At 47.9% G+C, this 85,847-nt stretch carries 66 protein-coding genes, 1 tRNA gene and 15 pseudogenes (1 of these 82 only partly in view); 56 read left to right on the top strand and 26 right to left on the bottom strand.

The annotated features are described in order from the left end of the window. Positions 1-77 precede the first annotated feature (77 nt). Positions 78-153, top strand: a tRNA-Gly gene (locus CS022_RS10400). 606 nt (positions 154-759) lie between these two features. Here the strand turns inward: CS022_RS10400 and queG are convergent. Next, positions 760-1,913: pseudogene (gene queG / locus CS022_RS10395) on the bottom strand (tRNA epoxyqueuosine(34) reductase QueG). A gap of 19 nt (positions 1,914-1,932) precedes the next feature. Between queG and CS022_RS10390 the strand changes: the two are divergent. The 9 genes and pseudogenes from CS022_RS10390 (at position 1,933) to hflC (ending at position 12,425) form a co-directional block, all read left to right on the top strand. Then, positions 1,933-3,423, top strand: a complete 1,491-nt coding sequence (locus CS022_RS10390) for an NAD(P)H-hydrate dehydratase (RefSeq protein ID WP_235869399.1) — start codon at positions 1,933-1,935, stop codon at positions 3,421-3,423. Between the two features lies 1 nt (position 3,424). Beyond that, positions 3,425-3,897: pseudogene (gene tsaE / locus CS022_RS10385) on the top strand (tRNA (adenosine(37)-N6)-threonylcarbamoyltransferase complex ATPase subunit type 1 TsaE). Then, positions 3,897-5,657, top strand: coding sequence for a LysM peptidoglycan-binding domain-containing protein (locus CS022_RS10380; protein WP_129122218.1), 1,761 nt, complete (start codon positions 3,897-3,899; stop codon positions 5,655-5,657). The pseudogene tsaE and the gene CS022_RS10380 overlap by 1 nt, the downstream one beginning before the upstream one ends. Before the next feature lie 2 nt (positions 5,658-5,659). After that, positions 5,660-7,741 carry a DNA mismatch repair endonuclease MutL gene (mutL, locus tag CS022_RS10375; RefSeq protein ID WP_129122217.1) on the top strand — a complete coding sequence of 694 codons (2,082 nt, stop codon included), beginning with the start codon at positions 5,660-5,662 and terminating at the stop codon, positions 7,739-7,741. Then, positions 7,734-8,659, top strand: a pseudogene (miaA, locus tag CS022_RS10370) (tRNA (adenosine(37)-N6)-dimethylallyltransferase MiaA). Before mutL ends, miaA begins: the two are co-directional and overlap by 8 nt. 85 nt (positions 8,660-8,744) lie before the next feature. Then, positions 8,745-9,017 (top strand): RNA chaperone Hfq, encoded by a 273-nt coding sequence (gene hfq, locus CS022_RS10365; protein WP_129122216.1) that lies wholly within the window; start codon positions 8,745-8,747, stop codon positions 9,015-9,017. Positions 9,018-9,043: 26 nt separating this feature from the next. Further along, positions 9,044-10,333 (top strand): ribosome rescue GTPase HflX, encoded by a 1,290-nt coding sequence (hflX, locus tag CS022_RS10360; RefSeq protein ID WP_129122215.1) that lies wholly within the window; start codon positions 9,044-9,046, stop codon positions 10,331-10,333. Between the two features lie 54 nt (positions 10,334-10,387). Next, a pseudogene (gene hflK / locus CS022_RS10355) lies at positions 10,388-11,538 on the top strand (FtsH protease activity modulator HflK). A 2-nt stretch (positions 11,539-11,540) separates the two neighbouring features. Continuing rightward, positions 11,541-12,425, top strand: a complete 885-nt coding sequence (gene hflC / locus CS022_RS10350; protein WP_129122214.1) for a protease modulator HflC — start codon at positions 11,541-11,543, stop codon at positions 12,423-12,425. 161 nt (positions 12,426-12,586) lie between these two features. On the opposite strand, the gene cspE is transcribed toward hflC, so the two are convergent. After that, a complete protein-coding gene (cspE, locus tag CS022_RS10345; RefSeq protein WP_129122213.1) occupies positions 12,587-12,796 on the bottom strand; it encodes a transcription antiterminator/RNA stability regulator CspE in 210 nt (69 codons plus the stop codon). Between the two features lie 437 nt (positions 12,797-13,233). On the opposite strand from cspE, the gene CS022_RS10340 reads away from it, so the two are divergent. The 3 genes and pseudogenes from CS022_RS10340 to CS022_RS10330 all read left to right on the top strand — a co-directional run bounded on the left by CS022_RS10340 (position 13,234) and on the right by CS022_RS10330 (position 15,651). Further along, a complete protein-coding gene (locus CS022_RS10340; protein WP_129122212.1) occupies positions 13,234-13,428 on the top strand; it encodes a DUF2065 domain-containing protein in 195 nt (64 codons plus the stop codon). A 122-nt stretch (positions 13,429-13,550) separates the two neighbouring features. Further along, positions 13,551-14,866: pseudogene (locus CS022_RS10335) on the top strand (adenylosuccinate synthase). 161 nt (positions 14,867-15,027) lie between these two features. Then, positions 15,028-15,651 carry a tetratricopeptide repeat protein gene (locus CS022_RS10330; RefSeq protein WP_129122211.1) on the top strand — a complete coding sequence of 208 codons (624 nt, stop codon included), beginning with the start codon at positions 15,028-15,030 and terminating at the stop codon, positions 15,649-15,651. Here CS022_RS10330 and hmpA read toward each other — a convergent pair. Beyond that, on the bottom strand, positions 15,648-16,838 hold the full coding sequence (gene hmpA / locus CS022_RS10325) for an NO-inducible flavohemoprotein (RefSeq protein WP_129122210.1): 1,191 nt from the start codon (positions 16,836-16,838) through the stop codon (positions 15,648-15,650). The two genes, CS022_RS10330 and hmpA, sit on opposite strands and share 4 nt — an antisense overlap. 105 nt (positions 16,839-16,943) lie before the next feature. Between hmpA and nsrR the strand changes: the two genes are divergently transcribed. The 9 genes and pseudogenes from nsrR to alr all read left to right on the top strand — a co-directional run bounded on the left by nsrR (position 16,944) and on the right by alr (position 25,319). Next, positions 16,944-17,390, top strand: coding sequence for a nitric oxide-sensing transcriptional repressor NsrR (gene nsrR, locus CS022_RS10320; protein WP_129122209.1), 447 nt, complete (start codon positions 16,944-16,946; stop codon positions 17,388-17,390). Between the two features lie 103 nt (positions 17,391-17,493). After that, positions 17,494-20,085 carry a ribonuclease R gene (rnr, locus tag CS022_RS10315; protein ID WP_129122208.1) on the top strand — a complete coding sequence of 864 codons (2,592 nt, stop codon included), beginning with the start codon at positions 17,494-17,496 and terminating at the stop codon, positions 20,083-20,085. A 3-nt stretch (positions 20,086-20,088) separates the two neighbouring features. Next, positions 20,089-20,829 carry a 23S rRNA (guanosine(2251)-2'-O)-methyltransferase RlmB gene (gene rlmB, locus CS022_RS10310; RefSeq protein ID WP_129122207.1) on the top strand — a complete coding sequence of 247 codons (741 nt, stop codon included), beginning with the start codon at positions 20,089-20,091 and terminating at the stop codon, positions 20,827-20,829. Between the two features lie 293 nt (positions 20,830-21,122). Next, complete coding sequence (gene rpsF, locus CS022_RS10305) at positions 21,123-21,524, top strand: 30S ribosomal protein S6 (RefSeq protein ID WP_129122206.1); 402 nt, start codon at positions 21,123-21,125, stop codon at positions 21,522-21,524. A gap of 21 nt (positions 21,525-21,545) precedes the next feature. Then, a pseudogene (gene priB / locus CS022_RS10300) lies at positions 21,546-21,805 on the top strand (primosomal replication protein N); the annotation flags it as partial. Positions 21,806-21,851: 46 nt separating this feature from the next. Next, positions 21,852-22,078: pseudogene (gene rpsR / locus CS022_RS10295) on the top strand (30S ribosomal protein S18). Between the two features lie 37 nt (positions 22,079-22,115). After that, the gene (gene rplI, locus CS022_RS10290) at positions 22,116-22,565 is read left to right on the top strand and encodes a 50S ribosomal protein L9 (RefSeq protein WP_129122205.1); all 450 of its coding nucleotides are present in this window, start codon (positions 22,116-22,118) and stop codon (positions 22,563-22,565) included. A 250-nt stretch (positions 22,566-22,815) separates the two neighbouring features. Then, positions 22,816-24,231: a replicative DNA helicase gene (locus CS022_RS10285; RefSeq protein WP_129122204.1), complete on the top strand. Its 1,416-nt coding sequence runs from the start codon at positions 22,816-22,818 to the stop codon at positions 24,229-24,231. Positions 24,232-24,245: 14 nt separating this feature from the next. Beyond that, positions 24,246-25,319 (top strand): alanine racemase, encoded by a 1,074-nt coding sequence (gene alr / locus CS022_RS10280; RefSeq protein WP_129122203.1) that lies wholly within the window; start codon positions 24,246-24,248, stop codon positions 25,317-25,319. Positions 25,320-25,401: 82 nt separating this feature from the next. Here alr and CS022_RS10275 read toward each other — a convergent pair whose 3' ends face one another. Then, positions 25,402-25,824, bottom strand: coding sequence for a secondary thiamine-phosphate synthase enzyme YjbQ (locus CS022_RS10275; RefSeq protein WP_129122202.1), 423 nt, complete (start codon positions 25,822-25,824; stop codon positions 25,402-25,404). 251 nt (positions 25,825-26,075) lie between these two features. On the opposite strand from CS022_RS10275, the gene pgi reads away from it, so the two are divergent. Next, complete coding sequence (gene pgi / locus CS022_RS10270; protein WP_129122201.1) at positions 26,076-27,728, top strand: glucose-6-phosphate isomerase; 1,653 nt, start codon at positions 26,076-26,078, stop codon at positions 27,726-27,728. A 104-nt stretch (positions 27,729-27,832) separates the two neighbouring features. Here the strand turns inward: pgi and CS022_RS10265 are convergent, their stop codons facing one another. Both CS022_RS10265 and zur read right to left on the bottom strand, forming a co-directional pair. Next, the gene (locus CS022_RS10265; protein ID WP_129122200.1) at positions 27,833-28,297 is read right to left on the bottom strand and encodes a chemotaxis protein CheX; all 465 of its coding nucleotides are present in this window, start codon (positions 28,295-28,297) and stop codon (positions 27,833-27,835) included. A gap of 17 nt (positions 28,298-28,314) precedes the next feature. Further along, on the bottom strand, positions 28,315-28,773 hold the full coding sequence (zur, locus tag CS022_RS10260) for a zinc uptake transcriptional repressor Zur (RefSeq protein ID WP_129122199.1): 459 nt from the start codon (positions 28,771-28,773) through the stop codon (positions 28,315-28,317). A 236-nt stretch (positions 28,774-29,009) separates the two neighbouring features. Between zur and CS022_RS10255 the strand changes: the two genes are divergently transcribed. After that, positions 29,010-29,396 carry a ribosome recycling factor family protein gene (locus CS022_RS10255; RefSeq protein ID WP_129122198.1) on the top strand — a complete coding sequence of 129 codons (387 nt, stop codon included), beginning with the start codon at positions 29,010-29,012 and terminating at the stop codon, positions 29,394-29,396. A 202-nt stretch (positions 29,397-29,598) separates the two neighbouring features. On the opposite strand, the gene CS022_RS10250 is transcribed toward CS022_RS10255, so the two are convergent. Further along, entirely contained in the window at positions 29,599-29,781 is a 183-nt protein-coding gene (locus CS022_RS10250) for a VOC family protein (protein WP_129122197.1), read from the bottom strand. Between the two features lie 303 nt (positions 29,782-30,084). Between CS022_RS10250 and CS022_RS10245 the strand changes: the two genes are divergently transcribed. Then, a complete protein-coding gene (locus CS022_RS10245) occupies positions 30,085-30,507 on the top strand; it encodes a VOC family protein (protein ID WP_129122196.1) in 423 nt (140 codons plus the stop codon). A 13-nt stretch (positions 30,508-30,520) separates the two neighbouring features. Here CS022_RS10245 and CS022_RS10240 read toward each other — a convergent pair whose 3' ends face one another. Beyond that, complete coding sequence (locus CS022_RS10240; RefSeq protein ID WP_129122195.1) at positions 30,521-30,862, bottom strand: hypothetical protein; 342 nt, start codon at positions 30,860-30,862, stop codon at positions 30,521-30,523. Positions 30,863-31,200: 338 nt separating this feature from the next. Here CS022_RS10240 and CS022_RS10235 point away from each other — a divergent pair, with 338 nt between their 5' ends. Then, on the top strand, positions 31,201-31,419 hold the full coding sequence (locus CS022_RS10235) for a S24/S26 family peptidase (protein WP_328590343.1): 219 nt from the start codon (positions 31,201-31,203) through the stop codon (positions 31,417-31,419). Between the two features lie 60 nt (positions 31,420-31,479). Beyond that, entirely contained in the window at positions 31,480-32,022 is a 543-nt protein-coding gene (locus CS022_RS10230; protein WP_235869396.1) for a phage repressor protein CI, read from the top strand. 144 nt (positions 32,023-32,166) lie between these two features. Here CS022_RS10230 and CS022_RS10220 read toward each other — a convergent pair whose 3' ends face one another. The 3 genes from CS022_RS10220 to CS022_RS10210 form a co-directional block, all read right to left on the bottom strand. Continuing rightward, positions 32,167-32,631 carry a hypothetical protein gene (locus CS022_RS10220; RefSeq protein ID WP_129122192.1) on the bottom strand — a complete coding sequence of 155 codons (465 nt, stop codon included), beginning with the start codon at positions 32,629-32,631 and terminating at the stop codon, positions 32,167-32,169. 65 nt (positions 32,632-32,696) lie between these two features. Next, entirely contained in the window at positions 32,697-34,388 is a 1,692-nt protein-coding gene (locus CS022_RS10215) for an ATP-dependent nuclease (RefSeq protein ID WP_129122191.1), read from the bottom strand. A 408-nt stretch (positions 34,389-34,796) separates the two neighbouring features. After that, complete coding sequence (locus CS022_RS10210) at positions 34,797-34,991, bottom strand: tyrosine-type recombinase/integrase (protein ID WP_456243286.1); 195 nt, start codon at positions 34,989-34,991, stop codon at positions 34,797-34,799. A 256-nt stretch (positions 34,992-35,247) separates the two neighbouring features. Between CS022_RS10210 and CS022_RS10205 the strand changes: the two genes are divergently transcribed. Next, on the top strand, positions 35,248-35,853 hold the full coding sequence (locus CS022_RS10205) for a hypothetical protein (protein WP_129122190.1): 606 nt from the start codon (positions 35,248-35,250) through the stop codon (positions 35,851-35,853). Positions 35,854-35,876: 23 nt separating this feature from the next. Here the strand turns inward: CS022_RS10205 and CS022_RS10200 are convergent. Beyond that, positions 35,877-36,430, bottom strand: a pseudogene (locus CS022_RS10200) (site-specific integrase); the annotation flags it as partial. 192 nt (positions 36,431-36,622) lie between these two features. Between CS022_RS10200 and dusA the strand changes: the two are divergent. The 4 genes from dusA to exaC all read left to right on the top strand — a co-directional run bounded on the left by dusA (position 36,623) and on the right by exaC (position 40,841). Next, a complete protein-coding gene (dusA, locus tag CS022_RS10195) occupies positions 36,623-37,648 on the top strand; it encodes a tRNA dihydrouridine(20/20a) synthase DusA (RefSeq protein WP_129122189.1) in 1,026 nt (341 codons plus the stop codon). Between the two features lie 202 nt (positions 37,649-37,850). Beyond that, on the top strand, positions 37,851-38,114 hold the full coding sequence (gene pspG / locus CS022_RS10190; protein WP_129122188.1) for an envelope stress response protein PspG: 264 nt from the start codon (positions 37,851-37,853) through the stop codon (positions 38,112-38,114). 155 nt (positions 38,115-38,269) lie between these two features. Then, positions 38,270-38,926 (top strand): TIGR04219 family outer membrane beta-barrel protein, encoded by a 657-nt coding sequence (locus CS022_RS10185; RefSeq protein WP_129122187.1) that lies wholly within the window; start codon positions 38,270-38,272, stop codon positions 38,924-38,926. Positions 38,927-39,332: 406 nt separating this feature from the next. Next, positions 39,333-40,841: an acetaldehyde dehydrogenase ExaC gene (gene exaC, locus CS022_RS10180; protein ID WP_129122186.1), complete on the top strand. Its 1,509-nt coding sequence runs from the start codon at positions 39,333-39,335 to the stop codon at positions 40,839-40,841. A 118-nt stretch (positions 40,842-40,959) separates the two neighbouring features. Here exaC and CS022_RS10175 read toward each other — a convergent pair whose 3' ends face one another. Then, complete coding sequence (locus CS022_RS10175) at positions 40,960-41,625, bottom strand: LuxR C-terminal-related transcriptional regulator (protein ID WP_129122185.1); 666 nt, start codon at positions 41,623-41,625, stop codon at positions 40,960-40,962. Positions 41,626-42,047: 422 nt separating this feature from the next. Between CS022_RS10175 and nosP the strand changes: the two genes are divergently transcribed. From nosP to CS022_RS10145, 7 genes and pseudogenes are all read left to right on the top strand, one after another. After that, positions 42,048-43,262 (top strand): nitric oxide-sensing protein NosP, encoded by a 1,215-nt coding sequence (nosP, locus tag CS022_RS10170; RefSeq protein ID WP_129122184.1) that lies wholly within the window; start codon positions 42,048-42,050, stop codon positions 43,260-43,262. A 70-nt stretch (positions 43,263-43,332) separates the two neighbouring features. Next, the gene (locus CS022_RS26225) at positions 43,333-44,943 is read left to right on the top strand and encodes a PAS domain-containing protein (RefSeq protein WP_235869394.1); all 1,611 of its coding nucleotides are present in this window, start codon (positions 43,333-43,335) and stop codon (positions 44,941-44,943) included. Between the two features lie 8 nt (positions 44,944-44,951). Beyond that, entirely contained in the window at positions 44,952-45,947 is a 996-nt protein-coding gene (locus tag CS022_RS26220; RefSeq protein WP_235869388.1) for an ATP-binding response regulator, read from the top strand. Between the two features lie 159 nt (positions 45,948-46,106). After that, positions 46,107-46,343, top strand: a complete 237-nt coding sequence (locus CS022_RS10160) for a thymidylate kinase (RefSeq protein ID WP_129122183.1) — start codon at positions 46,107-46,109, stop codon at positions 46,341-46,343. Positions 46,344-46,533: 190 nt separating this feature from the next. Further along, complete coding sequence (locus CS022_RS10155; protein ID WP_129122182.1) at positions 46,534-48,342, top strand: assimilatory sulfite reductase (NADPH) flavoprotein subunit; 1,809 nt, start codon at positions 46,534-46,536, stop codon at positions 48,340-48,342. Further along, a pseudogene (gene cysI / locus CS022_RS10150) lies at positions 48,342-50,059 on the top strand (assimilatory sulfite reductase (NADPH) hemoprotein subunit). The gene CS022_RS10155 and the pseudogene cysI overlap by 1 nt, the downstream one beginning before the upstream one ends. Then, positions 50,052-50,810, top strand: coding sequence for a phosphoadenylyl-sulfate reductase (locus tag CS022_RS10145; protein ID WP_129122181.1), 759 nt, complete (start codon positions 50,052-50,054; stop codon positions 50,808-50,810). Before cysI ends, CS022_RS10145 begins: the two are co-directional and overlap by 8 nt. 52 nt (positions 50,811-50,862) lie before the next feature. Here CS022_RS10145 and CS022_RS10140 read toward each other — a convergent pair whose 3' ends face one another. The 4 genes from CS022_RS10140 to CS022_RS10125 form a co-directional block, all read right to left on the bottom strand. Then, a complete protein-coding gene (locus CS022_RS10140) occupies positions 50,863-52,911 on the bottom strand; it encodes a hypothetical protein (RefSeq protein WP_129122180.1) in 2,049 nt (682 codons plus the stop codon). Positions 52,912-53,174: 263 nt separating this feature from the next. Beyond that, entirely contained in the window at positions 53,175-53,672 is a 498-nt protein-coding gene (tpx, locus tag CS022_RS10135; protein ID WP_129122179.1) for a thiol peroxidase, read from the bottom strand. A 156-nt stretch (positions 53,673-53,828) separates the two neighbouring features. Next, entirely contained in the window at positions 53,829-54,446 is a 618-nt protein-coding gene (locus CS022_RS10130) for a peroxiredoxin (protein WP_129122178.1), read from the bottom strand. A 422-nt stretch (positions 54,447-54,868) separates the two neighbouring features. Further along, positions 54,869-55,489 (bottom strand): FKBP-type peptidyl-prolyl cis-trans isomerase, encoded by a 621-nt coding sequence (locus tag CS022_RS10125; protein WP_129122177.1) that lies wholly within the window; start codon positions 55,487-55,489, stop codon positions 54,869-54,871. 93 nt (positions 55,490-55,582) lie between these two features. Here CS022_RS10125 and CS022_RS10120 point away from each other — a divergent pair, with 93 nt between their 5' ends. Beyond that, on the top strand, positions 55,583-56,275 hold the full coding sequence (locus CS022_RS10120) for a LysM-like peptidoglycan-binding domain-containing protein (RefSeq protein ID WP_129122176.1): 693 nt from the start codon (positions 55,583-55,585) through the stop codon (positions 56,273-56,275). Between the two features lie 24 nt (positions 56,276-56,299). On the opposite strand, the gene CS022_RS10115 is transcribed toward CS022_RS10120, so the two are convergent. Next, entirely contained in the window at positions 56,300-56,752 is a 453-nt protein-coding gene (locus CS022_RS10115; RefSeq protein WP_129122223.1) for a GNAT family N-acetyltransferase, read from the bottom strand. A 222-nt stretch (positions 56,753-56,974) separates the two neighbouring features. Next, the gene (locus CS022_RS10110) at positions 56,975-58,921 is read right to left on the bottom strand and encodes a bifunctional 2',3'-cyclic-nucleotide 2'-phosphodiesterase/3'-nucleotidase (protein WP_129122175.1); all 1,947 of its coding nucleotides are present in this window, start codon (positions 58,919-58,921) and stop codon (positions 56,975-56,977) included. Positions 58,922-59,239: 318 nt separating this feature from the next. Between CS022_RS10110 and cysG the strand changes: the two are divergent. The 6 genes and pseudogenes from cysG to CS022_RS10080 all read left to right on the top strand — a co-directional run bounded on the left by cysG (position 59,240) and on the right by CS022_RS10080 (position 66,303). Beyond that, positions 59,240-60,660 (top strand): annotated as a pseudogene (gene cysG, locus CS022_RS27680) (siroheme synthase CysG). Between the two features lie 15 nt (positions 60,661-60,675). Continuing rightward, a pseudogene (gene cysD / locus CS022_RS10100) lies at positions 60,676-61,583 on the top strand (sulfate adenylyltransferase subunit CysD). A 10-nt stretch (positions 61,584-61,593) separates the two neighbouring features. Continuing rightward, positions 61,594-63,027 (top strand): sulfate adenylyltransferase subunit CysN, encoded by a 1,434-nt coding sequence (gene cysN / locus CS022_RS10095; protein ID WP_129122174.1) that lies wholly within the window; start codon positions 61,594-61,596, stop codon positions 63,025-63,027. 4 nt (positions 63,028-63,031) lie between these two features. Further along, positions 63,032-64,759, top strand: a complete 1,728-nt coding sequence (locus tag CS022_RS10090) for an SLC13 family permease (RefSeq protein ID WP_129122173.1) — start codon at positions 63,032-63,034, stop codon at positions 64,757-64,759. An 18-nt stretch (positions 64,760-64,777) separates the two neighbouring features. Beyond that, a complete protein-coding gene (gene cysC, locus CS022_RS10085; protein ID WP_129122172.1) occupies positions 64,778-65,398 on the top strand; it encodes an adenylyl-sulfate kinase in 621 nt (206 codons plus the stop codon). A 701-nt stretch (positions 65,399-66,099) separates the two neighbouring features. Then, a complete protein-coding gene (locus tag CS022_RS10080; protein ID WP_129122171.1) occupies positions 66,100-66,303 on the top strand; it encodes a DUF1107 domain-containing protein in 204 nt (67 codons plus the stop codon). A 122-nt stretch (positions 66,304-66,425) separates the two neighbouring features. Here CS022_RS10080 and msrA read toward each other — a convergent pair whose 3' ends face one another. Next, positions 66,426-67,064: a peptide-methionine (S)-S-oxide reductase MsrA gene (gene msrA / locus CS022_RS10075; RefSeq protein WP_129122170.1), complete on the bottom strand. Its 639-nt coding sequence runs from the start codon at positions 67,062-67,064 to the stop codon at positions 66,426-66,428. 154 nt (positions 67,065-67,218) lie between these two features. Between msrA and tamA the strand changes: the two genes are divergently transcribed. From tamA to tamB, 3 genes and pseudogenes are all read left to right on the top strand, one after another. Continuing rightward, positions 67,219-68,949 carry an autotransporter assembly complex protein TamA gene (tamA, locus tag CS022_RS10070; protein ID WP_235869386.1) on the top strand — a complete coding sequence of 577 codons (1,731 nt, stop codon included), beginning with the start codon at positions 67,219-67,221 and terminating at the stop codon, positions 68,947-68,949. Continuing rightward, positions 68,946-69,596 carry a hypothetical protein gene (locus tag CS022_RS10065; protein WP_129122169.1) on the top strand — a complete coding sequence of 217 codons (651 nt, stop codon included), beginning with the start codon at positions 68,946-68,948 and terminating at the stop codon, positions 69,594-69,596. Before tamA ends, CS022_RS10065 begins: the two co-directional genes overlap by 4 nt. Continuing rightward, positions 69,572-72,666, top strand: a pseudogene (gene tamB / locus CS022_RS10060) (autotransporter assembly complex protein TamB). The gene CS022_RS10065 and the pseudogene tamB overlap by 25 nt, the downstream one beginning before the upstream one ends. Before the next feature lie 28 nt (positions 72,667-72,694). On the opposite strand, the gene ppa reads toward tamB, so the two are convergent. Together ppa and fbp are read right to left on the bottom strand one after the other, a co-directional pair. Continuing rightward, a complete protein-coding gene (gene ppa / locus CS022_RS10050) occupies positions 72,695-73,222 on the bottom strand; it encodes an inorganic diphosphatase (RefSeq protein ID WP_129122166.1) in 528 nt (175 codons plus the stop codon). 131 nt (positions 73,223-73,353) lie between these two features. After that, positions 73,354-74,370, bottom strand: coding sequence for a class 1 fructose-bisphosphatase (gene fbp, locus CS022_RS10045; protein ID WP_129122165.1), 1,017 nt, complete (start codon positions 74,368-74,370; stop codon positions 73,354-73,356). A 238-nt stretch (positions 74,371-74,608) separates the two neighbouring features. Between fbp and mpl the strand changes: the two are divergent. Further along, positions 74,609-75,978 (top strand): annotated as a pseudogene (mpl, locus tag CS022_RS10040) (UDP-N-acetylmuramate:L-alanyl-gamma-D-glutamyl-meso-diaminopimelate ligase). Further along, positions 75,975-76,605, top strand: a pseudogene (locus tag CS022_RS10035) (flavin prenyltransferase UbiX). Before mpl ends, CS022_RS10035 begins: the two co-directional pseudogenes overlap by 4 nt. Positions 76,606-76,656: 51 nt before the next feature. On the opposite strand, the gene CS022_RS10030 reads toward CS022_RS10035, so the two are convergent. From CS022_RS10030 to argR, 3 genes are all read right to left on the bottom strand, one after another. Then, on the bottom strand, positions 76,657-77,088 hold the full coding sequence (locus tag CS022_RS10030; RefSeq protein WP_129122221.1) for a universal stress protein: 432 nt from the start codon (positions 77,086-77,088) through the stop codon (positions 76,657-76,659). A gap of 64 nt (positions 77,089-77,152) precedes the next feature. After that, positions 77,153-79,705: a TRAP transporter permease gene (locus CS022_RS10025; protein ID WP_129122164.1), complete on the bottom strand. Its 2,553-nt coding sequence runs from the start codon at positions 79,703-79,705 to the stop codon at positions 77,153-77,155. 440 nt (positions 79,706-80,145) lie between these two features. Beyond that, positions 80,146-80,616 (bottom strand): transcriptional regulator ArgR, encoded by a 471-nt coding sequence (gene argR / locus CS022_RS10020; RefSeq protein WP_129122163.1) that lies wholly within the window; start codon positions 80,614-80,616, stop codon positions 80,146-80,148. Between the two features lie 312 nt (positions 80,617-80,928). On the opposite strand from argR, the pseudogene mdh reads away from it, so the two are divergent. Next, positions 80,929-81,863, top strand: a pseudogene (mdh, locus tag CS022_RS10015) (malate dehydrogenase). A gap of 75 nt (positions 81,864-81,938) precedes the next feature. On the opposite strand, the gene ispB reads toward mdh, so the two are convergent. After that, positions 81,939-82,910 (bottom strand): octaprenyl diphosphate synthase, encoded by a 972-nt coding sequence (gene ispB / locus CS022_RS10010; protein ID WP_129122162.1) that lies wholly within the window; start codon positions 82,908-82,910, stop codon positions 81,939-81,941. Between the two features lie 274 nt (positions 82,911-83,184). On the opposite strand from ispB, the gene rplU reads away from it, so the two are divergent. The 4 genes from rplU to folA form a co-directional block, all read left to right on the top strand. Further along, positions 83,185-83,496 carry a 50S ribosomal protein L21 gene (gene rplU / locus CS022_RS10005; RefSeq protein WP_129122161.1) on the top strand — a complete coding sequence of 104 codons (312 nt, stop codon included), beginning with the start codon at positions 83,185-83,187 and terminating at the stop codon, positions 83,494-83,496. A gap of 17 nt (positions 83,497-83,513) precedes the next feature. Next, complete coding sequence (gene rpmA / locus CS022_RS10000; protein ID WP_005301460.1) at positions 83,514-83,771, top strand: 50S ribosomal protein L27; 258 nt, start codon at positions 83,514-83,516, stop codon at positions 83,769-83,771. Between the two features lie 360 nt (positions 83,772-84,131). Then, on the top strand, positions 84,132-85,304 hold the full coding sequence (gene cgtA, locus CS022_RS09995) for an Obg family GTPase CgtA (protein ID WP_129122160.1): 1,173 nt from the start codon (positions 84,132-84,134) through the stop codon (positions 85,302-85,304). 121 nt (positions 85,305-85,425) lie between these two features. Then, positions 85,426-85,847, top strand: the 5' portion of a protein-coding gene (folA, locus tag CS022_RS09990) for a type 3 dihydrofolate reductase (protein WP_129122159.1). The gene runs 64 nt beyond the window's last position; the window shows 422 of its 486 coding nt (coding positions 1-422); its start codon is at positions 85,426-85,428; its stop codon lies off the right edge, out of view.

Here is an 85,847-nt window from a genome sequence, read left to right as displayed (position 1 = left end):
TCGTCGGGCTCATAACCCGAAGGTCGTCGGTTCAAATCCGGCCCCCGCAACCAATTCTCGATACTATCGGGAACAAAGCGACACTAGCTCAGCTGGTAGAGCGCAACCTTGCCAAGGTTGAGGTCACGAGTTCGAACCTCGTGTGTCGCTCCAATTTTTTCCGGTATTTTGTCAGCCTATCGCTGTGCAGCATACTCTTGCTCTTTTGCAGATTTCTCTGCGTATAAACAATCAAACATCCAAGGCCTAGCTTTTGGCTGTTCAACTTAATGCTGTGAAGCATTATTTGGGAGTTTTTTCACGCTCCGAAAAATCTGACTGAAAAAGTGGTGATGTTTTAGCGTATAACGTATTTAAACACGCCTTTCTTTCTGTTTTCTAACAGAGTTATCCACAGTTTTTTGCTTGTGGGTAAAGTCGTTGATGAATCTCGAAAATTAGTTAGTTATCACGCGAAATTTGATGATGTGTTGATCAATGACTTGTAACGGTAAGAATATAAAATCTATTCTAAGTTACTGTTATTACTGGTAGGTATGAAAGATAAACTCAGCTTTTAAAGGCTTTATCCCCAGTTTATTCAATATCTGTGATTTGTTTCTCCTTTAACTCCCGAAATGTGTTTAACTATTTTGAGAGCCTCTTTAGCATCAAATACTAAAAATGTTTTCCACATCAACATCTCTGACGTGTTTAGTCTGCTGTTGATGTAACAAAAGGTATATTGAGTGTCTGGTAGGTGGCTTCCTGCATGAGTTATCAAGCGTCTCTTGGTAAGCCTTTTTCAACAATCCTTATCAAACGTTTGGTCGATGGGGGTAGCACATTCACCGAGGCTTCCTTCCTCTTTGAGCGCTGTTGCTCAATGGCCCAATCAATGTGTTCATCAAGCATAGCAGAAGTTCCTTTACTGTCTGTCAAAAGATCCAAAATAGTGGGATCGTAGGGGGCATTTCCAAGAGCTACAGCAATGTTTCTGCGCCATTTTTCGTGGCCTATACGGCGGATCGGGGATCCCTCAGTTTTTTTTAAAAACTCATTTTCAGTCCACGAAAATAAATCGATCAACGGTTGATCAACGAGTTGCGGTCGACCGTGAAAATCACTTTCGTCGGTGATATCTGATTCTCTGTTCCATGGGCAAACGAGCTGACAATCATCACAGCCATAAATCCGGTTTCCCATAGGCTGCCTGAACTCCAAGGGAATTGGGCCGTCTAGCTCGATCGTGAGATAAGAGATGCAACGTCTGGCATCAATAATACCATCAGCAATGATGGCGTCTGTTGGGCAGGAAGTGATGCAAGCAACACACTTACCGCATTGATTTTCCTTTGGGGAGTCAATGGGCAGAGGAAGATCGACCAGCAATTCACCGAGAAAGAACCAAGATCCGGCTTGATCGTCCAGAATCAGAGAGTGTTTTCCTGTCCATCCGAGCCTGCTTTTTCGGCCAGCGGTCGTTCAAGTACGGGGGCTGAGTCGACAAAGGGTCTGAAGCCATATTCGCCTACGTCCTGTTCAATGCGTTTACCCAGTTGCTTAAGGCGGTTACGGATCAACTTGTGGTAATCGCGTCCCAGTGCATAGCGGCTGATAAAGCCTTGCTCTGGCGTGCCTAGTGATGTTGCAAATCCCGCTTTGGGAGGGAGGTAGTTCATACGCACACTGATCACTCGGATTGTGCCCGGGACAAGCTCTGCGGGCCGCGCGCGCATCATGCCATGTCTTGCCATCCAGTCCATTTCACCGTGATAGCCGTGATCTAACCACTTTTGCAGTTCTTGTTCGTGCTCTGAGAGATCAACATCGGTGATCCCGACGTGCTGAAATCCCAATTCCTGACCCCATTTACGGATCTTTTCGGCGAGTTGGTTAAAATCGAAAGTTGGTTCGTGTTGCTCTTTAGACATGGCTTTCTGGAGATGATCGTTGATAGATAAAAGTTTACCACACTTGCTATACACGGCGGATCAAGTTCGTCAAGGCGAGAGAATCATTGCTTCTGAACTCGGCGTTGATCTTTACGATCTGATGGAGCGGGCCGGAAAAGCGGCATTCAGTACCCTCATAGAGTATTGGCCCAATGCTTCTAGGATCGCGATCATCTGTGGGTCAGGGAACAATGCCGGTGATGGTTATGTGATTGGCAGGCTGGCTCTTGAAGCGGGCTTATCGGTATCAGTGACCGCTTTAACGTCTCCTCAATCGTTATCCGGTGATGCAAAGCGCGCGTTTGACAACTTTTACCATGCTGGTGGCCGTGTAACGGACTCAATTAGTGTAACTGACGTTGATGTTGCCGTAGATGCAATATTAGGAACCGGAGCCAATAGAGCGCTTCAGGGAGCGTATCTGGATGCTGTTGAATGCCTTAATGCCTCATCGGTGCCCGTGATGTCTGTTGATATTCCGTCAGGGTTACATGCCGATACGGGCGCTGTTTTAGGGAACGCCGTTGAAGCAGCGGTGACAGTCAGTTTTATCGCTCTCAAACAAGGCATGTTTACCGGAAAAGCGCGGCAGCATATTGTAGAAGTGCTTTTTGTTGGGCTCGGTCTGGATGAATCCTTTCAAGCGAGATTTTCTCCATCAGCAAAGAGGTTGGCCATTCTTGGACATGTACCGGCTTATCCAAGACGACGTGCTGCGGCTCATAAAGGCCATTTTCGCCGGGTACTTTGCGTTGGTGGCCATTCTGGTATGGGCGGGGCAATTATTCTGGCAGGGCAGGCTACTTTACGAGCGGGGGCAGCTTTGGTTTCACTTTGTACGCAGGCAGAACATATAACGGCTGCGCTTATTAGACAGCCCGAATTGATGACCATGCCCTACGCAGAGTGTGAGGATGGTTCAAACCTCATAACGTCATTTGAATGGGCTGAGGTGATTGCCATTGGTCCTGGGCTCGGCCAAAGCGATTGGTCGCGAATACTTTTCAAGAATGCGCTTATGAATTCATCTCCGATGGTGGTAGATGCTGATGCACTGAACTTGCTGGCTGAAAAACCAATTAGACGTGAAAATTGGATACTCACACCTCATCCGGGAGAAGCCGCACGTTTATTGAAGAAAAGCAGTGCGGAAATCGAACAGGACCGCTTTTCGGCGGTCAGAGAATTACAAAGTTACTTTGGCGGTGTTGTGGTGCTTAAAGGCGCGGGAACAATCGTTTATGATGGTCAGCAGATGGCGATTATTGATGCCGGTAACCCGGGAATGGCAAGCGCAGGTATGGGAGATGTATTAACGGGTGTGATTGCGGCATGTTTAGCGCAGTCTTTGCCGATGTATCACGCAGCTTGTCTCGGCGCATTTATACACAGCCACGCCGCGGATATGGCAGCAGCGGGCGGTGAGCGAGGGTTATTGGCCAGCGACCTTTTGCCCTATCTTGGGCAAGATTTTTTGAGTAGTGAGTAAGATGACAGAAACTTTTCAGGCGCAACTGGTTGATGAGCAGGCAACGGTTGCTTTTGGCAATGCGGTGTCTAAAGCATGCCGCCAACAGACCACCATATACCTTCATGGCGATTTAGGTGCAGGTAAAACCACGTTCTGCCGCGGATTTATTCAGGCATTGGGGCATGATGCAAAGTAAAAAGCCCAACCTATACTCTGGTAGAACCTTATGAACTTCAGGAATGGCAGGTCTATCATTTTGATTTGTATCGATTAGCTGATCCTGAAGAACTCGAATTTATGGGAATACGTGATTATTTTTCCCCTGATGCATTATGTCTTGTTGAATGGCCTGAGAAAGGACATGGCTTACTTCCAGAGCCAGACATCGATCTGACGCTTGAATATGTTGGTGAACAACGCGTCGTTAACATTAAGCCCAATACATCAGCAGGTCATGCTCTTGTTGACCATTTGGAGTGGAACGAAGAATAATGAAGTGGCGGGGATTAGTCATAGCCTTACTATGCTGGATGGGGGCTGCGTTTCCGGCTTTGGCCAACAAGCTGGAGAATATCCGTGCATGGCCGGCGCCAACAGAAACGCGCGTAGTCATGGATCTGGCTGATGCCCCCCAATACAGTTTCTTTACGCTGACGTCACCCAACAGGCTGGTGGTCGATTTAAAGAAAACGGGTCTTGGGGTTGCACTTCCCATGACAATACAAAACAGCAAAATCCTCAATAAAATTCGTAAGAGTAATCCGCCTGAAGCGGGTACCTACCGTCTGGTTTTTGAGCTTACAGACAAAAGTAAACCTCGCTTATTTACGCTGGCACCCGGTGGTGAATATGGCCATCGATTGGTTATCGACTTGCCGCATTCCGATAAAAAAGAGGATGTGAAACCAGTTAAACGCCCCAGCTCTTCGACAACTAAAGCATTGCCGTTTGGTACTGACGATATTGTTATCGCAGTAGATGCTGGGCACGGTGGTAACGATCCCGGTGCGATTGGTCCGGGTAGAACCTACGAAAAGCACATCACGCTCGCTATTGCTAAACAAGTCGCCGAAAAAATCAATAAAGTACCGGGGATGCGCGCTGTGTTGACGCGAAGTGGCGACTATTATGTCGACCTCAACAAGCGTTCGAAGATCGCCCGTAAAAATAAGGCGCATTTATTAGTCTCCATTCACGCAGATGGTTTCAGTAAACCTGAGCCCAAAGGGGCCTCTGTGTGGCTGTTATCCCAGCGCCGCGCCCGCAGTGAAATTGGTCGTTGGTTGGAGCAGACTGAAGAACAGTCAAACCTCCTTGGTGGCGGTTCTCTGCTTGGTGATGGCAACGAAGATGAATATCTCAGCCGCGCTGTTCTTGACCTCCAATTCGCTAATTCTCAAAAAGAAGGGTACGACGTTGCCATAGGTGTTCTGGAGAGGCTAGGTAAGTTCACATCATTGCATAAGTCTAATCCTGAATATGCCAGCCTTGCTGTCCTGAAATCGCCGGATATTCCGTCTCTATTAGTAGAAGCTGGATTTATTACTAACCCCAAAGAAGAGCGACTTCTCAAAACGTCCAAGCACCAATGGAAGGTGGCCACCGCCGTCGCTGAAGGGATTATTTCTTATTTTGAGCAGTTCCCGCCGGATGGCACCTTGATGGCAGTGAAAAAGAATGGTGTAAAGCACACCGTGAAATCGGGTGAATCATTAAGTGTTATTGCCAAACGTTATGGCAGCACGGTGTCATCTATTCGGGCGGCGAACGGACTGAAATCGAACACATTACGTGTTGGTCAGTTATTGACAGTGCCGAATGTGAATGTAGGTTCAGTTGCCGTCAAGGCGTCCGATAGCAAAAGCTTAACCACAAAAACCACGTCGAAAAAGAGACAAACGTCGTCCAGTGGAGCCCCAACACCTACACGCACGACGACAGTGACACACACCGTACGAAAAGGTGATTTTCTCGGTAAGATTGCGGCTAAATATGGCGTGACGGTGACCAGTATTCGTCAAAATAACCGTTTGAAGCGTGATGTCTTGTATGTGGGCAAGAAACTGAAGATCGTTGGCGCTAAAGTTGCCGTACCTGTTGCCTCCCGTACTCGTCATAAAGTGAAGCGTGGTGAATACCTCGGTAAAATCGCTGCGAATTATGGTGTCAGCATTGAAAGTATTCGTCAGGCAAATAAGCTTCGGTCTGATGAGCTGGCGATTGGCCAGACGCTGATCATCCCCAGAGGTTAATCATGACAATTCAGATTCTGCCTGCGCGACTTGCAAACCAGATTGCCGCAGGCGAAGTGGTGGAACGTCCCGCTTCTGTGGTGAAAGAATTAGTAGAAAACAGCATTGATGCAGGCGCAACTCGTATCGATATAGATATCGAGAAGGGCGGTGCAAAGCTTATTCGGATCCGGGATAACGGCTCCGGTATTTCAAAAGACGAACTCCAACTGGCACTAAGTCGTCACGCTACCTCAAAAATTGCCTGCTTGGACGACCTAGAATCTATCGTGAGCCTTGGCTTTCGTGGTGAAGCACTGGCCAGTATCAGTTCTGTCGCCCGCCTGACTCTGACATCGAGAACCGTTACTCAGTCTGAGGCTTGGTCTGCCTACGCGGAAGGCCGAGAGATGGACGTTAAAATCAAGCCCGCAGCCCATCCTGTTGGTACCACAGTCGAAGTGGTGGATTTATTTTTTAACACACCAGCCAGACGAAAATTTCTTAGAACAGAAAAAACTGAATTCGGGCATATTGACGAACTGATCAAGCGGATTGCATTGAGTCGCTTCGATGTCGCTATTACGTTACGACATAATGGGACCATCGTCCGGCAGTATCGTGCAGCGTCAAATAGAGCGCAGCAGGAGCGGCGCCTCTCGGCGATTTGCGGAGCGGCCTTTGTTCGCCATGCCGCTGAGGTTACCTTGGATCATCACGGGCTGACTTTATCGGGATGGATATGTACCCCGGAAGGCGCTCGAAACCAGAATGATGTTCAGCATTGTTTCGTTAATAAGCGGATGATGAAAGACAAGCTGATCAATCATGCCATCAGGCAGGGCTATGAAACCTCGCTCAAGGCTGATCAGTTTGCCGCCTATGTGCTCTTTATCGAAATCGACCCGAGTCAGGTTGATGTTAATGTGCATCCTGCCAAGCATGAGGTCCGTTTTCAGCAAGCCAGGCTGGTACATGATTTTATTTACCAAGCTGTCTCCGATGCTTTGTCTCAGGTCGCCAGTGATGTGCAGCCTGAACTGCCTGACACGCAGGACAATGCGTCAAGAATAGAAGAAGCCGCGGCGCTTTCTTCATACGATGCTGCTGTAAACAACAGCCCTGAATACCCAAACAAAACAGAACCATCAGATTGGCGACCTGCTAGCAGAGGAGTCGCGTCAGGCCTGAGTGGAGAAAGTGCTGAGACGTCATTTCAGTCGAGCGCTAATTCTGGTGAACCCAGACAAGAATCTTTCGCTAACAACACGTCATCTACTCACTCGGGTGGAGGATATTCTCAGAAGGGTAAATACCACTCTGAACCTGCTCCATCTAAAGCAACACAAAAAGCCTATCAAAAACTCATGACGACGCCATCGTTTGATGACGGGCAAAACGCTGAAGGTTCTTCGGCATTTACCGTGAGTCCTAAAGAATGTCACAGTGAATTGCGCTCTGATATGGCCGTTCAGGCTGACAACAGCGCGTCCGTCGAGGCAATTCAACAGCCTGTTTCGGTTGGTCATGCTCAAGATGGGCTCGGTAAAGCGCTTACAATTGTGAGAGAGCAGTATCTGCTGCTGGAGCAAAAATCAGGTCTCGCACTCATGGACCTCTCCTATGCAACGTTTTTGTCGTCACTTGGTAAACTCAAGCCAGCATGTGATGATGAGGGCTTGGCTGCCCAGCCATTATTAATACCACAGGCTATTCCGGCATCTTCGGAAGAGCAGGCGTTAATCGAAAAACATCAGAATCTGCTGGTGGCGTTTGGGATTGTGCTTCGCTCAAAATCCAAAACTCAGCTGATGGTGATGGCTGTCTGCCAACTGCTTAGAAATCAAAACTTACAGAAGTTTATTCCCGCATTACTGGTATTCCTCCGCGAGTTGCCGCACACTGATCGGTCTCAGCAGATTTCTGTGATGGCTGATTGGCTTGCAACGCAAACGGGCGTGCCGGAGTCGTTCAGTTTGTCACAAGCTGTGACATTGGTCACCGATTTAGAATTATGCTGGCAGGGTTCGCTGGCAGAGTATTATCCTATGCTGCTGCGTTCAGTGGATGTTACAGCAGCGGTAGAAGCGTTCCAGAATGAGTAAAGCGTTACCTAAAGCCATTTTTTTGATGGGCCCTACTGCCTCGGGCAAGACTGCATTGGCAATTGCACTGAGGCAACAGTTTCCGGTAGAGATAATTAGCGTTGACTCCGCACTTATTTATCGGGGAATGGACATTGGTACGGCAAAGCCGGACGAGCAAGAATTATCGTTAGCCCCTCACAGGCTGATCGACATTCGTGACCCGTCTGAGGTTTACTCTGCGGCAGACTTTCGCGCCGATGCGCTGCGTGAAATGGATGAAATTGTCGCAAAAGGAAGAATACCTTTGCTTGTTGGTGGAACCATGCTTTATTTCAAAGCATTATTGGAAGGTTTATCACCTTTACCGCCAGCAGATTCCAGCATTCGTTCTAAAATTGAGCTGGAAGCGACTGAGAGAGGCTGGCATGCATTACATGAAGAGCTTTGCCGCATTGATCCAGTGGCGGGCGCGAGGATCCATCCTAATGATCCTCAGCGACTATCCCGAGCGCTGGAAGTTTACAGAATTTCGGGTAAAACGCTGACTGCGTTGACCCAAGTTAAAGGTGAACCTTTGCCCTACGAGGTTCACCAGTATGCAATAGCCCCCAAGGAAAGGAGGAACTGCATCGCCGGATCGAGCTGCGATTTGAAAATATGGTTCAGGCTGGCTTTGAAGACGAAGTACAACGTCTTTTTGAGCGTGGAGATCTCAATCCTGATATGCCATCAATTCGCTGCGTCGGTTATCGTCAGATGTGGGACTATTTTTCGGGTGTATGTTCTCTCGACGAAGCTGTTTTTCGCGGAGTGTGTGCGACTCGACAGTTAGCCAAGCGTCAGATCACCTGGCTACGTAGCTGGGATAAGCTGACATGGCTTGATAGTGATAACGTACCTGGATCTTTGCAAACGGTCGCTGAGCATCTGACCTAAGCAATGGCGAAGGAGCGCAACCTTGTTGTCGGCGTTATCAATTTATGATGCTTAATACAAATACAAACCAATAAGGAAAAGATAAATGGCTAAGGGGCAATCTCTACAAGACCCATTTTTGAACGCACTGCGTCGTGAACGTGTACCTGTCTCTATTTACTTAGTGAACGGTATTAAACTTCAGGGACAGATTGAATCGTTCGACCAGTTTGTGATTCTGCTGAAAAACACAGTCAACCAAATGGTATACAAGCACGCAATTTCGACGGTTGTTCCAGCGCGTCCTGTTAACCATCACCACAACGGTAATGAGCGTTCGCAGAACGAATCACGTCCCCAAGAAAAAACTGAGGAGTAATAATCCGTTGGTGAGGAGTTGATCGCTTGTTTGACCGTTATGAAGCCGGTGAACAGGCTGTTTTAGTTCATATCAACTTCGCGCAAGAAAGTGATAGGGATGAATTGAGTGAGTTTGAGATGCTGGTGTCATCTGCAGGTGTTGAATGCTTGCAGGTGGTGACGGGCAGTCGACAAGCTCCGCATTCCAAATACTTTGTTGGTGAAGGTAAAGCGCAAGAAATTGCTGATGTCGTCCGAATGACCGGTGCGGAAATCGTCATTTTCAACCATGCGCTCTCGCCAGCTCAGGAACGAAACTTGGAGCACCTGATGAAATGCCGGGTGCTTGATCGAACTGGGCTAATCCTAGATATCTTTGCACAACGCGCCCGAACCCACGAAGGTAAGTTGCAGGTTGAGCTGGCACAGCTTCGCCACCTGTCAACCCGATTGGTTCGAGGCTGGACTCACCTTGAGCGTCAGAAAGGCGGTATTGGTTTAAGAGGGCCGGGTGAAACCCAGCTTGAAACCGATAGGCGTCTATTGCGTGATCGTGTTAAAGCCATTCTTCGTAGACTTGAGAAGGTTGCCAAGCAGCGTGAGCAAGGCCGACGTGCGCGTAACCGTGCAGAAGTCCCCACTTTATCATTGGTAGGCTATACCAATGCGGGTAAATCGACACTGTTTAATCGTTTGACTGCCGCAGGTGTGTATGCGGCTGACCAGTTATTCGCGACATTAGACCCAACTCTTCGGAAGATCGAAGTTGAGGACGTTGGTGATGTTGTGTTAGCTGACACAGTCGGATTTATTCGTCACCTGCCACATGATCTTGTCGCCGCTTTTAAAGCTACGCTGCAAGAAACACAGGAAGCGACTCTTCTTCTTCATGTTATCGATGCTGGAGATGAACGTTTTCGAGAAAACATTGATGCGGTCAATGAAGTGCTGGAAGAAATTGATGCACATGAGGTGCCATCACTCTTAGTGATGAACAAAATTGACAGTCTGGAAGACTCAACGCCACGTATTGAACGTGATGATGAGGGCATACCGCGCGTCGTTTGGGTTTCTGCACTGGCAGATGTCGGCATGGATCTGCTTTTTGAGGCACTGACCGAGAGGTTGTCAGGAACTATGGTAAGCTATCGCTTACGTATACCTCCTGCTGCGATCGGCAGAATACACAGCAAGTTTTACCAGTTGCGTTGTATAACACACGAAGAGTTTGAAGCAGACGGTTACCTATTGATAGACATTCGATTGCCGCAAACTGACTGGTTGAGACTGAAAAAACGAGAGGGCAGTACGTTAGGTGACTTTATCCTTGCCTGACAGACTGTTACAGTATAAAAAACTATCGTCATATCATATTGATGGAGTGCTCTAATGGCGTGGAATGAGCAGGAAATAATGGCGGCCAAGACAAGGATCCCTGGGGGAACCGAGGCGGCCGTGATCAGGGTCCACCGGATCTTGACGAAATATTTGGCAAACTTGGGCGCAAGCTCAATGGATTGTTTGGTGGCGGTGGCCCTTCTTTGGGCGGTGGCAGTGCTGCCGGTTTAGGGGTGATTGCAGTTGTTGGTGCAGTGGTCTGGGGTATTTCAGGTTTCTATACAATTGGGGAAGCGGAGCGTGGTGTTATTTTGCGTTTTGGTGAATTCGAACGTATCGAGCAGCCCGGTCTCAACTGGAAACCAAACTTCATAGATGACGTACAGACGGTTAATGTCGAAGCAATTCGTTCACTCCGTGCATCTGGGTTGATGCTGACCAAAGATGAAAACGTGGTCCGCGTTGAAATGGACGTCCAGTATCGAGTTGCTGATCCAGAAAAATACCTGTATGCAGTGACAAATGCAGATGATAGCCTCCGTCAGGCCACTGACTCAGCGCTACGTGCTGTTATCGGTGATGCAGTGATGGATGAAATCCTGACAACTGGTCGTCAGGTGATCCGTGAGCGCACACAGGTCGAAATCAACCGAATCATTGACCGTTACGGCATGGGTCTGCAGGTGGTTGATGTTAACTTCCAGACTGCACGTCCACCTGAGCAAGTTAAAGATGCATTCGACGACGCGATTGCAGCGCGAGAGGATGAAGAGCGTTTCATCCGAGAAGCCGAAGCGTATCGAAATGACATTTTGCCAAAAGCAACGGGTCGTGCTGAACGTCTGAAGAAAGAAGCATTGGGTTATAAAGAGAAAACAGTTAACGAAGCATTGGGTGAAGTGGCTCAGTTCGAAAAACTATTGCCTGAATATCAAGCTGCACCTGAAGTGACCCGAAGCCGGCTGTACCTAGAAACGATGGAAAGCGTTTTCGAAAATACCAGTAAAGTGCTTATCGATTCGAGTTCAGGTGGCGGTAATTTGCTTTACCTTCCATTGGATAAACTGATGAATCAGCGACCTCAACAATCATCTTCTGCGCCGACGAATCAACAGAACTCATACGGTATTGAGCTTGAGCAAAGCCAGAATGATCCGCAATCTCAATCAGGGCGTTCTAATTCACGTCAGGGGAGGTACTGATAATGCGTAAGTTATTAATTCCTCTCTTAATTGTCGCAATTATTTTGCCTCTGATGTCTGTGTTCGTTATTGACGAAGGCGATCGTGGTATCGTTATTCGATTCGGTCGAGTGCTGAAGGACAATAATGATATGGCGCGTATTTACGAGCCGGGCCTACAGTTCAAGTGGCCACTTGTGGATCGCGTGAGACGTCTTGATGCTCGTATCCAGACAATGGATGACCAGTCGGATCGTTTTGTAACGTCAGAGAAAAAAGACGTTATCATCGACTCCTACGTAAAATGGCGTATCAAAGACTTTGGCCAGTATTACCTGTCGACAGGCGGTGGTAATCGTTTGACCGCTGAAGCGCTGCTTCAACGTAAAGTCGCTGATGGCTTGCGTGCAGAAATCGGTTCGAAGACTATCAAAGAGATTGTTTCTGAGAAGCGTGAAGACGTAATGGATGATGTTCTCAAAGAAGCGCAAACCAGTGCCAAAGATATTGGTATTGAAGTTATCGATTTGCGTATTAAGAAAATCAACCTGCCAGAAGAAATCAGTGAATCAATCTACAAGCGTATGCGTGCAGAGCGTGAGACGGTAGCCCGTCGTCACCGTTCTCAAGGTCGTGAGAAAGCGGAAGTTATTCGAGCGCAAGCTGAGCTTGAAGTGGCAACGGTTCTCGCTGAAGCAGAGAAAACTGCGCGAGTGACGCGCGGTGGAGCAGATGCTGAAGCAGCACAGATTTTTGCTGAGACCTTCTCAAAAGATCCCGACTTCTACAAATTCCTTCGTTCGCTTCAGGCTTACAAGAAAAGTTTGAATAACAAGGGTGATATCTTGGTTGTCGATCCAAACAGTGAGTTCTTCCAATACATGAAAGAGCCTGCTATCAATCGGTAACTGATACTGATTGAGACAAAAAAGACAAGGCATTTCGCCTTGTCTTTTTTTATGGTGAAATGAAAAGGAAAAAGAAAGCCACATTCTCTCATCATTTATAACGGACAAAAAAAATGCTGACCGAAGTCAGCATTTTTAATCATCTATTCGAAAAATTCGAATTAAGCTGGAGTAACGTCTGCAGCTTGTGGGCCTTTTTGGCCTTGTTCAACAGTGAAAGTTACCGCTTGGCCTTCTTTCAGAGTTTTGAAACCGTCAGTTGCGATAGCACGGAAGTGAACGAATACGTCAGCGCCACCGTTGTCCTGAGTAATGAAACCAAAACCTTTCTCTTCGTTGAACCACTTAACGGTACCAGTTGATTTAGACATAATAAATCCTAATTTCTTTAAATTAAATGTTTCGCATGTTGCGAAGTTGTAGCCATAAAGAATTATTTATTTGAGGTAAAACATATGTATAAAAATCTTCATACATCACTGGTAAAGCAGCATAACGAAGGTTTCAAAAGCATAATATTACAGATAAATAGGTCTGTTTACAGGCCGAGTCGAATAATAGCACTTTTTAACCAGTTGTATAGCAATATTTCTAATTTGCGTGAAACCTCTATGAAGTGCCGCCGAGCCGCATTCGGATCGTCACCATTATTCGAGCAATAAGAGGGCGATTGCCTTGCTTACCATTGAATAATCATTTTCGCTATGTATTGAAAACTGACCAAGATAGCTTCTGTCAACTTAACATTAGCGAAAACCTGTTTATAATCCGCGCTGTGGTGACGATAACTAAAGGCGTTGATTTTTTGATGATAGTAGAATTGTGGCTGGCGATTGGAATTGCGCTGATGCTTGAAGGGCTCGGACCTCTGTTATTTCCTGAGAAATGGCGGAAGATGATGTCTGAGCTAAGCAGTCAGCCAAGTAACTTACTACGACGAATTGGTGGATGTCTGGTTGCAGCAGGCTTCGCTATTGCATATATGATGTGGTCGTCTAAGTAAATGGACACGGGATGAAATTGTGACACTACATTTCTTGTATTCTCGACGACGGTCAAAAAATGACTGCATGATTTTATTTATGGTGCTAGAATCCCGTTTTAACTATCAACTGACTGGTAAAGATGGGTAATAACGTAGTTGTTCTCGGCACCCAATGGGGTGACGAAGGTAAGGGGAAGATCGTTGATCTTCTGACCGAAGACGCAAAGTATGTGGTTCGCTACCAGGGCGGTCACAATGCAGGTCATACTCTTGTCATCGACGGTGAAAAACCGTTCTTCACTTGATTCCTTCTGGCATTCTTCGTGACAACGTAAAATGCATCATCGGTAATGGCGTTGTTCTTTCGCCTGACGCTCTGATGAAAGAAATGGGCGAGCTGGAACAACGTGGTATCCCTGTTCGTGAGCGCCTATTCCTGTCAGAGGCTTGTCCGCTAATTCTTCCTTATCACATTGCGCTTGATAATGCGCGCGAAGCCGCTCGTGGCAAGAAAGCAATTGGTACTACTGGTCGTGGTATCGGTCCTGCTTACGAGGACAAAGTTGCTCGTCGTGGCCTACGCGTTGGTGACCTGTTCGATAAAGAAGCCTTCGCAGAGAAGCTTAAAGAGGTCATGGAACTTCACAACTTCCAGCTTGAGCATTATTACAAAGTCGAGCCTGTTAGTTACGAAGACACGTTGGCTACAATCCTTGAGCAAGCTGATATTCTGACTGGTATGGTTGTGGATGTGACGCAAGAGCTTGATGACGCGCGTCAGCGTGGCGACAAGATCATGTTCGAAGGTGCGCAAGGTACACTGCTGGATATCGACCACGGTACCTACCCGTACGTGACGTCTTCAAATACTACAGCTGGTGGAGTTGCTGCTGGTTCTGGTTTTGGTCCACGTCATCTTGGCTATATTCTGGGTATCGCGAAAGCGTACTGTACTCGTGTAGGTGCGGGTCCATTCCCAACTGAGCTTTATGATGGTCAGGACAAACAAGACCCTGTTGGTAAGCATCTTGGCGATGTTGGTCACGAGTTTGGTGCGACGACTGGTCGTCTGCGTCGTACTGGTTGGTTTGATGCCGTTGCTATGCGTCGTGCTATCCAGATCAACTCAATCTCTGGTTTCTGTCTGACAAAACTGGACGTATTGGATGGCCTGAAAGAAATCAAAATCTGTACTGGTTACCAGCTAGAAGACGGTACGGTACTGAATGTTTCTCCAATGGCGGCCGAGGCTTACGAAAGCGTCACGCCAATCTACGAAACCGTTCCAGGTTGGTCAGAGAACACCTTCGGCGCGAAGTCGTTGGACGATCTGCCACAAACGGCATTGGATTATATCGCTCGTATTGAAGAGCTGACTGGCGTGCCTGTTGATATCGTTTCTACTGGCCCAGACCGCAACGAAACTATCATCAAGGTTCATCCTTTTAGCTGTTAATGGTGAATTGATAGTTTAAAAAAACCAGCCAGTAGGCTGGTTTTTTTTCGTCTGTGATCTTGTGTCGGCTAATATAACAAGAACAAGGAAACTATAAAGCTGTCGTTATTTCTGCCGATATACTGTCCAGAATAACGAAAAAGTGTCTTTGGGTATGTCTAATGAAACAACTCGCTAAATCTCTTCTGTTTACTGGTGCAATGGCACTGAGTGGGCAATCTCTGGCCAATGTGGGGCCAGCTTTTCCTGTATATACAGAAACTGACCTGATGGCGATGTTCGAGACCAATACCCACCTGAAGCGAGTTAAGGCCGACGACTGCCAGCTTATCGAAGATATTGTTGCTCGTGCGACTAAGATTGATTTGCCTGCTTACCAGTTCCTTTACGGCGACATGCTGGCATGGGGTGTATGTGTCGATAGACAAGTTGAGGCAGGCGTCGATTTTATGAAAAAGGCGGCAAGGCAGGGTTTACCTGCCGCGCTTGAGCAGCTTGGACGTTATTATGAGAAAGGCACACTTGTTCAGAAAGATGAAGAGCGTGCTGTCCGTTATTTTAAAGAAGCCGCGTCACTTGGCTATATTCAAGCAAAAATTCAACTCGCTGAACTTCTACTAAGGGATTACGGCAGCCCGCTTGATTATGAAGATGCATATCGTTGGTTAAACCAGACGGCGACAGGTGATAAACGCACCCACCGCCGCGTTGCGGCTCTCATGGACGGCCTAGCAGACCGTATGCCACGGAACATTATTGCTCGGGCCAAAGCCGCGAGTTATTAACTCAAGACTTTGTGTGGACCGAAACACTCATAGTGAATGTTTTCAGCTTTCACCCCCACTTTTGTTAATTGTGATGCGATGCTTTGCATGAATCCTACTGGACCACACATATAATAGTGTTGCTCAGGATCTTTGGTGATGTGAGAAACGCGTGATAAGTCCATGAACCCGAGATAGTCGAAATCCTCCCCGGGTAAGTCATCCAACAAAGGCGTGTTGTACCAAATATTGTGCTCGCCCTCTCCATGTTGTTTGGTGAGCTGTTTAGTCTGTTCGGCGAATGCATGCAGGCCACTGTGCTCGGCAGCGTGGAGCCAGTTTATTTCGGCCTTATGGTTACCCGATAACGTTTCGAGCATTGATAGTGTGGGTGTTAACCCAACACCTGCGGAGATCAACGTTACTGGTGTGGTTGCTGGCGAATTGAAGAAGAAGTCACCATGGGGCGGGGTGAGCTCTACCGTGTCTCCGACATTGACGTTATCGTGCAGATAGTTTGAAACTTTCCCGTCATTCTCACGTTTGACAGCAATACGGTAGTGCTCAGGGCTGTGTGCCGCCGCCAAGCTATATTGTCTGATTTCCTGAAACTCCAAGTCCGGAGTCGCGATCGTGATACCGATATACTGCCCAGGCTTAAACGCAGTGACAGGTTTTCCATCGACAGGAGCAAACGTGAAACTGGTGATGAGGTCGCTTTGTTTTTCTTTTTTGATAACGGTAAAGGCCCGTTTACCTCGCCATCCGCCCTCAGCGTTCTCTTTTTCCTGATAAATATCTTCTTCTCGGCTAATGAACACACTGGCAAGAAAACCGTAAGCTTCAGCCCACGCATCCAATACCTCTTGCCCGGGTGATAGCAACTCATCAATGGTTGCCAGCAGGGTCTCACCGACAATGTCATACATCTCAGGTGTAATGTTGAAACTTGCGTGTTTATTGGCAATTTTTTCAACAACCGGGAGAAGCGCTTCGATGTTATCGATATTGGCGGCGTAGCCGTATACCGCATTAAACAAGGCTTCCCGTTGCGCATTGTTGGTTTGATTACTCATATTGAAAATGTTTTGCAGTTCTGGGTAATGCGCAAACAGGCGCTCGTAGAAATACTCGGTCAACGAAGGACCGGTTTGGGCCAGAATAGGTGCCGTAGACTTAACAATTTCAATTGTTTTGGGCGTCAACATAATACTTCCTCTTAAACATGCATCTCAAATGTATGTTATAAGTTGTATCTCAAAGGTATCTTTTAGTCAACGGGGAACTTACAATGGTGTCAAAGGAGACAACACGTGCAATTAACCACCTTCACTGATTTTGCGCTTCGGGCATTAATGTTCCTTGCCAACCTTGAACAGGGAAAACTGACCAGTATTACTGAAGTTACTGAGGAATATGGGGTGTCCAGAAATCATATGGTGAAAATTATCCACCGTTTGAGCCAGTTGGGATATGTGGAGACAGTGCGCGGAAAAAACGGTGGTATCCGATTAGGAAAAAACGCATCAGAGATCAATGTTGGTCAACTGGTGCGCGATATAGAACCCCTGCAGATAGTTAACTGCAGTCCAGATTTTTGTCATATCTCACCCGCTTGCAGACTCAAAGGCATCTTAGGTGATGCGATTTCGCAGTTTTTGCAGGAGTTAGATAAATACACACTTCAGGATCTGACGGTAAATAACCAGCCGCTTATCAACCTATTACATACCACTGACGCAGGTCGGGCCGCCAAATAACGTGACGGCGGAAATAAATTCCCCTAAAAGCCCGACGAATACCCATTTTGAAATAACTTCAGGCGATATACTGAATCTTGTGTGTTGCCGACAGGAACAATGAATGTCGATAGACAAAAACTTGCATTCGAACGATCCGCATTTGGATCGCGAAGCAGAAAAATATGAAAACCCGGTACCGAGCCGCGAGCACCTACTTGAAGTCATTAAAGGTTTCACTGCGCCGGTCAGTCGTGACCAACTGTTCGAAGTACTTGGCCTAAACACGGATGACCAATACGAAGGCCTTCGCCGTCGTCTGCGAGCGATGGAGCGTGATGGTCAGCTGATTTTCACTCGCCGCCAGTGCTATGCCCTGCCGGAAAGGTTGGATTTAGTAAAGGGTACGGTGATTGGACACCGTGACGGTTTTGGTTTCCTTCGTCCAGAAGGGAAGGGAAATCGCGAAGACTGGCTGTTGCCACACCATCAGATGAAAGGTGTGATGCACGGCGATTTTATCCTTGTTCAGCCTGCCGGAACGGACAAACGTGGTCGAAAAGAAGCCCGTGTTGTCAGAGTGCTGGAAGAGCGAAAGGCGCAAATTGTTGGCCGCTATTTCGTCGAGAATGGCATTGGCTTTGTGGTGCCGGACGACTCACGTCTTGGTCAGGATATCGAGATACCGGAAGACTCGCGCAAAGGTGCCCGAATGGGCAACGTGGTGGTGGTGGAAATTTTCCAGCGTCCAACCCGTAAGCACAACCCGGTGGGTCGAATTGTTGAGGTGTTGGGAGAGAACATGGCTCCCGGTATGGAAATCGAAATTGCCATGCGAACCCACAACATTCCTAATGAGTGGCCGAAAGAAGTCAGTCAGCAAATCAAAGGTTTGAATGACGAAGTACCGGAAGAGGCGAAACAAGGCCGTGTCGATTTGCGAGACCTGCCGCTTGTCACCATTGATGGTGAAGATGCTCGTGACTTCGACGATGCCGTTTACTGTGAGAAAAAACGCTCTGGTGGCTGGCGTCTTTGGGTTGCGATTGCCGATGTCAGTTATTACGTCAGACCGGATTCTGCGCTCGATAAAGAAGCGGTGAACCGCGGTAACTCGGTGTACTTCCCGTCACAGGTAATTCCTATGTTGCCTGAAGTGCTGTCAAACGGGCTATGCTCGCTGAACCCACAGGTTGACCGCCTGTGCATGGTGTGTGAGATGACCGTATCGGCATCGGGTAAGCTGTCAGGCTTCAAACACTATGAAGCGGTGATGAATTCGCACGCCCGCCTGACTTACACCAAAGTGTCTCAGATGCTTGATGGCGATGAAGAGCTGCGCGACCGCTACAAAAACTTAGTGCCGCATCTGGAGCAGCTCAATGCTATGTACAAAGTACTGAAAGCTGCCCGTGAGCAACGTGGTGCGATTGAGTTTGAAACCGTGGAAACCAAATTTCTATTCAATGCAATGCGTAAAATCGATCGCATTGTGCCCGTTGAACGCAACGATGCTCACAAGATCATCGAAGAATGTATGATTTTGGCGAATATCGCGTCTGCCCGCTTTGTTGAGAAACACAAAGAAGCAGCCCTTTACCGTGTGCACGAAGCGCCGGGTGAAGAGCGTCTGACAGGATTTAAAGATTTCCTGAAAGAGCTGGGTTTGAGTCTTCAGGGCGGATTGGATCCGTCCCCTGTCGATTACGCTCAGCTGGCTCACACTATTCAAAACCGTCCTGATCAAGAGCTTATTCAGACCATGTTGCTGCGCTCGATGAAGCAGGCCGTATACCAAGCTGATAATTCCGGTCACTTTGGTTTAGCACTCAAGCAATATGCTCACTTCACGTCGCCTATCCGTCGTTATCCGGATTTGCTCCTTCACCGCGCCATCAAATATCTGATTGCCAAGCAGGAAGGTAACAATACCGATAAATGGACACCGACAGGCGGCTATCACTACAGCATGGACGATATGGACGTGTTGGGTGAGCAGTGCTCGATGACAGAGCGCCGTGCTGACGATGCGACCCGTGATGTGTCTGATTGGCTGAAATGTGAATACATGCAAGACCATGTCGGCGATGTAATGGACGGTGTGATTGCTAACGTTACCGGATTTGGCTTCTTCGTCCGCCTTAATGAGTTGCACATCGATGGTTTAGTGCATATCTCTAATCTCGATAACGACTACTACCGCTATGATATGGTCGGACAGAAATTGGTGGGTGAGAGCTCTGGACGTGTCTTCCGTCTTGGTGACGAGGTGCAAGTCAAAGTACTGTCCGTCAACCTTGATGAAAGGATGATCGATTTTGAACTGGCAGGTTCAAAACGCCGCGCGCGCGGTGCGGGGAAAACGGCTCGAGACAAGGCCAAGAAAAAAGGCCGCGCAGAATCTCAGAAAACCCCTGCAGCCAGCCGTGAGAGACTGTCTGTTCGTCAACAACTGAAACGAGGTGCCATTCCAAGCGCTGAGGGCGATAAAGCCCCAGAAGGCGCGGGTGCCCGTAAAGGCGGCGGAAACAAAGGCACTGCAGGAAACAAGAGCGGCGCTGGTAATAAAGGCCGAAGAGGGAAAGGCGGTAATAAGCCAAGCGCTGATAGCGCTCAGTCAGGAAACCCAGCCAGAAATAAAACCAAAGCTGAAAAAACGCGCAAGAAAAAATCGCAGAAGCGAAAGCCTGCTACCACCAGTAACAAAAAGAAGTAAGTCATGAGTAATGAAATGATCTACGGCATCCATGCCGTCAAAGCGGTACTGGCCTCGGATCCGGCCCGATTCATCGAAGTGTTTGTACTGAAAGGACGTCAGGACGACCGTATGCTGCCTGTGCTCAACGAGTTGGCAAGTCTTGGGGTAACCATTCAGGAGTCTGGTCGTAAAGGGCTGGATGACAAAGCTAAGGGCGCGTCTCATCAGGGCATTATTGCCCGCGTGAAGCAAGGCCGTCAGTACAACGAGAATGATCTCGATATTATTCTTGATGGCAAAGAGGCGCCGCTGTTTCTAGTGCTTGATGGGGTAACTGACCCACACAACCTTGGTGCGTGTCTGCGAAATGCTGATGCTGCAGGTGCTTGTGCGGTGATTGTGCCGAAAGATAAATCGGCACAGCTTAATGCCACGGTGCGCAAAGTGGCGGTTGGCGCGGCTGAAGTGATGCCGCTTGTGCGTGTGACCAACCTTGCCCGCACCATGCGTAAATTACAGGAAAAAGGCGTATGGTTTGTCGGCACGGCAGGTGAGGCCACGCACGATATTTACCACAGCAAGCTGACGGGCCCATTGGCGATTGTCATGGGTGCGGAAGGCGATGGTATGCGCCGTCTGACGCGTGAAACCTGCGATGAGCTGATCAGTATTCCGATGTCCGGCAGCGTATCGAGCCTTAACGTTTCTGTTGCCTCAGGGATATGCCTGTTTGAAGCGGTGCGTCAACGTCAGGTCAAATAACCGAAGTTTAGATTTTAACCTAAAAAAGCAGCCTAAAGTGTGGGCTGCTTTTTTGTTTATGGTCTTAGTGTAAACGGTGCAGAAATACAGCGGAGTGGTAAGGTAAAAGCAAAACTCATCCAATAAGTTAGCCATTGTTCGTCAAACCCCCGCCTTTTTGAAATTTCTCTTGCCTGAACTGACGAATCTCTGTACTATTCCGCCTCCAAATTCCTGGTCTTTTACTTTCGTTCCTTGCTTCCGCTGGATGACCGGGCACGCGTGGAAGCTGAATAATCCGTAAGGAGCAACTCATGCGTCATTACGAAATCGTATTCATGGTGCACCCTGATCAAAGCGAGCAAGTTGCTGGCATGATCGAGCGTTACACTGGTTCTATCAAAGAGTCAGGTGGTGAGATCCACCGTCTTGAAGACTGGGGCCGTCGTCAACTGGCTTACCCAATCAACAAGCTGCACAAAGCACACTACGTTCTGATGAACGTTGAAGCTGAGCAGGCTGTTGTTGATGAGCTGGAAACTGCGTTCCGCTTCAACGACGCTGTGATCCGTAACATGATCATGCGTACTAAAGGTGCTGTGACTGAGCCATCTGTGATGATGAAGGCTAAAGAAGAGCGCGCACCACGCCGTGAAGAGCGTTCTGAAGCTCCAGCAGCTCCAGTAGCGCAAGAAGGCGAAGCAGCGGCTGAGTAATTTGCGTTGAAGACCAATCGAATGGCGCTAGCCGGTGTTATTGCCCAAGGCCCGATTCGACGTCAGAGTCCTGCCGGTATCACTCATTGTCACTTTGTGCTTGAGCATAAATCGGAACAACAGGAAGCTGAACTGCCAAGCAGGTGTATTGCCGGATTCCGGTGGTCGTCAGTGGGCAGGGGTCGCAAACCAATACTCAACATTTAGCTTTAGGCAGTAGCATTGAGGTAAGTGGGTTTCTCGCTTATCAAACCGGCCGAAATGGCACAGGTAAATTAGTGTTACATGCTGACCAAATCATAGATATTTAGATCAGGAGATAAGCCCATGGCACGTTTCTTCCGTCGTCGTAAATTCTGCCGTTTCACTGCAGAAGGCGTACAAGAGATCGACTACAAAGATGTAGCGACTCTGAAAAACTACATCACTGAAGCTGGTAAAATCGTACCAACCGCATCACTGGCACCCGTGCTAAGTACCAGCGTCAACTGGCTCGCGCTATCAAGCGTGCTCGTTACCTGGCTCTGCTGCCATACACTGACAAGCATCAGTAATCGGCACTGTCCAACCAAGTTAATAGAGGAATAGATAATGCAAGTTATTCTGCTTGATAAAATCGCCAAACTGGGTGGTCTGGGTGATCAGGTAACTGTTAAGTCAGGTTACGCACGTAACTTCCTTATCCCACAAGGTAAGGCTGTTATGGCAACTAAAGCAAACGTTGAGCACTTTGAAGCTCGTCGTGCTGAACTAGAAGCAAAAGTTGCTGAAGTTCTGGCTGCTGCAGAAGCTCGTGCTGAGAAAGTTAACGCTCTGGAAGCGGTTCAAATCGTTTCTAAAGCGGGTGACGAAGGTAAACTGTTCGGTTCTATCGGTACTCGTGACATCGCTGATGCAATCACTGCAGCTGGCGTTGAAGTAACGAAGAGCGAAGTTCGCCTGCCAGAAGGTGTACTGCGTAACGTTGGCGAATTCGAGATCAGCGTTCAGCTGCACTCTGAAGTATTCGCAACAGTAAACCTGGCAGTTGTTGCTGAGTAATCAGTCGCAATCGTCCAGAAAAAGCCAGCCTTCGGGCTGGCTTTTTTGTATCTGCTTTTTGTCAGTCGTTCAGCGCTTTCATTTCTTTCAGAGAACAGCACGTTTTATTCTTCTGCGTCACGCCTCAAATCCAAAACTAAAGCCTTAAATTAATTGCGATTTACCTGATCGGGAAAAAACTTAACTATGCCAGCGAAACACAGCGTTGTAAGCGCTATAATGTCGGGCGCAGTGACAAGGTAAATACACTATGGCAGAACAACGCAGCAACAAACCGTACAATTCAAATAACCGCACTACCGACAAACAGATGGAAGCGCTGAAAGTGCCTCCGCATTCTCTCGAAGCAGAGCAGTCTGTAATCGGTGGACTGATGCTGGATAACGAACGCTGGGATACCGTCGCTGAGAAAGTGATCCCCGGTGATTTCTACAGCCGTCCGCATCGCCTGATTTTTGAAAGCACGAAGCAAATCCTTGATGGTGGCTCACCGCTGGATTTGATTACCTTGTCTGAAAACCTCGAAAAGCAGGGCATGCTGGAAGAGGTGGGTGGCTTCGCTTATTTGGCTGAGCTGGCCAAAAATACCCCGAGTGCTGCGAACATCGTCGCTTATGCAGACATCGTTCGTGAGCGCGCGATGGTGCGTAACCTGATTGGGGTAGCTAACGAAATTGCTGACGCGGGCTATGAGCCTGAAGGTCGCACCTCAGAAGACTTACTCGATCTTGCCGAGAGCAAGGTCTTTGCCATTGCCGAATCCCGCACCACAGAGAACGAAGGCCCACAGCACATTGATTCTGTGCTGTCTAAAACCCTTGAGCGTATCGAGGTCCTGTTTAAAAGCCCACAAGATGGCGTTACGGGGGTCTCGACCGGGTTTAACGACCTCAACAAAAAAACCGCAGGTCTACAAGGCTCTGATTTGGTGATTGTTGCCGCGCGTCCGTCGATGGGTAAAACCACCTTCGCGATGAACCTTTGTGAAAACGCGGCGATGGATCAGGAAAAACCTGTCCTCATCTTCTCTCTTGAAATGCCCTCAGAACAGCTGATGATGAGAATGCTGGCCTCGCTCTCTCGCGTAGACCAAACCAAAATCCGTACGGGTCAGTTGGACGATGAGGATTGGGCACGGATCTCCTCAACCATGGGGATCCTGATGCAGAAGAAAAACATGTACATCGATGACAGCTCAGGCCTGACGCCAACCGATGTGCGTTCGCGTGCCCGCCGTATTGCCCGCGAGCATGGTGGCCTGTCGATGATCATGGTCGACTACCTGCAATTGATGCGTGTGCCGGCACTGCAAGACAACCGTACCCTTGAGATTGCCGAGATCAGCCGCTCTTTGAAAGCGCTGGCAAAAGAACTCAACGTACCTGTTGTTGCGCTTTCTCAGCTCAACCGCTCGTTGGAGCAACGTGCCGATAAACGCCCGGTTAACTCTGACCTGCGTGAATCCGGTGCGATTGAGCAGGATGCTGACCTCATCATGTTCATCTACCGTGATGAAGTGTATAACCCGGAAAGCCCGCTCAAAGGCATTGCAGAAATCATTATTGGTAAGCAGCGTAACGGCCCAATAGGCTCAGTACGCCTGACCTTTCAGGGACAATACTCCCGTTTCGATAATTACGCCGGCCCGGCGTACGATGAAGAATAACGGGACGACGCTTGATGAAAACCGCTTACGCACAAATTGACCTTGATGCGCTGGTTCACAACCTGCTGGTGGTAAAACGCCACGCACCGCAATCGAAGACGCTGGCCGTGGTCAAAGCCAATGGTTATGGCCACGGATTGTTGTCTGTGGCTAACACGCTGGAATCGACCGCCGACGGCTTTGGCGTCGCGCGAATTGAAGAAGGCCTGACGTTAAGAGCGGGCGGTATTGTCAAACCTATACTGCTGCTTGAGGGCTTTCTCGTTGCCAAAGACTTGCCCAAACTGGTTGCGAACAACTTCGATACTGTTGTTCATTGCCAAGAGCAACTGGAAGCGCTGGAGTCTGCGAAGCTGGAGCGTCCGCTCAAAGTGTGGCTCAAGATCGACACGGGCATGCACCGGCTGGGTGTTCGTCGTGAAGAGGTCTCTGAGTTTGTCGCGCGGTTGAGTGCTTGTAAGAATGTTTCATCGCTTAACTACATGACACACTTTGGCTGTGCTGATGAGTTGAATAACCCAATCACGCCGCTGCAAATTCAATGCTTCAATGGGCTGACTCAAGGGCTTGAAGGAGAGCGCTCGCTTGGCGCATCATCGGCCTGTTTGTCTTGGCCTGAAAGCCACACCGAGTGGGTACGCCCGGGGATATCTTTGTATGGCGTCTCACCATTCTCTGATCAAAAAGGCGAAGACTTCGGCCTCAAGCCCGCGATGACACTGACATCCAGCCTTATCGCGGTGCGCAAAGTCACGCCGGGCGAATCTATTGGCTATGGCGGAACCTGGGTCTCGATGCAAGAAACCCGTGTCGGCGTTATTGCGATAGGCTATGGTGATGGCTATCCACGAACGGCTCCAAACGGCACACCCGTGCTGGTCAATGGCCGTCGTGTACCTGTGGTAGGACGCGTGTCGATGGACATGTTGATGGTTGACCTTGGCCCTGATGCTAAAGATAAGGTTGGCGATAAAGTCGTGCTCTGGGGGCAGGGGTTGCCTGCTGAAGAGGTTGCCGCCCACATTGGCACTATCGCCTATGAGCTACTGGTGAAACTCACTTCCAGAGTTGTACTCAGATACAGCTAAGCAATAAAAACTCTGATGAAGGCACGATGAAGTATCAACCGCTTCATGGTGCCATATCACATTAATAGCTCTACTCCGCGCTTTAGCTCTCACCCTGAATCGTTACAATTACCCGCCGTGGTCCACCGTGATCTCTGTGTTCGCCGAGGTAAATGCCTTGCCATGTGCCAAGCGCCAAATCGCCATTGCTGATCGGCACAGTGACACTGCTGCCGAGTAATGAGGCTTTAATGTGTGCGGGCATATCGTCATCGCCTTCATAGGTATGACGATAAAAGCTGGCTCGCTCAGGGACCGTGTGGTTGAAATGCGACTCCATATCCTGACGAACGGTAGGATCGGCGTTCTCGTTAATGGTCAGGCTAGCGGACGTATGTTGGATAAAGACATGCATGATCCCAAGTTTTAATTGACGAATTTCTTTCAAATGTTGTTTTATTTCATCAGTGATGAGATGGAAGCCTCTTTCTCTGGATCTGAGTTGTATCTCTTTTTGAAACCACATGCATTGCACCGTATTATCTGTAAACCGCTTATCGCGGCGTGTGAAAGACGTAACTCCTTGTCCTTAAGAGACAAAGACTATCGCAGTAATAGATAAAATAACGTTCGCAAGCTCACACAAGCTTTGTAGTCTATGTTGTAAGATAACCAACATTTGAAACTGTTCGCAGCCTGTTGAACTTGATCGAAAAACAGGCTGACAGACTGATTTGCTCTGCTCAGCCGGGCTCTGCCTGATAAGGACTATTTATTATGCTATCCACTATCAATCCGACGCAAACTGCCGCGTGGCAAGCATTGACTGCCCATTATGACGATGCGCAGGATCTGACTCTGACCTCCCTGTTTGAAAGCGACGCAAACCGATTCAATACATTCTCTGCGCACTTTGGTGAAGAAATCCTACTGGATTACTCAAAGAACCTGATCACCGAGCAAACATTGGACAAACTGTTTGCCCTTGCAGATGAGACTGAACTGAAAGCGGCGATCGCTGCTATGTTCAACGGTGACAAAATTAACCAGACCGAAGATCGCGCGGTACTTCACGTTGCGCTGCGTAACCGCAGCAACTCGCCAGTGATGGTGGATGGCGAGGATGTGATGCCAAAGGTCAACGCGGTACTTGAGAAAATGAAAGGTTTCTCAGAACGTGTTATCGGCGGTGAGTGGAAAGGTTATACCGGCAAAGAAATTACTGATGTGGTGAACATAGGTATCGGTGGTTCGGATCTTGGTCCTTATATGGTCAGCGAAGCGCTGGCGGCGTACAAAACACAACTGAACCTTCACTTTGTGTCGAATGTTGATGGCACACATATCGCCGAAACGCTGAAAGGTCTGAACCCAGAAACAACACTGTTTCTGGTTGCCTCAAAGACTTTCACCACACAAGAAACCATGACTAATGCGCACTCTGCCCGTGATTGGTTCCTTGCCTCGGCTGTAGAGCCTCAGCACGTTGCTAAACACTTTGCTGCACTGTCTACCAACAGCGGCGCTGTGGCAGAGTTTGGCATTGATACTGCCAACATGTTTGAGTTCTGGGATTGGGTTGGTGGCCGCTATTCACTGTGGTCTGCGATTGGTCTGTCAATTTGCCTGTCAGTGGGTTACGACAACTTTGTTGAGCTGCTCGCTGGTGCGCATGATATGGATAACCACTTCAAGCAAGCACCGCTGACCGAAAACCTCCCCGTTATTCTGGCGCTTATCGGTATTTGGTATAACAACTTCCATGGTGCAGAGTCAGAAGCCATTTTGCCTTACGATCAGTATATGCACCGCTTCGCCGCTTATTTCCAACAAGGCAATATGGAATCAAACGGTAAGTATGTTGATCGCAGCGGTAACCCAGTTGATTACCAGACAGGCCCAATTATCTGGGGCGAGCCGGGCACCAACGGCCAGCATGCGTTTTATCAGTTGATTCATCAGGGCACGAAACTGATCCCATGTGATTTCATTGCGCCAGCAATCAGTCACAACGCACTGAGCGACCATCACCCGAAACTGATGGCGAACTTCTTTGCCCAGACGGAAGCACTGGCGTTTGGCAAAACCCGTGAGCAGGTGGTGGCTGAGTTTGCAGCTGTAGGTAAAACCGAATCAGATGTTGAGGCATTAGTGCCATTCAAAGTGTTTGAAGGCAACCGTCCGACCAACTCGATTCTGGTTAAACAAATCACGCCGCGCAGCCTGGGTGCGTTAATTGCGATGTATGAGCACAAAATCTTTGCTCAGGGCGTTATCTGGAACATCTTCAGCTTTGATCAGTGGGGCGTAGAGCTGGGCAAACAACTGGCGAGCCAAATTTTGCCTGAGCTGCAAGATGGGAAAAACGTAGAGAGCCACGACAGCTCAACCAACGGCCTCATCAACGCGTTCAAAGCGTGGCGAGCATAAATCGCTGACGCCCAGTCCTCAATGGGACTGAAGAAAAAAGAAAAGCCGCGTTAATACGCGGCTTTTTTATTAGTGCATTACCAAAAAGTCAGTAACAACGTCAGTTATTTGTCGAAGCAAATCTCGATGTGTGCTGAACCAAACTGAGATTTGAATGGCATGATGATAATAGGGCCATCACTCTTATGAGTAATGGTGTGGTCTCTGCCCGACACCACAATCGGCGTTGCCATATCAAAATCAAAGCCTTTTTCAGCCAGCAGACGCTTCGCGCCGCCCGTCACCATATTGGTGATTTCGCCGACCATATCGGTGACTTCTTCGTTGATCGAGCTAGGCTTTTCGCCAAGCATACGATTCATGATTTCCAGAGCAAGATTCTCTTCAAAACTGACAGAGAAAGAGCCTTTGGTTTGCGGGCCGACTAAGCCAATCAAACCAGAAACGTCTCCCTTCGCCACTGTCCCTTTTTTTAAGTGCGGTTTTTCCGGTTCAATTTCGAGCTGAGCCATAGTGGTTAACACGTTGACCAGCGAAGCCAAAAATGGATTTACAAATTCTACGCGCATAATTTCCGTTGACCGTCCTACTGCATTTTTTTCTGAGCCACATTACAAGCGTGGCAAACACCATGAGTTTCAACTACGTGATGGCTGACGCTGAAGCCAAGATTACTGGCCTTCTCCTGCAATGCGGAAGACAGGTCATCAGTATGGCATTCTTCGACCGCACTACAGACATCACAAATCAACAATTGGGAGCAATGTTGCTCATGCCCAGGTAAACAACAGGCGATAAAACTGTTCGCTGATTCCACTTTGTGGACAAATCCCTGCGAGAGTAAAAAATCGAGTGCACGGTAGATAGTGGGCGGTTTGGCCTGCGGCTCAGTTTCCCTGAGCATATCCAGCAACTCGTAAGCGCTGATTGCCCGCTTGCTACTTGCAATGATCTCATACACACGTTCGCGCTGCGAGGTGAGACGAACGCCCCGCTTCTCACAAAGATCATGAGCCCGGCTGATTAGCTGTGTAGGATTAGCCATGAAACCTCGATATTTAGTTTGATGACCACATTCTAACACAGCAAAATGCAGGTGCACCCTAGATCCCCTTGCAAACGCTTGTCATCATTAGTGTAGTCTAGTATCGATCACAGGCAGGCAGAATACAGGCCGGGTATACATGCACTTTTTAATATAATCGATGCCTAATGTATTCATTTTTCGGGTATTTATACCTATGTTATTCAACACAAAGTTTCTGAGAACAAAAATTAGTGATGTCTGATACCACCCTAACTGTTGCCCTTCCATCTTTGATTCATCGTATCGGTAGTGATGCCGTGAAAGATGCGAAAAGTCTTGCGGAAAGTCACCGATGCTCACTCAAGCGAGTCAGGCGCTCACGGAACTGGCAACTACAGGGCGAAGCCAGAGACATCGATAGCGTTTGTCATGCGCTGCAAAATCAAGAAGCAATGAAATACCTGATAGGCAAAATCGAGCAGAAACTGGCATTGCATCCAGAGCTGCTCGAAACCACTGCCGACAAACTGAAGCGGATCATTGTCGCGAACCCCGCCATTACCCTTGCCGAGCTGGTAGACGCCACCCGCTGCACCATGGCAGAAGCAAGGGCCGCGAGGTTAGATACAGAAGAGTTTTAAGTGTCAGCGCAGAATACTCGCAACCTATGACCATCAGGGTCAGTCACCACAAACGTCAGGCCATAAACTTCTGACGTTACAGGCTCAATAAGCGTTGCTCCCGCCTCTTACCAGTCATCAAGCGTAGCCATCAACGCCGCTTTCCTGTCTGCCATAAAAGACAGCTCCATTTTGGTTTTTCCTCACAGATATTACTGTTCAGTCAGGTACTGCATGCCTTCAGCGAAAGGCTGAGTGAAGAGCTTATTGGCAGGGAAGCAAAAGTCGGAGACAGCATTATCGCTTTGCATGTCGCCTCGCTACAACGTGAAAAAAGCCGCTCATAAAAGGCAGTACTGACAGCGAGATCACCCACATACAGCACCAGCGCATCAAGATGTTTCATTATTGTCTTCTTGTGATTTCTTTAACAGGCAAGGAGTCTAAGGCTGACCACTGACAGCGCTTGTCAGCAGAGTTTCTGCCTATCAAGAAAAAACAAAAAAATCAGCAAATAACGCTTTACCTCAATTTAAGTTGAGGTTTTAAAGTCTCTTCATCAACTCGGGCAAGAAAAGAAAACAGCCCAACAACACAACCATCACAGCGTCAGTTGGCATGCCACAGCATTAGCACTAAAAGCAGCGTTCACAGTAAACGTTACAAAAGAAAAAACGTGGCAAAACGGCGTAAAAATATAAGGAATAAGATGATGAGATTAGAGCATATCAATTTAGTGGTAAGAGACATTCCTGAAACCCTGCATTTCTATCAGGCAGCGTTCCCGACATGGAAAGTACGCTCGCATGGCACAGGCGAATGGTCAGGAAAAAAACGTAACTGGTTGCACTTTGGCGATGACTATCACTACCTCGCATTCAGCGATAATGGCGTTGGGGAAAACCGTGATTTAGCTGGGCATCAGACAGGGCTTGCCCATTTCGCCTACACCACCGATGAAATCCAAAGCGTCATCGATAGACTGGAAGCCGCAGGATACCCCGCACTAAAATCGGGCCCCGACAACCCGTTTCGTCGCAATGTGTACTTTATTGACCCCAATGGGTTTGAAGTTGAATTCGTGCAGTATTTCAGTGACAAGCCCGAAGAGAGAAATAACGAGCTAAGTTAAACCGCATTCGCGACTATTTCGATTTAGACTTTTTCTTCTTGTCTTTGTCCTCTACCGGTTTCGGTGGAGGACGCCCATAAACCGTCTTTGAGTATTCATCAGAGGCTTCATAAGGTCTGAGTGTTTTTTTCTCACGCCCCATCAGTTTGAGCTGAGTGTTAAATTCAGACGACTCATCTTTTATTTGATAGGTCACCACATCCGTCATTTTGTCGGTGACTTCACCCTCCCAACCACGCTCACTGAGCTTACCGTCGAATTCTTTCTGTCGGAAACAGATAGCGTCGGTGAGCTTATCAATTTTTTCCTCGTCCCAGCGCGTGAGATCGGAAGCTTTGTTAGGAGTAGATGCCATGCGTGTTTTCGCTTATGTTCAGATATTCAGGTTAATTTCACTATTTTAAATTAACATGACTTATTGAGCGGAAACGTCTCCAAATTGTGACTGATGTTAGTACGCATTTGGGTTTGCATATTGATTTTGTTACTGGAATACATCTTTGGTGAGGGTAAGGCGAGCAATGCAGGTTCTCTGGCCCTACACAGCGGATAAGTGCTCGTCTGGTGGAGTCGGAGTATTTTCGCAAACGGCAGAAGGTAAGACTGTTTCGACGGAAGGTATTGCAGTAAACACATTGAAGAACGGTAATCTCTCGAGGGGATGTATTGTGGTAGGCCGAGAAGCGCTCTGTTATTATGTCCAGAAGTCGATACTCTTTCTTCATTGATAAGTCAGAAACCAAACTCACCATGGGCACATACCTGATCGAAGTTGAGGGCATTTTGTCTATCAATAAGGTGCAGCGTTTACCGGGTAAGCTGGCGATTGATTTCAATGGCTCAACGTTGGAAGTGGCAGAGACCGACATCAAAGTAATGGGTCGCGTTGCCATGACAATGAGTAAAGATTGATTTCTTATGAGTCATTTACAACCTCAGTTAAAGCCGTTTTCCTATAGAGGCGGTAAAGAATTGACCGAAAAATTGAAGTCACTGACAGGTTTAAACACAGACTGGAAGCTGGCTGACTATTTCGGAATCCCGAAATCAACAATTGCGACTTGGAAAGAGAGGGATATGACTCCTTTTGAAGTCGTGGTCAGGCTTCATCTTGCAACCGGGGTCTCAATTAAGTGGTTAACGCTCGACGAGGGGGAGGCGTTTGTCTCTGCAAACTCTCAGGCGGAAGGGTTAAAAATCCACACTTTGAAAAATGGTGACTTATCGGAAGCGGGTCAACTTGCTGTCGATTTGGCGACGCTGGAACACTTCGGGCTTAGGGGTTCTGAAACGTTGGTCGTAGAACAATCTGATAACCGTTATTTTATCGACCAGTCAGAAACTAAACCGACAAGCGGCAAATACCTGATCGACATCGAGGGTAGTTTGTCAGTAAACCAGATTCAGCGTTTACCGGGTAAGCTGGCGATTGATTTCAATGGCTCAACATTGGAAGTGGCAGAGACCGACATCAAAGTAATGGGTCGCGTTGCCATGACAATGAGTAAAGATTGATAGAAGAAAACCCCGTTAAGGGGTTTTTGGATAACGCCTTGTTAAGGGGTGAGCAACGCAATACAGATGCCGCCGCATACCACCTTAAACACTAAGTGCAACGCATAGTGAAAATGCCACGCTTGAACAGTCGTTTGTTAAGCATCAGAAGCTAGCGACTCTGTAACATTGCTTACTTTGAGGATAGCCAGAGTCTTTGCGCATCGCATGCAAGCACGCAGCATACGCATCTCTTTTTTCTTGTTCGGGAACAGAACCTGCCATTGCCGTGTGCGCTTGAATAAGTTCGATAAATTTATCCATATTCTCGATGACTTCTTGAGAAGCCCATATATATGCTTCATCGTAAGCTTCTAAGAATTTTTCTCGACGGTCTGATTTTGTAAGCTCATGACTATTCAAGAATACGCGCATGTTGATCGCTAACTTTGTGTATACGTCCCGCTTTCTAACTAAAGCTTCTTCATAAGATTTTAGTTTAGCTCTCTCTTGTTCGATAAGTCGATCTGCCCAGACTTTTCCAAGCCAATTGGACATACCCAAAATAATAGCTCCCGAGGAGCCAATAGAGCCAATAATAAGTAAGGTAAGTCTAATTACGTCTTCCATTTTTTATCCAATTGATGCTTAGCGCTTGGGGCAGGTGCGCCGTGGGCGTCACCTAGCCCCACTTGTTATACACCTGTTATTTCAAGCACGATTTCTTTAAGAGCCTGTTGCTTTTCTTCCAGAATTTCACCGCCAACATGTTTTTTAATGATATTTATCGGCTTCAAGTCATTTCTAGTTCTATCCGGTTTTTCTATCTCTAAGAAACCTTCTAAATCAGATTGGAACTGATGTATTCCTGTTGTTATAGGGGTTCGAGCATCATGAATCAGTTTATTCCACATCTGATGATCAATTCTCCCCTTGTTATCATTATCACCATCAAACATCACAGAGTGAGGAATGCCAAGCTCTGTAAGTAAGTGTATAAAACGGTGAATGTTGAACTTTCCAACACAGTCTAAAATGTAAACTCTGTGCTCTCTCAAGAATTTCCAATTGCTATCTGCAAGATAATCGAGATAAGTCTTTTCTGATGCTCCTTCACATAAAAGAACATGACGAGCGAAGAATAAGCTTGAGCGCTCTGAATCTAACCATAAGAAATACTTTATGGCTTCATCTGACATTCTTATATCTTCATCAAAGCCTGCATCTTGGTCTTCACCGCTTAGTCTAGCTGCAACCAAGTTATTACTTAATATTTCTTCTAGTTTTTCAGTTGTGACTTGATAAGCTTTAGTCTCTTTTTCTGTTCGATGAAGCTTACAAATAGATGGTAGTGTATCTACAGACTTACTTACGAACTGGGCTGAATGTGTTGAAATAATTACTTGCTGATCTTGGTCTTTGGTAAGTTCAATCAGATTTCTATATAAGACGTCCTGCTGAGAAGGATGTAAGAAAGCTTCAGGCTCTTCAAATAAGATTAATGTGTAATCAGGATTAAAGTCCTTCTTCGCGGATTTATTCGGAGTATGGTATTTAGCAGACATTTTTATAAGTGTAAAAATCAAATGTCTCTGTAATCCTTGACCAAAGGATGCGATATCTACTCTTTTACCATCAAGTTTTTGATCTTCTATGTGAGGTTTAAGGAGGTTTTTAACAATATCATCAGGGTTAATCGGCGACACTTCAATATCAAGAGCAACTCCCCATTGTGACAGTTCTGTATTTATATCCGTTTTTACAGAATCAATAGAAAGACCACTTGATTCCTCAGTTTTGAATGCTCTGTTAAATTTCTCAAACGCACTATTTAGATTTGTAAATGAGTCGCTGGCTGAAACCGATTTTTTCATTACAAGATTTATTAGATCTCTAAATGGAGATGGGCCAGTAGTTTTTAAAGTGTCTTCAACTTTGCTAACTGCCGGAATATATATGACAGAACCTAGTTTCGAAGATGATATGTTGGCAGCGCCATAGAATAGACTTTCTGAAAGTTCACCACCTTCATAAGCATAAATATTTGATTGTCTGGCTTTTACCTTGCCACTCTCTGATGCGAGGTACCTTCTAACTTTTAGGATTTTATCAGATGATTTATATGAGTCTTTTAAGGTTTCTTGTTCTTCATCAGTAGTTAAAAAATGTAATTCAATCCATGACTCATTGTCATCAGTATCAAATTTTGGAAAGTCCCTTTTTGTATCAAACTTTAAGCCGCCATCCTCATAAAATACTCTTAGCACTGATAATAAGTTAGTTTTTCCGGAATTATTTTCCCCAACGACCAATGTATATGGGTTTATTTCAAATTCAGCATCTTTTATTGATCTGAAATTATGAATAATTGATTTTATAAGTTCCATTATTAACTCTTTGAATGATTTTTGAATGTTGGGTGAGCGTATAACAGTGTTATATACCCCAAAGTGTCCAAGATAATTCCTACAATTAGTCCAATATAATTCATGGGCAAAATCTGACATCGTCAGTACGCCCCGAATCCACTCACGTGTGGAGTCTTGTAGCAAACCATGCGCGGAAAAATACACCAAACTGGGGATATAAATTATATTGGAAAGAGCATACCAAACTGGGCATGAGGCGAGAATCCTGCCTAAGAGCTTTTGCTCTAAAAATGTACCAATATTGAGAAATAATTTGCTGAGTACAGCAAAGTGATTTCTATTCGCTTTTATCGGTTGCGAGTATGTGAAAGGTTTGGGTGCAAAAGGCTAAAAGAACGTAGTCCCCGTGGGGTGGGGGGCATTTTGTCATTCTGCGAGTGTTTTATCATGCAGCTTATGCGGGAATAGTTGGGTGTAAACCTGCCAAAGTATGTTTAGGTTTCTATGGCCTGTTACCTGCGCCACTTCTTCTATGCTGTAACCTGCCTCAAACAATCGGCTGGCACCTTCCCGGCGTAAATCGTGATAACGCAAATCTTCAATGCCCAGTGCATTGCGCACCCGCTGAAACCCTGCGCGAATTGTAAGGGAATATGCGGTCACTGGTTTGCGACTGTCGAGATAATCATTTGCTCAAGCTCGTTGAGTGAGAAAAGTATCGCCAAACATTTAAAACTTAAATTCTTATTACATTATAAAATAAATTTATAATTCATATTTAATATTAAAAACTATTTTTTTCTTAAAAAAGACACACTAAATAAAGTAATTATAAATGTAATGTGGGACTGCTTAGTTTTTATTTAGGAGTTAAATCGTGAACGATATTAGAGTTTTAGGTTCAAACAATGGTACTAGCTTTTCTAGGAGAGATGAAAACCCTTCTCAAGGAAATATAAAAAAAAGTAAAAGAACGGTTAAGCCAAGACAAAATAATAGAGCTTTAAGTTTTAATACTCAACATGAAGAAAAGCTCAATAAGGATAGAGTCTATTCTCAGTTAAATCCCAATGCAAATAGTAGGTCTAAGAGGGGTTTAACCACTTTTCATCCTGGCGCACATCAATTACCTCTTCCACCTGGTAGAGCTGATATTTCACCAGAAGGAAGAAATGACCATGAGTCTTCAAATATATTTTCGGAAAAGAATGTTCTAAAATATACAGAGTCTCCTAACGTTATTATTAACCTTCCTGAAGGTTTTAATTCTACAAGCCTCAATCTACCCAATCATTGGACACTTATTGGTAAGTCAGGGTTTGATGGTAAATTAAAGCAGACTAATGATGATAAACTGCATTCTGACCTTTTTAAACCCGTTGATATACCTCTGTCTAGTGATGAAAAGCCCTATTTTCTAGTTGCAAAACCAAATCCGAATAACTTAGATAGAGGTGGCTTTGATATAATTAAATTCACTTGAATTATTCTTAGGTTTCCTATTGATTATTTGACTACTTTCTCGTGAAGTTTATGGGGGAATAGTTGGGTGTAAACTTGCCAAAGTATGTTGAGGTTTCTATGCCCTGTTACCTGCGCCACTTCTTCTATGCTGTAACCTGCCTCAAACAACTGGCTGGCACCTTCACGTCGTAAATCGTGATAACGCAAATATTCTATGCCCAGTGCGTTGCGTACCCGCTGAAACCTGCGGTCACGCTGCGCGAATTGTAGGGGAATATGCGGTCATGGATTTGTGGCTGTCGGCGGGCAATTGCAAATGACTCACCCAACAGGGGCACCAGCATGTGGTTGCCCTCTTTTTTCCGGGGGTCTTTTCTGTCACGCACTACCACGGTTTTATGGTCGGTGTTGAGGTCTTCCCACTTTAGTTCGCACACTTCACCGATTCGCATACAGGTGAGTATAGAAAAATCGAGAATATCGATAAACGGAATTCGCACTGCACCGTTCGCCCGGTAATCTTGGCGGGCTTGCAAACATTCGCGCAGTTTTTCGAGTTCAACCGTTGTCGGCCTGCGGGTGCGCTTCTGGCTTTTTGCTTAAATGTTCTGCCGTCTCGTTGTATAATCTCGCTCCAATTTTTCACACTAATAGCAGTGTCAAAGAGCCTCCATTGAGCGTTGTTAGCCATCTACCAATGGTTGATTGCGTCATTCTCTGGCTAAGCTGATGATATTGTTGTGAACTAGCGTTGTGCGAATTTAAGAATATTTAGGTAGTAAAACGATATGTCGAACCCATTGAACACGCAGGAAAATACCGACACTGCTGCTAATCACCCGATGCAGCGATTCAGCGTTGCGCCGATGCTGGATTGGACAGATCGTCATTGTCGTTATTTCCACCGTATTCTGTCGAAAAATGCCCTGCTGTATACCGAGATGGTGACAACGGGTGCAATTATTCACGGTAAGGGAGACTACCTTCGCTTCAGCGAGCAAGAGCATCCTGTTGCGTTGCAGCTTGGTGGCTCTAACCCGGCTGATTTGGCGCATTGTGCCAAGCTGGCGCAAGAGCGTGGCTATGATGAAATAAACCTTAATGTCGGTTGTCCGTCTGATCGTGTGCAAAATGGCCGTTTCGGTGCCTGTTTGATGGCTGAGCCTTTGCTGGTGGCTGAGTGTGTCGCGGCGATGCGTGAAGTGGCGGATATTCCGGTTACGGTGAAAACCCGTATCGGTATTGATGAGCAAGACAGCTACCAGTTTCTGGTCGACTTTGTTGGCACGGTGAACGAGAAAGGCGGCTGTGAAGATTTCACTATTCATGCCCGTAAGGCGTGGCTCTCTGGCTTGAGCCCGAAAGAAAACCGCGAAATTCCGCCGCTGGATTATCCGCGTGTGTATCAGCTGAAAAAAGACTTCCCTGACCTGACGATGGCGATAAACGGCGGCATTAAGTCGATGGAAGAAGCGGAAGCGCATTTACAGCACCTTGATGGTGTGATGATTGGCCGCGAAGCCTACCAAAGCCCGTATCTGCTGGCGGAAGTTGACCAGCGCCTGTTCGGCTCTGATACGCCGATGCTTAAGCGCCGTGAAGCGGTTCGTGCCATGTTCCCATATATTGAGCAGCAATTAGCTGAAGGCTCTTACCTTGGCCATATTACTCGCCACATGCTTGGGCTGTTTCAGAATATGCCGGGTGCGAGGCTTTGGCGTCGTCATATCAGCGAAAATGCCCACAAACCGGGTGCGGGACTCGAAGTGCTTGAAGAGGCAATGGCGAAGATACCCGCCGAGTTAGATGTCTAACCCCTTGAGTTAAAAGCAATTAGGTAATTTAGACCAATAACAGTGGTAAATTTAACCAACTCTATTCAGTGAAACACAGCCACTTGGCTGTGTTTTTCGTTTAACGTATTGAAAAATAAGATGTTTAAAAAGTTGGCCTGCTTTGTGCAATGTTATGGGCAAATAACAAATGGCAATAGAGATTGCACAAAGGGAGAAAGGTATGACTGAACTGCTATTCTTGGTTGGTTTTGCATTGGCATTGATTGTAACGGGCGTGAGTGCCATCGGTATTTTCGCTGCTGTGGTTGTTGGCTTCGTGATCATGGCGTTAGCTGGCATGCTCGGCCTGCTGTTCAAGATGCTACCTTGGATTATCTTAATTGGAGCCATTATATGGTTGTTCCGAGGAAAAGATAAAAGCGCACGCCGCTGCCGTGATTACTGCTACGACCGCTCGCGTACGTATCGCAGAAAACACAGATAAGTTGTAGAAGATAGAGCTAACGTGTAAACACACAGAAAAGCTGAATGAACTAATGCCGCACCGCTGGAAATATTTATCCGCCGGTGCGGATTCTTTTAAACCCATCTGATATAGTTTGCCGAACTTTATTCAAAGAGATAGGCGGAGCCCTTCCCATGAAAAAAACGACCCTTTCTGTTGCTGCTCTGGCGGTTGCTGGTTTGCTTTCAATGCCTGCGCAAGCAGATATGCTGCTTGGTGGTAAAGTTGGTTACGACGCGTGGTTTGCGAAGTCCGATGTAAACAGCAATAAAGATGAAGATTCTACTCTGCATAATTCCTTTACGGCTTCTCTTGAGCACTTCATCCCTTTGGTACCAAACGTTAAAGTGCGTTACACCGCCGTTGAAGCGGACAAAAAGACTAACAATGAAAAAGTGTCGTTTGATCAAATGGACGCAACGCTTTACTACGAGATCTTAGATAACGATTTGGTCTCTATTGATGCAGGTCTGACTCTGCATAAGTTCGGTGGTGGTGACTTCTTAAACCAGAAGATCGACAACTTCCAGCCGGCGATTTACGGCGATGTGCGTGTCGGTATTCCTGCAACGCCATTCTTTATCTTCGCAACGGGTAACGTGGGTGAATTCAAAGATTCTAAAACCTTTGACGCAGAAGCGGGTGCTATCTACTCTCTGGGTCTGGTTGCTGCAGACATTAACCTGAAAGCAGGTTACCGCACAATCGACCATGACTTGGAAATCGGCGACGTAAGCACATTGAAGTATCAGCAATCTGGTCTGTTTGCTGGTGTTGAAATCGACTTCTAAAAGCGATTTGACTGAAAAGAAGAGGCCGTGCATTGCACGGCTTTTTTTATTCACGAGGTTTGTCATTTTTTCTTTGGTTATGCGTTACTTTCACCCCTTTGTTGTCAAATAGCGCATTCACCGTCGGTATCCTCTTCGTTTCATCTCTCTTTTACACCCCATCTGACTATCCGTTTTACGTCTTCGCCTCCTCCTAAAGTATGAGGTTTTGTCCACCAAGAGTGGATGGAGGGATTTTCCTCCATTGTCATACTGAATCCGAGATCAGTCAGCCTGCGACCCAAAGAAGCCAATAACGCAACGGCTGAGTGTCACAAGGTGTTCTTATGCCAGATGGTGAAAGGGCAAATGGGAGCGAAAGGAAACGTCAGAAGACATTCGCCAATAATACCGATGAGGTGTGAAAATGATTTACGCAAAACCTGGCACGGACGGCGCAGTCGTCAATTTTAAAGCTCGCTACGGCAATTATATTGGTGGTGACTGGGTAGCGCCGGTTAAAGGTCAATACTTCATAGATACGTCACCCTGCACGGGCGACGCCATCGCAGAAATTCCTCGTTCAACGACAGAAGATATCGAACTGGCCTTGGATGCGGCGCACAATGCAAAAGACGCATGGGGTGCAACGTCGGTCACTGAACGCTCGAATCTTTTACTCAAAATCGCTGACAGAATAGAAGCCAATATTGAGTACCTTGCGGTTGCCGAAACATGGGAAAACGGTAAAGCAGTACGTGAAACACTGGCAGCAGATTTGCCTTTGTGTGTCGATCACTTCCGTTACTTCGCAGGTTGTATTCGTGCGCAGGAAGGCAGCATTGGCGAGATTGATGCAAACACAGTGGCGTACCATATTCACGAGCCGCTGGGTGTGGTGGGTCAGATCATTCCCTGGAACTTCCCGTTGTTGATGGCGGCTTGGAAAATCGCGCCAGCCATGGCGGCAGGTAACTGTATTGTCTTGAAACCTGCTGAGCAGACGCCAACCACTATTTTACTCTTGATGGAAATCATTGGTGATCTTATTCCACCGGGTGTGCTCAATGTGGTTAACGGCATGGGCCCGGAAGCGGGTCAGGCGCTTGCAACCTCAGATCGTATTGCCAAACTGGCGTTCACTGGCTCGACGGCTATCGGTAATCATGTGCTCCGTTGTGCTGCGGATAACCTTATCCCTTCTACCGTTGAGCTGGGTGGTAAATCACCGAATATTTATTTCGAAGACGTTATGCAGCAGGAGGAGGCCTTCATCAGTAAAGCGATTGAGGGGACGGTGCTGGCGTTCTTCAATCAGGGTGAGGTGTGTACCTGTCCGTCTCGCGTGTTAGTGCAGGAAAGCATCTATGATGAGTTCATTGCCCGCGTGGTCGAGCGTGCGAAATTGATCAAACACGGTAATCCGCTCGACACCGAAACACAGGTGGGTGCACAGGCGTCGGATGAGCAGTTTGATAAGATCATGGGCTATCTGGATATTGGCCGTGCTGAGGGGGCAGAAGTGCTTACTGGCGGTCAGGCTGCGGACTTCGGTGGTGGTTACTATGTGCAACCAACGATCTTCAAAGGCGAGAACAGCATGCGGGTGTTCCAGGAGGAAATCTTCGGCCCTGTCATCGGTGTCACCACTTTCAAAGATGAAGCGGAAGCCATTGCAATCGCCAACGATACCGAATACGGACTGGGTGCAGGCCTTTGGACTCGCGACAGTAACCGTGCCTATCGTGTTGGCCGTGCTGTACAGGCAGGTCGCGTGTGGACTAACTGCTATCACCTTTATCCGGCACACGCAGCGTTCGGTGGCTACAAGAAATCCGGTATTGGCCGTGAAACCCATAAGATGATGCTCGACCACTATCAGCAGACAAAGAACTTGTTGGTCAGCTACGATATTAATCCGCTAGGCTTCTTCTAATCTCCCAATGCAGGCGGGCGTTGCCCGCCACTTTCGACACTGTCTTCTTCACTATTATTGTGAGTACAGATTGTTGTAAATGCAGATTATTGTAAATACAGAGGGCGTCTGGCTTTTATCAGCGTTTCAGGTAGCGATCGAAGTCAATGTTCGTCACGCCAACCACTGCCTGAATTCGGTTGTGAACCCCTAGTTTTCGTAGAATTGCCGAAACGTGCGATTTCACTGTGGTCTCTGAGATATTCAGGTCATAGGCAATCTTCTTGTTCGCTGCACCTTGCGCCATGGATTTGAGCACCAGTAATTGACGACGGGTCAATGTGTGCAACATTTCCGGTGAAAACCCGGTATCGTTTTGGCTGATTGATGCTGAAGCTTGCTCCGAGGAGCGAATAATATTAGCGGGTAGAAAAACGTGTCCGGCAAGTATCTGCTCGATAGCATCGGCCATTTGTGCTCTGGCAGCACTTTTGGAAATAAAGCCGACCGCCCCGTAGGTGATGGTTTGCAAAATGGTCTGGCGATTCGTTTCTGCTGAGATAATGGCGACGGGATGAAGAGGGAATCGGTTTCTAAGTTCTAGCAATCCTTTTAGACCTGCCATACCTGGCATGTTCAGATCGAGCAGGATCAGGTCAATGTCAGCATGTTGTTCAGCGAGAACCAGTGTTTGATCAATCTCGTCTGATTCAAGAATTTGCGCATCCTGAAAGCGACCTCGGACCACTGATACCAGCGCATCCCTGAACAGGGGATGATCGTCTGCCACAAGAAACTTTTGCATAACTACTCCTTGTTCATCCAGCGATAGATACTCTCTGCCTCTCGAACTTTACCTAATAACTCAGCAAGACATGGAATGTGCTCTCTGGGCTTCTTCACTGTTTCTCTTCAACTCGGTTTTGGTGACTGGTGGGAGAGGAGAAAGCGCTGATGGGTTCGCGAGGTACAACGAAATTGTAGCGTTGACCATGCAAAAAAAAGGGTTTAGCACGTGTCACTAGTGAGAACAGTGAAAAGTTAAGACATAACAACGCGCAATATCCTTCTTTAGTATGAGGTGAGGGTTGTTCACGCTGAGTAGACTGACAGAAATACTGGCACAAAAGACGCAGCGGAAAGGGTGATTGAGGGGATATGTTGCTGAGCAGCAGACGTATTCAAACCTAAAACGAAGGCGGCGATTTGACGGAAGGAGTGTTTACTATGCTCAAGCAGACAGGGGCTTTTCACGCAGAGTGTCCATCCATTCATAGCGCAGAAACTTATCATCTTGACCCGATTAAAGCCTCACGCGAGCTTGCACGTCAGCTTGACCATGACGATATGGGATTTGTGCTGTTCTTCTGTTCGTCAGAATATGATCTTGATGCGCTGGGTGTCGCCATGAAAAAAGCCTTCGGTGATATCCCTGTGATGGGATGCACCACCGCAGGCGAACTGACCAGTCAGGGGTATTCAGAGTGCAGCATTAGTGCTGTCGGTTTCAGCAATCAGCTATTCACTATCAGCGGTATCAGAGTGCCGCTGGAGGGCTTTGAGTTGCATAAAGCTCAACAGTGTGTGAACTCACTGGTTGCGGGGTGCCGTGCAGATCTGAAAGCATCAATCAAAGAGCATTCGTTTGTCGTTACCTTGATTGACGGTCTATCTCCTGATGAGGAACATTTTTTGGTCACGCTGGATACGGCGCTGGGTGGAATTCCCCATTTTGGTGGTTCAGCGGGTGATGATCAAAACCTCGCTACCACACATGTTTATCATCAAGGCCAATTTTACGCTGAATCGGCGATTGTGATGATGGTTAACACTCTGTGTCCCTTTGAGGTTTTCACAACGCATCATATAGAGAGTCTTGATAGCAAGCTTGTGGTGACTCGCGCTGATTGTGAAAAGCGTCGGGTATACGAGTTCAATGCAGAGCCTGCGGCTGTCGTGTATGCCCGCGAGATCGGTGTCGATCTCAATGATCTCAAGCCGCAGGTCTATGCGACTAATCCGTTGGCCGTGATGATCGGCGATCATTACTTCGTTCGATCCATCCAGAAGGTCAATGATGATCTCAGCCTCGATTTCTATTGTGCAATGGATGACGGCATCGTGGTGACCGCCATGCGGCCGGGGAATATCTTTGACAACCTTTCGCAGACACTGGATGCCGCAATAGGACGGCTGGGTTCACTCGAGATGATACTGGGCTGTGACTGCTTTTTACGTCGCCTTGAGATTGAGCACAGTATGGCCCTTTCTAAAGCCAGAAGTGCACTGAAAAAATACCGCATAGTCGGGTTCAATACCTACGGCGAGCAGCTCAATGGCATTCATATGAATCAAACCCTGACAGGTGTTGTTATCGGTAAACCCGAGAGTGGCAAGCTGTCTCTTTCTTCCTTTGTGTTGGACGCGCGCAAAGTGGGATAAGGGAAGGCGGTGATGATCCCTTGAAAAATATCGCCTGAAATACCGTATCTGATAGCAGAGGGGGTGTGATTTGACCGAGCCAAGCCATGATGAATTAAAACAAGAAGTGGCAGCGTTAAAGCTGCAAAACGCACGGCAACAGAAAATTATCGCCTCGCTGATTCATCGAGTGGAGAAAGGGAATCGGCCTCACGGTGATGCCTACAGCGCCTTTGAGCACTCGGTGGTGCTTGCTGATCAGGTACGCGAGAAAACGGAAGCGCTCAACCTTACCCTCAAAGACCTTGCTCTTATTAATCATCAGCTTTCCGCAGCCAAGTCAGATGCTGAGCAGGCCCACCAACGCTTTGTTGATGCTATCGAGTCGATTTCTGACGGCTTTGCGCTCTATGATGCCAATCGAAAACAGGTGTATTGCAACAGCCATTTCCTCAACTTTTGGTCTAAACAATCATTCATCGTTGATCATCATGCCCTGACTCCTGACGAAATGTATCAGCAGGCCGTTGATACCGGGATGATTGAGTTCACCGACGTCAGCTCAAACCCTGAAGAGAAAACGGTCAGGCTCTGGGACCAGCGCTGGTTGCAAATCAATCAGCGAAAAACCAGTGAGGGCGGACTGGTCATGCTTTACACCGATATTACCCAACTCAAGCTAGCTGAGACGGCACGTTTTGAGGCCGCGATGGCGGAGAAAAGCCGGGTACTTCAGGCCATGATCGATAACTTGTCTCAGGGGGTGTTCATGGTGGATGGCGAAGGCAAGGTGCAGGTATTTAATGAAGGGTTTATTGCCATCAGTGGATTGCAGGAGAGCCTTCACCCCGGCGAGCGTGTTGCGCATCTTGCCGGACATTCAATGATCAAACTTAGCCGTATTCATGCCAGCAAGAAACTGAACCATGACGTACAGATTCAGTCTTTGCCTGATGGCCGAGTCATCGAGGTCAAAAGCCACAATATGGGGGGCGAGGCTTATGTGAATACCTACACAGATATCACGCAGGGGTATCAGGATGCCCGAGAACTCAGAGAAAACGCTCAGTGGCTGAGGCTTATCACTGACAATGTACCAGCACTTATCGCCTATGTCGGGGCAGACTTGAGGTTTCAGTTCAGTAACCGGGCTTACGACGAATGGTATGGTTTTAACCGTGGATGCCTGCTGGGTGAACATATTGCCACGCTTGGTGGCCCTTCCCGTTTTCAGGCATTAAAACCCTATATCGACAGGGCGCTTGCGGGGGAAACCGTCATGTTTGAGTTTGAAGAAACCCCTGATCATGCTGATGACACTCGTTATGTGGTGAAAAGCTTGGTTCCCAACAAAGACGCCCAAAAGCGGGTGACGGGTCTGTTTGTCCTCAACTGGGATATCACTGAACGTAAACGCCATGCTGAACAACTCACTCAGTCATATCAGACTTTGGAGTTGCGGGTACAAGAGAGAACCGCGCAGCTTCAGCATCTGAATTCGAAACTTCAGTCGGAAGTCGAAGAGCGCCGTGCAGCGCAGGCCCGTTTGCTTGAAGCCAAGCAAGATGCTGAGCAGGCTAACTTGTCGAAAACCAAGTTTCTTGCTGCGATAAGCCATGACCTATTGCAGCCGCTCAATGCCGCTTTGCTGTATCTCGCTCACTCCAGACCATGCGAATGTCGCCCAATGTTCGGCGGGTAACGGAGTCATTGTCATTTTCACTCAAAGACGTTGAAAGCCTGATCACCACTTTGATTGATATTTCCAAGCTTGATGCCGGAGCAGTGACTGCGGATAAACAATCGCTTCCGGTGAGAGACTTGTTGGATAACCTCGCTGATGAATTCGGTCTGGCTGCCGAAAAGCAGGGCGTAGACTTTCGCTATGTCAGCTCGAGCACCAGTGTTTACACCGACCCACAACTGCTGGGCCGTATTGTCAGGAATCTGGTGACCAATGCACTGCGCTACGCGCCGGAAGGCAAAGTGCTGCTTGGCTGTCGTCGTCAGGAAAACGGTATTTCGCTTGATGTCGTCGATACTGGCGTCGGGATCCCGAAAGAGAAGCAGAGCGAAATCTTCCGTGAGTTCTGCCGACTGGAAGCCAAGCATGAAAACCAACACACCCAGCTCGGCCTCGGGCTGGCGATTGTCGATAAAATTTCTCGGGTGCTGGGGCATACGGTATCGGTAAGATCGTCTCCGGGTAAGGGGTCATGCTTTTCTGTGTATGTCCCTTATGGTGAGCAGCCTTCTTCGGTAACCGTGCACAATGTGATGTCAGTGCTTGACCAGAGTGTGGCCTTGCAGGGGGCAAGGGTATGGGTGATTGATAATGACCCGAATATCTGCGCCGCGATGGCCGAGCTACTCACACAGTGGGGGTGTGATGTGTTGTCAGCAAGTTCACTGGCTGATTTGCAAAGCCAATGCGACACAGTCAGATCTCCGGTTGAGTTGTTGTTGGTCGACTATCACCTCGATAACGGTGAGAACGGCATCAGTTTGGCGAATTTTATCAATGAGCAGCGCGCACTCCCGGTGCCTACATTGCTGGTAACGGCCAATCGCAGTGAAGTGCTCAGCCACCAGGTCAGAGAGCACGGGTACTTGATGCTGTTCAAGCCAGTGTCTCCTGTTCGTTTGAAAACCACACTACTTCACCTCATCAAAACTCCGCACCTCAGTGTCAGCTCGGTTAAGTAAGTTAATATCCTTACAAAATGCCCGGTCTCACAAACAGGACGGCGAATTCGGCAAGCCTGCATCACACTGTCTAAGCTAAACATGACAATTGAGTAATGTGTTTGAAACAGCGTCGTTGATGCTCATGTTTCAGTTGTGTCTCAGCGAAGGAAACGACTTATGACAAAAACAGAACTTCGTGACCTTTTTTATCAAAAAATGCTGGTGGAAGCGGTTGTTGAGCCCTCGTTGACCAGCGGAGGCTGGATTGTGGAGTTTCGCCACGCCCGGGGCGGGCTGGTTCCACTGACGGATGGACAAGGTGTCGAGCAGTGCTTTCAAAATGTTGATATTGCAACAGAAAATGCCCTTGATATTGGGTTTCACCAGGTTCGGATCGTCGATAACGATATGTGAGCCATTTTTATCCCCCCTAATGCCACAAAAAATCAGTGTAACGCACGGCAAGTTGCGCTGATTTTTTCTTACCAATAGTTATAAAACATGCAGATCTATTCTTTCTAGTTATTACGACCAATAGCTACCCTATGGTCACACTAGCGCGCGTCCCCCATGTCGTGCCGTAAAGAAGAAGGAATGTCGTGACATGTTACTTAAGGATCTCTCTGCGTTAGCCAGTCCGCTCAACGACCAGCAAATCGGTCAGTTGCAGCAGGCGGCAGCAGAACTCAGCCCGCAACAGCTCGCCTGGATCAGCGGTTATTTCTGGGGTTTGAGTCAGACTCCTGTGGCAGCCGCCACAGGCGCACAGGTTGCACCAGCCGCTGCGGCAGTGCCAGCCGGAAAACTGACCATTATCTATGCCTCTCAGACAGGTAATGCGAAAGGCGTTGCTGAAGCACTTGAAGCGCAAGTAAAAGACGCTGGTCTTCAGGTCGCGCTCTATTCTGCTGATGATTACAAACCACGTGACCTTGCAAAAGAAACTCACGTGGTGATTGTTGCCTCCACCAACGGTGAGGGTGAGCCGCCCGATAATGCGATCAGTCTGCACGAGTTCCTGCAATCTAAAAAAGCACCTAAGCTCGATAAACTGCAATATGCGGTCATCGGTCTGGGTGACTCAAGCTATGAATTCTTCTGTCAGACGGGTAAAGACTTTGATACTTACCTGTCTAAATTGGGTGCAACTGCAATGCTGCCTCGTGTCGACTGTGATGTGGACTACGAAGAGATTGCTGAGAACTGGGCGACCTCTGTGGTCACTGAGGCCAAAGAACGCCTGAATTCTGGTTCTGACGAAGTGGTTGTACCGCTTCATGCTACGGCTGCTGCTGTTGCTTCTGTCTACAACAAAAAGAATCCTTATCCGGCAGAGCTTCTGGTTAACCAAAAAATCACTGGCCGTGACTCAGGCAAAGATGTCCGTCACGTAGAAATCGACTTGGGTGAGTCAGGTTTGACTTATCAGGCGGGTGATGCGCTGGGTGTATGGTTCAAAAATAGCCCTGAGCTGGCTGACGAAATACTGGCTGCTGTTGCCCTTTCTGGCGACGAAAGCGTTGAGGTCGGCGGTGAATCACTGTCACTCAAACAAGCGCTGGTCGAGAAGTTCGAAATTACGGCGTCTAACCCTCAGCAAGTAACGGGTTACGCAGAGCTTTCAGGCAGCAAGAAACTCGAAAAGCTGGTGGCAGACAAAGACAAGCTGCGTGATTACGCCAACAACACGCAACTGGTCGATGTACTGAAAGAGAAGAAAACTAAACTCTCTGCGGAACAACTGGTTGGCCTATTACGTAAATTGACACCGCGTCTTTACTCGATTGCTTCGAGTCAGGAAGAGGTGGGTGAAGAAGTACACCTGACTGTCGGCCTGGTTGAATTCCAACACGGCGACAATACCCGCTTTGGTGGTGCATCTAGCTTCCTTGCACACCGTGCAGATGATGAAGTCGTTGGCGTATTTATCGAGAACAACAGCAACTTCAAACTGCCGCAAGACGACAATGCGCCTGTGATCATGGTGGGTCCAGGTACAGGTATTGCACCTTTCCGTGCCTTCATCCAAGAGCGTGATGCGCGCGGTGCGGAAGGTGAAAACTGGTTATTCTTCGGTGACCGTACTTTTACACAAGATTTCCTGTATCAGGTGGAATGGCAGCAGTATCTGAAATCAGGCATCCTAAACCGTTTGGATTTGGCATTCAGCCGCGATCAGGCTGAGAAAGTGTATGTACAACACAAACTGCTTGAGCATGCAGCAGAGTTGTGGGCATGGCTTGAGAAAGGCGCCTACTTCTATGTGTGTGGCGACGCAACTTACATGGCCAAGGATGTCCATGAAGCACTGATCACAGTGATACAAGAACAAGGCGGTAAGAGCCGTGAAGACGCAGAAAACTACTTGAATGAACTGCGCAAGGCGAAGCGTTATCAGAAGGATGTATATTAATGAGCGATGAGCAAAAAGTGTTGGGCGAGAACCTTGGCCCACTTTCAGATAACGAGCGTCTTAAAAGGGAAAGTGATCACCTTCGCGGCACCATCGTTGAAGATTTAGGCGACAGAGTCACCGGTGGCTTCACCGCTGACAACTTCCAGTTGATCCGTTTCCACGGTATGTACCAGCAAGACGACCGTGATATTCGCGCAGAGCGCGCCAAGCAAAAGCTGGAGCCGCTACAAAACGTGATGCTGCGTGCCCGTATGCCGGGCGGTATCATTACTCCGGAACAATGGTTGGCAATCGACAAGTTTGCTACTGACCACACTATGTACGGCAGTATCCGTCTGACGACGCGTCAGACCTTCCAGTTCCATGGTGTGCTTAAGCCAAACATCAAACTGATGCACCAGACGCTGAACTCGATTGGTATCGATTCTATCGCGACCGCAGGTGACGTGAACCGTAACGTACTGTGTACTACGAACCCGGTTGAGTCTGAACTGCATCAGGAAGCCTACGAGTGGGCGAAAAAGATCAGTGAACATCTGCTGCCAAAAACCCGTGCTTATGCAGAAATCTGGCTGGATGAAGAGAAGGTCGAAGGTCACAAGGACGAAGAGCCTATTCTGGGTTCGAATTATCTGCCGCGTAAATTTAAAACCACGGTGGTTATTCCTCCTCAGAATGATGTCGACGTTCACGCCAATGACCTCAACTTCATTGCGATTGCTGATGACGGCAAATTAGTCGGCTTCAACGTATTGGTTGGTGGTGGTCTGGCGATGACCCACGGTGATACGTCTACTTATCCGCGTCGCGCTGATGACCTTGGTTTTATTCCTCTGGAAAAAACCCTCGATGTCGCTGCCGCTGTGGTGAGCACGCAGCGTGACTGGGGTAACCGTAGCAACCGTAAAAATGCGAAAACCAAGTACACCCTCGACCGTGTGGGCACCGATGTCTTTAAGGCAGAAGTGGAAAAACGTGCTGGTATTGAGTTCGAAGCCAGCCGTCCTTACGAGTTTACTGGCCGCGGCGACCGCATTGGTTGGGTAGATGGTATCGATGGTAAACACCATCTTGCCCTATTCATCGAAAACGGCCGTTTGTTGGATTATCCGGGTAAACCACTGAAAACCGGTGTAGCTGAAATTGCCAAGATCCATACCGGTGATTTCCGTATGACGGCAAACCAGAACCTGATCATTGCTGGTGTAGACAGCGCCAACAAAGACGCGATCGAGAAAATTGCCCGTGACCATGGTCTGATTGATGACGGTGTCAGCGAGCAACGCATGAATCGATGGCATGTGTGGCGTTCCCAACATGCCCATTGGCGATGGCTGAAGCTGAACGTTTCCTGCCTGAGTTCGTTTCTACTGTAGAAGGCATTCTCGAGAAACACGGCGTGGGTGAAGAGCATATCATCTTGCGTGTGACGGGCTGTCCGAATGGCTGTGGCCGTGCGATGCTGGCTGAAATTGGTCTGGTCGGTAAAGCGCCGGGTCGTTACAACCTGCACTTAGGTGGTAACCGCGAAGGTACCCGTGTACCTAAGATGTACAAAGAAAATATCACTGACAAGCAGATCCTAGAAGATATTGATGCCCTTATTGGTCGCTGGGCGGCTGAGCGTGAAGAGGGTGAAGGCTTTGGTGACTTCACCATCCGCGCCGGGATCATTGCTGAAGTGAAAGTATCCAAGAGGGACTTCTATGCCTGATCTTCAGTTATCTTCACTTCTTGAGCTGACCAAAGCCCAACAGGTAATGGCGCTAGCGGAAGTGAATGCCGAACTGGAAGCATTGAGTGCGCAAGAGCGCGTCCAGTGGGCGTTTGAGAATCTACAGGGCGAGTTCGCCCTGTCATCGAGCTTTGGTATTCAGGCGGCGGTGATGCTGCATCTGGTCACACAGGTCAAATCGAATGTGCCTGTGATCCTCACCGATACGGGTTACCTGTTTCCTGAAACGTACCAGTTTATTGATGAACTGACAGAAAGACTGTCGCTTGATTTGCGTATCTACCGTGCGGAGCAAAGCGCCAACTGGCAAGAAGCGCGTTACGGTAAGCTGTGGGAGCAGGGTGTGGAAGGTATTGAGAAATACAACCGCATCAACAAAGTTGAACCAATGCGTCGCGCACTCGATGAGCTGAGCGTTGGCACTTGGTTCTCCGGCCTGCGCCGTGAGCAGTCAAGCACCCGTGGCAGTTTACCGATACTGGGGATTCAGAACGGCGTCTTTAAGTTCCTGCCTGTTATCGACTGGACCCCCAAAGATGTTCACTATTACCTGCAACAGAACGAGTTGCCTTATCACCCGCTGTGGGAGCAAGGTTACGTCTCAGTCGGTGATGTGCAGACCAGCCGTAAACTGGAAGAAGGTATGACAGAAGAAGAAACCCGTTTCTTCGGCCTCAAGCGAGAATGTGGCTTGCATGAGGATGATGTCACTGATGGTGCAGGTATTTAATCACTGCGATCACGTTAAGAAAAACGGTGCCAATTGGCACCGTTTTTTCTGTCTAATTTATGTCTGCTGATGGTGAAACACAGGAAAACAGATACTTTTTATTCAGGTCAGCGAGCTTCTCGTCAAATACCGTTCCGTCGATATAATCACCTTTTGAATAAATCTTGCCATCTTGCCCCCACTTCAGGACTTCTAGGTCTTGGTCGTCAAAAAAGTTCGGCCTATTTGGTACCCAGTCACCCACGTTTCGCATCATCGGGATAGTGCCACCGGGATAAAAACTCGAACAGAAGTTTCTTGCCTCATTCGGTGCCATTTTGACGTAATCAACTAAACCATGACGGTACTTTTCACCGGCAGCTTGCCAGTCACGGCCAGGAAGCGTCTCCAATTGTTCCCAAGTGATTGGCCAATAGAAGGTTTTGGTCTTACCACCCTCAGTCACTTTGTCATTCACCTTGTAGGGAAACGCGATACGAGTAGCGTCATTAGCATCAAAGACACGCGCTAGCTCACCGGTTAAAGACTGGTCGTTAAACGTCAGATCTTTGTTTCCTGGATAGGTTTTCATTTCTCGACAGATATTGTCGTAAAAAATGCCTGATGTATCGCTGCCATTTTTTGACATACTCACGCAGAACTTAACGGGAAGGCCACGAAACGAGGCAGAGAATGGATTGGTTCCATCGAATGCTTCTGGTTTATTTGTGCCAATAAACCATGTCGTCTCTCCATCTACTGATTCCCAATGTGATGAGTTAAATGATGGATAACCTTTCAGGATAGGCACTACTTTTCCCGTCTCATCGAAACGCCCTTTACCTTCAAACCATGCAATGTCTTCCTGAATACAGGTTTGATTGCCCTGACTGCCCAGAGCGGTTGTATCATGCGGGGTGACACAAAACTCAATGGTATTTCCTCTGCCCTCATCCCCTAGCTGCAGAGTATAAGAAAGATCACGGCTTACGACTTGGTAATCGTCAGTGTCAGTACCTCGGTGGATCCGCCACTCATACTCTGAATTTGACTCCGGGTCATGGTTCTTATCGAAGTACTTATAGCTGCCCGTGACTTTTTGACCCTCAAATTTCAACCCTGAAATATGGAGCTCACTCGCTTCTGGGGCTGACGGATCGCTGCTGTAAATCAATGCTTTTTGGTTGCAGGTCTCTTCGCCTGCTTTTGGAGTACCTGTTTTAGAATATGGCGTAACGCACCCTTTCAGTGTGCTGAACGCCATACTTTTATCTGGTGTAAATGTCTGGCCGTGATTTGACTGCTTTTGTTCACCCACATACCAAGTATAAAGTGATTTTGACCTATCCTCTTTATCGCCATCCTCATCATTGAATGTGTATTTTAATGTTACGGTTCGACCAGATTTAACAATATTATCAAAGTCTTCAACGTTTACTGTCGGTGCTGAACCTTTAATAGGTTGTACGGTATAGGGTAGGGAACACCCTAAAAGCTTGCTGGTGTCTTTCTCGACAACACAGGCTTCCACTGAGTGCCCTTCGTCATCACTTTGGTATTTGAAATACTGGCTATCAACGGGAAATGCATTTGTCTCTGCTGCACGCCAAATATATTTCACGCCATCAACGGGTAAATTGTCGTACTTGCTGTAAGCGAACAGCTTTGACTCACTTGTCAGATCTGTAATGAGTATTTGAACGGGTTTTTGCTCTGGTTGTTCAAGGATTTGAACAGCATCGCTACATACCTCAGCACCCTGCTTTCGATCGCCGCGATTGGTCGGCGTCACACAGAACCTTATTGAGTCACCGACAAGCGCGTCATCGTCACTCACGGTATAAGTTTTATCATGAGAGATTGTGGTGTGATCGCTGGTTTCCCAGTGAAAAGATGAACCATCTAATGAGGCTGGATAGCTGGACGAGAAAAACGTATACCTACCTTCGAGCGTTGTGCCGGGCAACGCTTCTGCCATGCGTGGTGAAACAGACACATTAAAGACTTCAGGTGTATCAGAATGGCTTCTCAATTCAGGTGGGGCTGACTGACTACCACCGCCTCCGCCACCGCACGCACTGAGAAGGCTTAGACCTATTAAAGTAAATAATTTTGTTTTCATTGAACGTTACCTAGTTTCCGAAAAAGGGATAGACATGTTTCGTTTTCTGCAGTCCCTAGATAACAACGAGTCCTTTTCTCTGATTAATAATTCACCGATCAATTAATCAGGGGCGAGAATATAAAACACCGTTTCTTTTTGGTAAAGCGATTTTTTGATTAATTTTCGATCAGAAAGTGGAGAGGAATAAACATCAGAGGGTTAGACATAAAAAACCGGAAGCGAGGCTCCCGGTTTCATGCTGAAGTGAAAAGCTAACTCAATTACAGTGCTGCTAGCGCTTCGTCGTAGTTTGGCTCTTCAGTGATCTCAGCAACACGCTCAGCGTGAACAACCAGACCTTCTTCGTTCAGGCAAACCACAGCGCGGGTCGCCAGGCCTTTCAGTGCGCCTTCGTTCAGGTTTACACCGTAAGCCTCAGCAAATTCAGTGTTGCGGAAGAAAGACGCCATTTGCACACCTTCAATACCTTCTGCTGCGCAGAAACGGCCAGTGGCGAAAGGCAGGTCAGCAGAGATGCACAGAATAACGGTGTTCTCTTTAGATGCTGCTTTCTCGTTGAACGCTTTAACACTTGCTGCACAGACAGGCGTGTCGACACTTGGGAAAATATTCAGTACAACTTTTTTACCTTTCAGGTTTTCTGACGTCAGATCAGTCAGATCTGCAGCACATAACGTGAATTCAGGTGCTTGCTGGCCCGCAGCTGGGAAGGTGCCAGAAACAGAAACAGGGTTACCCTGGAAAGTGACTTGAGACATGGTATTAACCTCTATTAATTAAATATCAAACGAATGAAAGTTTTCTGTGCGCGCCATATTGTTGACTAAATGTTTGCTCTGTGAGCGATATGCAATTTGCTCTTTGAGCTGAGTAAATTGCTTACTGAGCACTGCAAGAATATGACGAAAGTAAAATTAGCTCGCCGCTTTTTGAGCGATTTCGACAGCCTTTACCAGATCTGGAACAGTTGTCAGTTCTGGTACACGTTGGATGTGCAGGACTTTGCTGTCTTTACCTACCACGATAATGGTTCGGGTCAGCAGGCCCAGTGCGTCGATTTGAGTGCCGGTTGAAGCACCAAAGTCATGGCTGCGTGCGTCAGACAGGAAAGTCACTTTGTCGGTGATTTTTGCGTCTTTCTTGAAGTTCGCCTGCGCAAATGGGGTATCCGCACTCACGGCATAGAAGTCGATGTTCGGCTCAGGGTGTGTTTCAACGAACTCACTGAGTTCGTGCGCTTGTTGGTCACAAACTGGTGTGTCGATAGATGGCATGATGCTGTAGATACGAACGTGTTCGCTGTTTTTAGCAGTATCATGATCGCCAAACGCTTGGTCTTTCAGCAGTGCAGAAGGCATGTCGTCACCGACGTTCAGTGCACTACCAGACAGGTTAAACGGGTTGTCTTCCAGTGTAACAACCTGACCTTTACCCAGACCTGAAGACTGTTCTGTGGTCGCGAAGTGTGGGTTGCTTGCACAACCAGACACGATGGCCGCAATGGCGAATGCTAAAAGATGTTTCTTGTTCATTACTCAGTTTCCTGATGATGTTTTTGATTTGCGTCAACGGTAATGGAATTAGCAAATCGGAGACATACGAAAAACAAAATCAAGATCAAACAATGCGTAATGGGGTGATAAATGTTGGTGTATAAAACGTTAAATACTGGCTCATTCGTCGCCAACTTTTACACCTAATTCAAATGACAATACTTTTGCTACTCGGTGTTTTTTGCTCGTTATGTTAATGCAACTAAGCGGCGAACGTTGCTCTGATTAGGGGGGTAAAGCCGGAGATATTTTGAAGAGAGTACGGTGAAGGTTTGAGTGAAGCCAGACGTTTGTTGCTCAACGCTTGTCAGAGAAAGGTACGGTTAACCTGAGAATAAATAATGAGTCAGGCATAAAAAAGCCAGCCGATATTCGACTGGCTTTTTGGCGTTCGGAATGAATTACAGGATATCCAGCAGTTCCACTTCGAATACCAGAGCAGCAAACGGAGGAATTGCAGCGCCAGCGCCACGCTCACCGTATGCCAGATCCTGAGGGATGAACAGTTTCCACTTAGAGCCAACAGGCATCATTTGCAGCGCTTCAACCCAACCAGCGATAACGCCAGTCACTGGGAATTCAGCAGGTTCGCCACGAGATACAGAGCTGTCGAAAACAGTGCCGTCAGTCAGCTCACCGTGATAATGAACACGTACTTGCTTGTCGCTGCTCGGTACTTCACCTTCACCAGCGACCAGTACTTCGTACTGCAGGCCTGATTCAGTAACGGTGACTGCATCGCGCTTCGCGTTTTCAGCCAGGAAAGCTTCGCCTTCTGCTGCTGCTTCTTTTGCCGCTTCCTGACGGTCTGCTTCAGCTTTAGTGTGCAGTTCACGCAGTGCATCGTTGATTTCGTCCACTTCCAGTTCTGGCATGTTGCCAGCCAGAGAGGTGGCGATACCTTTAGCGATTGCGTCAACTTGCAGGCCTTCCAGACCGCTGCCAGCCAGTTGTTGGCCCATTTGCAGACCAATGCCGTAGCTTGCTTTTTGTTCTACGGTCTCCAGTTTTACTTCAGACATGTTGTCTCTCTTTGTTTAGGTCATCAAAGTATGGAAGGATAACAGGTGAGACACTTTACGCATACACTAAAGCATATAATCAATGGGAATTGTATGAGCCGAATAACCGCAGGAGAGCGTATTTCTGGCAAGAAGAAAGCAAAACGCAAACAGACAAAAAATTTGTCAGAGTTCCGCGCTTTGCTCACTGAATCGTTGTCGACGCTGAAAACTAAGATGCCCGTTTGGAAAGAGCAAGGATTGCTGTTTTGGCAACGTTTGCCGATGCCCCATCGAATTGGATTGATGACTGCCTCAGCAGTGCTATTGCTTTTGCTGTTTTTGCCTTGGGGTAATGACGAGGTTATGCCATCGGCTGAGCATGTGACGGAAAGTGCGTCATCAGGTGAGCGAAAGTCGGTGCCTATCGGCAACTTGTCGTCGAATGAGACTGACGAAACACGAACAAAATCAGTAGCGAAAAATACCGATGTTCAGTCTAATAAAGGGCCAGTCGCTGAAAAACCTAACCGCCCTGTAAAGGCATCAGGTGCTATCGCTCATGCAATTAAAGATGGCGATACGCTCAGCAATATTTTTCGCCGTTATGATCTTTCATTGCCTGACCTTTACGCGATGATAAAAGTGCAAGGTAAAGGCGAGCCACTGAGCCAGATTAAACCCGGACAGGAACTCAGAATGCAAAGCGATGATCAGGGCAGGGTGGTACAAATGAAAGTTGTTGCCTTGTCCGGCGACTCGGTGACGTTCAAACGCCAGGCCGACGGCAGTTTCCGTCGACTCTAGACGCTTTTTGTTAGACGCCAACACTCAAGCTGGCTTTCGTGTCATATCGATATGGGGGATCCCATCCTCCATATATTCTTCTGAGCTGACCTTAAATCCATGTTTGCCGTAGAAGTCGACAAGGTGAGATTGCGCGCCCATCATCACCGATTGATTTGGCCACTTCTCTTTGATCTCAAGCAGTGCCTGCGCAATCAATTCATGCCCTGCGCCATTGCCCCGTTCGGTATGTGCGGTTACCACTCGGCCGATAGCCACTTCAGGATAGGTGACGCCTTCATCCAGTATTCTGGCATAGGCGGTCAGCTTATCGTCCCGATAGCCAAGCAGATGCAGGGTGTTGGCGTGCATGTCATGGCCGTCCAGATCCTGATAAGCACACTCTTGCTCGACAACAAACACCTCACTGCGTAAGCGCAGAATATCGTAGAGCTGTCGGGTAGAGAGTTGGGAGAAGGTAAGCGGGATCCACTGCATCATAATTCGTCCGTCCTTATTTCTTGGGCTTCTATTCTAGCGCGTTTCTATTCTAGGGTGCGTCTTGGGCTGTCTGGATTTACCGGTTTTAAAACAAGGTCATTGAATGCTGTTTTTTCCGGCAATATTTACAGTGATAGCAGGCGTGATGAGTTTTCAGCGAGAAATAAGAAAAAAACCACGGCAATGCCGTGGTTTGGAGGTAAACGATGCAGTGTTCAGTTACTGCAGGTCAATGCGGTACTGAGCAAACCCTGTGTCATCTTCTCCCATTTTTCTCATTGGGTATTGACCGTTTTGCTTGATAAAGTCAGTCGCTTTTTTACTTGGCGAGGTTTCAAACATGATGTTCAGCTCTTTGTGAGACTTAATCGGTGAGAAAGACCAGTTGTTATCGGCTTTCGGTACGATTTGGCCTTTTTCACGACTGATACGGCTGATGTAATCAGCAAGCACAGTGCGGTTTTCGTCCGGTGCGGCAAACGCGATGAAGTCTTTACCTGTGCCAGGGAATTTACCCAGATATGCGCGGTAGTTGTTGGTTGCGACCAAGAAGGTTTGCGACGGGTCAATAGGCTTACCGTTGAAGTTCAGGACTTTAATACGCTGAGAATCTTTATTGATCATCTGACATTCGCCGTCATAGCGGGCAGGTTGAGTCACATCAACCTGATAGTTGACGCCGTCGATGATATCGAAGTTGTAAGTGCGGAAACCATCCCAGTTAATCAGTGACTGAACGCCAGTTTGGTTTGGATCAATCTGGTTAAACTGACCCGCCGTGCACTCCAACCATTCTTTCACCTCTTTACCTGTTACTTTCAGTGCGACCAAGATATTTGGATACAGGTACAGGTCTGCTGCATTGCGGAATGTCATTTCACCCGCTTCGACTTCGGTAAAGTTCGCCGGGTCGTTTTTACGACCGCCCGCTTTGAAAGGGGCTGCAGCTGACAGCACTGGCAGACCTTCTAGGTCAGGGTCACCTTGAATAAAACGCTCAACGTAATCTTTCTGCGCGAGGTTCACAATCTGAACTGTTGGGTCGTCCTGCACCAGCGCCAGGAAACTGTACATCTCATCGCTAGACTGGCCAATTTTAGAGTTGACGAAATCACGGGTGTTTTTATGGTCGTCTTCAAGTGCGGAGCGAATACCTTCGTCCGGTTTGGCCATTGATTTACCATCGAAGATTGGACGGGCATGGGTGTTGCCGTCGACAACCTGCCACTTACCGCTGTCGTTATTCAAGGTCAAATCCATGATACCGACATGGCTGCCCCAGCGACCTGGCATAACAGCCGCAACGCCATTGATGGTGCCTTTTTTATTGTCGACACCCGGAATGTAGTCAAACCCTTTGCCCGGGAAAACAGCATGTGAGTGGCCGAAAGCGATAGCATCAATGCCTTCTACCTCAGAGAGGTAGTAAACAGAGTTTTCTGCCATCACTTTATAGGGTGCGCGAGAGAGGCCAGAGTGCGGGATTGCGACAATCACATCCGCACCCTTGGCTTTCATTTCCGGCACCAGTTTTTCTGCCGTTTTCAGAATGTCTTTGGCAATCACTTTGCCTTCGAGGTTTTTCTTATCCCATACCATGATTTGTGGCGGTACGAAGCCAATGTAGCCCACTTTAACCGTGTGTTTGTGGCCGTCGGTATCCGTCATGCTGTGGCTTTTGATGATGTATGGGGTGAAATAGTGCTCACCGGTTTTTGCATCAAACACGTTGGCGTTGATATAAGGGAAACCTGCGCCAGACAAACTGTTTCTTAGAAACTCGATACCGTAGTTGAATTCGTGATTACCGATATTACCCACTTCATAATTCAACTGGTTCATCGCTTTATATACAGGATGAATCTCACCGTCCTTGATGCCTTTTGCTGCCATGTAATCACCCATCGGGCTTCCCTGTAGCAAATCGCCGTTGTCGACCAACAGGCTGTTAGCGACTTCATTCCGTGCGCTTTTTACCAGCGTTGCCGCTCGCACCAGACCAATTTTCTCGCTTGGTTTGTCTTTGTAGTAGTCGTAATCCATCACATTGGTATGGATATCTGTGGTTTCGATGACACGAAGTTCAATCGTATCGGCGATGGCCGTTTGACTCATAGCAACGATACCGCCCAAAACAGCAACAGAGAGGGGACGAAGAGAAAACATGGTTGAGACTCCAGTGGGGGATGAAAATTTGCGGCTTGTGTATCATGAAAATGAATTTCATATTAATTATTGATATTTGCATTGTGACTTTGATCTCATGATTTAATCGTTTGCGTAACCGTTTTTGTTGCCGCTAATACAGCAAATACGCGCATTACACGTCTATCCTCCCCATTATTTCAGGCACGCTGATTGCAGCTTTATGTCGTAAATCAAGCAGTCCCATACAACTGGTTATAAAAAATGAATATTTAGAATTTCCAGCAATATCGGACTGTCTCTATAGTGACTGGCAATGGAGTTAACAGGGTGAAGATGATGGAGTACTTGCCGATTTTTGCGAACTTGCGTGGTCGTCGCTGTCTCGTTGTAGGCGGTGGTGAAGTTGCATGGCGAAAAACCCGAATGCTGCTTAAAACAGGTGCAGCAGTGACCCTTGTTGCACCAGAAGTGGACAAGGAAATTGAAGAGGCCGTTGAGAGAGGTGAATTAACCTGGCTCGAGCAGCCTTTTTCCCCTGAATGCCTCGATGGTGTCTTTCTGGCTATCGCGGCGACCGACAAACCTATGGTCAATGCCTTAGTCTCAAGAGCGGCAGAAGAAAAGAAGCTCTTGGTTAATGTGGTTGATGACACACCAAAGTGCAGTTTCATTGTCCCCTCAATTGTTGATCGTAGCCCGATCATCATCGCCATTTCTTCGGCAGGAAAAGCGCCAGTATTGGCTCGTTTACTGCGCGAAAAGCTCGAGTCGCTTGTCCCCGCGCATACAGGCCGTATGGCTGCTCTTGCCGGTGAATTCCGTGACAAGCTGAAAGAAAAAGTGACCACCCTGACCGGACGCAGAAAGTTCTGGGAATTGGCGTTTGATGGCCGTTTTTCCTCACTGGTTGCTGCAGGCCGTGAAGACGATGCTAAGCAAGAACTGGAGAGCCTGACTTCGGGTGTTTCTATGCGTGGTGAGGTTGCGTTGGTCGGTGCAGGCCCGGGCGACCCGGGTTTGTTGACACTGCGTGGTCTGCAATTAATGCAGCAGGCAGACGTCATCCTTTATGACTATCTGTCTCAGACGACGTGCTGGAGCTGTGCCGCCGCGATGCGGAAATGATTTGTGTCGGTAAACGCGCAGGTTTCCACAGCGTCCCGCAGGAAGAAACCAATGCCCTATTGGTTAAACACGCCAGCCGTGGTAAGCGCGTGGTGCGCCTCAAAGGCGGCGATTCGTTTATGTTTGGTCGAGGTGGTGAAGAGCTGCAGGTTGTTGCCGAGGCGGGTATTCCGTTTCAGGTCGTGCCAGGCATTACATCAGCCGCTGGTGCTACTGCTTATGCGGGCATCCCTCTGACTCACCGCGATCATGCTCAGAGCGTGATGTTCATTACCGGGCACCTGAAGAAAGAAAAAGATTCCCTCGACTGGAGCACCCTCGCGAGAGGCAACCAGACACTGGTGATTTTCATGGGGCTGATGAAAAGCGCCCATATCCGCGACCAGCTCATATCGCATGGCCGCGCGGCAGACACCCCCGTCGCCATTATTGAAAACGGCACCCGTGCTGAGCAGAGAGTGCTCAGAGGCACAGTGGGTGAGTTGGAGCTGATTGCCGAGCAGGCGAGCTCCCCGGCACTCATCGTTGTTGGTGAGGTCGTTCAACTGGCTGACTCCCTCAACTGGTACAAGCAATTCTCTTTCGCTGCTGAAAGTGCGACAGAAACTCAAGCAGTGGTAAATCTGGAATAAGGAAACTCTCTAAAAATGGAAGCCAAGACCCTGACTCACCTCAAACAACTTGAGCTGAAAGCATCCATATCATTCGTGAAGTGGCCGCTGAATTTGATAACCCGGTAATGATGTACTCAATCGGAAAAGATTCTTCCGTGATGCTGCATCTGGCGCGCAAAGCCTTCTACCCGGGCAAAATTCCGTTTCCACTGCTGCACGTCGATACCGACTGGAAATTCCGCGAAATGATCGAATTCCGCGACAAAACAGCGGAAAAATATGGATTCGAACTGCTGGTTCACAAGAACCCGGAAGGGCTGGCAATGGGTTGTAGCCCATTTGTTCACGGCTCATCGAAGCACACTGACATCATGAAAACACAAGGCCTGAAGCAGGCGTTGGACAAATACGGTTTTGATGCAGCATTCGGCGGTGCACGTCGTGATGAAGAGAAAAGCCGCGCGAAAGAGCGTGTTTACAGCTTCCGTGACAAAAACCACCGCTGGGACCCAAAAAATCAGCGTCCTGAGTTGTGGCACACCTATAACGGTCAGGTAAACAAGGGCGAGAGTATCCGTGTTTTCCCTCTGTCGAACTGGACTGAGCTCGATATCTGGCAATACATCTATCTCGAAGGCATCGACATTGTTCCATTGTATTTGGCCAAGCCACGCCCGGTTGTTGACCGCGATGGCATGCTGATCATGGTCGATGATGACCGTATGGAGCTCAGAGAAGGTGAAACTATCGAAGAGCGCAGTGTCCGTTTCCGTACGCTGGGTTGTTACCCACTGACCGGTGCCGTTGAGTCGAAAGCAGACACCCTGCCTTCGATCATTGAGGAAATGCTGGTGGCTACCTCCAGTGAGCGTCAGGGACGCGCCATTGACCACGATCAGTCAGGATCGATGGAACTTAAAAAACGTCAGGGTTATTTCTAAGGGATTGATGATGAACAGCGTAATTGAACAACAAGTGGCCGAACTTGGTATTGAGGCCTATCTCGATCAGCATCAGAACAAATCCCTGCTGCGTTTCCTGACCTGTGGTTCAGTGGATGACGGCAAGAGTACTCTGATTGGCCGTTTGCTCCATGATTCACACCAAATTTATGAAGACCAACTGGCTGCTATCCACGCTGACAGCCAGAAAGTAGGTACAACGGGTGAGAAACCCGATCTGGCACTGCTGGTTGATGGCCTGCAAGCTGAGCGCGAGCAAGGTATCACCATTGATGTCGCATACCGTTATTTCTCGACCAAGAAGCGTAAATTCATCATTGCCGATACGCCGGGACATGAGCAATACACCCGTAACATGGCAACCGGTGCGTCGACCTGTGATCTGGCAGTGATTCTGATTGACGCCCGTAAAGGTGTACTGGACCAGACGCGTCGCCACTCATATATCGCGAGCCTCCTGGGTATCCGCCACTTTGTGGTTGCGGTTAACAAGATGGACTTGGTCGGTTTTGATCAGCAGAAGTTTGAAGACATCCGAGATGAATACCTGACCTTTGCTGAGAAGCTCAACAAAGACATCAACATCACTCTGGTACCTCTGTCGGCACTAGAAGGTGACAACGTGGTTGAACGCAGTGCGCACACGCCATGGTACGAAGGTGAGACACTGTTGAACCTGCTGGAAGACGCGGACCTGAGCAAAGCAAGCTCGCAAGCGCCATTCCGTTTACCTGTGCAGTATGTAAACCGTCCAAACCTCGACTTCCGTGGTTTCTCAGGCACGGTCGCATCTGGCGAAATTCGCCCGGGCGATGAAGTGAAAGTCTTGCCTTCTGGTAAAACCTCAACTGTCGACCGTATTGTGACCTTTGATGGCGATCTTGACCTTGCTCACGAAGGCCTCGCAGTCACGCTTACGCTGAAAGACGAAATCGACATTAGCCGTGGTGACTTGATTGTTCCTGTCTCACACGAGCAGTCTGTGACTGACCATCTGTTGGCAGACATTGTCTGGATGGCGGAGAGTCCGCTTGAGCCGGGCAAACAATACGACATTAAAGTGGCTGGCAAGAAAACCATCGGTTCTGTCAGCAAGGTTCATCATCAGGTTGATATCAATAACCTGAACAAGTTTGAAACTGACGTCCTGCCATTGAACGGCATTGGTTTGTGTGAACTTGAGCTGACAGAGAGCGTTGCGCTTGATGAATATGCACAAAGCCAAGACACTGGCGGTTTCATTCTGATTGACCGTCTGACTAATGTCACCGTAGGTGCAGGCATGATCCACTCTCTGCTGGAAGCAAGTGAGTCGCAGGTGTCAGCAGGTCAGTACTCCGCCTTTGAGGTTGAACTGAACGCGCTGGTCCGTAAGCATTTCCCGCATTGGAACGCGCGGGATATCAGCAAGCTGTTGGGGTAAACCGATGAGCCTGGAGCAGGTTATTATTCTTTGCCTGTTGTTGGGCGTGATATCAGGGTTGTTATTTACCAAAATCAAACCTGCTATCTTATTTGCTGTTGTTGCCTTTGCCGCCTTCCAGACTGGACAGGTGGCTTTGGAAGACATGGCAGCGAATTTCACCAATAAATCTCTGCTCACGTTGGTGTTGTTGGTTCTTTCATCAGCAGCACTGGAAAAGACCCGGCTGGTTAGCTGGGTCGGTGATCAGCTTGCAGGAGGGCGCTTGGGTACAGTGGTTGCCAAGCTTGGCTTGTCGACGGCATTCCTGAGCTCCTTCACCAATAATACTGCGGTTGTGGCGTCGTTGATTGGCGCGGTAAAACGCAATCGCCGTCATGCCCCGTCACGGCTGCTGATGCCGCTTTCTTATGCCGCCATTCTTGGTGGAACACTGACGCTTATCGGCACATCGACAAACCTCATCATTAATAGCTTTGTTGAAAGTGCGGGTCTGCCTGCCCTCGATTTCTTTGCTCCTTCAATGATAGGACTGGCGGTCTTGGCTGGCGGGATGTTGATTCTGATCCCCCTGTGTTATCTGTTGCCGGATAACGATGACAAAGACGATGACACCTTGCCTTACGTGCTTGAGGCACTGATTGAGCCGGGTTCGCCACTGGCAGGGCGTTCGGTGTCAGACAATGGTTTACGTGCACTTCGCCGTCTTTATCTCGCAGAGATCATCCGTGATGGTAAGGTCATTGCGCCTGTGTGTCCGGATACTGTCCTTGAGGCCGGTGACAAATTACAGTTTGCTGGTGATGTGGAAAGTGTCGCCACCCTTCAAGATATGCCTGGGTTGTCGCTTTTTGGTCAGCACCACATTAATGGCCAGAACTTGTTAGAAGTGGTTGTCAGCCACAGTGCGTCGATTCGGGGTACCACACTCAAGCAGGCGGCGTTTCGTGAAAATTTTGATGCGGTCGTTGTTGCCATCCGTCGGGGCCATGAAAAGCTCGAAGGCGGCTTAGGTAACATCACTTTGATGGCAGGCGATACCTTGGTATTGGTGCCGGGTAAAGACTTCCAGCGTAAGCAGGAGAGGCTCAACCGCGAGTTTGTACTGGTGAATGGCCTTGATTCCAGCACCCGGCTCGGAAGCCACAAAAGTCGCTGGGTATTGTCCGGCTTTGCATTAGCGATAGGCGCAGCCCTGACAGACGTTGTCCCCTTGCTAAACGGTCTGGCCGCCTACCTGATGGTGCTGCTAATGACAGGTGTGATCACGCTATCTGATTTACAGCGCCGTTTTCCCATCGATATCGTGGTGATTGTCGGCTCGGCGCTTAGCCTGTCTCAGATGATGCTTCAAAGCGGGCTGTCTGAGCAGATGGGGCAGATATTCATGCTGCTCTTTAACGGCTGGGGTGTCTATGGCGCGCTGGTGGCCACCTATTTGCTGACATTGATACTGACCGAGTTGGTCACCAACAATGCGGCCGCAGCGCTGGCATTTCCGATTGGCTATAGCCTTGCACTCAGCTACGGCGTTGACCCTATGCCTTTCATTATGGCGGTGTTGTTCGGTGCCAGTGCCAGCTTCATCTCACCGTATGGCTATCAAACTAATTTGCTGGTTTACAGCGTCGGGAACTACCACTTCACCGACTACATTCGTATCGGTTTACCGCTTTCCGTGGTCTATTCGGTGCTGGTGTTGGCGTTGATCCCTGTGTTCTTCCCTTTCTGATTTTTTAAGGATAATGAAATGACTGCTGTCGATAATATTGAAAAGGATGAGAATGTCATCTGGCATCAACACGCTGTTGATAAGACATTCCGCGCTGAACAAAAACAGCAGCGTCCTGCATTGCTTTGGTTCACCGGGTTGTCTGGCTCAGGTAAGTCTACGGTAGCAGGTGCACTTGAGCATGAGCTGGCCCGTCTTGGCTATCATACCTATTTGCTCGACGGCGATAATGTCAGACATGGCCTTTGCCGTGATCTGGGATTCTCCGACCACGACAGACGTGAAAATATTCGCCGTGTTGGTGAAGTGGCGAAACTGATGACCGATGCAGGTCTGATTGTCCTGTCTGCCTTCATTTCTCCTTTCCGTGAAGAGCGCCAGTTAGTGCGTGACCTTTTGCCGGAGGGGGAGTTTCTGGAGGTGTATGTCGATACGCCGCTGGAAGTCTGTGAGGCCCGAGACCCTAAAGGCCTATACAAAAAAGCGCGAGCAGGAGAGATAAAGGCCTTTACGGGTATTAGCTCTGCGTATGAAGCGCCTGAAAACCCTGAAATTCATCTCAAAACGGATGAGGGTTCAGTGGGTGATCAGGTGAATCGCTGTCTGGCTCAACTGCGCCGAGCTGGGGTTATTCGCTAACCTTTGTTGCTTTTTTGTTAATCTTTTCTTACATGTAAAACTGCCGATAGTTGTTAACGTCGGCAGTTTTTTCTTGTCAAACCCTGCCAGTCAAGAATCTTTGTACCTGACTTTTAGTCACTTACGTATGCAAAAGCTGTTTCATTTGTTGTAAGAAAAGTAATGTTTTGTTAACATTTTCCTAAGTCAGCTCATGGAGGGAAGATGACGTAATGAGAAGATTTAAAGCAAACTCAATTAATGTTGTTTTGGTTGCCTGCTATATCGCAACACTTTTATACCTTTCGCAGTTTATTGGTTGAACCTGAGCGCCTGCTTCATGATTGTTCGGTTCATCAACTTCACGTTTTTTTTCAGCATTTAATCCTGACCAAGGTTATATGCTCGTTTCCATTCGCCCTGCATTTTTGCTCTTTAGAAACACCTTGCCATCATCGTTTTAGCATGCCCTTAATGCTATCAACCCTCCGCGTTTAGTCAGTAAATGTAAACCTCACCTGCTCCTAGAGAAGCTTGAAAGCATGTCACAGATTTTTTTGTTAGAATCGACTAGTGTTGTAACAACAGTTTGATAAAACATACAAAAATAGCGGGTAAATACGGCATCACTCACACTTATTCTTCGTCATTTTTCGGGTGAGCCGGGAATTTTTGACCTGATTGCAGGTCATATTATTGATTGTCATGGAAGGAGAGGCTGCATGCTTAGAATCTTTCAGAAATACCGCCCCTTACAAGTTGCTAGACATGTTAAGGGTTTTTTCCGAGGCAGGATTTACATTCAGGGTGTCGGTGCGTTTGAATATGATGAAGGTCGCTTGTTACCGCCAACAAGAAAAAGCAAACGATCGCTGGCTGTGATGACGGAAGTCAATAATCAGATAAAGTCGATGGCGATATGCTGACCAAGTAAAAACGAATTTTGAAAAAAGGAATGCCCGCAACGCGGGCATTTTTGATCGTTAAAAACAAAACTTTCAGATGTCGAGTACCACAGCCTGAAAGTTTGGTAATGTGGACACGCAACTTATAAATTCGGCGGTAGGCACACGCCGGTGCCACCAAGTCCGCAATACCCATTTGGGTTCTTATGCAGATATTGTTGGTGGAATGTTTCTGCGAAATAGTAAGCACCTGCCGGACGGATTTCTGTGGTGATCTCTTCATGCTTACCAGCGGCTTTAAGAGCAGCTTGAAAGGCGTCTTTACTGGCTTTCACCGCATCTCTTTGCTCTTCATCGAACCAATAGATACCGCTGCGATACTGAGTACCGACATCATTTCCTTGACGCATTCCCTGTGTCGGATCGTGACTTTCCCAAAAGGTAGCTAATAGTTGCTGTAAGTCTACGATTTTGGGGTCGTACACTACCTGAACGACCTCAGCATGACCGGTTTTGGCGCTACATACATCGTCGTAAGTAGGGTGAGTCGTAAAACCGCCGCTGTAGCCGACAGAGGTGTTGGTCACACCGTCGATTTTCCAAAACAACCGTTCTGCGCCCCAAAAGCAGCCCATCGCAACAAGGATTTGTTGTTGCCCCTCAGGGGTCTCTTTATTAAGACGGGATCCATTGACGGCGTGTGGCTCTGAGGGAATAATTTCGTTCTGCCTGTCCGGCAGTGCAGTTTCCAGAGTAACTGGTTGCTGTTTTTTATTAAACATGATGCAACTCCTTGCAAGAAAATCGGTCGTAATAACCAGCGAATTCCAGAGTTCTGACCTGATGATACGCTAGGTTATTTCATTGATAACACCAAACAGGATTCGTGGTGATCATTTTAACAGCCGCGAACCAAACAACAGGATGTTCAACGCGTTGCAAATAATTACGAAACCATTGCGTCGATGGATGTTGTTATGCCTCTCTCTGTTCACTTTTTCATCTCAGGCTGACACCAGTTTCAATATCGTCATCGATAACGATGAACTGGAGAAGAACATCGAGCTTTACCTCTCCGCTATTCCTGAAGCCCAACGATACAAGTCGGTATCTTTCGAAAAGCGAGTACGTGGTGAGGCTACTAAGGCGCTTGAGGCGCTGGGGTATTATCACGCCAAGATTCAGGTTGTGCCAGAAACAGAATCTGACACTGATCTCATCTTTATGGTGACGGTTGAACCGGGAGAGCCTGTTATCCTTGATAAAGTAGATATCACGGTTATAGGTGATGCTCTGAATGATGAAGCATTCAGTGATGTGTTGGCGGAAAAACCGAAACCGGGTCAGACCCTCAATCACAAAGTGTATGACGACCTGAAATCATCATTGAAAAACCTCGCTCTGAAACGCGGTTATTTTGATGCCTCTTTTCCTGTTGCCAAGTTGGAAATATCACCCTCCCGAAACCTCGCATTTATCCGTCTGCACTTTGCCAGTGGCGCACGCTATCGATTTGGGGAAATCAAGTACTCCAAACAACAAATCCAAATAGATCGGGTGAAAAGTATCGAGCCCTTTGAACCAGGTGACCCGTATTTGGTGACCGAGTTAGGTAAATTTAATCAGTTGCTGGCAGACACAGGTTGGTATGCCTCTGTTCTGGTAGAAGCGGATTACAAAGGTGCCCATGATGCGACAGTCCCCGTAGATGTCACGCTCGAGCCGAATGTTCGAAATCAGTTTGAGACGGGTATCGGTTACTCGACAGACTCTGGACCAAGAATCAAAATTAACTGGAATAAACCTTGGTATAACTCCCGTGGCCACAGTTTGCGGAACGACATTTCTTTGTCAAAGCCACGACAGTCTTTGTTCACCGCCTACAAGGTTCCTTTGACTGATGTTACTCGGGAGTATTTTGAGCTGTCATCTGAGTTTGTGCGTCTTCAGCAAGACGATACCAACAGCCGAACAGTCTCCCTAAAAGCGAGCCGTCACTTGAACTTTGATGAAGACTGGCAAATGGCATTCTCATTTCGTTGGCTTTATGAGGAATTCAAAGCTGATGGAGAAGAGAAGGTAACGAACCTCTATTTACCGGGTGTTGAGTTTAATCGACTTCGGTCTCGAGGCGGTGCGATGCCTTACTGGGGCGATCGCCAAAAGTTGGAAGTCGAATTCTCAGACAAATTCATTCAATCAGACATTAACTTGTTACGTGTAACGGGCAGAACCGCGTGGATAAGGACATTGGCTGATAACCATCGCGGTCTAGCCCGCATTGACGGTGGTGGTCTAACAACCGATGCTTTTGATGAGGTACCCACATCGCTCCGTTTTTATGCCGGGGGTGACAGCAGCATTCGTGGTTATGGCTACCGAAGTATCTCACCGAGAAAAAATGGTGAGCTGACAGGCGGTCAATACTTTGCAACGGGTTCAGTGGAATACCAATACCGTTTAACCGGAGACTGGTGGTTGGCAGTTTTCACTGATGGCGGAGATGCATGGAACGAAAACCTCGACTGGAAAAAATCAGCGGGGCTTGGGATCCGTTGGGGGTCACCTGTTGGGCCTGTGCGTTTCGATATTGCCCACGGCTTTGATCGTGAGGAAGGCGATGACGATAAATTTCGTGTCCACTTCAGTGTAGGGCCTCAGTTGTGATCCGTCGTACGCTTTTTGCTGCTTTACTTCTGCTTGTTCTTTTGTTGGCTATATTGCTTATGGGGCTGGTCAGCCCATATGGTTTAAATGCCTTACTCTGGACGGCAGAACGTTTTGTCCCGGAGTTCAACGTTGACCACAGTGAAGGAGCATTACTGAGCGGCTTTACGCTGAGCGGTGTTCGCTATACTGCGCAAGGTATTGCGCTCAATGCGGATGAGTTAAACCTGACGCTTTCACCCAAGTGTTTGCGGCACTCTGAACTCTGTGTTGATAACCTTTCTGCTAACGATCTTACTCTCATCGTAAAAACAGCAGGCATTGCAGAGTCAGGCGCCGCAGAAGAGAACCCCTCTGGAAACAATAGCGATAGAATCAGCCTTCCTTTCCCCGTTTCTCTCAAGAAACTCGAACTGAATAATATTACCCTGGAGATTGATGGTAACCGCGTTTATTGGCAGCAATTTCGCTCAGCAGCGACCTTTTCCGAGAGTCTTCTGATCATTGAGCCGACGATGCTGTCCGGCATTTCAGTGGCTTTGCCTGAACAGCCTAAGCTTCGCCTTCCCCCTCAAAGACTCAAAAAGCTGCTTCCAAGTCAGCAACACCGGAGCGAATCGTATTGCCCGCCGTCACCCTTCCTGTAGATATCGACATCAGGCAGTTTGAAGCGAAAGGGATAGAAATAGCCCTGCCGCAAAAGCAAACCATTGATTCGTTAATGGTAAAAGCCAAGCTGGCAGGCAGTCGTATTGATATTGAAACAGTGAATCTCGATGCCAAAGAAGGGAATGCAAAGTTGTCTGGCTCTGTGCGTCTAGATGGTACTTACCCTCTTAGACTCGATGTGCTGGCGAATGTGAATCAGCCGCCATTCAAGGGAATAACGCTTCGCTCCCGATTAGATGGCGCACTGGATGCTCTTGCCATTTCAGCTACAATCAGCGGCGCTGCGCAAGCAGATTTTAAAGGCAAGATTGATGCCCTCGATCCGGGTTTATCGTTCGATGTCTCGCTCAATGCAACCAAGCTGAACTGGCCGTTAAGTGATAAGCCAGACTACCAAGTTTCCGATACTCAGCTAACGGGCAGCGGCAATTTGCAAGGTTACACGTTTTCCCTCAAAGGAAAGACGAAAAGCCAGTTTTATCCACCCATGACGATTGATACAAAGGCCGAAGGCTCTCTCTCCCATCTGGCGCTGACAGACCTGACGATTGATACTTTGAGAGGTCGGGGAACAGGAAAAGCTGGGCTAGAGTGGGGCAATGAAGTGCGTTGGCAGGCTGCGCTGAATCTCGACAACATTTACCCGGGGGAATTTTGGCAAGAAGCCGAAGGGCGGCTGTCCGGTGATGTGGTGCATGATGGTGGTGTCACGAAACAAGGTGGTTGGTTTGTTAACTTTCCTCGCCTTGCGGTAAATGGCGAACTCAGACAATTACCCTTTTTTGTCGAGGGCTCTTTGACCCTTGAAGATCGCACGGCGCGAGGTCAGCTAAGAGCAATAAGCGATAACCTGATTGTCAGTCATGGGCCAAACAAGGTTGCGTTGAATGGCGTGTTAGATGAAAAGTGGGATCTTGAACTTGCGCTGAATGCTTCCGATCTTTCCGCGTCAATTCCAGATGCTAAGGGGAATGTGATTGGAACAGCAAAGCTCACAGGCAGCTTCGCACATCCAGAAGTCGTTCTCGATATCGGCGCGGGCAAGCTGGGTTGGCAGGATATCACCTTGGCATCACTCTCGCTTAAAGGCAAAGCGAAATTAGATGAGCAGCTATCCGCTAATCTTGTTGTCAATACCGGACGGTTGAAACAAGGTGAGCTGAACGTTGATGAGGTTGCATTTCGGCTTAATGGCAATGAAGCCAGCCACAGTGCAGTGCTAACGATTAAAGGCGAACCATTTGGTGGTCGGTTCTCGATAAAAGGTGCTTTTGAACGTGAAAAGGGCTGGCAGGCAACGTTTTCACAGGGATTGATTCATACCCCTTTCGGTAACTGGACTTTGTCAGAGGCATTCGATATTGATTATGACAAAGTTGCCAAAAGGATTGACCTCTCTCAGCACTGCTGGCAGCAGGCAGATAGCCGCGTTTGTCTGGTTGAACGTGTTGGGTTGACGAACGAGGGGCACGCCAAACTAACCGCAACGGCGTTCCCACTTCGTCAGGTTAATACTTTCTTGCCTTCAGAACTCTCGCTTGACGGGGTGGTAAACGGGTTTGCCAATGTGAAATGGGGCAAAGAGACGTTCCTTGATGCTAATTTCTCTCTACCTCCGGGAAGCTTCACCAAACAACAGGCAAAGCCATTAAAAGTGGGGTGGGACAGCATCAACTTGGTGGCGAAGCTCGACAATACAGGTTTGAAAACGGAGTCCTCTATCGATTTAACCGACAACGGTACCATTAGAAGCGAACTTACGTTCACAGATCTGGCAAAGAAGCAAAAAGCGGTATCAGGATTTTTGAAAACAGCAGCTATTTCTCTTCACCCTTTCGCCCCCTTAATTGGTGATGACGCTGAATTCAAGGGGAGCATTAATTCGGACATTACAATTGGCGGTAACCTGGAAAAGCCCCAATTAACCGGGGTTGTGCATCTGTCGAGCTTGAAACTCTCCAGTTCGGATATGCCTATTGAAGTGCGTTCCGGCGATTTGACGTTGGCACTGTCAGGAGACAGCGCCTCTTTGGACGGTAAAATCCTTACCCCTGAGGGCAACATCAACATCGATGGGAAGGCGGATTGGAAAGTCCCAGCTAAATGGTCTGGCGCCGTCGATCTTACTGCCGATACATTAGATATCAGCGTGCCGCCCATGGTGCAGCTACGTGCAACGCCTGTTCTTAGCCTTAATGCAAATCAGGATGTGATAACTGCCAAAGGTAAGGTTGACATCCCATGGGCTCGCATTGTTGTCGAAAGCTTGCCTGACTCTGCAGTCACGCTGTCGAATGATACGGTGATGCTGGACGATAACTTACAACCGATACCAAAAGAGAAGCCATTCACCACCTCACTGGATGCAAATATCGAGGTGACACTGGGAGACGATGTGACGGTCGATGCTTTTGGCCTTAAATCGAATCTAACCGGATTGTTAAAAGTAGCCAACAGCGACCGTGGTGTGGCTGTTGTCGGCGCGGTGGATCTAAAAGATGGGACGTTCCGTTCTTTTGGCCAGGATCTGGTGATCCGCAAAGGAGTGATCCGATTTAATGGTGTGCCAGATCAGCCGTATCTTCAAGTGGAGGCGATTCGAAACCCGGATACCATCGAAGATGGCGTGACAGCAGGAATAAGGCTTGATGGTCCGGCTGATGAGCTCAGGTTACTGTTTTCTCCGATCCTGTCAAATCTCATGCGAACGCCATCTCTTATCTTACCCGGGGCCGCGCGCTTGATGCTGAATCTCAAGGCTCAATGAGCTCAATTCTGATTGGACTGGCGTTGGCGCAGGGGGGGAAAGCCATTGGTCAGATAGGAGAGGCATTCGGTATTGAGAACCTGACCGTCGACACCAAAAGCAACGGCGAGTCAGAAGACTTTGAAGTTTCTGGCTATGTGCTGCCCGGCCTTCAGGTGAAATATGGACTGGGTGATGATGAACTGACCATTAGATATCGGGTGATGAAAGACCTGTATCTTGAGGCAATGTCAGGCATCAACAAGACCGTCGATTTGATTTATCAGTTCAATATTAAATAGCTATTAGGTTTTCAGGGCGGGCAAACGTTCAGCATTTTGCCCGTTCGAATGAGGTTTCAATCTCGCGCATGGCTGACTCGGCGTTTTCCCAGCCGTCGATCTTGACCCATTTCCCCTCTTCAAGCTGTTTATAGTGCTCGAAAAAATGATTGATTTGCGCTGTTAGCAACGAAGGTAAGTCTTCAACATCCTGAATATGTTCATACTCTTTGGTGAGCTTTGTGTGCGGGACGGCGACAATTTTTGCGTCTTCCCCCGACTCGTCTGTCATTTTGAGGACTGCCACGGGGCGGCAGCGAATAACAGTCCCCGGAGAGAGTGGATAAGGTGTTGGGACCAGCACATCGACAGGGTCACCGTCCAAAGAGAGCGTGTGGTTGATATAGCCGTAATTGCAGGGGTAGAACATCGGTGCTGACATGAAACGATCAACGAAAACCGCGCCAGATTCTTTGTCTACTTCATATTTGATGGGATCAGCATTGGCGGGAATTTCAATAATCACGTAAATATCATCAGGCACGTGTTTTCCTGCCGGAACATCATTCAGGCTCATTTTCCCCTCCAGACTCAAAGTTCAGGTGACGTTTCTACCGAGTTAAATCACCACTTAAAGAGTGTAATGCAAAAATTGAAGATAAAAAAAGCAGGAGTCGTCTCCTGCTTTTTGCTGTGAGTTGGCGGTTATCAGTCTTGATCAGGGTTTTCGCTTATCAGTGCTTCAACTTTATCCACCATATCTGTCGAGCCGACAAAGAAAGGTACACGCTCGTGTAGCTCACGAGGTTTGATATCCATGATACGGCTAGTGCCGTCAGAGGCTTTACCGCCAGCTTGCTCAATGATGAACGCCATCGGATTACACTCGTATAAGAGACGTAATTTACCGTTGGGGTAGGCCGCAGTACTCGGATATAAGTACATGCCACCCTTTAACAAGTTACGGTGAAAGTCCGATACCAGCGAGCCGATATAACGCGAGGTATAGGGTCTGCCTTCGCTTGGTACATTTTCCTGACAGAACTTGATGAACTTTTTCACACCCAGAGGGAAGTTGAAGTAGTTACCTTCGTTGATAGAGTAGATTTTTCCCTTCTCAGGAATAGTCATGTTTTCATGCGACAAGCAGAAAACACCAATTGACGGGTCATAGGTGAAACCATGAACGCCATTACCTGTGGTGTAAACAAGCATGGTGGAGGAGCCATAAACGACATATCCAGCTGCGACTTGCTGGTTACCCGGCTGAAGGAAGTCCTCTTCGGTACACGGGCCGCCAACAGGTGATACACGACGGTAAATCGAGAAGATGGTACCCACAGATACGTTGACGTCGATATTAGACGATCCATCGAGAGGATCCATCAATACCACGTATTTCGCATTGCGGTTAAGTTCTTTGTTGAACACCACCATTTCGTCTTCTTCTTCACTGGCGACACCGCACACCTGATCGCGTGCTTCCAGTGCAGATTTGAACTTCTCGTTGGCATAGACATCGAGCTTTTGCTGTTGTTCACCCTGAACGTTTTCAGAGCCCACACTTCCGGTTATATCTACCAGTCCCGCTTTATTAATTTCGCGGTTAACAATTTTTGCCGCTAAGCGGATAGATGAAAGCAGAGAACTTAATTCTCCACTGGCATGGGGAAATTCATGCTGCTTTTCTACAATGAACTCTCCCAAGGTTTTCATATCTGGCATTACTTCTTCCTTTGGTGCGATATCAAAATCTTAGTTAAAATAAGGGTTCAGGCTCGATATCATTGTTAAATAACCTGTCCCAATACCCGGTTTTCCATCCGAGATGTCTGTTACAGTTTTGATTGTATCGTGAACAACTTTTTACGCGTATTGAAGTAAGTGGGTGTGACAAATAACTGTGATCATTTAGTGTCGCGCTGTGATTGGATTCAAATAATAACAAGGTGAACATTAGCCTATGCATATACATATCCTGGGAATTTGCGGCACCTTTATGGGCGGCGCAGCGATTCTGGCTCGTCAGCTTGGACACAAAGTAACGGGCTGTGATGCCAATGTGTATCCGCCCATGAGCACATTGCTTGAAGAGCAAGGGATCGAGATTACAGAAGGTTATGATCCTGCTCAGTTGGATCCCGCACCGGATCTGGTGGTGATCGGTAATGCAATGAGCCGTGGCAATGCCTGCGTGGAATATGTGCTTGATAAGAATCTTAACTACACCTCAGGCCCACAATGGTTACACGATATTTTGCTGAAGGATCGGTGGGTGCTGGCGGTTGCCGGTACCCATGGCAAAACAACTACCGCGAGTATGCTCGCATGGGTGCTGGAAGATTGCGGTTATGACCCCGGTTTTTGATTGGTGGTGTCCCGGGTAATTTTGGCGTTTCAGCCAGGCTGGGAGAGAGTATTTTCTTTGTCGTTGAAGCCGATGAATACGACAGTGCCTTTTTCGATAAACGCTCTAAGTTTGTTCACTATCATCCCAAAACATTGATACTGAACAACCTCGAATTTGATCACGCCGATATATTTGAAGATCTGGCGGCTATTCAGCGTCAGTTTCATCATCTGGTAAGAACCGTACCCGGTATTGGACGAATTGTAGTGCCCAGTAATGACACAGCATTAGCGGACACACTGGCAATGGGTTGCTGGAGTGAGGTTGAATATGCGGGCGACCAAGGACTTTGGAAAGCGCACAAGATTGAAAATGACGGTAGCTACTTTATGGTGGAATTTGATGGCGAGAAAGTGGGTGAGGTGCGCTGGAATTTGGTGGGGGACCACAATGTTCACAACGCCCTGATGACAATTGCTGCCGCTCGTCATGTGGGCGTCACGCCTGATTTAGCCTGTGAATCACTCGGAAAATTTATCAACACTAAGCGTCGATTAGAACACAAAGGCGATTTCAGCGGTGTCACTGTGTATGATGACTTCGCTCACCACCCCACGGCAATCAAACTCACGCTCGAAGGCTTGCGAGCGAAAGTAGGGAAAAGAAAGATAACCGCGGTGCTTGAGCCAAGATCCAACACCATGCGTCTTGGCGTACATAAGGACGACATTGCACCTTCTCTGGATGCCGCTGATGAAATCCATGTTTTCCAGCCCTCAGATATGTCGTGGTCGGTGACTGATATTACTGCATCCTGTAAATCATCTGCCCATGCACACACTGACTTATCTGAGATGGTGACAGCCATCAGCGATAGCGCCTGTGACGGTGACGTTATACTGGTAATGAGCAATGGCGGCTTTGGCGGTATTCACCCCAAATTAAAGGCTGCACTTGAACGCCCTGAAAGACAAAGAGAATGACAGATAAAACGATTGAAAAAAAACGTATCACACTGTGCTGGAGTGGAGCTTCTGGTGCACCTTACGGCATAAGATTGCTGGAATGTTTGTTGGCTGCTGATTATCAGGTCTACCTGTCAATCTCATCAGCAGCACGCGTCGTTTTGGCGACCGAGCATGGCTTAAAGCTCCCCTCTGGCCCAGATGCAGCCGCAAAAGTACTGGCGGAACACCTTCAATGCGATACCGACAAGCTCGTGGTCTGCGGCAAAGAAGATTGGTTTTCACCTGTTGCTTCTGGCTCAGCCGCGCCCAAACAAATGGTTGTATGTCCCTGCTCGGCAGGGTCGTTGGCGCGATCGCCCATGCATGTCGGATAATCTTGCTGAGAGAGCAGCGGATGTGGTGCTTAAAGAGCGCGGCCAACTTTTATTGGTAGTTCGGGAAACGCCCTTCTCAACGCTGCACTTAGAGAACATGCTGAAGCTGTCAAAAATGGGTGTCACCATTATGCCTGCAGCCCCCGGCTTCTATCATCAGCCAGAATCTATAGAGGATTTGATTGATTTCATGGTGGCGAGAATTCTTGACCATCTTGGAATCGAGCAGGTGATGGTGCCTAGGTGGGGCTACGACCAACGCACGTAAACTTGCCATCTGGCATAGAAAAAGAGCCGCTTACAGCGGCTCTTTTTGTGTCTAATGCTTGAGGATCATGACGTGGACTTTGGCATTTTCTAGCACTTTACTGGCCGTAGAGCCAAGCAAGAATTTGTTGCTTCTTGAACGCTTGTGACTCGGCATAAGAATTAAATCACAGCCGAGCTGATCAGCTGTTTTGACAATACTTTTGTATGGTTTCCCTTCTTCAACAGACAGAGTATAAGCCTGACCTTCAGGGATTTTCTCGTCAGCGAATGCCTGCAGTGCTGTTTTCACGTCTTGTTTCATTTGCTTTGCTGCATCCTCAGGGAAATAAGAAGACACCATGGAGTTGTGTATCCCGGGTAGCGCAGTGATTAAATGCAACTTAGCCTGACATTTCTCAGCCATCCAAAGCGCATGTTTCACGGCTTTGTCGGCGAAATCTGCATCATTTAGATCAACCGGTACAAGAATAAAATTAAACATCATTACTTACCCATGTCGGAAGAAAGCGAGGAGGCCGTTTGCCTCCCGCTTTTCGGTGAAATGATCAGGCTTTTTTAACCCGACGTCTTTGGTTCCAAGCCAGTCCGCCCAACAGCAGTAGCGTTGGCACAAATACCCACTCTTTCATCGGACGGTCCGCAGGAATGCTGACTTGCGTAATTTCCCAATCAAAGTCGATACCGGCTTTTTCTGCTGCACTGCCAAACTGAATCATATCGACCAGCATCTTGCCTTCATCTTCACGAAGTTCCAGTCCGGTTGAGGCAACTCTCGCCGCACCGTCTGACTGGCTAGTGTCGACATCTAAATGAACATGCTTGCTGACAATATCGCCATCAATGTTTTCACCAGATACCACGATATTCAGCGTTTGCCCTTCAGGTAGCGTTGCGGCAACGTCCATCACATCAGCGCCTTGGTAGATAACCTCAGGCTCATAAAGCTTGTCCCACCAAAAGCCCGGTCTGAACAGAGAGAAGGTGATCAGAAGAAGGAGCAGTGTTTCCCACCACTTGTTCTTCGTCAGCCACCACCCTTGTGTTGCGGCAGAAAATGCCAACATGGCGGTTACTGCTGAAAAAATCGTCAGGAAAAGATGCCAGGGTCCATCGAGATCTAGAAGTAGTATCTGGGTATTAAAGATGAACATGAACGGCAGAATGGCGGTACGTATGTCGTAGGTGAAACCCTGAATACCTGTTTTGATCGGGTCATCTTTGGCGATAGCCGCCGCCGCAAAGGCTGCAAGACCCACAGGTGGGGTATCATCAGCAAGGATACCGAAGTAAAACACGAAAAGGTGCACGGCGATCAGCGGAATGATCAACCCTTCTTGTGCCCCCAGTGTCACGATAACTGGCGCCATCAGGGTAGACACAACGATGTAGTTTGCCGTAGTCGGCAGTCCCATTCCGAGGATCAGGCTGATAATGGCTGTGAACAACAGCATCAGAATGATGTTACCGCCGGAGATGAACTCGACAAAGTCAGTCATCACGAGACCAATACCTGTGAGTGTCACCACGCCAACCACGATACCTGCCGCCGCAGTCGCAACACCGATGCCAATCATGTTACGTGCGCCTGCCACGAAGCCTTCAGCTAAATCAACAAACCCTTCTTTAAATTCCGTAATGGGGTCGTGCTGTTTGTTAAAAAAGGCAATTAGGGGGCGCTGTGTCACTACGATAAACATCATAAACAGGGTTGCCCAGAATGCTGATAAGCCCGGAGAAAAACGCTCGACCATCAAACACCACACGAGTACCACGATGGGCAGCAGATAGTAGAGACCAGAGCGCACGGTCGGACCTGGATCAGGCACTTCAGACAAGTCGGTTGCGGCGGGGTCTTCCACCGCGTCTGATTTGTACTGTGCTGAGTAGCGAACCAATAACACGTAACTGATAAAAATCAGCGCAGCGATAATTGGGCTGGCTGCATCGCCAAAGACGTCTTTCGTCCAACCAATGCCATAGTAGACAGCAAGGCTAAGCACACAGATTCCAATAACGATTACCACAAAGTTTTGCAGGCTTTGCATAAAGGTCGACGTATGGCGGCGCGGAAGCCCGGTCATACCTGCTTTACAGGCTTCAAGGTGAACGATGTATATCAGGGCGATATAAGAAATCAATGCGGGAAGAAGGGCAGCTTTGATGACTTCAATGTACGGAATACCCACATACTCGACCATCAGGAATGCTGCCGCACCCATGATAGGTGGAGTAAGCTGACCATTCGTCGATGCGGCCACTTCGACAGCGCCTGCTTTGGTGCCCGGGAAGCCGACGCGCTTCATCAAAGGAATGGTAAAGGTACCAGTTGTTACCACGTTAGCGATAGACGAGCCAGAGATCAGGCCAGAAAGTCCCGACGCGACGACGGCCGCTTTTGCCGGTCCGCCTCGCATATGGCCCAGCAAGGAGAAGGCGACTTTAATGAAGTAACCGCCTGCACCTGCTCTGTCGAGTAAAGCACCGAATAAAACGAACAGGAATACGAAGGAGGTGGAAACACCGAGAGCGACACCAAACACACCCTCTGTCGTGAGCCACATATGAGACATGGCCTTGTTCAGACTTGCCCCTTTGTGAGCAATAACATCCGGCATGTGCGGTCCGGCGAAGGTGTAAAACAAGAATACGGCTGCCACCACCATGAGCGGAGGACCAAGAGCGCGTCGAGTCGCCTCTAAAAGCAGCAGCATACCTGCAACGGCGGTCACAATATCAAACTGTGTCGGCGCGCCGGCTCTTGAGGCCAAATCGTTATAAAAAAGAAACAGATAAGCAGCAGCAAAACTTCCCACTAATGCGAACACCCAATCCTGAATCGGAATGGAGTCTCTGGGAGAGCTTTTCAGTGCTGGATACGCGGTAAAAGCAAGAAAAATGGCGAAGGCTAAATGGATGGAACGTGCTTCGGTATCATTGAGTGCGACGGTAAAAGGTGACGCGTACCAAAGCTGAAAAATCGACCAGCACAAAGGGATGAACCACAGGATTCGTCCCGATAACCCCTTTGGCGACCGTGCTCCGGTATCGGCTTGCGCCACGATATCCTGAGCATCTGTTGTTGAAGTGTTGTTTGTCATGGTTTGCTCCTGCATAACCAACTCTGCATATTTCAGAGCTACATAAGGTTAACTTCTGTCAAATATTGTTTTTCGGGAATAAACCAGAAGTAAACATCTGAGCCCGTTCGCCCATGATGCGCGTTACGCTCAGCGTTATATTCCTTTTGCATCAATCTACTACGGATTAATTTTGCTGTCAGTGGCGACTATTTAATTTGCGTTGCCTGTCAATTGGTGCAAATTCAATATAGACACTCTTTGTGGGATGAGAGGCGAAACAATAATGAGAAAAGGTTAAGAAAAGAGGCGAAACGTTAAGAACAAGCGATCAGTCCGTAAATTCTTAAGGTAAGAAAAAAAGGAATAGATAACGGAAGGCGCTAATAGCATGATTCGCCGTTGCTTCCTTGGTGCCGTTACTCAGTTAACTTTATAAGTAACGGCAAGATGTTCCGCATTTAACGACTGTAGTTAAACAGGTCGCAGACTGCACCGTAGAGTGCTTCTGTTGTGGTTTCCCTTGAAGGGGTGATGAAGATAGTATCGTCACCAGCGACCACACCCAGAATGCCTTCCGCTTTACCCAGTGAGTCGAGCAGACGAGCAATCAATTGTGCAGCACCTGGACCTGTGTGGATAACAACCAACGCACTGTTGTAGTCAATATCCATCACCAGTTCTTTGAGCGGACTGCTGGTGGTGGGAACACCTAGCTCAACGGGCAGGCAATACACCATTTCCATTTTGGCGTTTCGGGTACGGACAGCACCAAATTTGGTCAGCATTCGTGACACTTTTGACTGGTTGATGTTCTCAAAGCCTTGAGCTTTTAATGCATCGACAATCTCACCCTGCGAGCTGAATTTTTCTTCTTTCAGAATCGCTTTGAAGGCGCGAACCAGTTTGTCTTGTTTATCTGAATTACGCATTGTCTTGATTCGCTGATGGTTAAAAATTGCATTCTTGCATAATAATTCAATTTTTAGCAAACCGATGACCAACTTTCTGACGAGCAAATCACTATTCTAGCGCGCTTTGACACCATGAAATCTCGGATTAAAAGTGAGAGGCCATGCTTATCGTGATCGTATTAAACTTGTCGACAGCGAGCTTAGCCACGTATGATGCATGCACCAGCGACAATCAGGTCGGTCAGATTATGCTCTGCAAAAGCGGTAGCAATGAACGAATTGGCCTGTGCTGGCAATGAATTATAAAAGTTCGTAAACAAGGAGAACGAAATGAAAGTTGCTGTGATTGGCGCCGCGGGTGGCATTGGTCAAGCTTTAGCCCTGCTTCTGAAAAATAACCTTCCTGCAGGCTCTGACCTGGCTCTCTATGATATTGCACCAGTAACACCGGGTGTTGCTGTTGACCTGAGCCATATCCCTACACCAGTATCAATCAAAGGTTTTGGCGGCGAAGATCCAACCCCTGCACTTGAAGGTGCGGACGTTGTTCTGATCTCTGCCGGTGTGGCGCGTAAGCCTGGCATGGATCGCTCAGATCTGTTCAACGTGAATGCAGGGATCGTTCGTTCTCTGACTGAGAAAATCGCTGACGTTTGCCCAACAGCGCTGATTGGTATTATCACTAACCCAGTGAACACAACTGTTGCGATTGCAGCAGAAGTACTGAAAGCAAAAGGCGTTTACGATAAAAACCGTCTGTTCGGTGTAACGACACTGGACGTTATCCGTTCTGAAACCTTCGTTGGCGAGCTGAAAGGCAAGAGCCCACTGGACGTTAAAGTGCCAGTTATCGGTGTCACTCAGGCGTGACGATTCTTCCTCTGCTGTCTCAGGTTGAAGGTGTTGAGTTCACTGCTGAAGAAGTGGCAGCGCTGACTCCACGTATCCAGAACGCGGGTACTGAAGTTGTTGAAGCAAAAGCGGGTGGTGGTTCTGCAACGCTTTCAATGGGTCAAGCGGCATGTCGCTTCGGTCTTGCACTGGTTCGCGCTGCACAAGGCGAAGAGAACGTTGTTGAGTGCGCGTATGTTGAAGGTGACGGCAAATATGCTCGTTTCTTCGCTCAACCGGTTCGCCTTGGCAAAAACGGCGTAGAAGAAATCCTGGACCACGGTCCTCTGAGCGATTTCGAACAGCAAGCACTTGAAAGCATGCTGGACACGCTTCGCAAAGATATTGCACTGGGTGAAGAGTTCGTTAAGTAATCGACACCTGAAAAATAAAAAAAGCGGCTTTCATGCCGCTTTTTTTATTGAAATGACTAAAAAACAAGATCTCGCTTATTTTTTTCTATCTACTGCAATTTTAGCCAGTGCAACGAGTGCCACTTTGTAGTCAGATTCAGGCAATGTAGACAATGCATTGATCGCTTTCTGCGATTCCTCTTCGGCGCGTTGGCGTGAGTAATCGAGTGAGCCCACTTCATCCATGCAGGCGAGTATTGCCTCAAGCTTATCAAGGCCATTTCCCTGTTCGATCGCTTCGCGGATCATCGAGGCTTGTGCTTCATTTCCATACTCCATGGCGTGAAGAAGCGGTAACGTTGGCTTACCTTCAGCAAGATCATCCCCTGTGTTCTTACCCATCTCATCGCCTTGAGAGGTGTAATCCATCACGTCATCGATAAGCTGGAAAGCCGTCCCCAAATAACGGCCATAATCTTGCAGAGCTTGTTCCTGCTCGGCAGTCGCATCATTCAGGATGGCGCCAATTTGTGTGGCGGCTTCGAACAAACGGGCTGTTTTTGAATAAATCACCTGCATATAGCTGGCTTCGGTGGTGTTTGGATCATTGCAGTTCATCAACTGCAAAACTTCACCCTCAGCGATCACATTGGTCGCTTCACTCATCAGATCAAGGATCTTTAACGATCTTAACTCTGTCATCATCTGGAATGATCGGGTGTAGATATAGTCACCAACAAGCACACTGGCGGCGTTGCCAAACATCGCATTGGCGGTCGCTTTTCCGCGGCGTAGGTCTGATTCATCAACCACGTCATCATGTAGCAAGGTTGCTGTGTGAATAAACTCAATAAACGCTGCTGCAGTAATGTGCTTATCGCCTTCATAACCCAGCACACGCGCCGCCAGAATCGCCAGCATTGGGCGCAGACGTTTTCCGCCACCACTGACAATATAAAACCCCAACTGATTAATCAGAGCGACGTCTGAGTTCAATTGAGCAAGTATTTTTTCATCCACTTTCGCCATGTCATCTGCTGTTAGCGCTTGGATAGTGTTAAAATCCATTATTACGTCCGGTTTTATGGGGTTTTACAGTCTGACTACTGTTAATTTGTTGCTGATATTACACCAAATAGAACGCAGCAACACCTTGTCGTTGAGTGAAAAAAAACATGCTTCATGCGCTGAGCAGGTTTTCACCAATTTTCTTCATTTACCCTCTTGCCAGACGTAGTTTATTACCGTAGAATTCGCGCCCTATTGATGAATTATATGCGCACCCCAAACCGTGCAAAAATTATACTTTTACGGTTGGCTGTGCGGAAATGCGGAGTAAATCATGTACGCAGTTTTCCAAAGTGGTGGTAAACAACACCGAGTAAGCGAAGGCCAAACTATTCGCTTGGAAAAGCTAGACGTTGAAGCTGGCGCAACTGTTGAGTTCGACAGCGTTTTGCTGGTAGCTAACGGCGAAGAAATCCAAGTTGGCGCACCGTTTGTTAATGGCGGCAAAGTAACTGCAGAAGTAGTTACCCACGGTCGTGGCGATAAAGTTAAAATCGTTAAGTTCCGTCGTCGTAAGCATTCTCGTAAGCAAATGGGCCACCGTCAGTGGTTCACTGAAGTCAAAATTACTGGCATCAGCGCTTAATTTAGGAGAAGAGAGAAATGGCACACAAAAAAGCTGGCGGTTCTACACGTAACGGCCGTGATTCAGAAAGCAAACGCCTAGGTGTTAAGCGTTTTGGTGGTGAGTCTGTTTTGGCAGGTAACATCATCGTTCGTCAACGTGGTACTAAGTTCCACGCGGGCACTAACGTAGGTTTGGGTAAAGACCACACGCTTTTCGCTCTGTCTGATGGCAAAGTGAAATTCGAAGTTAAAGGTCCTAAAAACCGTAAATTCGTTAGCATCGAAGCTGAGTAATCTCACTCGATACCGAATTTTGAAGCCCTGCCATTGGCAGGGCTTTTTGTTTGAGTAAATTCCCCGATTTCCTGACTGATTAAGCACATTAACCTATTGCTTTTATATGTTATCGGGATGTCTCGGGGTAATACTGTTGCATGGTGTATCCAGGCGTTGCAGATATCGTAAACAAGCATTTGCAACCCTGTGATAGACGATGAAATTCAACCAGCAGTAGCAATTGATCCTAAGATCATTATGATCGTTGCCAAATCTATCAATACGACATCGCAATAGGTTGCGGTCTCGTTGGGGACATCCCCGTGCAGGTTAGCGTCTGGTTGACCGGTTTTTCACCGGCTGGCGTGGAGAAAGAAAATGAAATTTGTAGATGAAGCGGTAATACGTGTTGAGGCTGGAGACGGCGGTAACGGTACGGTCAGTTTCCGTCGAGAAAAATACGTCCCAAGAGGCGGCCCTGATGGCGGCGATGGCGGTGACGGCGGTGACGTTTATCTGCTGGCGGATGAAAACCTCAACACCTTGATTGATTACCGCTTTGAACGTTTCCACTCAGCAGGTCGCGGAGAGAATGGTCGCGGTGGAAATTGTACTGGTAAGCGTGGTGATGACCTTGTTCTTTCTGTACCCGTGGGTACACGTGCCGTTGACGAGGATACGGGAGAAGTTATTGCTGACCTGACTCAGCATGATATGAAGATCATGGTATCCAAGGGCGGCTTCCATGGTTTGGGTAATACCCGTTTTAAATCATCAGTGAACCGTGCACCACGCCAGAAAACGATGGGTACTAAAGGCGAATTGCGACATTTGCGTTTAGAGCTGTTATTGCTTGCTGATGTGGGAATGCTAGGCCTGCCAAACGCAGGTAAATCGACCTTTATCCGCTCAGTGTCTGCTGCAAAACCTAAGGTAGCTGATTATCCGTTTACGACTCTAGTGCCAAGCCTCGGTGTCGTGCGTGTTTCTCAGGAAAAGAGCTTTGTAGTTGCGGATATTCCCGGCTTGATTGAGGGTGCTGCAGACGGCGCAGGTCTTGGTATTCGCTTCTTGAAACACCTTGAGCGTTGTCGTGTATTGCTTCACATGATTGATCTGATGCCTGTCGATGGCAGTGACCCGGTTGATAATGCTTTTACCATCATTGAAGAGCTGCAGAAGTATAGCGAGAAGCTGGCCGATAAGCCGCGTTGGCTGATCTTCAACAAGATTGACCTGATGCCGGAAGAAGAAGCGCAGGCTGAAATTGAGCGTATTCTGGAAGCGCTGGGTTGGGATGAGGATTACTACTGCATCTCCGCTATCAACAAACAAAACATTCAGCCTCTTACTTATGATCTCATGGAGTTTATTGACTCTATGCCAGCTGAAGTGTTCGAAGAAGAGCAAGAAGAAGACAAAGTCGAATTTAAGTGGGATGATTACCACGAACAACAAGTCAAGAAGCATAACGCTGAAGATGACGACGACGATGATTGGGATGACTGGAACGAAGATGATTACGACGTGGAAATCATCTACAAACCATAACCGATGTTGTTGCTAAAAAGCCGCCGAAAGGCGGCTTTTTTGTGGCTGAGTAGCAATGACTTCATCTCTATATTTGATATGATGCTGGCAAAAGAGATATCTAGATAGGGTCATGAATTCAATGAAGATAAGTATGATCGCTGCAATGGCAAAAGATCGCATCATAGGTAAAGACAACGCCATGCCTTGGCATTTACCTGCTGACTTTCGCTGGTTTAAAGAACAGACCATGGGAAAACCAGTGATCATGGGAAGAAAGACGTATGAGTCTATCGGAAGGCCTCTTCCCGGACGTCGTAACATAGTGATCACCCGCGATCCGTCTTGGTCAGCGGAAGGCGTCGATATTGTGGGGAGCATTCCCCTTGCGTTGGAATCGGTGGCTGATGTTGAGGAAGCGGTGATCATCGGCGGCGGCTCCATTTATGAAGCTTGCTTACCTTCTGCGGATCGTCTGTATTTAACGTATATCGATGCTGACCTGGATGGGGATACTCGTTTTCCTGCGTGGGGTGAGGACTGGCAACAGTGTCATTCTCAGCG

This window comes from Veronia nyctiphanis (assembly GCF_004116385.1).
In the GTDB taxonomy this organism is placed as follows: Bacteria; Pseudomonadota; Gammaproteobacteria; order Enterobacterales; family Vibrionaceae; genus Veronia; species Veronia nyctiphanis.
Note: the sequence above shows the minus strand (reverse complement) of the source record. Positions and strands in the feature narration are given on the sequence as shown.

Bases quoted from the DNA above. Each gene is read 5' to 3' on its own strand.
- CS022_RS10220 (WP_129122192.1), bottom strand. From the start codon at position 32,631: ATGGAAGACGTAATTAGACTTACCTTACTTATTATTGGCTCTATTGGC.
- fbp (WP_129122165.1), bottom strand. From the start codon at position 74,370: ATGCCAGATATGAAAACCTTGGGAGAGTTCATTGTAGAAAAGCAGCAT.
- rplI (WP_129122205.1), top strand. From the start codon at position 22,116: ATGCAAGTTATTCTGCTTGATAAAATCGCCAAACTGGGTGGTCTGGGT.
- CS022_RS10140 (WP_129122180.1), bottom strand. From the start codon at position 52,911: ATGAAAACAAAATTATTTACTTTAATAGGTCTAAGCCTTCTCAGTGCG.
- CS022_RS10120 (WP_129122176.1), top strand. From the start codon at position 55,583: ATGAGCCGAATAACCGCAGGAGAGCGTATTTCTGGCAAGAAGAAAGCA.
- pspG (WP_129122188.1), top strand. From the start codon at position 37,851: ATGACTGAACTGCTATTCTTGGTTGGTTTTGCATTGGCATTGATTGTA.
- CS022_RS10330 (WP_129122211.1), top strand. From the start codon at position 15,028: ATGAAACAACTCGCTAAATCTCTTCTGTTTACTGGTGCAATGGCACTG.
- nosP (WP_129122184.1), top strand. From the start codon at position 42,048: ATGCTCAAGCAGACAGGGGCTTTTCACGCAGAGTGTCCATCCATTCAT.
- alr (WP_129122203.1), top strand. From the start codon at position 24,246: ATGAAAACCGCTTACGCACAAATTGACCTTGATGCGCTGGTTCACAAC.
- CS022_RS10340 (WP_129122212.1), top strand. From the start codon at position 13,234: ATGATAGTAGAATTGTGGCTGGCGATTGGAATTGCGCTGATGCTTGAA.
- CS022_RS10160 (WP_129122183.1), top strand. From the start codon at position 46,107: ATGACAAAAACAGAACTTCGTGACCTTTTTTATCAAAAAATGCTGGTG.
- CS022_RS10145 (WP_129122181.1), top strand. From the start codon at position 50,052: ATGCCTGATCTTCAGTTATCTTCACTTCTTGAGCTGACCAAAGCCCAA.
- CS022_RS10030 (WP_129122221.1), bottom strand. From the start codon at position 77,088: ATGTTTAATTTTATTCTTGTACCGGTTGATCTAAATGATGCAGATTTC.
- CS022_RS10130 (WP_129122178.1), bottom strand. From the start codon at position 54,446: ATGAACAAGAAACATCTTTTAGCATTCGCCATTGCGGCCATCGTGTCT.
- CS022_RS10255 (WP_129122198.1), top strand. From the start codon at position 29,010: ATGTCTGATACCACCCTAACTGTTGCCCTTCCATCTTTGATTCATCGT.
- CS022_RS10245 (WP_129122196.1), top strand. From the start codon at position 30,085: ATGATGAGATTAGAGCATATCAATTTAGTGGTAAGAGACATTCCTGAA.
- rplU (WP_129122161.1), top strand. From the start codon at position 83,185: ATGTACGCAGTTTTCCAAAGTGGTGGTAAACAACACCGAGTAAGCGAA.
- pgi (WP_129122201.1), top strand. From the start codon at position 26,076: ATGCTATCCACTATCAATCCGACGCAAACTGCCGCGTGGCAAGCATTG.
- ppa (WP_129122166.1), bottom strand. From the start codon at position 73,222: ATGAGCCTGAATGATGTTCCGGCAGGAAAACACGTGCCTGATGATATT.
- CS022_RS10025 (WP_129122164.1), bottom strand. From the start codon at position 79,705: ATGACAAACAACACTTCAACAACAGATGCTCAGGATATCGTGGCGCAA.
- cgtA (WP_129122160.1), top strand. From the start codon at position 84,132: ATGAAATTTGTAGATGAAGCGGTAATACGTGTTGAGGCTGGAGACGGC.
- rpsF (WP_129122206.1), top strand. From the start codon at position 21,123: ATGCGTCATTACGAAATCGTATTCATGGTGCACCCTGATCAAAGCGAG.
- CS022_RS10175 (WP_129122185.1), bottom strand. From the start codon at position 41,625: ATGCAAAAGTTTCTTGTGGCAGACGATCATCCCCTGTTCAGGGATGCG.
- CS022_RS10275 (WP_129122202.1), bottom strand. From the start codon at position 25,824: ATGTGGTTTCAAAAAGAGATACAACTCAGATCCAGAGAAAGAGGCTTC.
- argR (WP_129122163.1), bottom strand. From the start codon at position 80,616: ATGCGTAATTCAGATAAACAAGACAAACTGGTTCGCGCCTTCAAAGCG.
- msrA (WP_129122170.1), bottom strand. From the start codon at position 67,064: ATGTTTAATAAAAAACAGCAACCAGTTACTCTGGAAACTGCACTGCCG.
- CS022_RS10155 (WP_129122182.1), top strand. From the start codon at position 46,534: ATGTTACTTAAGGATCTCTCTGCGTTAGCCAGTCCGCTCAACGACCAG.
- cysN (WP_129122174.1), top strand. From the start codon at position 61,594: ATGAACAGCGTAATTGAACAACAAGTGGCCGAACTTGGTATTGAGGCC.
- CS022_RS10080 (WP_129122171.1), top strand. From the start codon at position 66,100: ATGCTTAGAATCTTTCAGAAATACCGCCCCTTACAAGTTGCTAGACAT.
- ispB (WP_129122162.1), bottom strand. From the start codon at position 82,910: ATGGATTTTAACACTATCCAAGCGCTAACAGCAGATGACATGGCGAAA.
- CS022_RS10250 (WP_129122197.1), bottom strand. From the start codon at position 29,781: ATGAAACATCTTGATGCGCTGGTGCTGTATGTGGGTGATCTCGCTGTC.
- CS022_RS10265 (WP_129122200.1), bottom strand. From the start codon at position 28,297: ATGCGCGTAGAATTTGTAAATCCATTTTTGGCTTCGCTGGTCAACGTG.
- zur (WP_129122199.1), bottom strand. From the start codon at position 28,773: ATGGCTAATCCTACACAGCTAATCAGCCGGGCTCATGATCTTTGTGAG.
- CS022_RS10285 (WP_129122204.1), top strand. From the start codon at position 22,816: ATGGCAGAACAACGCAGCAACAAACCGTACAATTCAAATAACCGCACT.
- hmpA (WP_129122210.1), bottom strand. From the start codon at position 16,838: ATGTTGACGCCCAAAACAATTGAAATTGTTAAGTCTACGGCACCTATT.
- CS022_RS10215 (WP_129122191.1), bottom strand. From the start codon at position 34,388: ATGGAACTTATAAAATCAATTATTCATAATTTCAGATCAATAAAAGAT.
- rnr (WP_129122208.1), top strand. From the start codon at position 17,494: ATGTCGATAGACAAAAACTTGCATTCGAACGATCCGCATTTGGATCGC.
- hfq (WP_129122216.1), top strand. From the start codon at position 8,745: ATGGCTAAGGGGCAATCTCTACAAGACCCATTTTTGAACGCACTGCGT.
- CS022_RS10090 (WP_129122173.1), top strand. From the start codon at position 63,032: ATGAGCCTGGAGCAGGTTATTATTCTTTGCCTGTTGTTGGGCGTGATA.
- hflC (WP_129122214.1), top strand. From the start codon at position 11,541: ATGCGTAAGTTATTAATTCCTCTCTTAATTGTCGCAATTATTTTGCCT.
- CS022_RS10115 (WP_129122223.1), bottom strand. From the start codon at position 56,752: ATGCAGTGGATCCCGCTTACCTTCTCCCAACTCTCTACCCGACAGCTC.
- rlmB (WP_129122207.1), top strand. From the start codon at position 20,089: ATGAGTAATGAAATGATCTACGGCATCCATGCCGTCAAAGCGGTACTG.
- CS022_RS10380 (WP_129122218.1), top strand. From the start codon at position 3,897: ATGAAGTGGCGGGGATTAGTCATAGCCTTACTATGCTGGATGGGGGCT.
- dusA (WP_129122189.1), top strand. From the start codon at position 36,623: ATGTCGAACCCATTGAACACGCAGGAAAATACCGACACTGCTGCTAAT.
- exaC (WP_129122186.1), top strand. From the start codon at position 39,333: ATGATTTACGCAAAACCTGGCACGGACGGCGCAGTCGTCAATTTTAAA.
- CS022_RS10240 (WP_129122195.1), bottom strand. From the start codon at position 30,862: ATGGCATCTACTCCTAACAAAGCTTCCGATCTCACGCGCTGGGACGAG.
- mutL (WP_129122217.1), top strand. From the start codon at position 5,660: ATGACAATTCAGATTCTGCCTGCGCGACTTGCAAACCAGATTGCCGCA.
- CS022_RS10110 (WP_129122175.1), bottom strand. From the start codon at position 58,921: ATGTTTTCTCTTCGTCCCCTCTCTGTTGCTGTTTTGGGCGGTATCGTT.
- CS022_RS10125 (WP_129122177.1), bottom strand. From the start codon at position 55,489: ATGTCTGAAGTAAAACTGGAGACCGTAGAACAAAAAGCAAGCTACGGC.
- CS022_RS10185 (WP_129122187.1), top strand. From the start codon at position 38,270: ATGAAAAAAACGACCCTTTCTGTTGCTGCTCTGGCGGTTGCTGGTTTG.
- cysC (WP_129122172.1), top strand. From the start codon at position 64,778: ATGACTGCTGTCGATAATATTGAAAAGGATGAGAATGTCATCTGGCAT.
- cspE (WP_129122213.1), bottom strand. From the start codon at position 12,796: ATGTCTAAATCAACTGGTACCGTTAAGTGGTTCAACGAAGAGAAAGGT.
- rpmA (WP_005301460.1), top strand. From the start codon at position 83,514: ATGGCACACAAAAAAGCTGGCGGTTCTACACGTAACGGCCGTGATTCA.
- tpx (WP_129122179.1), bottom strand. From the start codon at position 53,672: ATGTCTCAAGTCACTTTCCAGGGTAACCCTGTTTCTGTTTCTGGCACC.